Raw genomic sequence first — 90,764 nt, forward strand, 5'->3', positions numbered from 1 at the left:
AGACGGAAAGCAAGGCCGCGCTCGACCAGTTCATCCTGGCGCTGCGCAGCCTTGCCGAACGCGCCAAGGCGGGGGACGAGGCGCTCAAGGGCGCGCCCTATTTCGCCCCGCGCCGCCGCCTCGACGAGACGCTGGCCGCGCGCAAGCCGGTGCTCACCTGGACCGAACCGGCGCTGGCGCAGGCGGCCGAATGACGGGCCGGCCGGAACCGTGGGAAGCCGGTTCCGGTCCCGTCGCGGGGGGCAAGCGCCATGCCCCGGCGACCGGGCGCAACCGCGATGCCATTCTCGCGATTTTGCGCGGCGCGTTGCCATCTTCCGGCCTGGTGCTGGAGGTGGCGAGCGGCAGCGGCGAACATGCGGTCCATTTCGCCGCCGCCTTCCCGGGTCTCGACTGGCAGCCCAGCGATCCCGATCCCGCGGCGCTGGCCTCCATCGCCGCCTGGCGGGAAGAGGCGGGGCTCGCCAATCTCCACCCGCCGATCCGGCTCGATGCCGAAGCGCCCTGGCCGGTGGAACGCGCCGACGCGATCCTCTGCATCAACATGGTCCATATATCGCCCTGGGCCGCGACGCTTGGCCTGCTGCGGGGAGCGGGGGCGTGCCTGCCGCCCGGTGGCCTGCTTTATCTCTACGGCCCCTATCTGCGGGACGGGGTGGCGACGGCGCCCAGCAATCTCGCCTTCGATGCGTCGCTCAGGGCGCGCGATCCGCAATGGGGCCTGCGCCGGATGGAAGATGTGATCGCCGCCGCCGATGCCCAAGGGCTGCGCCTCGACCGCCTGGCCGAAATGCCCGCCAACAACCTGTCGCTGCTTTTTCGCCGGCGGGATTGAAAGACGGCTGTGCTCCTGCGAAGGCGGGAGTCCAGATCAGATGGTCGAACCCACTCCCGCCTTCGCGGAAAATGGGGACCGCCGAAGCAGGACCGATGCCCAACACGCTCCTTTCCCTCGTCACCGCCGAACTCGCCGGTCCGGCCGATCCCCGCGCCGCCGCCATGGCCGGGGCGCTTGCCGCCCAATATCCCGGCGCCTCGCGGGCGGTGCTGTTCTACGGTTCCTGCCTGCGGGAAAAGAATCTCGACGGGCTGATGCTCGATTTCTACCTGATCGTGTCGGATTATCGCGCGGCTTACGGCAAGCGCTGGCTTGCGGCCGCCAATCGCCTCATCCCGCCCAATGTCTTCCCGTTCGAACATGGCGGTCTGATCGCCAAATATGCCGTGCTGTCGGAGGCCGACTTCGCCCGGTTGAACAGCCCGGCGGCGGACAATGTCTCGGTCTGGGCGCGCTTTGCCCAGCCCGCCCGGCTGCTCTGGGCGGCGGACGACCTGGCCCGGCAACGCGCGATCAGCGCCGTCGCCAGCGCCACGCCCACGCTGCTTTCGCTCGCCCGGCCCATGGCGGAGGGGGAGGGCGACGCGCTGACGCTGTGGAAAACCGGCTTTGCGCTCACCTACAATGCCGAACTCAGGGCCGAACGGAAGGGCCGGTCCCTCTCCATCGTCGATGCCGACCCCGACCGCTATCGCCGCTTCGGGCAGGCCGCGCTGGCCCAGGGCCTGCCGCCCCCGCCGCCGGATGCGCCCGCACGCTGGCGCCGGCTCCAGCGGCGCGGCAAATGGCTCTCCGTGATCCGGCTGGCCAAGGCCAGCTTCACCTATGCGGGCGGCATCGATTATCTGGCGTGGAAGATCAACCGCCACGCCGGAACGCAGATCGCGATCAAGCCCTGGCAGCGGCGCTGGCCGCTGGTCGGCGCGCTCACTCTGCTGCCGCGGCTGTTCCGGGGTGGTGCGATCCGCTGAGGGCGTGCGACAGGGCGTGCGACAGGGCCATCAGCGTATAGGGCTTGCGCAGCACCTCATGCCCGCCAAAGTCCGCGCTTTCCGCCGTGTCCCCGGCATAGCCGGTCACGAACAGCACCGGCACATGGGCATAGGCAGCGGGCAGGGTGCGGACCATCTCCGGCCCGGTCATGTCGGGCATCAGCACGTCGCTCACGATCAGGCCGATGTCGCGATGGCTCGTCAGCAATTTGGCCGCCTTGGACGGATGATCGCAGGCGACCGGCAGATGGCCCAGTTCCGCCAGCGCCGCCATCGTCTGGTTCAGCACGCGCGGGTCATCTTCCACCACCAATATGCGGGTGGGGGGATGCAGCACGGGTTCGGCCGATGGAAGATGCGCGTCCATCGCGGCTTCGCCCTCTTCGCCGATATGGCGCGGCAGGTAGATGTGGACGCTCGTACCCTTGCCCACTTCGGACTCGATCCGGATCTCGCCGTCGCTCTGGTGCACGAAGCCGAAAATCTGGCTGAGGCCCAGCCCGGTGCCCTTGCCGACCGGCTTGGTCGTGAAGAAAGGCTCGAACACGCGGGAGAGCACTTCGGGCGTCATGCCGCAGCCATTGTCGCAGACGGTCAGCATGACATATTCGCCCTCGGCGCATTCGCCGATCTCATGGGCGGCCAGATGCACCTGCCCGGTGCGAATGACCAGGCGGCCGGGGCCGTCCATCGCGTCGCGGGCGTTGACGCACAGGTTCAGGATGGCGTTTTCCATCTGATGCTGGTCGACGAAGATGCGCCAGCCCTTCGCTTCCTTTTCGAACGCCACGGTGATCTGGTCGCCGATCGACCGGTCGATCAGCTCGCCGATGCCGGACACCAGCAGATCGGGGTCGATCATGTTCGGCAGCAGCGGCTCGGACCGCGCAAAGGCGAGCAGGCGGCGGGTCAGCGCGGCGGCGCGATTGGCGCCCTCCATCGCATTGTCGAGATGACGGCTGGCCTCCTGCGGCTTCAGGCGCAGCTTGCGCTTGGCGAGTTCCAGCCCGCCGACTACCACTGCCAGCATATTGTTGAAATCGTGCGCGATCCCGCCGGTCAGCTGCCCCACCGCGTCCATCTTCTGCATCTGGCGCAGATTTTCCTCGGCGACGGCGCGCTCGGCGGTTTCCTTCTTCAACTGTTCATAGGCGTCCGACAGTTCGGCCGTGCGGCTTGCCACCGCTTCCTCCAGCCGGTCGGCGCGCTCGGCCTCATTGTCCGCCTGCCGCCGCGCGTTGCGCCGCTCGCTATAGGCGGCGTTGGCGAACCAGAGCGCGAACAGGACGCACACCAGCAGCACCAGCCCGAACAGTTGCGACGTCTTGCCGAACCAGGCGTTGCGGTCCCCGGCCAGCGACACCGCTTCGCTGCGTTCCTGCAAGCGCGCATTTTCCGCCTGGATGACATTGTCCAGCAGGGCCGTGATGCGCATCAGGTCGCGCGACTTGCCAGCCTGATGGAATTGCGCGAGCGCCCCCATCTTCTGGTCGTAGGTCGTGCGCAGCCCGATTTCGCTCAACGTCTTGCCGCGCTGCTCGAACGCCGCCTGCAACGCCAGCACATTGCCGCGCTGCCAGCCGGACTGGCGGGTGGTGTATGCCAGCGTCTTCAACTGGCTGGCGGCGGTCCGCCACTGGTCCTGGAACAGGCGGCCGGTGTCGGGATCGAGGCTGATCACATAGCGCGCTAGCGTCACTTCCGCCCGCGCCGTTTTCGCCTCGAACGCGCGGGCGAGGGCGATGATCTCCAGGCTGCGGCGCTGTTCGCTCAGCGCGCGCTCATGGTCCTGCGCGGCATGGCTGGCGCTGTAGAGCAAGGTGCCCAGCGACCCCACCAGCAATATGACCAGCACCAGGGGCAGGAAACGGCGTATCGCCGCGCGCCACCCCGTCGCCTGTTCGTCCATGAAAAACCCGTCCGACATCGGCAGTTACACTAGACGAACAACATTAAGCGAGAAATGACGCAGGTGGAAAGTTCCAATTTAATGGAGGAATCCGTCGCGTTAATGGCTCGCCCGGTCGCTCGGACGGGGTTAGGGAGCGATTAACCGATCGCTCCCGTCGCCCTGCCCGCTGCTTCGAACATGCCGATGATCTGCTCGACCTGTTCGTCGCTATGCTCGGCGCACAGCGAGCAGCGCAGCAGGAATATGCCCGCGGGCGTTGCCGGCGGACGCGCCATGTTGACGTAGAGGCCCAGCTCCAGCAGCGACTGCCACATCGCCACCGCCTGAGCCTGGTCGGTCAGGATGACGGCGATGATCGCGGACTGCGGCGTTTCCGTGCCCAGCCTGAAACCCAGGTCGGTCAGCCCCCTGTGCAGCCGCTGGCTGTTCTTCCACAGATGGGCGCGCTTCTCGCCCGCGTGCATCAGCTTGCGGATGCTGGTCGCGGCGGTGGCGACGACGCTGGGCGGCAGCGATGCGGTGAAGACATAGGGACGGCAGACGAGGCGCAGTACCTCGAACTTGGGATGGTTGGACACGCAGAAGCCGCCCACCGTGCCGACCGACTTGGAAAAGGTGCCGACCACGAAATCGACATCCTTCTCGACCCCCTGCTCCTCATAGACGCCCCGGCCATTGGGACCGAAAAAGCCCATGCCATGGGCTTCGTCGACCAGGATCATGCAATTGGGATGCTTGCGCACGGCGGCGACCATGTCGGGCAGGGGAGCGATGTCGCCCAGCATCGAATAGACGCCCTCCAGCACCACCAGCTTCAGCGCCTCGGCGGGCAGGCGGCCAAGGCGCTTGTCCAGATCCTCGACGCTGTTGTGGCGGAAGCGCACGATTTCCGCGTCGCCCAGGAAGCAGCCGTCATAGATGGAGGCATGGCTGTCCGCGTCCAGCACGACATAATCGCCCTTGCCCGCAAGGGTCGAGATCATGCCGAGGTTGGCCTGATAGCCGGTCGAAAAGACCATCGCGCCGCTGGTGCCGTAAAAGTCCCTGAGCGCGTCCTCGACTTCCTTGTGCCCCTGATAGGTGCCGTTCAGCACGCGGCTGCCGGTCGTGCCCGCGCCGAAATCGTCCAACGCCTTCTTGCCCGCCGCGACCACGTCCGGGTCGAAGGTCATGCCCATATAATTATAGGTGCCCAGCAGGATGGTGTCCTTGCCCTTGATCACCGCCTGGGTCGGTGACTTCACCTCGTCCATCACGATCGCGAAGGGGTCGCGCACGCCGGTCGCCAGCAGCGCCTCGCGCTCGGCGATCAGCGGATCGAATTTGGAAAACAGGTCGCGGGTTTCGGTCGTCATGTCAGCGTCCCAATAACGGCAAGGGCGATGGTCTGGGGCAAGGCCCGGCAGACGTTACGCGAACGGGCAGGCGCTGTCGCCTGCACCAGGAAAGAAAGTCGGGCGGCGTCAGCCCTTGAGCTTCGCCACCGCATCCACGAGCTGGCCGACGGTTTCGATCTCGGCCTGCATGTTCATGGTGATGATGATGTCGAATTCATCCTCGATCGCCGCCACGAAATCCATCACGGTCAGGCTGTCCCATTCCAGATCGCCCGCGAACGTGGTGGCCTCGCTCAGTTCCACGCCCTTTTTGTTGAAAGGCGTGATCTGGTTCACAACGCTGTCGAAAATCTGCTGGCGATCCGTCATTATCCGTGGTGCTTTCCGTGAAAGGGCGGCTTTTGCCCTCGATCGCCGCTCTTTGGCAAGGGAATAAGGCGGCAATCGGGCATGACTGTCGCCAAAAAGGGGAGGAGGGGGAAAGATGTCCGACGCCAGGATCGTTCCGGTGCCCAATGCCATCCATCTGCTGCGGACGGCGGTGCAGACCAACATGCAACTGAGCCAGATGGCCGATCAGAAGGCGAACATGCTGATCGGCGCGTCGATGGTCGTCTTCACCCTGTCGGTGGCGCAGTTGCGGTCGGGCCGGCTGATGATCCCGGTCGCGTTGCTGGCGGTCGGCGTCTTTCTCGCCGCGACCTGCGCGATCCTGGCCGTCCTGCCCAGCGTCAGCCGGCCGAAGGGGCCCGTGGAGGAGAGCGACAATCTGCTGTTCTTCGGCATCTTCACCAGTCTTGGCGAAGCCGAGTTCAGCGATCGGATGATGCGGCTAGTCGCGGATGAAGAGGCGCTGTGCCGCGCCATGCTGCGCGACATGTATCAGAACGGGCAGGTGCTTCAGCGGCGCAAATATCGCTATCTGGGCTATGCCTACCGCCTGTTCCTGACCGGCGTCACCGCCAGCTTCGTCGCGCTGGCCGCCGATCTGGCCCTGGGCTGGACGTAACGAAACCGGACCTAGCGGAAATTGTCCGCATAGGCCTGGATCTTCAGCGTCTTGGGCGCCGTCGGGATCACGCTGTAGGCAATGCCCTCCCGCTCAGCATAGGCGCGCGCCGCCTCTTCGGAGGAAAAGCTCAACCGGATCTGCTGCTTCATGTCGCCCGAACCGGCCCAGCCCGTCAGCGGATCGGGCTGCTTGGCTTCGGCGGGCGCATATTCCAGCACCCATTTATGGGTCAGCGCCTTGCCGGATTGCAGGGCGTTCTTCTGGATCTGATAGATGCGCGCGCTCATCGCGTGGAGGACTCCTGAAGGGGAATTTGGCGTTGCGTTGCACCAGAGGGCGCGCACAAGTCAAGGCTTGGCGCGGGGATCGGCGCGTTTCGTGCGCAAGGTGGCGTTGGCGCCCGCCGGATCGTCGGGCCAGGGATGCCTGGGATAGCGGCCGCGCATCTCCTTGGCGACGGCGCTCCAGCTCCCGGCCCAGAATCCGGGCAGGTCGCGCGTCGTCTGGATCGGCCGCCCCGCGGGCGAGGTCAGCGAAAGGACCAGCGGAATGCGCTGGCTGCCGACCACCGGATGATCGCCAAGGCCGAACAGCGCCTGCACCCGCAGCTCGACGCGCGGCCCACCTTCGGCGGCATAGTCGATCGCATGGGTGCTGCCCGCGGGCGAACGGAATTCCGGCGGGGCGAGCCGGTCGACCTGCTGCTTGCCGTCCCAGCCGATCAGGCCCTCGAGCACGCCGGAAAGCTGCGACCGGTCGATGTCGGACAGGCGCCGCCTGCCCTGCAGGAGCGAGGGCAGCCATTCGTCGAGCGTTTCCATCAGCGCCGTGTCCGACAGCGCATCCACCCCGGCAAATTCCGCGCGCATCCGCAGCGACCGGGCGGCGTCCGACCAGGGGAGCAGGTCCAGCCCGCCCTGGCGCACTCCGTCGACCAGGGCCGCGACCACCGCGTCCGGGTCGGGCCGGTCGTCGGAGCCGGAGGAGAGCCTGACCGCGCCCAGGCGGCGTTCGCGCAGGGCCTCTATTCCGCCATTGGCCGGCCTGAACCGCACGGTGCGATGCTCGGCGATCCGCGCGCCGAAAAGCTGCACCACCTCCGCCTCGCTGACCGGCGCTGCGGAGAGGATGCGCGCACCGGCGGCGCTGCCCTGCACCTCGCCGACCGCCAGCCATTCCTCGCGGGCCAGCGGACTGAGCGGGTCCAGCCGGAAGCCGCGCCCGCCGACGCTCGCCCAGTCGGCGCCTTCGGCCGACCGGCGCCTGGCCACCCGGTCGGGAAAGGCAAGGGCCAGGCACAGCCCGGTTTCATGCTCCGTCGCCATGCCCGGCCGGCCCGCCGGAACCAGCTTCGCCCACCGCCTTGCCATCGCCCGCGCGGCATCCGCGCGCTTCCCGCCTTCCCGCCGCCAGCGCGTCCGGCGCTGCGACAGGTCCGTGTCCTGTCCGCCCACGCCCCGCTCGCCCAGCAGCACGGCGACCTCCGCCGCGCTCTCCGCCAGGCCCATCTCCCCGGCCCGCACCAGCATATGGCCGATGCGCGGCTCCAGCGGCAGGCGCGCCAGCGCCTTGCCATGCGGGGTGATCCGCCCGTCCGCGTCCAGCGCCTCCAGCACCGTCAGCCGCCTGCGGGCCTCGCTCACGGCCGCCTCCGGGGGCGTGTCCAGCCATCGCAGACCTGCCGGATCGCTCACCCCCCACAGGGCGCAGTCCAGGATCAGGCTGGAAAGGTCGCTCTCCAATATCTCCGGCGGGTCGAAGGGGGGCATCCCGGCCGTCGCCGCCGCTTCCCACAGCCGGTAGGCGACGCCCGGCCGCTGCCGCGCCGCGCGCCCGGCGCGCTGGGTGGCCGCCGCCTGGCTGGCCCGCTCCGTCACCAGCCGAGTCACGCCCGCCGCCCGGTCGTAGCGCGGCCGCCGCGCCAGCCCGCTGTCGACCACGATCCGCACGCCGTCGATGGTGAGGCTGGTTTCCGCGATCGAGGTGGCCAGGATCACCTTTCTTCGCCCCTCGCGCGAAGGCCGGATCGCCGCCCGCTGCGCGCCGGGATCGAGCGATCCATGCAGCCTGTGGACTTCCACCCCCATGCCGTCCAGCCGCTCCGCGGTCCGCTCGATCTCCGCCACGCCGGGCAGGAAGGCGAGCAGGTCGCCCTCCGCTTCCTCGTCCAGCGCGCGGCGGATCGTCGCCGCCATCTCATCCTCGATCCGCCTTTCCGCCGCGCGTCCGACATGACGCAGCTCCAGCGGCTGGATGCGGCCCTCGCTCTCCACCAGCGGCGCGCCGTCGAGCAGCGCGGCAAACCGCGCCCCGTCCAGCGTCGCCGACATGGGCAGGATGCGCAGGTCCGGGCGCAATGCGGCCTGGGCATCGAGCGCCAGCGCCAGCCCGAAATCGCTGTCCAAACTGCGCTCATGCACTTCGTCGAATAGGACGGCGGATACGCCCGACAGCTCCGGATCGTCCTGGATGCGCCGGACGAAAATACCCTCGGTCAGCACCAGCAGCCGGGTCTTGGCCGACTGCCTGGAATCCATGCGCGTCGCATAGCCGACCGTGCCGCCCGGCTGCTCGCCCATCAGTTCGGCGATCCGTTCCGCCGCCGCGCGGGCCGCCAGCCGCCGGGGCGAAAGCAGCAGCACCTGCCCCCTGCACCAGGGTTCCTCCAACAGCGCGGGCGCCACCGCCGTCGTCTTGCCCGCGCCCGGCGGTGCCACCAGCACGGCGTTGCTGCCCTCGCGCAGATGGGCCAGCAGTTCGGGCAGCACGGCATGGATGGGCAGGGCGGTCATTCCCGTCCCTCTCGCGCCAATCGGCGTCCGACGCAATGGCTCAACCGAACAGCAGCGCGTGGATCGGGTTCTTGGGGTCCAGCAGCATCCTGGCGGTCAGCGCCAGCGACATGATGATCAGCAGCGGCCGGATCAACCGGCTGCCGAAGCGCATGGCGAGCCGCGATCCGATCTGCCCGCCGGTGATGCTGCCCACCGCCATGGCGAGGCCGACGATCCAGATGACATGGCCGCCCGCGATCAGGGTCAGCAGCCCGGCCATATTGCTGGCGAAATTGGCGGCCTTGGTCTGCGCCGTCGCGCGCACCAGCCCCAGCCCGCCCAGCGCGATGAAGATGCTGGTGTAGAAGGCGCCGGCTCCGGGTCCGAAAAAACCGTCATAAAAGCCGACGATGCCGATCGGCAGGCTGAGCGCGACGATCCCGATGCGCTGGTGCCGGTCCATTTCGCTGACCTTGGGCGAGAAGGTGAAATAGCCCGCCAGCGCCACCAGCAGCGCGGGCATCAGCCCCGCGAGGATGGAAGGGTCGACCCGCTGCAACAGCCATGCGCCGCCGATCGATCCCATGAACGCCGCGATGACCGGCCATTTATAGGCCCGCAAATCCATATGCCCGGCCCGCGCATAGGCGATGCAGGCGCCGAACGTGCCGAGCGCGCTTTGCAGCTTGTTGGTCGCGACCGCCGGGACCGGGGGAATCCCGGCGGCGAGCAGGGCGGGCAGGGCGATCAGCCCGCCGCCGCCCGCCATCGCGTCGATACAGCCCGCCATCAGCGCGGCCGCCATCAGGAAGGCAATGGTTTCAGGGGAGGGGATCATCATCGACCAGACGGGCTGAGCTTCGCCCGATCAAACGGACAGGACCGGAAAAGCCTCAATAAGCCCGCGCGATGGCGAATTCGACCGCCTCCGTCAGCGCCGCCTTGGCCTTGCCATTGTCGAACATGCCCAGCGCGTCGATCGCGCGCTGGCCATAATGGCGGGCGCGGGCCAGCGTGTCGGTAATCGCGCCGGTCCTGCGCAGCAGGCCGGTCGCATAGGCCAGGTCTTCGTCGCTCACCCGGTTGCCCGCGATCGCCGCCTTCCAGAAGGCGCGATCCTCGTCGCCTCCCCGCGCATAGGCCAGGATGACCGGCAGCGTGACCTTGCCGTCGCGGAAATCGTCGCCCGCATCCTTGCCCATGGTGGCGCCGTCCGACTCATAGTCGATGGCGTCGTCGATCAGCTGGAAGGCGATGCCCAGGTTGCGGCCGTAAACGTCCAGCGCCTGCTCCTCCGCCTCGTTGCGGTCGGCGACCACGGCGGAAATGCGGCAGGCGGCGGCGAACAGGGCAGCGGTCTTGGCACCGATGATGTCCAGATATTGTTCTTCGCTGGTGTCGATCTTGCGCTGGGCGGTGAGCTGGTTGACCTCGCCCTCCGCGATCACGGCGGAGGCGTTGGAGAGGATCTTCAGCACCTTGAGCGACTCCGCCTCGACCATCAGCTCGAAGGAGCGGGAGAAGAGGAAATCGCCCACCAGCACGCTGGCGCTGTTGCCCCAGATGATGTTGGCGGTCTTGCGGCCCCGGCGCAGCCCCGATCCGTCCACCACATCGTCATGCAGCAGGGTCGCGGTGTGGATGAACTCGACGGCGGCGGCCAGCTTGTAGTGGCGCGACCCCGCATAGCCGACCAGATCGGCGCAGGCGAGCGTCAGCATCGGCCGCATCCGCTTGCCGCCGCCCGCGATCAGATGGCCCGCCAGTTCGGGGATCAGCGGAATGCGCGACTGCATCCGGTCCAGGATGACGGCATTCACCTGGTTCATGCCGTCGGCGACCAGCGCCATCATGGGGGTGAGCGAAGGCGCGCTGCTGGCGCGGCCGATGGGATGGACATTGCCGGTGGCGGGTGCGGTCATGACAAGCGCCATGTGGCGGTGCAAAATGCTAAAGGCAAGCGGGAATAGCTTGCGCAAGGCCCCGGAAGCGGCAAAAAGCGCGAGAGTTTTGATCGACGCATCACCGGGAGCCTTGAAAGCGGTTCCCGCTTTTCGGGCGTGATGCTCCGCCGGAGGACATAGTGGACGAGACCCTGAAGCGCTATCGCGAGAGCATCGACAATATTGACGCGGCGCTTGTCTTCATGCTGGCCGAGCGGTTCAAGATCACCCAGGCCGTGGGCGAGCACAAGGCGACGCACGACCTGCCGCCCGCCGATCCGGGCCGGGAGGAGCGCCAGATCGCCCGCCTGCGCCAGCTTGCGACCGACGCCCATCTCGATCCCGACTTCACCGAGAAATTCCTGCGCTTCATCATCGACGAGGTGATCCGCCATCATGAAAGGCTGCGCGAAAGGCAGGCCTGACTTCAGGCCGGTTCGGATAATTCCTCTTCTCGCGAGGGCCGCGCCGACCGGCCCAGCATGACGCCGCCCAGCGCCAGCGCGAAACCGGCGATCTGCACCGGTCCCAGCCTCTCGCCGAACAGCAGCCACGCCTCGATCGCGGCCAGCGGCGGCACCAGCAGCAACAGCATCGACATGCGCGTCGGCCCCTGATGCCGCACCAGCCACACCAGCAGCGACAGTCCGCCCGCCGACAGCCCCAGCACGGACCAGCCGATCCCGATCCACAGGATCGGCGTGCCGTCCCATCGATATTCGCCCGCCAGCAGGGTCGCGGCCACGGCCACCAGCGCGCCGCCCGCATTCTGCACGGCGCCCGAAACGGCTATGCCGTCCCCGGCGATCGCGCCCCGCTGGACCAGCGTGCCGCCCGCCATCGCCAGCACCGCCACCATCCCGGCGATCGCGGGCAGCAGGCCGACCCCGGCCCCGCCCGAACGCTCGATCGCGGGCAGCAGCACGCAGCCCACGCCGACGATCGCGATGGCCAGGCCGCCCCACGCCCGTCCCGGCAGGCGATCCCCCAGCAGCAGGACGCTCGCCACCGCGACCATCAGCGGCTGGAGCGCCCCGATCAGCGCCATGATCCCGGCCGGCATGTCATGGCTCACCGCCCACCAGCTCAGGGTCAGGTAGACGCCGTGCAGCATCGCGCCCGCCGTCAGGTGCAGCCCCAGCCGACGGCCACGGGGCAAGCCCTGCCGGGCGCAGATCGCCGCGCCCGCCAGCAGCAACGTCGTCAGCGTCAGCCGTATCGCCAGCGCCAGCTCCGGCGCGGCATGCGGCACCACCGCCCGCGCGACGATGAAGCCGGTGGACCAGATCAGGACGAACAGCACTGAGGCAAGCAGGGCGATCATGCCGCGCCTTTGGCCGATGGACGCCCCATTGTCGATGCGCGGGGGAAAACTATTCCCGGCCCGCCCGGATCGCGGCTCCTCCGGCGATGGGCGTGATCGCCACCAGCAGCAGCGACGCCGCCCCCAGGAATTTGAGCGCCGCCCCGCTGCCGTCGCCCAGCGTCCCCGCGCCGAAGATCAGCAGGGGCACCGCCAGCGGCAGCGCCAGCAGCCCCGACAGCGCCCCGCTGGACCGCAGGCCAGCGGTCAGCGTCGCCACCAGCAGCCCCAGCGCCGCCAGCGCAGGCGTCCCGATCAGCAACCCCAGCTCCAGCAGCCCGATGGTCCCGCCGTCCAGCTTGAGCAGCGCCGCGGCCGGCAGGGTGGCGATCATCAACGCCGGGCCAAAGCCCGCCCAATGCGCGGCCAGCCGGGCCAGCACCACCATTTCCTCGCCGATCCCGCGCAGCGCGATCTGGTCCAGCACGCCCGCATCGCGGTCGGGCGCGACCAGTCGGTCCACCGGCAGTAGGCTGGCCAGCAACGCCGCGATCCACAGCATCCCGCCGCCCGTCCGCCGCAGCAGCGCCGCATCCGGCCCGACCGCGAAGGGATAGAGGCTGGCGACCAGCAGCAGGAAGGCGACCGGCAGCCACAATCCCGCCGACTGCAAGGCCTGCCGCAGATCGCGCGCCGCGAGGGTCAGCAACAGCCTCAAACGCCGTCCTCCGCCGCCGCCAGATAATCCGCCATCGCCAGCACCACCGGCGTCACCAGCGGCAATGGCTGGTGCGACGCGGCGATGACGATCCCGCCCCGCCCGATATGGCCCGCCACCGCCTCGCCCAGCAGCCCCAGCGCCGCATCGTCGAGGCCATTGCCCGGCTCGTCCAGCAGCCACACCGGCGCGCCCCCCGCGATCACCCGCGCCAGCGCCGCCCGCCTGCGCTGCCCGGTGGAGAGCATCCGCACCGGCACGTCCGCCAGCGGCTCCAGCGCCATCGCGGCCATCGCCCGGTCCAGCGCTTCGGGCGCCGCCCGGTCGAGCCGCGCCCAGAAGGCCAGCGCCGCCCGCAGGGGCTGTTCCATGTCCAGCGCCAGCCGCTCGTCGGCCAGCGCGACCCGGCCATGCCGCTCCACCGTCCCGGCGGCGGCGGGCAGCAGGCCCGCGCAAATCCGCATCAGGCTGGACTTGCCGATCCCGTTCGGCCCCTTCAGCAGGGCGCTGCCGCCCGGCTCCATCGCCAGGTCCACGCCCCGGAACAACAGCCGCCCGCCGCGCACGCAGGCGACGCCGGACAGGCGCAATCCCACCCGGCTCATAGGGTGACCATGTCCTCCAGCACATGCATGTCGAGGTCGGACAGGCCGAAATGATGGCCGATCTCATGCACCACCACATGGGTGATCAGCATGTCCAGCGGCACCCCGGTTTCCACCCATTCGTCCAGCAATGGGCGGCGGAACAGGTGCACGGTCGGCGGCTGGTCCCCGGTCTGCACCGGCTCGCCCACCGGCCGCCCGCTGTACAGGCCGGTCAGGCCGAAGGGATCGTCGATCTCCATCTCCTTCAATATCGCCGGGTCGGCGAATTCCTCGACGAACAGCAGGAGGTTGGAAAGATGGGCGCGGAACGGTTCCGGCAGCCGCGACAGCGCCTTGAGCGCCAGGGCTTCGATCTCCTCGCGCGTCGGCGCGAAGCGGGGCGGTTGACCGGCATCATCCATATTGGAGACATAAAGCATGTTCCGAATCGTCTGGAAACAGCCGAACCATCGGAAAATGGGTTAATCTCGACGGATCAGACAAGGAATTGAGCGATGATCGCGAAGCTGGGCGAGGAAGAACGGGCGCTGGCGCTGAAGGACCTGCCCGAATGGACCCCGGTCCAGGAACCGGAGGGCATACGCCGCCTGTTCACTTTCAAGGATTTCGTGGGCGCCTTCGGCTTCATGACGAAGGTCGCGCTGCTGGCGGAAAAGGCCGACCATCATCCCGAATGGTCGAACGTCTACAACCGGGTGGACATCGTCCTCACCACCCATGATGCGGGCGGGCTGTCCCGCCGCGACATCGATCTCGCCACGCAGATCGATGCCCTGCTGTAGCGGGGTCAGTCCGAAGCATTGCCCTCGATCCGGTCGTCATATCCACTGAGCGCGGCGATGACGGCCGGATCGCGGGCATAGCGTTGCCGCAGCATCGCCAGCCGGCCATCGGTCCCGGTGCACAGTTCGGCGATATTCTCCTGCAGATAGGCGCGCCGCTCCGCATCATAGGCTTCCTCGCCCCGGAAATGGTCGCAACCGTCGCGATCGACCATGAAGCGCGTCACCTCGTCGGGGAAGGGCGTGGGATCGGCCGCGCCGTCCGCGGGCGGCAGGTCGGGCACATAGGCGGGCGGCGGAATGTTGACGACGGAGGGCTTCATCGGCAGCAACCGGACGTCCGCCGGGGGCACCGGACGGGCCTTCGCCGCCTGCGGGCCGTCGGCCGCCGCAATGGCCACCGTCCCCGGAACCCCGGCGGTGGCGGGATCGACCTCCGGCAGGATCGGGTCGCGGTTGGGGGGCAGCATCGCCGATTGCGCGGCGCCGGCCGGCCCGGACCGCTCCTCCGCCCCGGCGCCCGCATGGCCGCCGGAGGCAGGCGAACAGCCCGCGACCAGCACCAGAAGACCGACCGGAAACAGCTTCGCCCCTACGCTCACCCAATCTCCTCTCGCAAACCGGCAATCAAATCAGCGACATGGTCGAGTCGCTGCTCCTCTTCATCGAGGATCGCCAGGAAAGCGGTCCGCCTATACTGGTGGACCAGCTCCTGCGAAAGCCGGTTTGCCGCGGGATATGCCGAAATCACGATATCCAGCAGCCGCTCCACCCCATGCAGCCGCCCCCAGAGATAGTCGTTTTCCCGGTAGGCCCGGCTGAAAAAGGCGCCGAAATTGTTGAATTCGATGCCTTTCAGCGTCGCTTCCGCGCCGCCGGAACGGATCGCGCCGCAATCTTCCGGCGAAATCCGGTCGACCTTGACGGGATCATATTCGTCCATCGCGTCGCCCTGCAGCAGCGGCAGGGTGGCGATGTCGTAGAAGGGGAAGCCGAGATAGGCGAGCAGCATGGTCCGCCGTTCCGCCTTGGGCAGCGCGGCGAGCGCGTCGGCCAGCATCATGTCGGCCGCCTCGTCCCGCTCGCGCAGGCCGCGCAGGTCCGACACGGCTTTCAGCGCGGCGCCCGCATCGTTGGGCACTTCGCGCGCCGCCGCGCGGATGTCGCCATTGTAGAAGTCGATCCCCTCGCACTCGGTATAATGCGACATGGCCGCATAGATGGCGTCATGCATCGTCTGGACGACGGTCTCGTCGGCCGTCGCCTCCACCTCCAGCGTGTCCGCCAGCCGCCGCGCCAGGAAGCGCAGGCGGCGGATGCGAAAGCTCAGGTCATGTTCGCGGAAAAAGCCGACCGGCGCGGAGTTCCGCCCCACATCCTCGATCAGCCGGTCCGCGCCGATCGAGCGCACATGGGTCCAGAGCGCCTGCCGGTAGCTTTCCCGCATCAGCGGGCTTTCCTCGCCGCTCAGGCGGAACAGCAGGGCGGCCAGATCCTCGACGATGCCCGACAGCTTCAGATGGCCATAGGCGGGAAAGGCGAAACCGGCGGAATTCGCCGCCCGCTGCTGCGCCTTGGCGCGCCAGGCCGACAGGCGGGCGGGGGTGGGCCGGTCCAGGAACAGCATCCCGCCGACGGCGCTCTCCACCTCGGCCTCGATCCCCGGCCGCAGCGCGTTCAATATCCGCGCCATCCGCCGGATGCGCGTGCTGTGCCGGTCGATCGCCTCCAGATTGTCGCGGATCGGCTGTTCGCGCGGAATGTCGCTCAGCGCGCCGAAGATGGTGCGGAAAAAGCCCGGCAGGGGCGCATCCTCGCCCGTGGGCTTGTCCTCCGCCTCGCCCTGGCGGTTGAGCTGGATGGAACGATGGCCGGGCTTGGGATCGATATAGACGAAGCGCCGGTCGACCTCGCGGCGCGACGGCCGGTTCCGGAGCGCGCCGATGGCCTGGGCGAAGGGCGCGTTGGCCAGCACCGAACCGTCGATCAGCACCGCGTCCTCGGCCTGTCCGCGCGCCGCATGGCGGGGGAGCACGCGGGCCAGGAAGCGGTCGCGCGCGGGCCAGGCGCGGTGGCGGCGCTTCAGCACCCGGTCCAGCTCGCGCACGGTGAAAGGGGGAAAGGCGCCGGGGAAACTGGCCGTCGCCCGCGCCGCGAAGGCCAGTTCGGCGGGATCGGCGAACATCCGCTCACCCCGGCCCCGCGCGCGAAAGCCGATCGACAGGCGATGCTCGGTCTCGATCACCTGCGGCGGGCTGTTGAGGTTCAGGCTCTGCGGATGCCCCTCGAAATCGGTGACGGTCACGAACAGGTCGAGCGGATGCCCCTCCGGCAGCAGCGCCGGGCCGCGCTCGGTCGCTTCCATCGCGTCGAAGGCGTCCAGGATCATGGCGGTGAAGATCTCCCCGCCAAAGGGCGGCTCGAACCAGCGGGAGCGGATGAAATGGGACAGTTTGTGCCGCACCTCCTCGCGCGTGTCGGGGGCGACGGTGCGCTCCACCGTGTCGCCCGGCTTGCGCGCCGCCATCCAGACCAGCGGCGTCGCCCAGATCTTGGTGATCCGCCGCGCGGGCCGGGCGTCGGGGTCCAGCAGCCGCTCGACATCGGCATTGTCCAGCCACATGTCGGTCAGCGGATCGAGCGACTGGCCCGTCTCGATCGCCTGCGCCAGGAATATGCCGTTGATGCCGCCCGCGCTCGCCCCGGCGATGATGTCGGGCATGACGCGCAGGCGGATGCCGCTGGCCTCTTCCAGCGCCTTGAGCAGGGCGTGATAGACCGCCTCGCTGCTGTTTCCCGGCGGCACCCCGTCGTGGAAGGCGCGGCTGGCCCGCGCCAGATGCCAGATTTCCTTGGTGATGCCGTGCATGTAGACGGCCAGGCTGATCCCGCCATAGCAGACCAGTGCGAGCCTGAGTTCCCGCTCTTTCATGGCCCAGTGAATCGCAGAGCCAGGCCGGCTTGTCGAGTGAAACTCAAGCCGGCATGAACTCCGCCCAGATCGGCAGATGGTCCGACGCCCGCCGCGCCGCCGCGCTGTCATGCACGCCGCTGTCGACCAGCTTCAACTGCCCGCAATGCATGATGCGGTCCAGCCGCGCCACGGGCCTGCGCGCATGGAAGGACCGCCCGCACGGGGCGAAATGATAGTGGCGGGCAAAGTCGGCCAGGCAGCCGCGCTCCGCGCTCCATTCGTTCAGATCGCCCATCAGCACGGTCGGCATCTTCTCGCGCAGCCCCGCCGCATGGATCACGGCGGCGGCCTGCTTGCGGCGCCACAGGCCGGACAGGTCGAGATGCATGCCGAAGATCCGCAGGCTCGTCCTGCCCAGCTTCACTTCCGCCATGGTCGCGCCGCGCGGCTCCAGGCAGGGCAGGTGCAGCACGTCGTGCGCGCCGACCTCCACCTCCTTGCGCACCAATATGGCATTGCCGTGCCAGCCCATGGAATCGACCTGCACGTTCAGCGGCACCGGCCTGTAGGGGCTGATCGCTTCCAGCAGCCAGGGCGGCAATGCGGCGGTCCTGACCCCGAAGCGCCGGTCGGCCTCCTGCAGCGCGATCACGTCGGCGTCGATCTCGTTCAGCACGTCGATCACCCGTTCGGGCACCCGGCGCCGGTCGGTGCCGATGGCCTTGCGGATATTGTAACTGGCCACGCGAATGGATTTCATGCCGAAACAATGCGCCAATCCCGCGACTGTTTCCAAGCGAAGATGCAAAGAAGATTTGTGTTCCGCATATGTTCTGATATGCGTCGCCCATGGCCAAGGCAAAGCGCAAATTCGTCTGTCAGCAATGCGGTTCGGTCGGCAACCGCTGGCAGGGCCAATGCGACGATTGCGGCGAATGGAACAGCATCGTGGAGGAAGCCGCCGAGACGGTCTTCTCCGCCCGGCACGACCTGCACACCGGCGGGCGGGCGCTGACGCTGGTGGGACTGGACGACAAGGTCGAACTGCCCCCGCGCACGACGACCGGCATCGCCGAGTTCGACCGGGCGCTGGGCGGCGGCATCGTTCCCGGCTCCGCCACGCTGATCGGCGGCGATCCCGGCATCGGCAAGTCCACGCTGCTGTTGCAGGCGGCGGCGCGGATCGCCACCGCCGGGCACAGCGTCGCCTATATCAGCGGTGAGGAGGCATCCGACCAGGTCCGCCTGCGCGCCCAGCGCCTGGGTCTGGGCGGCGCGCCCGTCCAGCTCGCCAGCGCCACCTCCGTCCGCGACATATTGACCACGCTGGGGGAGGGGGCGGCGCCTACGCTGCTCATCATCGATTCGATCCAGACCATGCACAGCGACCTGATCGAGGGCGCGCCGGGCACGGTCAGCCAGGTCCGCGCCTCCTCGCAGGAACTGATCCGCTTCGCCAAGCAGCGCGGCACGGCGGTCATTCTGGTCGGCCATGTCACCAAGGACGGCAGCATCGCGGGCCCCCGCGTGCTGGAACATATGGTCGACACGGTGTTGAGCTTCGAGGGCGAGCGCAGCCACCAATATCGCATCCTGCGCGCGATCAAGAACCGCTTCGGCGGCACGGACGAGATCGGCGTCTTCTCCATGGTCGCCGAAGGGCTGGAGGAGGTGGCCAACCCCTCCGCCCTGTTCCTCACCCATCGGGACGAGAATGTGACGGGCGCGACCGTCTTTCCGGCGCTGGAAGGGACGCGCCCGGTGCTGGTCGAGATCCAGGCGCTGGTCGTACGCCTGTCCAGCGGCGCCACGCCGCGCCGCGCCGTGGTGGGGTGGGACAATGGCCGCCTCGCCATGATCCTGGCCGTGCTGGAGGCGCGCTGCGGCCTCAGCTTCTCGACCTGCGAAGTCTATCTGAACGTCGCGGGCGGCTACCGCCTGTCCGATCCTGCCGCGGACCTTGCCGTGGCGGCGGCGCTCATGTCGGCGCTGTCGGAACGCCCGGTGCCCGCCGACATCGTGCTGTTCGGGGAAATCGCCCTGTCGGGGGAGGTTCGCCCGGTCGCCCACTCCCCGCTCCGCCTGCGCGAAGCCGCCAAGCTGGGCTTCAACCGCGCCTTCGTCCCGGCCGCCACCGCCGATGGGGTCAAGGGCATTTCCGTAAGCGGCTTTCGCGCGCTTTCGCAACTGGTTGACCAGATGCTTGGCCGCGGATAGCCAGCAATTCGATGAACGCCATCGATATCCTCGTCCTGCTGCTGATCGGCGGCTGCGCCATTTTCGGCCTGCTGCGCGGTTTCGTGCAGGAAACCCTGTCCCTGATCGCCTGGGTCCTTGGCATTTTCGCCATCCGCCTGTTCCACGCATCGGCAACCGAACTGATCAGCCCCTTCGTCGGAACGACCAGCGGCGCGGCGGTTCTCGGTTTCATTCTCGTATTCGGCATCACCTTCGGCGCCGGCAAGCTGCTTGCCCACGCAATCGGCCGCCGGACCCGCCAATCGATCCTGGGACCGGTGGACCGCGTCCTGGGCGCCGGATTCGGCGCGGTAAAGGGGTTGATCGGCGCGACTCTGATCTTTCTCGCCTTCAGCCTGGTCTACGACACTTTCTACGGCAGCGGCGCGCGGCGTCCGGACTGGCTGTCCGATGCACGAACCTATCCGCTGCTCAACGCCAGTGGCCAGGCGATCAGCGAATTCGTGGCGGAACGGCGCGCCCAAAAACCCGCCGCCAGCGGGTAGATCGGGAAGGGCGTCCAGAAGCCCTCCGTCTTGCCGTCCCCCTTCCATTCCGCCCGCGTATCCATGGCAACCTTTCGGTGGTCAGGCTGTTGATCCTGCAACAGCAACCGAAAGGAGCATCCGATGGGCGAATTGACCGACAAGGCGAAGGCCGCAGGCAACAAGGCGGCTGGCGCCGTCAAGGAAGCCGTTGGCCGCAACCGTCGCGATCCCGACCTGGTCACGGAAGGCAAGGCGCAAAAGGCCAAGGGAACCGTTCAGGACGTCAAGGGATCGGTAAAGGGCGCGCTCGGCGACAAGATCTGATCTGCCAGCCACTCTCATCGAAGGCCTCGCCGTCCGGCGGGGCCTTTGCTGTATCAGCATGCTGATACGCCTCTTGCCGCATCCTCCCTTTCATGCTCCTGTCCGGCGCAGCAAGGGAGACATATATGTTCAATCGGCGGAGCATGCTGGCGGGCACGACGGCATCGTTGCTTCTATCCACGCGCCTCGGGGCGCAGGTGCTGCCGCCGCAAGGCTTCGCGACCCCGGCGGGCACGGCGCCGTTCCCGCCCGATGTCTTCCGCGAACGCCGTCGCCGGGTGATGGAGGCGCTGAAGGACGGTGTCGCGGTTATCTATGGCGCGGATGCCGTGGAGAGCGCGGCGGCCGTCGCGCCGCCCTTCGTGCAGGATGGCGACTTTGCCTGGCTGACCGGGATTATGGATGAGCCCGGTGCTATCCTGGTCATGGCGCCTGCCGAACGAACCGTCAGGGAATGGCTGCTGCTCCCCTCCCGCGATACGGAGGCGGAACGCTGGGACGTCGAACGCCTGCCGCTGGGGACGGAACTGGAGCGGCGCACCGGCTTTGCCCGCGTGACCCGCGCGGGCAGCCTGGGTGGTCTGGTGACCACTCTTGCCGAACGTTCCAAGACATTGCATTTCCTTGGTCCCATCGTCGGCACCTCCGCGCCGGTCCCCAAGGCGCTGGACCTTTATGGCAAGGTGATGCAGCGGGTGCCGGGCGTCTCGCTCAAGGATGACAGCGGCCTTCTTGCCTCGCTGCGCATCGTCAAGGAAGCGCGCGAACTGAAACTGATGCGCAAGGCGGCGGCAGCCACCGCGCGCGGTCACATCGCCGCGATGCGGCAGGTTCGGCCCGGCATGACGGAAAGGCAGTTGAAAGCGATATTGGAGGATGCCTTCCGCGCTGGCGGCGGGGAGGGGCTGGCCTATGACAGCATCGTTGCGACCGGCCGCAACGCCGCGTCGCTCCATTATACCGGCGGCAGCGGGGTGATCGGCGCGAACGACCTGGTCCTGATCGATGCCGCCGCCTCCGTTGGGGGCTATGCCTGCGATGTGACGCGCACTTTCCCGGCGAGCGGGAAATTCACCCCGGAACAGCGTGCCAATCACGAACTGGTTCTCTCGGCCCAGGCCGCTGCCGTCGCGAAGCTCCGGGCGGGCGTCTATTATGAGGATTTGGTCGAAGCGGCGAAGGATGTGTTTCGCAAGGCGGGACGGGTCGATGATTTCACCCATGGCCTTGGCCATCTGGTCGGGCTTGACGTGCATGATGTCGGCGACATGTCGAAGCCGCTGCCGGCTGGCGCCGTCATCACCGTGGAGCCGGGATTATATGTGCAGTCCGCCAATTACGGCATCCGGATCGAGGATCTCTATCTGATCACGCCCACCGGATCGCAGCGGCTGAGCGAAGCTATCCCCCGGACGGCGACGGAGATCGAGGCGGCGATGGCGCGTTAATCCTCCTCGGGCGCCGCCAGATAATGTCGCACGTCGCGCCGCAATTCCCCGGCGCACAGATAGAGCGCGATCACATTGGGGATCGCCATCAGGAAGAAGCTGCTGTCGACGATGCCGACCACCCGGCCGAGGTCGATGGCGGCCGCCGGGGGCAGGGCGACGATGTAGAGGATCTTGTACGCCCATTGCGCCTTGGGGCCATTGCCGAACAGATAGCCCCAGGCCTGCAAGCCGTAGAAGCCCCAGGCCACCAGCGTCGAATAGGCGAACAGCACCACGACGACCGCCAGCAGCCAGGGAAACCAGGACGATACCTGGGCGAAGGCGGCGGAGGTGATGGCGATCCCCTCCAGCCCCGATTTCCATGTGCCCGCGACCACCAGCGCCAGGCCGCCTACGGCGCAGACGATCATCGTGCCGAGCAACGGTTCGAGCAGCGCCACCAGCCCCTCGGACACGGGGTGCCGGACGCGGGCAAGGCTGTGCGCCATCACCGCCGATCCCACGCCCGCCTCGCTGGCGAACACGGCGCGGCGCATGCCCGCGACGAAGGCCCCCACCGCGCCGCCGGTCGCGGCCTGCCCGCTCCACGCGCCATGCCAGATTTCGGCGAGGGCAGCGGGAATGGCGGCCGCATGCAGGATCAGCACCGTCGCGACGCCGATCAGGTACACCGCGACCTTGAGCGGGGTCAGCCGCTTCGCCACCTCGCCCAGCCAGGCCGCGCCGCCCAGGGTCACCAGCGCGACCGCCGCGGCGAGGATCGTGCCATAGACCCAGCCACTGCTGAATCCCGTCACCACCTTGACCTGCGCGAAGCTCTGGTTGACCTGCACCATGGGGATCGCCCCGAACAGTGCGAAAAAGGCATAGGCGCCGCCGAGTATCAGCCCGATTTTCGGCCATCCCCGCGCGGCACCCACGGCCTTCAGCACGTACATCGGCCCGCCATGGACATGGCCCCGGCTGTCGAAGGTGCGATATTTAAGCCCCAGCGTGACCTCCGCCATCTTCATCGTCATGGCGAACCAGCCGATGATGAACATCCACAGGATCGCGCCTGGGCCTCCCATCGTCAGCGCCACCGCGACGCCCGCGATATTGCCAAGCCCGATCGTACCGGACAGCGCTGTCGACAGCGCTCCCCATTGGCTGACATCCCCCTTCGCCTCGCCCTCATGCGGCTGGGTCCTCAGGATGCGCAGCGCGCGGCCGACCGCGGTGAGATTGGGGAAGCCCAGCCAGACGGTGAAGAACAGCATCGGCAGCGCCAGATAGAGTACGATCAGCTCGATCCGCGCGCCCAGCACCGGCACCTTGAAGAATACCGCGCCGGAAAGCGCGTCCACTGCTGCGTTAAATCCGTCCATCGGCCATGACATGGCGGGTCGGCGGTGGAAAGTCGAACAAAGATTGCTATGGGGTGGAGACAGGGTTCACCGCATGGGCGGCAGGGATTATGAGCAGAAAATATTTCGGCACGGACGGCATTCGCGGACGCACCAACCAATGGCCGATGACGGCCGAACTGGCGATGAAGGTCGGCATGGCGGCGGGCAAGCATTTCCAGCGCGGCACTCACCGCCATCGCGTGGTCATCGGCAAGGATACCCGCCTGTCGGGCTATATGGTTGAAAATGCGCTGGTCGCGGGCTTTACCGCGGTCGGCATGGATGTGGTGCAGTTCGGGCCGATCCCGACCCCCGCCGTGGCGTTGCTGGCCCATTCGATGCGCGCCGATCTGGGCGTCATGATCTCCGCCAGTCACAACCCCTATTTCGATAATGGGATCAAGCTGTTCGGTCCGGACGGCTACAAGCTGTCGGATGAGGATGAACTGAAGATCGAGGCGATGCTGGAGCAGGAGATTCCGCCTGCCGCGTCGCAGGACATCGGCCGCGCCCGCCGTGTCGAGGATGCGCGGGGCCGCTATATCCACGCGGTCAAGTCCAGCTTCCCCGCGGACCTGCGCCTGGATGGTCTCAAGATCGTGGTGGATTGCGCCAATGGCGCCGCCTATCAGGTCGCGCCCTCCGCTCTCTGGGAACTGGGTGCGGAGGTGGTGGCGGTCGGCGTCACGCCCAACGGCATCAACATCAACGACCAGTGCGGATCGACCGCGCCGCATTTGCTGCAGGAGACGGTGGTGGCTTCCGGTGCCGATATCGGCATTGCGCTGGATGGCGATGCCGACCGGCTGATCGTGGTCGATGAGCATGGCACCATCGTCGATGGCGATCAGATCATGGCGCTGATCGCGGGCAATTTCGCGCGGGCGGGGACGCTGCGCGGCGGCGGGCTGGTGGCGACGGTGATGTCGAACCTGGGGCTGGAGCGATTCCTGATCGGCCAGGGCATGGCACTGGAACGCACCAAGGTCGGCGACCGCTATGTGCTGGAACGGATGCGGGAGGGTGGCTTCAATGTTGGGGGCGAGCAGTCCGGGCATATGATCCTGTCGGACTATGCCACGACCGGGGACGGAACGGTGGCTGCGTTGCAGGTGCTGGCTGCGCTGGTGCGATCGGGCAGGCCTGCCAGCGAAGTGCTGCATCAGTTCGATCCGGTGCCGCAGCTGTTGAAGAATGTCCGCTTTTCCGGCGGCAAGCCGCTGGAGCATGAGGATGTGAAGCGGGTGATCGCGCAGGCCGAGGCGGAACTCAGCGGCTCTGGGCGACTGGTGATCCGGCCTTCGGGTACGGAGCCGGTGATCCGCGTCATGGCGGAGGGCGACCGCGAGGAACAGGTCAAGGATGTGGTCGAGCGTATCTGCGACGCCGTGGCGAAGGCGGCCGCCTGATGCTGGAGATGCGCCCCGATTGCGAACGCTGCGGCACCGATCTGCCCGCTGATGAGCCGGGCGCTTTCATCTGTTCGTTCGAATGCACATTCTGCGCGCCTTGCGCCGAGATCCTGGACGATCGCTGCCCCAATTGCGGTGGCGAACTGATGGACCGGCCGACCCGCGTCGGGGACGCGCTGAAGCGCAATCCGGCCTCGATGGAGCGGCATTTCAAGGGATGACACCGGCCCGCATTCTGATCATTGCCGGTTCGGACAGCGGCGGCGGCGCGGGGATCCAGGCGGATATCCGCACCGTGACGTTGCTGGGCGGCCATGCCATGACCGCCATCACCGCAATCACGGCGCAGAATACGCTGGGCGTGCAGGCCGCGCATCCCGTGCCGGCCGAGATGGTGATCCGGCAGATGGACAGCGTCATCAGCGACATCGGCGTGGATGCGGTGAAGATCGGCATGATCGGCTCGGCGGGAACGGCAGCGGCGGTGGCGGAGCGCCTGGCGCTGCTGGAGGGCGTGCCGATCGTGTTCGATCCCGTGATGGTCGCCACCAGCGGATCGTCACTGGCGGATGCGGCGACCATCGCGGCGTTCGAAAAGCTGATGGCGATCGCTACCCTCGTCACACCGAATATTCCGGAACTGGAAGCATTGGGCGGCGAGGAAATCGCGATCCGTTTCGCGACCCATGTGCTGGCCAAGGGCGGTCATGGCGAAGGGCCGATGCTGACCGACCGGCTGATCGGGCCGCAGGGCGTGCGCAAGGCCTGGAGCAATGCGCGGATCCACACGCCGCACACCCATGGCACCGGCTGCACCTTGGCCAGCGCGATCGCGACCGGTCTGGGGCAGGGCCGGGATCTCATCGACTCGATCGAGCGCGGCCGCAAATATGTGCGGGAGGCGCTCGCCCTTGCGCCGGGGCTGGGGCAGGGCCATGGGCCTATGGGCGCGCCCTTCGGTTTCCATCAACATGCCTGATTTTTCCCATGAGCTGCTGCATCATCCGGGGTTGGTGGCCGGAGTGGACGAGGCGGGCCGGGGGCCGCTGGCCGGGCCGGTGGTCGCGGCGGCCGTCATCCTGCGCGTGGAGGATTGTCCCGACGGTCTCAATGACAGCAAGCAGTTGAGCGCCGCGAAGCGGGCGGTGCTGGAGAGGGAGATCAAGGCGCGGGCGCTTTGCTGGGGTCTGGGTGTCGCTTCGGTCGAGGAAATCGACAGCATCAACATCCTCTGGGCGACGATGCTGGCGATGACGCGGGCGGTCGAGGCGTTGACCCAGGATTGCGCACATGTGCTGGTCGACGGCAATCGCTGCCCGCAATGGCGCTGGGCCTCGACAGCGGTGGTGGAGGGAGACGCCAAATGCCTCTCGATCGCGGCGGCCTCCATCCTCGCCAAGGAAGCGCGCGACCGGATGATGGTCGAGGCGGCGGCCGTCCACCCGCATTATGGCTGGGAAACCAACAAGGGCTACGGCAGCGCCAAGCATCTGGCGGCGCTGCGCGAGCATGGACCGACGCCGCTCCACCGCAGGAGCTTTGCGCCGGTGGCTCAACTCGGCCTGTTGTAGGCAGGCAACGCGGCGCAATTGTCCCAGGACGGGATCGCTGGGGGCTGGTGTCGCCGCGTCTTGTGGTTAAAAAAGGATATATGTCCTTGCTTCGCTCCCTTCTTGCCGCGGCTGTGCTGGCCTTGTTGCAGGCGCAGCCGGCGGGCGCGCAGGAGGCGCTGGGACCGGGCGGTTATCGCTGGCTGGAGGATGGGCCGCCGGCGGGGCCGCTTTACATGGTCATCAGTCTCGATCAGCAGCGTGTGCATGTCTATGATGGCGACCGGCTGGTGGGCATCGCCAGCGTGTCGACGGGGATGAAAGGGCATCGCACGCCCACCGGCGAATTTCCGATCCTGCAGAAGCGGGAATGGCACCGTTCCAATGTCTATTCCAACGCCCCCATGCCCTTCATGCAGCGGCTGACCTGGGATGGGATCGCGCTTCATGCGGGACAGAATCCGGGATATCCCGCCAGTCATGGCTGTATCCGCCTGCCCTATGCCTTTGCACGCAGGTTGTTCGGAATGACGCGGTTGGGCACGCTCGTCAGCGTGACGACCGACCGTCTCGGCCCCGCACTGATGGTGGATGCGCAGGTGATTGCCGATCCCGATCATCCGGGGAGCGCGCTGGTGACCTTCACGCCCAGCAGCCCTCGACAACTCGCGTCCCAGCCCGGCGTGCCGCCGCCGGCCGCCGCCCCGCAGCCTGTCAGCGCATACGGTCTTCCAGTGCAATGGGCCGTGAACGAGGTGAAGCCGCCGGAGCAGGCCAACCCCATGCTGGCCATCGATCCCGCCATTTTCCGGCCTCACCTGCGGCGGCGTTAATCCTGCAGAGGCAGGATATCTGAATGACTGGACGGCGAAGGAGCAGCCCGTTCCGCAGAACCGGCTGCTCCTTTCCGGCATTCCATCAGGCCGCCTGTTGCGCGCTGTCCTCCGTGGCGGGCAGCCGGATGAGATAGTCGAAGGCCGAAAGCGCCGCCGTCGAGCCCGCGCCCATGGCGATCACGATCTGCTTGTAGGGCACTGTCGTGCAATCGCCTGCCGCGAAGATACCCGGCTGGCTGGTTTCGCCGCGCGCATCGATCTCGATCTCGCCGCGCGGGGAGAGGGCGATCGCGTCCTTCAGCCATTCGGTGTTCGGGACCAGGCCGATCTGGACGAAAATCCCCTCCAGTTCGATGTCATGCTCCGTGCCGTGGTTGCGATCCTTGTAGCTGAGGCCGGTGACGCGTTCGCCATTGCCTTTCACCCTGGTCGTGAGCGCCGAGGTGATGATCTTTACATTGGGCAGGCTGGCGAGCTTGCGCTGCAACACCGCGTCGGCGCGAAGCTGGCTGTCGAATTCGATCAGCGTCACATGGGCGACGATCCCGGCAAGGTCGATAGCCGCCTCGACGCCGCTATTGCCGCCGCCGATGACCGCCACACGCTTGCCCTTGAACAGCGGACCATCGCAGTGCGGGCAGTAGGCGACGCCCTTGTTGCGATAATCCTCTTCGCCCGGTACGCCCATCTGCCGCCAGCGCGCGCCGGTGGAGAGGATGACGGTGCGGCCCTTCAGCGAGGCGCCATTGTCCAGCACGACCTCATGATAGCCGCCTTCGCTCCTCGCGGGGATCAGCTTCGCGGCTTTCTGAAGGTTCATGATCTCGACGTCATAATCCTTCACATGGGCTTCGAGGGCGGAGGCGAGCTTGGGGCCTTCGGTACGGCTGACGGAGATGAAATTCTCGATATCCATCGTGTCCAGCACCTGACCGCCGAAACGCTCCGCCGCGACGCCGGTACGGATGCCCTTGCGCGCCGCATAGATCGCCGCTGCCGCGCCGGCCGGGCCACCGCCGACCACCAGCACCTCGAACGGATCCTGCGCCCTCATCTTCTCGGCCGCGCGAACCGCCGCACCGCTGTCGATTTTCGCGACGATCTGTTCCAGCTCCATGCGGCCACTGGCAAAGGGCTGGCCGTTCAGGAAGACGGTGGGGACAGCCATGACCTTGCGGGCATCGACCTCTTCCTTGAACAGCGCGCCGTCAATGGCGGTATGGCTGATACGGGGGTTCAGCACGGCCATCAGATTGAGCGCCTGCACCACGTCGGGGCAGTTCTGGCAGGACAGCGAGAAATAGGTTTCGAAAGTGAAATCGCCGTCGATATCCTTGATTTGCTGGATCAGGTCCTGCGCCGCCTTGGAGGGATGACCGCCGACCTGGAGCAGCGCCAGCACCAGCGAGGTGAATTCATGCCCCATCGGGATCCCTGCGAAGGTCACGCCGATGTCGGTGCCCGCGCGGCGGATCATGAAGCTGGGCTTGCGCGCGTCATGACCGGCGAGGACCAGCGACACCTTGTCCGACAGCTCGGCAATCTCCGTCAGCAGGCCTTCGAGTTCGCGGGATTTCGCGCCATCGTCCAGCGAAGCCACCAGCTCGATCGGCTGGGTGATGTTCGCCATATAGGCCTTGAGCTGGCCCTTGAGATTTGCGTCCAACATATTGTTCTCCATGGGTTGGGCGCGCCGATCCGGGGCACGCGGCTATCCGATCGCCGGAGCAGCAGCCAGCGTTCGAAGATAGCGATGATTTCGTGATATAAAAGCCCGCCGGGCCGGGGAGTTTTCTCGACCCGGCCCGGCGGAGCGCCGTTTCAGGTCTTTAGATCTTGCCGACCAGGTCGAGCGACGGCGCCAGGGTGGCTTCGCCTTCTTCCCACTTGGCCGGGCAGACTTCGCCGGGGTTGGCGGCGACATATTGCGCAGCCTTGACCTTGCGGAGAAGTTCGGTCGCGTTGCGGCCGACGCCTTCCGACGTGATTTCCATGAACTGGATCACGCCTTCGGGATCGACCAGGAAGGTGGCGCGGTCAGCCAGCCCGACGCCCGGGCGCATCACGTCGAAATTGTTGGTCAGAGTGCCCGACTGGTCGCCCAGCATGAAATAGTTGATCTTGCTGATGGCGGGCGAGGTGTCGTGCCAGGCCTTGTGGCTGAAATGCGTGTCGGTCGAAACCGAATATACCTCGACGTTCATTTTCTGCAGCGTGGGGTAGATGTCGGCCAGATCCTCCAGCTCCGTCGGGCAGACGAAGGTGAAATCGGCGGGATAGAAGAAGAAGACGGCCCACTTGCCCTTCACATCGGCATCGGTGACGTCGACGAACTTGCCTTCCTTGTACGCGGTGGCCTTGAACGGCTTGATGGTCGTGTTGATAAGAGCCATGGGCTTTCCAGTTCCTTTTTGGAGGTTTGCTGTGTGCCCGGTCTAGGTAGGGGACTTGGCCGCCCAGGTGAAATTGGTTTTCTTGGAAGTGTTGATTGAGAAAACCGATCACGACCTACCTTATTGATCGACCGAACCATCTCTCGGCTTTTGCAGCACATAGTTCATGGCTTCCTCGATCATGCCCAGCGCTTCGTCGATCGTGAAGGTGGAGGAATCGAGGCAAAGCTCCAGCCAGAGGCCGTCGATCATGGCGGTCAGGCCGATCGCGGCGATACGGGCGGCGGGGCGCGGTATCTGGGGCGCGGCTTCGCGCAGCAGCACTTCCATGCGTTCGCGCCCGCCACCATAGGTCTGGGCGTGGGTGGCAGCGATGGCGGGGTTGGTCTTGTTGAGGCTCCAGAAGGAAATCCAGGTCGCCAGCAGGTTCGGGTCCAGGACCGGCGGCTGGAAATTGGATCGCAGATAGGCCCAGAGACGGGCGCGGGGATCAGGGCCGGCATCCGCAACAGCCTGTTCCATGGCCGCAGCGACCTTCTCGCCGACATCGCGGTAGGTGGCGAGGATGAGAGCATCGACACCGTCGAAATAATGGGTGAGGAGACCTGCCGATACCCCGGCATAGGCGCAGATCGCGCGCACGGACGTACCGCCTGCCCCCTTTTCGGCGAGGCAGCGCGCGGTGGCCTCGATCAACGCCTGTTTCCTGACATCGGGCGATTCCCGGACAAATCGCGCCCGCTGCTGCGTCTTGGCCGCCTGAATGGCTGAATTCTGCTCCATCTTTCTTCCCCACCGCTATCCTGCTCTCTGCCGGACCGGCTGACAAGCGGTCCGTCCCCTGCGCAAAGAAGGATCGAAGCGTCGCGTTCAACCGTTTGACGTCATCAATGCAAGAAGGAACTTCTATGGGTAGCAGCAAGATTGCCTATGCCGTCCTGCCTGCTCTGCTGGCGGGCGCTTCGCTGGGCGGATGCGGGAAAAGTGTCGATAACGGATCGACCGGCAACAACGCCGCGCAATCATCCGCCGTCGAGGCGATCGAGGAGCCGGATGCGGTGAATGCCCCAACTCATGAAGCCGCCCGCTTGCCAACCGACGACTGGGCCGGGCGCTGGACCGGCCCGGAGGGATTGTTTCTGGACATTCAGCCGTCGCCTGACGGGCAGCCAGGCCATTATGCGATCACGAACAAGGATAATCTCGACCGGCAGGGCGATTATGACGGCGTGGCGGACGGGAGCACCATCCGGTTCGTGCGCGATGGAAAGGACCTCGCCATTCGGCCGGGCAAGGGCGTGGAAACGGGTTTCAAATATCTGGCTGGAAAGTCGGACTGCCTGATCCTGGTGCCTGGCAAGGAGGGGTATTGCCGCTGACCGGCCTTTCCCTGCGCGACGATTGCTGTTCAAGGCAGCCGGAAAACGAGAGTTTACAAGAGCTTCCATTCGAGTGGCGTATCGGGACGGTGCAAGGCCGCTGCGGTGCCGGAACCGGTCCGCGTCACTGCGCATTGTTGCTGCGGGTGGCGTAGAGACGAGGAGGATTTACATGGCGGATTATCAGGAGCGTCCGGCGACGACCACGGTCATCGAAAAGCGTGGCGGCGGCGGCACGACGATAGCCATTCTCTTGCTGGTCGTGGTGGTGGCAATCGCCGCATTCTTCCTGATCAGCAGTCAGACGCGCAAGGACAGCGCCGTTGAAGGCGCGGCCAGCCAGGTGGGCCAGGCGGCGAGCGACGTGGGTGACGCGGCGAAGGACGCGGCCGGGTCGGTCAAGGAACAATAACCGGCTCTGTTGTCCCAACAGCATGATGTCACAAAAAAGGGCGCCCCGCGAAGGAGCGCCCTTTCTGAATCGGCCTGCCGCTGACGGCTCGACCGAAATTTTCAGCCTTCAACCTTGGCGTGCTTGGGTGCCGCCTCGTTGAGGATGCGCAGGATCTTCTTGAGCGCGCTCGGCTCGTCCGTCTCTTCCATAGCGGCGAGTTCGCGCGCCAGGCGGCTGGAAGCCGCTTCGAAGATCTGGCGCTCGGAATAGCTCTGCTCCGGCTGGTCGTCAGCGCGGAACAGGTCGCGGGTCACCTCGGCGATCGACACCAGGTCGCCCGAATTGATCTTCGCTTCATATTCCTGGGCACGGCGCGACCACATGGTGCGCTTCACCTTGGGCTTGCCCTTGAGCGTTTCGACCGCTTCCTCCAGCGTCTTGTTGGAGGACAGCTTGCGCATGCCGACGCCTTCGGCCTTGTTCGTGGGCACGCGGAGCGTCATGCGCTCCTTTTCGAAACGAAGGACATAGAGCTCCAGCTCCATGCCCGCTATCTGCTCCTTTTGCAGCTCTATGACGCGGCCAACGCCATGCTTGGGGTAAACAACATAATCACCAACGTCAAAGGACAGCGCCTTGGCAGCCATTTGAAACCTTTCCATGTCTTCGGGGGGAGCGGTGGCATTCGCGTTGCAAGTGCGAAGGTGCACAAGCCGGGGGAAGCGGCGCCACCATCATTACATCAGGCATTTATCTCCGTAGCGGACGCGACCAAGTCCACCTGTTGGCGCATATTTAGCAGATTCGTAACAAAATAGCCACCCCCGGACACAAAATCCGGGAGTGGGCCAGCAAATTAAACGCTACAGATGGTTCAAGCAGGGGGCGCTGCGGCGCGGGAGATCAGCTGCCGGCGCCGGGTTCAGGCGAGAAGAACTGTTCCAGCTTGTTTTCGACGCCCTTCATTTCATCCGCGTCGGCCGGCGCTTCGCCCTTGACCGTGATGTTCGGCCATTCGGCAGAGAATTTCGTGTTGAGTTCCAGCCACTTTTCGAGTCCGTTTTCGGTATCGGGCAGGATCGCCTCGGCAGGGCATTCAGGCTCGCACACGCCGCAGTCGATGCACTCGTTGGGATTGATGACCAGCATGTTCTCGCCCTCGTAGAAGCAATCCACGGGGCAAACCTCGACGCAATCCATATATTTGCAGCGGATGCAGTTATCGGTCACGACGTAGGTCATGGGTCAACACTCTTGGAATTGGACAATGGGCGCCCTGCTATGCGCGGTCGTCCCGAAGGTCAATGAGGATATTATTGTCAGGCTGATTAGGAAGCTTCAGGCGCCTACGGTCAGCTCTTCATAGCATGCCTGCGCCTCGGGGGCGGGGCCGCGGCGATGGGGAAGCTGTGTCACCCGCACCACCCGCACGCCGCTGGGGTGGGGGAAGGTGATGAGGTCGCCCGCCCGCACCGGCGAGTGCGAGCGTTCGATGCGGCGGCCGTTCAGGCGCATATGCCCGTCCTCCGCCATTTTCTGGGCGACCGAGCGGCTTTTCGCGAGCCGCGCGAACCACAGATATTTGTCGATGCGCAGGCTTGGCCCATGAGCCGAAACCACGCCTGCGTCAGCCATTGCGGCCCAGCAGTTCGGCTAGACCGGCAAAGGCATGGTTGCCGGTGGCAGGACCGGCCGTGGCGGTGGCCGGGCGTTGCGGTCTGTCCCGCTCATCCCGGTCGCGCGGTTTGCCATGCGGCTTGCCCTGGGGCGAGGCTCCACGCCGCTGGCCCTGTTGCCGACCCTGCTGCTGGTGCGGGCGCGCTTTCTGGCGGCCGCGGAAGGCCCAGTTGGGGCCGCCCTCTTCGGGCGCTTCGACGGGACGGAAACCGGCGAGGCGCATCAATTGCAGAAAGGCTTCTTCGGAAAGGCCGAGCGACACGATCTGCGGGCTTTGCGCGGTGAAGGCTTCGTTCTTGGCGATGGTTTCATGCGCGGTGCGGGCCATGCGTTCGGCCATGTCGATGCGTAGCATCTGTTCGCCAAAGCCGCGGAAGCCGGCAATGCGCGCACCCATCTGCTCGGGCTTCTCGCCTGCAGGGATCAGGGTGAGGCCGGGGCTGGGCAGGGGAAGGCAGGGCTTGCCCAGGCGCGCGGCGAGCAAGGCGGCGCGCCAGCGGGCGGAGCCGGGTTTCAGCAGACCGGGATGATAGATGTCGAGCACGCCGATATCAATGCCGGCCCGGCGGAGAAGGTGCCGCTGGTCCTTGTCGAGATGGCCGAGCGCCGAATCGAGGTCGATGCGGGCGATCACGCCGCCTGCATCGGCGAGTTGGGCGAAGACGGCGCGGACGACGGCAGGGACTTCTGGATCGGATGAGGAAGCGACCATCTTGGTGAGCGGCAGAAGATGCTTCTCCTTCTGCGCCTCGAACCAGCTCGCAAGGCGGGCCGTCACCTGCTTCTGCACATCCTGACCCAGGGCCAGAAGCGCGCGATCCAGCCGGATTTCGGGGTTCAACAGTGCGGAGCCGCCATGCAGCGTGGCCACTGCGTCACCCTTCCAGCTTATGCCGGGGGCCTGTCCTGCTTCGTCCATGAGCGCAAAATCAGTATCGGGCGCGCCCAGTAATTCGTCAGCCTTCACTCGCAATATCCTTCCAAGGCGCCGTTCAGCGGCCGCCAGCAGCATCTTCCTGTCCTGATGCCGGGTAGCGGGATCGACCGAGAAACGAAATCCGTCAAGTCGCCCGATTGTCTCGCCATCGACGCAGACTGTCCCATCCTGGTCTATATCGACCGGCAGATTGGCCGCGCTCTGCCCGATATCCCTCAGCAGAACCGTGGTGCGGCGGTCCACGAAGCGCTGCGTGAGCGCGGCATGGAGCGCATCGGAAAGCTTTTCCTCCAGAGCGCGGGTGCGTTCCGCCATTTCCGCGGGATGGGCCAGCCAGTCGGCCCGGTGGGCAATGTAGGACCAGGTGCGCGCGGCGGCGATCCGGCCCGAAAGCGTGTCGATATCGCCTTGCACCGAGTCGAGTCGCGCGATCTGTTGGGCGAACCAGTCGCGGGGAATATGGCCGTTCCCTTCCGACAGGAAGCGCCAGATGCGACCGACCGTGCGGGCGTGATGTTCGGCGCCCAGCTTCTGGAAATCCGGCAGGCCACAGGCGGCCCAGAGGCGGTCGACCTGGCGCTTGCCCCTGGCGCGTTCGATGACGAACGGATCGTCGGCCAGGCGTTTCAGCACCGCAAGGTCGACCGCCTCCGGCGCGGCGCGCAGCTCCGGGCGTTCCGGCTTCCGCTCAAGGTCGAAGAGGAGATGGTCGAGCCGGTCGGTGCGGGGGGTGCCGTCGCGCCAGAAAAGCTGCTCGACCGGGGGGAAGCGGTGAGCCTCGATCGCTTCGATTTCCTCAGGCGTGAAGGCGGCTTCGCCATCTTCATGCCCCAGACTGCCGAAGGTGCCGTCCTTGTGGTGGCGGCCCGCACGGCCAGCGATCTGCGCCATTTCGCTGACGCTGAGGCGCCGGGTGCGGCGGCCGTCAAATTTGCGCAACGAGGCGAAGGCGACATGCGCGACATCCAGGTTCAGCCCCATGCCGATCGCGTCGGTGGCGACCAGATAATCGACCTCTCCGTTCAGGAACATCTGTACCTGTGCGTTTCGGGTGCGGGGGGAGAGGGCGCCCATCACCACCGCCGCGCCGCCCCGGAAACGGCGGAGCATTTCGGCGACGGCATAGACCTCCTCGGCCGAGAAGGCGACGATGGCGGAGCGCTTCGGCAGGCGGGAGAGCTTTTTCGCGCCCGCATAGGACAGGGTTGAGAAGCGGGGGCGGCCGATGATCTGGGCGTCGGGGACCAGCGTTTTGACCAACCGGCTGATGCTGGCCGAACCGAGGATCATCGTTTCCTCCCGACCCCGCGCGCGCAACAGGCGGTCGGTGAAGATATTGCCGCGTTCCGGATCGGCACCGAGTTGCGCTTCATCGAGCGCAACGAAGGCATGGTCCTTGAGAGCCTCCTGGGCAGGCTCCCGGCTACCCCCGATGGGCATCGATTCCGCCGTGCAAAGAAAATAACGGGCGCCCGGCGGGACGATCTTCTCTTCGCCGGTGATGAGCGCGACCTGGTTGGCGCCCTTCATGCCGACCACCCGGTCATAGACTTCGCGCGCCAGCAGGCGCAGCGGAAAGCCCATCATCCCCGATGAATGGCCGCACATGCGTTCGACGGCGAGGTGGGTCTTGCCGGTATTGGTAGGGCCTAGCACGGCAGTGACAGGCGAGCGGGCGAACTGGGCCATGCCCCTCATGTCGGGCATGGCCGGACCAAGCACAAGAGGAAAGGACGGGAAATCGGGACGATGTCCCCATGTCGGGCGCTGGTCCGCCGCGTGGCACAACTGGCCGCAGAAAAAGGGTTAAAAAAGGCGTCTTTATTTGACTTTAACCTTATGCCTTCACAAAATTGCGGATGAACGCGCGGCGGGGGTCGTGGCGGTTTGCCCCGGGGGGCCTGTTTACCGTGTTTCATGGCAGTCAGATCAATGCCCAGCAGGGCGGCGCCTCTGCGTCGCTGTGGCTGACTGACTCCCTTCGCCATGGCGGTGCTGCGGTCGACCAACGCGGTTGGCGGGACAGGGTCCGCGACTGGGCCGAGGATGTCGACCTGGTCCCCGATCTGGGACAGCGCGTCGGCAGTTTCACATGGTTTCGGGGACTTGCGACCTGTTTCGGGCTGTGCGCTGCGGCGCTCTACCTGTCGCCGGGATTCCATGCCTTGCCGGGCGAGCCACAGCCACTGATGGCGTCGAAGCAGTTCGACGAAGTGCGCAGCCAGATGATCACGCCGCTCGCTCTGGGAGCGGACAGCGGGCGGCGCATGGGCCCGACCGATGCGGTGCAGCCGCTGCGCGAGACGCCGGAGCGGCCGCAGATCGAACTGCGTGCACAGATTGGCGGGAGCGATTCGCTGGGGAGCGCACTGACCCGGGCGGGCGTGAGCAGCGGCGACGTGGCGACGGTCACAAGTCTGGTTGCCGGGGATGCCGGCGCGGGAATGAAGCCGGGCACGCCGCTCGATATCCTGCTGGGACGCCGGGCGAGCCGGGATATGCCGCGCCCGCTCGACAGGCTGGCCTTCCGGGCGCGGCTGGACCTGGGCATCGAAATATCGCGGGTCGGCGGAGCGTTGCAGGTGCAGCGGACCGCCATTCATGTCGACGATACGCCGCTGCGCATCCAGGGCGTCGTGGGCGAGAGCCTGTACCGTTCGGCGCGGGCTGCGGGGGCGCCGCCCAAGGCGATCCAGAGCTTCCTGCGCGTGGTGGCGCAGCAGGTCGATCTGGGATCGATCTCGGCGGGCGACCGCTATGACATCATCACCGAATATCATCGCGCGGATACCGGCGACGTCGAGGTGGGCGATCTGCTGTTCGCGGGGCTGCACCGGGCGAGCGGACGCGGAATCGACATGCTGAAATGGAACAGCGACGGCCGGACGCAGTGGTTCGAGGCGTCGGGTGTCGGCCAGCGGCGCGGCGTGCTGTCTTCGCCGGTGGCCGGTCGCGTGTCCTCCAGCTTCGGGATGCGCTATCACCCCATTCTGGGCTATACGCGCATGCACGCGGGCATCGACTTCGCCGCGCCTTATGGATCGCCCATCTATGCGGCGACCGACGGCGTCGTATCCTATGCCGGGCGGCATGGCGGCCATGGCAATTATGTGCGGTTGGAGCATGGCAACGGCCTTGCCACCGGCTATGCGCATATGAGCCGGATCGCGGCGGCGCCCGGCCAGCGGGTGCGGCAGGGGCAGGTGATCGGCTATGTCGGGTCGACCGGCCTGTCGACCGGGCCGCATCTGCACTATGAACTGTATCGCAATGGGCAGGTGATCAATCCGCTGTCGGTGAAGTTCACCACCACGGCGCAGCTTGAAGGGCGCGAGCTGGCTGCGTTCCGCGCCCGGCTGGTGCAGTTGAAGAACCTGCGCGTCGGCCTGCCCGTGCAGGTGGCGCAGAAGCAACAGGCGCCTATCGCGGCCCCCGCTGCGACCGGGAAATAGCTTTTCGTGCCTCCCGGCCTTCGCTAACGCGCGCGGATGACCGAACCGGCTTCCAATATTACCGCCATATTGCTCGCAGGCTCGCGTTCGGGTGTCGATCCGCTTGCGGTGGCCGCTGGCGTAGCGGTGAAGCCGCTGGTCCCGGTTGCCGGCGAGCCGATGATCAATCATCCGGCACGTGCCCTTCTGGCGCATCCGGCGATCGGACAGGTGGTCGTGCTGACGCAGGCGCCTGAACTGTTCGCCGCCGATCCCGCGACGGCATGGCTGGCCGGGCACCCCAAGGTGCGGTTTCAGAAGAGCGGGGGCGGCATCGCCTCTTCGCTGATGGAATTTCTGGATCGCGGGGAGTTCCCCTTTCCGTTGCTGATGACCACGGCCGATCATGTGTTGCTGGACGGCGCTATGCTGGACCAGATGGTGCGCGAGGCCTTGGGCGCTGACATTGCGGTGGCAATGGTGGAGCGCGAGACCTTGCTGCCGCATTATCCGGGATCGCGGCGGACCTGGCTCAAATTTCGGGACGGCTGGTGGTCGGGGGCCAATATCTTCTGGTTCGGCAGCGTGAAGGCGCGACCCGTCATCGCGCTCTGGCAGGAGGTCGAGCAGGACCGGAAGAAGGGGTGGAAGATCCTCTCCGCGTTCGGGCCTTTGGCGTTGCTGGGGGCGGTGTTGCGGATTTCCACGCTGCGGGGCGGAATGGCGCGGATGGGGCGGCGCTTTGGCCTGTCCGCCCGGCTGGTGGCGATGGACAAGGCGGAAGCCTGCATCGATGCCGACAAGCCGGACGATGTGGCGTTGATCGAAAAAATCCTGGCTCAGTAGCCGTCCAGCTCTTCCAATGCGGTGAAACGCTGCGACCAGAGCGCGCCGTAGACGGCCATCCACTGGACCACCGGGGCAAGGCCCTTGGCCCGTGCGCTATAATAGGTTTCGCGGCCCGACCGGCGCGCCGTCACGAGATTGGCGCGCTTCAGCTTGCCGAGGTGGCGGGAGACCATCGGCTGCGATACCTCCGAAATGGCGGTGAGGGCATGCACGCTCTGTTCGCCCTCGCGGACCAGATATTCGAGCAAGGCGCGCCTCGTGGCATCAGCCAGCGCCTTGAAGAGTTCATCGCAGGCGGCCGACCGATCGCCTCTTAAAATCTGTTCCGTCATCCGTGTTTTCATAATCATTGGGTTATGAATTGGTCAAGCGATGGCGCATTTTTGCCTCTGCCAGCGGCGTTAACCAAAAAAACTTTCAGGGGCTTTTCGGCTGAGTCTTTTGAGACACACTACCTGATGTTGAGTCCGGCGAGTCGCCAAGGACTCAATATGTCGTGGCTACCCGGTTCGTTCCGGTCCGCGTTAACCATTTTCTGAGGCTTATATGCTAAGTTGCTGATCTTGACGGGGGACTCCCGAGGACTCATCGCTGGGCCTCAGAACCGAACGGGGGTCACATAATGGGTGTCATGGAACGCGTCGCGCCGCGGCGGAAGAAGGCGGTTGCGCCGGCCGAGGTCGAGGCCGACCGCCTGCTGCGCGGCGACTGCATTTCGGAAATGGCGAAGCTACCCGACGCCTGTATCGACATGATCTTCGCCGATCCGCCCTATAATCTCCAACTGGGTGGCGACCTGTTCCGGCCCGAGGGCAGCCGTGTCGATGCGGTCGACAATGACTGGGACAAGTTCGATACGCTGGGCAGCTATGACCGTTTCACCAAGGCGTGGCTGCGCGAGGCGCGCCGCATCCTGAAACCCAATGGCTCGATCTGGGTGATCGGCAGCTATCACAATATCTTCCGCGTCGGCACTGCCCTGCAGGATGAGGGTTTCTGGATCCTCAACGACATCATCTGGCGCAAGTCCAACCCCATGCCCAATTTCAAGGGCACCCGCTTCACCAACGCGCATGAGACGCTGATCTGGGCGAGCCAGGGGGAGGACGCCAAATATACGTTCAACTACAAGGCGATGAAGACGCTGAATGATGAGTTGCAGATGCGCTCCGACTGGGTGCTGCCGATCTGCGGCGGGCAGGAGCGGCTGAAGCGCAACGGCACCAAGGCGCATCCGACGCAGAAGCCGGAGGCGCTGCTCTACCGCGTGCTGCTGGCCTGCACCAAGCCAGGCGATGTCGTGCTCGATCCCTTTTTCGGCACCGGCACCACGGGCGCGGTGGCGAAGCGGCTGGGCCGCAAATGGATCGGCATCGAACGTGAGGATGATTATATCGAGGTCGCGCTGGAGCGGATCGAGGCCGCGCTGCCGCTGGATGAATCGTCGCTCACCATCATGCAGACCGCGCGCCAGCAGCCCAAGGTCGCCTTCGGCACGCTGGTGGAAACCGGCTATCTGCAGCCGGGCGCGGTGCTGACCGATGCCAGGCGCCGCTGGCAGGCGGTGGTGCGGGCGGATGGCTCGCTCGCCGTCGGGACGGACAGCGGGTCGATCCACAAGATGGGTGCCACGCTTCAAGGCGCGCCGAGTTGCAATGGCTGGACCTTCTGGCACCATGAGACCGAGAATGGGTTGAAGCCGATCGATACGCTGCGTCAGACCTATCTGCTCGCCAACGAACCCTGATCGTCCTGGAGGGGCATCATGATCCTCCCCAACCTGCCTGCCGATGCGCGTCTCTACCTGCGCCCCACATGGTTCGTGCCTTCGCCCATCGGACTGCCGGATGGATCGGTGGCGCGGATGGGCAACGGGTTGCTCTGGTTTCAGGGCTATGAACTGACCGCGCGCAAAGACGGGCAGCGGTTGGCGCGGGCGACGATTCCGGTGGCCGAATTTCCCGATAGCGTGGCCCGACTGCCCGATGCACTGGCCGAGCGGGCGCAGCGGCTGGCAGCGCATATCTCGGCACAGCGCCAGCCTCTGCTATTAGGCGATCGGACCATCCGCTTCGACGCGCCGCAGGTGATGGCCATCCTCAACATCACGCCCGACAGTTTCTCCGACGGCGGCAGGCATATGGACGATCCGCAGGCGGCGGCGGATGCCGGTTTTGCCATGGCCGCGGCCGGTGCCGCGCTGATCGACGTAGGGGGAGAATCGACCCGGCCCAAAGCGCCGCGCCTGTGGGAAGGGGACGAGATCGCCCGCGTCGTGCCGGTGATCGAGCAGCTCGCGGCGGCGGGCGTTCCCATGTCCATCGACACGCGCAAGGCGGCGGTGATGGAGGCGGCACTGGCCGCGGGTGCGCGCGTAGTCAATGATGTGAGCGCATTATTGCACGATCCGCGCGCCATGGAAGTGGTGGTCGCGGCCGGATGTCCGGTGATCCTGATGCATGCCCCCTCGGCTGGCGACGATCCGCATGAGAATCCGGGGGGCTATGGCGATGTCGTGGCCGATGTGTTCGACATGTTGGAGGCGCGGGTGGAGGCCTGCCTCGCTGCGGGGATGGCTCGTGACAGGATCATGGTCGATCCGGGGCTGGGATTCGGCAAGTCGCTGGCGGACAATCTGGCGCTGGTGAACGGATTGGCCACCTTTCAGGGGTTGGGCGTGCCCTTGCTGTTCGCGGGCAGCCGCAAGCGGTTGATCGGCGCGCTGTCCAACGAAGCGCCCGCGCCGGAGCGGTTGGGCGGATCGGTGGCGCTGGCGTTCCGAGCCGCCGAACTGGGCGCGCAAATGGTGCGCGTGCACGATGTCAGGGAAAGCGTGCAGGCGCTTCATCTGTGGCGTGGTCTGGCCGATGCCGGGTTGAGCGCCGTTTGAGGCCGGGGGCCGGGAGCGGGATCAGCGCGCGGTGTTGTCAGCGGCGGCTGGAACCGCACTGCCTTCGGCCGTTTGAGCCTTGGGCGCGAAGATCTTCAGGCTGTCCAGCGTCTTCTCCGCCATGGCCTGATATTGTTCGCTCAACATTTCAGGATAGACGAAGGTCGCGGAGACGAGCGATCCGTCCGGCTGCTTCATCAGCCGCAGCGCGACATTATTGCCTTCGCCGTCATTGGCCGTGCCACGATATTCATGATCGCCGACAAAGTCGCCGCTGACGCCTTCGGAGCCTTCATTCACCGTTTGGACCAGTTGTTGCAGCGTCTGGTCGCCGTCATTCTTCTGCCAGAAGACGCGCACGTCCGCCCCTGCGCCGGGATCCTGATAGACGGCGCCGTCGGCATTGCTGGACGCATTGTCCTTCTGCCAGCCTTCGGGGAAGGTGAAGGAATAGCCCCGCTCGACATTCACATAATTGCGCGAAGCCGGGGTGTCGGCCTTGGCTGCTGCCATGGCCTTTGCCGCGGCGGCATTGGCGGCGGCGGCCAGTTCGTCCTGGCTCGGCAGATCCTCCACCGGCTCGGCTCGCCCGCAGGCGACCAGCAGCAGGAGGGGCATGGTGACGGCAAGGGAAACGCTTTTCATACGCGTTCCAAAGCATAGCCGCCCCGATATTTCAACGGCGCAGCCGCAAACCGAAGGATTAAGCGGCCCCGATCATGCCGCGCTGTCGATGCCCAGTTCGGCGAGCTTGCGGTAAAGCGTGGATCTACCGATGCCCAGGCGCCGGGCTACTTCCGTCATGCGGCCGCGATAATGGCCGATGGCGAGGCGGATGACGTCGGCTTCGATTTCGGCCAGTTGGCGGACATGGCCGTCGCCTTCGAACAGGGTAATGCCCGCTGCTTCCCGATGCGCTTGCGGCACCGCGCGCAGCCGCGCATGGGGCGTGTCGCCAAGGGCGCGATTGCGGATGACGGCGGCGATCTGCGGGAAATCCTGCGCGGTCAGTGCGTCGCCCTCGCACAATACGGCGGCGCGGAACAGGGCGTTCTGAAGCTGGCGGACATTGCCCGGCCAGTCATGCTGCATCAGCAGTGCCAGCGCGTCGTCGGTGAGTCCCAGCCCCCGCAGCCCCGGCTGGGTTGCGATCCGCGCGAGCAGATGGCGGCAGAGCGCGGGAACGTCGCCCAGCCGGTCGCGCAAGGGCGGAATGGTGAGCTGGACGACGTTGAGGCGATAATAGAGATCCTCGCGGAAACGGCCTGCCTCGATCTCGTCGATCAGCTTCTTGTTGGTGGCGGCGATGACGCGGACGTCGACATGCACGGGGCGGCGGGCGCCGATCGGCTGAACCTCGCCATCCTGGAGCACGCGCAGCAGCTTGACCTGCGCGTCCAACGGCATTTCGCTGACTTCGTCGAGGAAGATGGTGCCCATGTCGGCGGCGACGAACTTGCCGACCTGCCGATCGAAGGCGCCGGTAAAGGCGCCGCGTTCATGGCCGAACAGGTCAGATTCGACCAGATTTGCGGGAATGGCGCCGCAATTGACCGTGATCATCGGCTGTTTATGCCGGGGGGAAGCGGCGTGGATGGCGCGGGCCAGCACATCCTTGCCGACGCCGCTTTCGCCCTCGATCAGCACAGGAACGCGGGCGCGCGCCGCCTTTGCGGCGATCGCCAGCGCGGCGCGGAATTGCGGCGCGGCGCCCACCACATCCTCGAAGGAGAGAGATGCGGGAATCTTCTCGGTCAGCGGGCGCAGTTCGCCCTTGCCATGTTCGCCGTTCAGCGTGGCGTTGAGGGCCGAGAGCAGCCGTTCGGGCGCGATCGGCTTGGACAGATAGTCGGTGGCGCCCGCGCGCATGGCCTCGACGGCGACGGCGACATTGTTATGGGCGGTGAGGATCAGGATCGGCAGCGCGGGGCGGCGCGCCCGCAATTCGCGGATCAGCCCGGTCGGCTCGTAGCTCGGGCTCCACTGGTCGAGAATCACGGCGTCCAGCCGCATGCCGTCCTGGGTGCCCAGCATCGCAATGGCGGTGTCGCCGTCATTGGCGAAGATCGTGCGCCAGCCCGCACGGGCGGCAAGCGCCGACACCAGCCTGCGTTGGGCAGGCTCGTCGTCGATCAACATCAGCATGGGAACGCCGTCGCGCGCCATCTTAACCCTCTTTCTGAACCACGATGCGAAGGTAGCGGGAGGGGGTAAAGACGGGCTTAACCGGAAAGATTTTCTTGTTCCGTGAAGCCTTGAGGGGGGACGGCCTTGACGATAAGAGGGGCGGTCAAAACAGGTGAGAGGGACCGAGCATGGCGTCGGAAGGGAATATCAAGAGCGCGACTGAGACTTATGAGGGGTTCGTTTCCCTCATGAAATGGGGCACGGTTGCCTGCGCGCTCGTCGGCGCTCTGGTGGTGGTGCTGATCGCCCATTAAGGTGGCGGCAGCAGGGGGATGTCCATGAAAATCGCAATAGTGAAGGAGCTCGCCGAAGGTGAGCGCCGCGTTTCCGGCACGCCGGAAACCGTCAAGAAGTTCAAGGCGCTGGGCGCCGATGTCGCGGTGGAAGCGGGCGCTGGCCTGGCCGCCGCCATAGCCGATGCCGATTATGCCGCCATGGGCGCGACCGTCGCCGACCGTGCCGCGACGGTGGCGGGCGCGGACATCGTCCTGGGCGTGCAGGGGCCGGACGTAGCCAGCATTTCGGGTGCCAGGCCGGGGGCATGGATCGTCGCCGGCCTCAATCCCTTTGTCGAGCGGGCTCGGGTGGATGCCTATGCTGCGGCCGGCTATGAAGCGCTGGCGATGGAGTTCATGCCGCGCATCACCCGTGCGCAGTCGATGGATATCCTCTCCTCCCAGTCGAATCTCGCCGGTTACAAGGCGGTACTGGATGCCGCGGCGGAATATGGCCGTTCGCTGCCGATGATGATGACAGCGGCGGGTACGGTGTCCCCGGCCAAGGCCTTCATCATGGGGGTGGGCGTCGCTGGGCTTCAGGCCATCGCCACGGCCAAGCGCCTCGGCGCGCAGGTCTCCGCGACCGATGTGCGCTCCGCCACCAAGGAGCAGATTGAGAGCCTGGGCGCCAAGGCGATCTTCGTCGAAAGCGTCGCGGGGATCGAGGGTGAAGGCAAAGGTGGTTACGCCACCGAAATGTCGGAGGAATATCAGAAGGCACAGGCCGAACTGGTGTCCGGCCATATCGCCAAGCAGGATATCGTCATCACCACCGCGCTGATACCCGGCAGGGCTGCCCCGCGCCTGATTTCGGACGCGCAGATCGCCTCGATGCGGCCGGGCAGCGTGATCGTCGACCTCGCCGTCGAGCAGGGCGGCAATGTCGAGGGTGCGGTGCTGGGCGAGGTGGTCGAGCGTCATGGCGTGAAGATCGTCGGGCACAAGAATGTGCCGTCCCGTCTGGCCGCCGATGCTTCGGCGCTGTTCGCGCGCAATCTCTACAATTTTCTCTCGGCTTTCTGGAACAAGGACCAGAATGCGCCCGTGCTGGATGAGGAAATCGGCAACGCGATCCGCATCACCCAGGGCGGCAAGGTCGTGAACGAGCGCCTGCTCTGATCGTCGGGGCTTGACCGGCCGGGACAGAATGCAATGAGGGGGAACAGATGACCCTGTTCCTCCTCATTTCCTTTCTGGCTGCCTGCGCCTTCGGCTTGGTCATCGGCTGGCGGGCGCGGCCGAATGAGGGATGGGCGCTCGTCGCGGTGGCCCAGATTCTGTGTTCGGCCGTCATGATCGGCGGTTTGATCGTCGCGGCGGAGGCGGGGAGTATGTCCGCCCGGATGCTGGGGCTGGCGGCGGTGCTGCTGGGCAGTGCATCGCTCTGCGGCGGGCTGGCCGCGGCGCGGCGGCTGGATCGGCCGTGATCGAAGGACTCGATCCGACGATAGCGATCACATGGGCGTTGGCGGCGCTCCTGTTCGGTCTTTCGCTATGGGTCGGGTTGAGCGGCCGGGTACGGCAGAGTGCGCATATCGCCTTTGCAGGCATGGCGGTGTTGGGGGCGGTGACGCTCTACAGCCATGATGTCATGGCCATGCCGCAGATTTGCGCTGCGCTGCTGGCCGGGAGCGCGGCCGGCTTGCTGCTCGGACGGAGTATAGCCAAGACAACCTTGCCAGCCTTGCTGGCGGGCTTTCTGGCGCAGACGGGATTGGCCGCCATGCTGCTTGACCTCGGCCTATGGCGTAATCCCCATGCTTTCGGACTGCTGGATGATCGGACGGACGGGATGTTGCCGGATGCGGCAATCGCGATGGGGCTGGGCGCGGGCTTTGGCGCGATGGCTTTTGCCGGAGCGATGACGATCCTCTGGCGCAGGATGCGGCGGATCGAACAGCCATTATTCGCCAGCGTGTCTCTGGCGCTGGCCGGTGCGTTCTGTTGGGCCTTTCGGGCTGATGGGCAATGGGCATGGTTGGGTGGCTGCATCGGAGTCGGTCTGGCGGCGGGCCATGGCTCGGCGAAATGGGTCTTGGCAGCGGGGATGGGACCAGCGCTGGCATGGGTCGGCGGCATGGCCGGATGGGCCGTCGCGGCAAACGCTTTCCTGCTCGAAAACATGGGCCTGGCTGTCGCTGGAGGCCTTGCCGGCGCGGCGGGCAGCCTGTTCGCCCTTCGCCTTTGCGTTGGCGTGGGCAGGAAGGGGCTTGCCGATGCGGGACGCCATCCCTAACGATTTGCAGAAGGCATATTGGGGTAAGCGGGTAGATGAAGAAACTTGGTCTGATTGGCGGCCTTAGCTGGACGTCGACGGCGCGCTATTATCAGATCATCAACCAGGCGGTGTATCGCGCGCGCGGCGGCCAGCACAGCGCGCCGTTGCTGATCGAGAGCCTGGACTTTGCCGATATCGGCCGCTCGGCGACCGAGGAGGAATGGACCCACGCAGCCGAAGTGCTGACCGCGTCGGCGCGGCGGCTGGAGCAGGGCGGCGCAGCGGCGTTGTTGATCTGCGCCAATTCCATGCACAGGGTCTATGACGAGGTGCAGGCCGGGATCGACATTCCGATCATCAACATTGCCGAGGCGGTCGGGCGCAAGATGCAGGCCGACGGGATCGAAAAGGCCGCGCTGATCGGCACGCGCAATGTGATGACGGAGAAATTCTATCGCCAGCGGCTGGTGGCGCACGGCATTTCGCTGTTGCCGCCCGACATGGAACTGGCCGAGCGGATCGATCGCATCGTTTATGATGAACTGACCATCGGCAAGGTCAGCCGCGAGTCCGAGCGCTATATGAAGTCGGAACTTACCGACATCGCCAAGGAAAATGTCCAGGCGGCGATCCTTGCCTGCACGGAGCTTGAAATGATCGTCGATGTGAAGGCCAATGTGTTGCCGATCTACGACGGCACCAGCATCCACGCCCGCGCGGGGGTGGATGTGATCCTGGGGGAATAGGGCGGCCGGTTTCGGCGGGTTGGGGCCTTTGCTCGCCGCTCCCGTCTCCGTCCTCCCGTCTTCAATCCCGTTTCAGGATATGGAGCGCCAGCACGGTCATGGCTTCGCTGGCCGTGGCGATGACCTTGTCCGCCTGCGGCGCCCAGAAGGGGCTGTGCAGCGAAGGCAGGGTGATTTCGCCTGCTGCCGCCTTTGCCATCTGATCCGCGGGCACGCCGCCGACCCAGAAGATGAAGCTGTTGATGCTCTTGTCGGCCCGGTAATAGCGGCCGAAATCCTCGCCCGCCATGGAGGGCTTGGTCTCCATGACGGTGCCGGCCGGGAAATGCCCCTTCAGCACATCGCCCATCTGGTTCGCGAACAGCGGCGGATTGTAGGTGGACGGCGTGAATTCGTCCTTCACCGATATGACCGGCATCTTGTCGTCGGGCACCCCCGCCGCAATGGCCTCCCCCCGCGCGATACGCTCTATGCCCCGGATCAGCTTTTCGCGGGTTTCGTCCGAATAGCTGCGCACGGTCAGAAGCATCTTCGCTTCATCGGGAATGACATTATGCTTGGTGCCGCCGGTGAAGCTGCCGACCGTGACCACGGCGGGATCGAACGGATCCTGTTCCCGGCTGACCAGCGTCTGCAATGAGGTCACGATCCGGGCACCGAGCACGATCGGGTCGCGAGTGGTCTGGGGATAGGCGCCATGCCCGCCCGATCCGCGCACCAGCAGATCGACACTGTCGACGTTGGCGAGCGCGAAGCCCGGGGTGTAGCCGATCTTCCCTGCCTCCAGGCTTGCCGCGTCGTGAAAGGCGATGGCGTGGGTCGGGCGCGGGAAGCGGGTGTAGAGCCCGTCCTCCAGCATCAGCCGGGCACCACGGCCGACCTCTTCGGCTGGCTGGAGGATCATGACCAGCGTGCCCTTCCACTGCTCCTTCATGGATGACAGCAGGCGCGCCGTTTCGATGAAGGCGGTCATGTGCGTGTCATGGCCGCAGGCGTGCATCACGCCGGTTTCAACGCCGTCGGCGGTCTTGGCCTTGACCTTGGAGGCATAATCGAGACCGGTCTGTTCCGTGACGGGAAGGGCGTCCATGTCGGCGCGGATCAGCAGCACCGGGCCGGACCCATTCTTCATCACCGCGACAACGCCGGTTCCACCCACCTTTTCGGTAACGGTGAACTTCATCGCCCTGAGGCGCCGGGCGAGCTTCGCTGCGGTGGCGGTTTCCTGTTCGGACAGTTCGGGATTGGCATGAAGATCGCGATAAAGCGACATGAGGTCATCCATGTCCTTCGCGATCGTCGTTGCGATGATATTGGGCGGCGGCGCGGTGGGGGCCGTTGGAACCGCCGTCGTACCCGGCAACTGCGCATGGGCAATGGACGAAAGGCTGGCGGCGGCCATGATGGCCGTCAACGCATGACGCATAGATTAAGTCTCCCTGAACTGGCGGCGACCATAGGAAGATTTTCTCTGAGTTTTAAGAGGCCTTCTTGCGAAGTCGGCGGGGTGAGCTGCGAATAACAGCCGCACTCACCCTTCCGCTCTTATTGCGCGGTCCAGCCGCCGTCGATGCTCATATTCGCGCCGGTGATGTTCGCGGCGGCATCGCCGCACAGATAGAGCGCCATGGCTGCGACCTGTTCCACCGTCACGAACTGCTTGGTCGGCTGCCCGGCAAGCAGCACATCGTTCATCACCTGCTCCCGGGTCATGCCGCGGGCCTTCATCGTGTCGGGAATCTGGTTTTCCACCAGCGGCGTCCAGACATAGCCGGGCGAAATGCAATTGGCCGTCACGCCGAAGGTGGCCAGTTCCAGCGCCAGCGTCTTGGTGAAGCCTGCAAGGCCGTGCTTTGCCGTCACATAGGCGCTCTTGAAGGGGGAGGCGGTGAGAGAGTGGGCGCTCGCCGTCTGGATGATCCTGCCCCATTTCTTAGACTTCATATAGGGGATGGCGAGGCGGGAGGTGTGAAAGGCGCTGGTCAGATTGAGCGCAATGATGAGGTTCCATTTATCGACCGGGAAATCCTCCACCGGTGCGACATGCTGCATGCCCGCATTGTTGATGAGGATATCGACGCCGCCAAAGGCACTGGCCGCCTCCTGCATCATCGCCTCGATCTGGTCGGGCTTGGTGAGGTCATGGCCGCTATAGAGTGCCTTGGCTCCGCCCAAGGCCTCCAGTCCCAGCCTTTCCTTCTCGATCGCATCCGCATCGCCGAAGCCGTTGATCACGACATTGACGCCTCCCCCGGCCAATGCCTTGGCATAGGCAAGTCCGATGCCGGAGGTCGATCCGGTGATGAGGGCGGTCTTGCCTTTGAGTGACTGGCTCATGCCTGCTTCTCCTTGAGATGGTCGGGGGCGTCGAGGTCGAAGGTGGAGCTTTTGCCGTTGACGATGTTGCGGGCGATGAGGTCACCCTTGTGCATCACTTCCTCCACTGCATCGCGGCCCTGCGACCAGTGATCGAGCATGGTGGAACGGGAAAATTCGAAGTCGCGCGCGCCGCTTTCCCAGGCGCGGCTGCGATAGATCAGATGGACGATATTGACCGAGCCGGTATCGAGGAACTGGCGCAGCCGCAGCGCATCGGAATCGTCCTGCAGCTCGGGCGGTAGCTTGTCGAGCAGGGCACGGATCGCCTTATGCTCCTTGCGCAGCCTCAGATACTGGTCGGTCACCTGCCTCGTACGGCTGGAATATTGGATGTCCTTCGTTCGGGAATAGACATCTGTCATCTGCCGGGGCTTTGGCCCCTCGGCGGGGAAAAGGTCGACCTGGAACACCAGCATGTCCTCGGTCTGATGGTCGAGCACATGGGCGAGCGGCGTGTTGGACACGATGCCGCCGTCCCAATACCAGCGCCCGTCAATCTCGATCGGCGGCAGGCCGGGAGGCAGGGCGCCGGATGCCATGATGTGGCGCGCATCGATGCGGGTGTTGCCGCCCGGACCGCGCGTGTCCCAATAGGCGAAATTGCCGGTTTCGACATCGACCGCCCCCACCGAGAGGCGGACCGGCCCGTCGTTCAGCAGATCCCAGTCGACGCAGGCGTCGAGCGTGTCCTTGAGCGGCGCGCTGTCGTAGAAGCTGATCGCGCCCGGCGTGCCCTCCGGCATCAGTGTCGCGGGCCAGAGGCGCGGGCGGAACATGCCCGGCACGCCGAAGGTGGCGACCGTGCCCGCCGCCATCAGATGGGCGGCTTCGCGGATATGGTCGATTTCCGGCAGCACGATATTGGGCATGCCCCCCGACACGGTCAGCCAGAATTTCTTGAGGCGGGCGAGGCGCTTGTGCGGCGGGTTGCCGGCGATGATCGCCGCGTTGACCGCGCCGATGGAAATGCCCGCGACCCAGCTGATATCAATCCCCAGCTCGTCCAGCCGCTGATAGACTCCCGCCTGGAAGGACCCCAGCGCGCCCCCACCCTGCAGGAGCAGCGCCACTTCGCGGGGCAGGGGGAGGGGGGTGTTGGCGCGGCGGCGCGGTTGGGGTTCGGTATCGGCCATGTCGCAGTGCAATATAGGCATCTGACGGACCATGCCAACTGAATGTCTTGTTACATTAAGTTCATTCGGCGCCGACCGGCTGAAACCCGCCCCGTCCCGCAGCCGTTTTCACCGCCGGACGAATAGACTAGGCAGCACATGGAAAGAGAGGGACGTCATGCGGCTGGACGACGAGCAGGAAAGCACGAATTTCGAGGTCCAGGACGGCCGAGGCGGCGGATTTGGCGGTGGGCTGGGTGGGGGCCTCGGCCTGTTGCTCCCCTTTATCGGCAGCCGTTTCGGCTGTGGCGGTATCGTCGTGGTGCTGATCATCCTGGCCTTCATGGGCGTCAATCCCCTCAGCCTGGTGGGCGGCGGTGGCGGCCCGGTGCAGCAGGATGTGTCGGTGAGTCGCGATGCTTCGAAACTCAGCGACATCCAGCACTGGTCGCTCAAGGTGCTGGGATCGACCGAGCGGGTCTGGGGTCAGGCCTTCGCCCAGGCGGGCCGCCAATATCAGCCCACGGTCCTGTCCTTCTATTCGCAGAACGGATCATCGGGTTGCGGTGCGGCCCAGAGCGCCATGGGGCCTTTCTACTGTCCCAATGATCAGAAGGTCTATCTGGACACGGATTTTTTCAATGAGTTGCGCCAGCGCTTCGGTGCGCCGGGCGATTTCGCGCAGGCCTATGTGATCGCGCATGAGGTCGGCCATCATGTCCAGGATCTGGAGGGCACTCTGGGCCAGGTGAACAGGCAGCAGCGCGCAGTGGGCGAGGCGGAGGGCAATGCGCTACAGGTCCGGGTGGAATTGCAGGCGGATTGCTATGCAGGCGTCTGGGCCAAGCGCACCGGCCTGATGGAGCCGGGCGACCTGGAGGAGGGCATGAAGGCGGCGCAGGCGATCGGCGATGACACGTTGCAAAAGGCGGCGGGGCGGCGGCCAGTGCCCGAAAGCTTCACCCATGGCACCAGCGAACAGCGGATGGATTGGCTGCGGCGGGGCCTGGACAGTGGCGATCCGGCGCAGTGCGATACATTCAAGAGCTGAGAGAGAGGCTGCCCCGAAAAGCGCTCTTCCGCGCATTCCAGACCGGCTCTGAAAGCTATTTGGCGACGGCGTTCAGGGCCGGCGGCACGTCCGCTGGTACAGGGGGATGAGGAGCGGCCACCTCCGGCAGGCCCGCGCCGGGCGACAGGAAGGGCTTGCCCGCGTCCGGCATCGGCTGGCCGAAGGACGTGGCATCAGCCGGTGCCGTGCTGACCGGGACCGGCGGCGCGGGCAACACTGTTGCCACAACCGGCGCGGCCATGGGGGGCGCGCTGGCGGCTATGGGCGGGTGACTCGCCTGAGGCACGAAACTTTGCACCGTCAGCACGATGATCGGTGCAGCGATCAAGGTTACGACAGCAAAGGCCTTGTAGATCATGGTGACGCGTCCCGGAAAATATCCGCCACCATAGCTCAGGCAGGTAAATAAAATGCTGCGCCTTAATGACGGTCCAGCTTCGCCAGCAGATCGAGCATGTCGTCGGGCACCGATTCCCGGCCGGCGCGGAAGGTTGAACGCAGCGCATTGCCCACGCCCTCATGGGGCTGCGGCATGCCGATCGTCAGCACGCGACGGATGGCTCCATCCTGTACCTTGGCCGATCGGCTGAGGGGTTTACGCTGCATTTCCATGTCCCAATAACCCTCAAAATGCGTAAAAGTTTCTGGTGTTCGTCGCAAACGCACGCGATATCGGCGCCATTATGGGAGAGATTGGGTGACGGATGGTTTGGCGGCTGCGGCACGGATGCGGGCGCATTCGCCTTTTCTCGCAAGGCAGATGGATCGCTTTCCGGATGTGGCAGGGCTGCTGGAAAAGGGCGATTTCGACGCAGCGCTGATCGCCGCGCAGGATGTGGCGTCTCCCGATGACGGCATAGCACGGTCGCTGCGGCGGCGGCGGGGAGCCTTGGCACTGGTGACGGCCTCGGCGGATCTGGCCGGGGCGTGGGGATTGGACCGGGTTACGCGCACCCTGTCCGATTTTGCCGATCAGGCGCTGGAGGAGGCTTTGGCCGCCGCCATGGCGGAGCGCTATCCCGATGCCGCGAACCGGGGCTTTGTCGTGCTGGGGCTTGGCAAACATGGTAGCCGCGAGCTGAATTATTCCTCCGATATCGATCCGATCCTGCTCTACGATCCCCGGACCATGCCGCATGGCGAGCGCGAGGATCCGGCCGACGCCGCCGTGCGGATCGGGCGGCGGGTCAGCGAATTGCTCAATGCCCGCGATGGTGACGGTTATGTGTTCCGCGTCGACCTGCGCCTGCGGCCCTCTCCGGAGGCCACACCCATCGCCCTGCCCGTCGAGGCGGCGATCGGCTATTATGAATCGACGGCGCTGGGTTGGGAGCAGGCTGCCTTCATCCGGGCGCGGCCAGCGGCGGGCGATATCGCGTTGGGGGACTATTTCATGCAGGCGATCCGGCCATTCGTCTGGCGGCGGAGCCTGGATTTCGGGGCTATCGACGCGATCACCGACATCAGCCGCCGGATTCGCGACCATTATGCGCAGGGGCAGGCTTTCGGGCCGGGCTATGACCTGAAGCGTGGGCGTGGCGGCATTCGCGAGGTCGAATTTTTCGCGCAGGTCCACCAGCTGATCCATGGCGGGCGCGATCCGTCATTGCGGCCGGGCAACACGCGGGAGGCGCTGCGGGCGCTGGAGGCTGCGGCCGTCTTCGAGCCGGAGGTCGCGGCGAAACTGGACGAAGCCTATGTCCTCTTCCGCACCATCGAGCATCGCCTGCAGATGATCGAGGACCGCCAGACCCACGAACTGCCCAGGACGGCTGAGTCGATGGACAATGTGGCGCGGCTGCATGGGCTGGAGGATGGCGCGGCGCTGCTCGACCTGCTGCGTCCGCACGTCCGGTGGGTAGGCTGCAATTATGACCGGCTCAGTCCGCCCACGGCCGAAGAGTCGCTCTCGCATGACGAGGACGGGCTGAAGGCGCAACTCGCCGATCTCGGCTTTGCCGAGCCGGAGGCGCCCGTCGCGCGGATCACGCGCTGGCGGTCGGGCACCATCCGGGCCTTGCGCAGCGGGCCGTCCCGCGAGGCGCTGGAGCAATTGCTCCCCGGCCTGATGCGCACGCTGGCCGCGGCGCCCGATCCCTTGCGGGCGCTCAACCGGCTCGACGATCTGATCGGGCGGCTGCCGAGCGCCATCAACTTCTTCAAGCTGCTGGCGGCACGGCCGGGCCTGGTCGAACTGCTGGCCGAACTGCTCAGTCATGCGCCGACGCTGGCCGATGCGCTGGGGCGCCGGGCGGAATTGCTCGACGGACTGATCGATACCTCCGCCTTCGATCCGCCGCCTGCGGTGGAGGTTCTGGCCGCACAATTCGCGCGTCTGGAGGAAGGGGAGGATTATCAGGCCTTGCTCGACCGGGTGCGGCAGCGTGTCAATGACCGCCGTTTCGCGCTGGGCGCGCAGATCATTCGCGGCGGCGATCCGCTGGAGGCCGGGCGAGGCTATGCGCGCGTGGCGGAGGCGGCCATCGAGGCGTTGAGCGCGGCCACTGTCGCTGAGTTCGAACGCGCCCATGGCAAGGTGCCGGGTGGCGAGATGGTGATATTGGCGCTCGGCAGGCTGGGCGGCGGCGTGCTGACCCATGCCTCCGATCTTGACCTGGTCTATCTCTTCACCGGCAGTTTCGAGACCGAGTCCGATGGGCTGAAGCCGCTGGGCGCGACGCAATATTTCAACCGCCTGGGCCAGCGGATCACCAATGCGCTGTCGGTCCAGACGGCGGCGGGTCCGCTCTATGAAGTCGATACCCGGCTGCGGCCATCCGGCGCGCAGGGCTTGCTGGCAGTCAGTCTCGACAGCTTCGCGCGCTATCAGCGGGAGGAGGCCTGGACCTGGGAACATCTGGCGCTCACCCGTGCGCGGCCGGTTTTCGGGTCGGATGCGGCGCGGGCGGCGCTCGGCGCGATCCTCACCGAAACGCTGGAGCGGCCGCGCGATTTCGATGTTCTGGCGCGCCATGCCGTGAAGATGCGCGGCGATATTGCAAAGCATAAGGCGCCCGCAGGCGATCTGGACGTGAAGCTGGTGCCGGGCGGTCTGGTCGATCTGGAATTCCTGATCCACGTCACGCAGTTCCGCCACAAGGTGGCGTTCGACCCCGATTTGCGTGAAGCATTGGGGCAACTGGTCGCGGCAGGACATCTGCCGGGCGGGTTGATCGCGGCGCATGATCTCATCACCCGTTTCCTGATCGTCTCCCGGCTGGTCTCGCCCAAGTCGACCGAACCGCCGGAGGCCACCCGGCCTCTGGTCGCGCGGGCCTGCGGCGTCGAAAGCTGGGACGCACTGCTTGAAAGCTACGCGCAGGCTCGGCAAAGGGTAGGCGATGCATGGGCGGCGCTCGCCGCGCCCTATCAGGAGGAATGACGAATGCTGGATATCGGCGATACCGTCCCGGATGTGGGGCTGAAGGATGCGGATGGCGCGGATTTCACGCTTGCGCGCTATCGGGGCAAGCCGCTGGTCGTCTATTTCTACCCCAAGGCGGACACGCCCGGCTGCACCAATGAGGCGAAGGATTTTACCGCGCTGGAGGGCGAATTTGCCGCGCTGGGCGTGCCCGTCGTCGGCATTTCCAGGGACAAGCCCGCCAAGCTCAAAAGATTCGCCGACAAATATGGCCTGACCGTCACGCTCGCCTCCGACGAACCGGGCGATATATGCGAGGCTTTCGGTACCTGGGTCGAAAAATCGCTCTACGGCCGCAAATATATGGGGATCGAGCGGGCGACTTTTCTGGTCGGTGCTGACGGCAGCATCGCTCGCGTCTGGCCGAAGGTGAAGGTCAAGGGCCATGCGGCGGAGGTGCTGGAGGCAGCGAAGGCGCTTTGATCCTGCCACCATCCGTGGATTGCGCGGGCGCGGGGTGCGCTCAGGTGCTGCTGACGCCCGATCCGGTGGCCAAGCTGATGACGGCGCGAGCGGTCGCGCGCGGCTGGCGGCTGGGAAAGCTGGCGCATCGTTTCGACGCGGCGATGCCGGATCGTCCTGCGAGGCCGGACAAGCCGGAATTGCTGCCGCCCAACCGGATGCCCAAGCGAGGCAAGATCGGTTCCGACCGGGCGCGGATCGCCATGCTGCACGCGCTCGCGCATATCGAATTTGTCGCGATCGACCTGGCGTTCGACCTGATCGGCCGCTTCGGCGCGCAGTTCCCGCCGGAATTTACCGGCGAATGGATGCAAGTCGGCGCTGAGGAGGCCATGCATTTCGCGCTGCTGGACCGGCGGCTTCGGCAGCTGGGCAGCTTCTACGGTGCCTTGCCCGCCCATGACGGCTTGTGGCAGGCGGCGAGCGAAACGGCGCATGATGCGTTGGCGCGGCTCGCCATTGTGCCAATGGTGCTCGAAGCGCGTGCGCTGGACATCACGCCAGCCACGGCTGCGCGTTTCGAAGGGGCGGGGGACGCCCCCTCCGCGAGGATGTTGAACCGTATCATGGAGGATGAGATTCACCATGTTTCGGCGGGGACGAGCTGGTTCCGCCATGCGGCGAACCGACTGGGCGTCGACCCGGCCAATCATTACCAAATCCTTGTGAAACGGCACTTTCGCGGGTCGCTGAAACCGCCGTTCAACGACTCGGCGCGCCGGCAAGCCGGTTTAACGCGGGAATTTTACAGTCCGCTTGCACAATGAGCCGGGACATGGCCTGTTGTGGACAGCGGGTGGCAGCCTCGGCTGCAAAATGGTTAACGCGGGGAATGCCGAGAGGCTAAAGCCTCCGGTAAAGTAGTCGGGGTCGGCAATGTTGGTTCTTACTTCTGAAAATGCGCGCGCTGCGCGATGGTTCCGTTCTGCGCTTAAATTGGGTGCTACTGTCGGTATTTTCGGGGCGCTGTGCGCTGCGGTGCCTGCGCAGGCCAAGTCCGACGATGACGATCCCTATGGCGATGCGTCGGAAATCAACACCAGTGCGCTCGGCCCGGCGGATGTTGGCTTTTCCAACCTTTTCTCCAGCCTTCAGCGCCTCGACGGCCAGGCCAAGTCGGCCAACTACATCCCCTCCGGACGTCCCGTCGAGAAACTCTCCCTGACCTCCAATTTCGGCGTCCGCTCCGACCCCTTCAACGGCGGCGCCCGGATGCACAAGGGCATCGATATCCCCGGCCCCGTCGGCACCAAGATTTACGCGACTGCCAACGGTATCGTCAGTCGCGCTGGCTGGGCCAGCGGTTATGGCAATCTGGTCCAGATCTCGCATGGCGGCGGCATGGAAACCCGCTACGGCCATATGTCGAAGCTGCTGGTTGCCGCCAACAGCTATGTCCATCGCGGGCAGCTGATCGGCCTGATGGGCTCGACCGGCCGTTCGACCGGCAGCCATCTCCATTATGAAGTGCGCGTCGATGGTCAGGCCATCAACCCCATTCCCTTCGTTGCCGGGCCCGATTATCTGGTGGCGATGAACACCAAGCCGCCGATTGCGATGGGCGGCCCGACCAAGGCTCAGGAACGGGCGGCCGACGAATAAGCGGAACCTTCCCGTCCCTTTCCAAAGGTCCGGCGCTCTCCATGGGTTGCCGGGCCTTTTGCTTGATCCTATCTAGATGCCATGACCGAAATCGATTTGACGCCCTCTGCCGCTGCCCGTGTCGCCGCGATCGCGGCCAAACAGGGCAAGCCCGCGATTCTGCGCCTGGCGGTGGAGGGCGGTGGCTGTTCGGGTTTCCAATATCGGTTCGGCTTGGCCGATGCGGTGGAAGCGGACGATGTAGCCGTCGAACGCGACGGCGTGACGCTGGTCGTGGATGATGTCAGCATCGATCTGGTGCGTGGTTCGGCCGTGGACTTCGTGTCTGATCTGGGCGGAAAGGCGTTCAAGGTGACCAACCCCAATGCGACCGCCGGTTGCGGTTGTGGTACCAGCTTCTCGGTTTGATGCCGCGCTGGCTCTGGTCCAAAGGCCGTTCAGTTCTTTTCCGTTGCCGCACCGTTTTCACGAAAAACCGGTTCCCACTTTTTCGCACGATGCTCTAGGGATGCGCCCAAGGAGATTTCGTCCATGCGCATCGCCACTTTCAACATCAACGGGATCAAGGCGCGCCTGCCGCGCCTGCTGGAGTGGCTGGATGAGACGCGGCCGGACATCGCCTGCCTGCAGGAAATCAAGACCTCCGACGATACTTTCCCGCTGAAGGATATCGAAAGCGTCGGCTATGGCGCGATCTGGCACGGGCAAAAGGGCTTCAACGGCGTCGCCATTCTCGCGCGCGGCGAGACGCCGACGGAGATTCGTCGCGGTTTGGAAGGCGAGCCGGAGGATGAGCATAGCCGCTATCTGGAGGCTGATGTGAAGGGCCTGCGCGTCGCGAGCATCTACCTGCCCAACGGCAATCCGCAGCCGGGACCGAAATTCGACTATAAGCTGCGCTGGATGAAACGTCTGCGCACCCGCGCTTCGGAAATCTGGGCGGAGGAAGTGCCCGCCATCCTGGCGGGGGACTATAACGTTATCCCGCGGGACAAGGATGTCTATTCGGTGAAGGCCATGGCCAACGATGCGCTGATGCAGCCGGAAAGCCGTGCCGCCTATCGCCGCCTGCTGGGCGATGGCTGGACCGACGCCATTGCCAGCCGCCATCCGGCGGGCGGGATATGGACCTATTGGGATTATCAGATGAACGCCTGGCCGCGTGATGCGGGGTTCCGGATCGACCATCTGCTGCTCAGTCCGGCCGCAGCCGACCGGCTGATCGATGCGCAGGTGGACCGGGATTTTCGGGGACGGGAGAAGGCGAGCGACCACGCGCCGACTTGGGTGGAACTGGCGGAATAATTTTATCCGGGCAATATTGACTGAATAACATCCGGATAATAATAGCCGTGCCGAAGGAGATTTCGGCATGACGCGCACATTCACGGCCTTTGCGGGCGACCTCTGGATCGCGACCGGCGATGAGGACGAGATACGCGCTGCCTTGCACGCCATCGGGGCCGAGGCGCAGAATCTCCTCCTTTTCGACGACAATACGGGCAGGCAGGTCGATATCGACCTGCGCGGCTCTTCAACCGAACCTCGGCGCGGGCGGGGGCGGCCAAAACTGGGCGTCCAGGCACGGGAAGTGACGCTTTTGCCCCGCCACTGGGATTGGCTGGCGATGCAGCCGGGCGGAGCTTCGGTGACATTGCGGCGGCTGGTCGAGGACGCGCGCAAGGCGGCTAAGGACAGGCCTTCACCGCGAGTTGCGATGGATGCGGCCTATCACTTCCTGACCGTGATGGCCGGCGACCGGCCTGGCTATGAGGATGCGATCAGGGCGCTCTATGCCCGGGACAGGGAGGCCTTTGAGGGGGCGTCGCGAGACTGGCCAAGTTCGATTCGAGATCACGGCTCGGCGCTGGCGCAGCCGGCATGGGGTCAGGCCGTCTGAGGCGGCCTGACCCGGCCATCATCTCATCGCATCGGCGTCCAGGTCTGGGTCTTGCAGAAGAACATAATGCAGCCCTGCACCTTCAATGTGCCGTCTACATTGCGGCTGACCTTGCTGTTGTAGCTCTTGCCGCTTTCCGGATCGTAGATGGTCCCCTTCCAGAGATCGCCCGCATCCTCGAATCCGGATAGCAGGGCAAGGCCGGCCAGAGGCTTGCTGCGAAGCGCTGGATCGGGATTCTTGATATCAGTTTGCGGGCGGCCCGGGGTGGGCTTGACGATCCTTTCGATGCGGCCGCACAGCGCCTTGCCGCAGGTGGTGATCTGGACGATGGCCTTGCCGCCGACCGTGGCCCAGCGGCCGGTAATGGGTTGCGCCGCCTCGGCCGGCAGGGCGGTCGCCAGCAGCAGCCCCGTCAGCGTGGCGCGGGTGGCGAAAGGGGTAAAGCGGTGCATGAACCTCTCCAACATATGTCTTTGAGGTGGGATAGAGCAGGTTCGAACGCGCCGCCAAGGGCCAAAATCGCAGGCTCTGCGGTGTCTATGAAGGAACGCTACGGCAGCCTCCCTTCATCGTCTCACCTTTTTTGAGCAGACCGTGCCCTTTCCCTGCGCAAGCCTCTAAAAAGCCTTGCTGATCGAGCAGGCGGCCGGCCCCAGAATGACGACGAACAGAGTCGGCAGGATGAAGAGAATCAGCGGCACGGTCATGATCGCGGGCAGGCGCGCGGCCTTTTCCTCGGCGCGCATCATGCGTTCGTGGCGGAACTCGGCGGACAGCACGCGCAGTGCGGAGGCGAGCGGCGTGCCGTATTTTTCGGTCTGGATCATAGTCGTCACCACGCCCTTGACCGCATCCAGCTTGACGCGGCTGGCGAGATTTTCGAATGCCATGCGCCGTTCGGTCAGGAAGCTGAGCTCAATCGAGGTCAGGTGAAATTCGTCGCCCAGTTCCGGATAGGCCTTGCCCAGTTCGCGGGCGACGCGGCTGAAGGCGGCATCGACAGTCAAGCCCGCCTCGGCGCAGATCACCAGCAGGTCGAGCGCGTCCGGCAGCCCCTTGCGGATCGCGGCGGAGCGCTTCTGGATCTTGTTGTCGATGAAGAGATCGGGGGCCTTGTAGGACAGCAGCAGCGCACCGGCAAAAGCCATGAAGCGCTTGGCCCCGCCCCATTCCGGGAAAATTCCCACGGCATAGAGCAGCAGCGCCGCCATGCCGCCGATCACGATCGGCAGGATCATGCGGCCGAAAATAATCGCGACGGCCCAGTCCTTTGAGCGGATGCCGGCCTGCGCCAGGCGGATCTGGGCGTCCTTGAGCTGATCGTCCTGCAACACCTTCAGGCTCGACAGGAAGGAGCGCATCCGGTCGGTCGTCTGGTTCTTCTGCACCAGCTTGGCCCGGCGGCGGCTGGTGGACGCGGTGATGCCCGCCTTCAACTGTTCGCGCCGCTCGTTCAGCGCCTTGACGCGCTTCGCCATCGGATCCCGCACCGTCGTCACCGCATAGAGCGCGAACAGCGTCGCCAACGTCGCCAGCGCGGCCAGCAGCGTGCCGAAATCGGTGGCGGTCAGACCGAACAGGGTGCCGGCTGCGACGGGAGTGGGTTCCATCTCGATCGGTTCCTTGTCAGATCTCGAAATTGATCATCTGGGCCATGATGAAGGCGCCGATCGCCATCCAGCACATGCCGCCGATACCGATGATCTGCATCAACGAAAGCCCGAAAACGCCGGCCGGATCGGGCGTGAAGAAGGGCGACATATAGTCATAGTTGATGTAGCAGATCAGGCCGAAGACCAGGAAGGGCAGCACGCCGATGATATAAGCCGACGCTTTCGATTCTGACGACATGGCGCGGATCTTGAGCTTCATCTGCGATCGCTGCCGCAGCACTGTCGCCAAGTTGGACAGGGTTTCGGCGAGGTTGCCGCCCGTTTCGCGCTGGATCGCCAGGCTGATGACGAAGAACTGGAATTCCGGAGTGCCCAGGCGGTCGGCGGTTTCCTGAAGCGCCTGGTCCATGGTCTTGCCGATCTTGATCCGCTCGGTGATCATCTTGAATTCCTCGCCCACCGGGCCGGGAACCTCACTCGAGACGACGTTCAGCGTTTCCGCGATCGGCAGGCCCGAACGCAGGCCGCGCGTCAGCAGTTCCAGCGCGTCGGGGAATTTGGCGTTGAATTTCAGGATGCGTCCCTTGATCAGACGGCTGACCCACATGTGCGGCAGGCCCAGGCCCGCGGCAAGAGCCAGCATCAGCGCGAACAGCGGCGGAAAGCCTCGCAGCATCAGCAGCGCGCAGAGGATCAGGAAGATGACCGCGCAGGACGTCATATATTGGCTGACGGTCCATTTCTTGCCCGTCATGCGGATCCGCTTGGCCAGATTTTCCGGGTTGGGAACCAGCGAGACCAGCATGGAGGGTTCGGCATTGGCCGGCCGGTTGGAAATCGCCTTGCGCATGCGGGCTTGCATTATCGCATCGGTGGAATCGCTATGCCGCCCCCGGATCAGTTCCATACGGCGTTTCTGTGCCCTGTCGGGCGAAGGACCGGCAAAGGCCATGACGACCAGACCCAGCATGGCTGCCAGCAGCACCGCCATCAGGATGATATTGCCGTTCATCTGTCCGTCCGTTCCAATCCGGTTCCGTCAGGGGAGCGGTGCCTGTTCGCGGCACCGCTGTGAGGTTCAAGCTGTCTTCCTGTCCTTGCGCGACGGGATCATGCCCTTGAGATCGGCGATCTTGCCGAACAGGGAGTCGCCCTTTTTCGCGGAAGTCGCGCCGGCCTCGTCCTCGCCATCCTCCGCCGCGCCGAGCACGGCCTCCATCAGGGCGGTGCAGGAGGCGCCTACCTTGCTGCCCTTGGCGGTCTCAGCCAGCGTCTTGCCGAGCTTTGCCGCCTGGGATGCAAGCTTGAGGTCGAAGGGGACGAGAATGTCGACCTTGCGTTCGATCGACTGTTCGAAATCCTTGCGGTTGATTTCCGGCGCGCCGGGATGGACGCGGTTGGCCACCACCAGCACGCGCGACTGCGGGGCGTTGGTCTTCAGCCAGGAGAGGATGCGGATCGAATCGCGCGCTGCCGCCAGCGTGAGTTCAGTGACCACCACCGTGACATTGACGTCGCTCATCAGATGCGGATGCTGGATGAGCATGCCGCGCGGCAAGTCGACGACGCTGCACTCGAAGGCGGCGCGGAATTCCTCCAGCAACTGGTAGAAGGCGCCGCCATCGGTCAGCATCGGCTGGCTGATCGGCGCTTCGGCCGACAGGATGGCAAGCGTATCGCTGGCCCGGACCATGGCGCGTTCGATGAACAGACCATCGATGCGGCTGGGATTTTCGATCGCGTCGGTCAGGCCACGGCCCGGCTCGAGATCCATCGCCAGCGCATTGGTCCCGAAATGGACGTCGAGGTCGAGGAGCGCCGTGGGGCGTTTCTTTTTCTCGCTCAGCAGCCAGGCAAGCGAGGTCGCGAGGCTGGAAGCACCCACGCCGCCGCGCGTGCCGATGACGGCTGCCGTCATGTGCGGGCGCTCCGGCCCCGTATCGCGCGGGGCAAAGAACACGGCTTGTGCCTGCGCCAGCGCGTCGCGCAACTGGTCGGCGCCAAAGGGCTTCAACAGATAGTCCTGAATACCGCTCGCCAGCAGATCGCGATAGAGGCGCACGTCATTGACCTGGCCCGCGGCGATCACGACCGTGCCGGGTTCGCAGACCTCGGCAAGGCTGTTGATGTCCCCCAGCGGATCGCCGCTTTCCGACATGTCGATAAACAGGATTTGCGGTGAAGCGGTGATCGACAGGCTCTGCACTGCGTTGCGCATGCCGCCCTTGTTCACCTTTTCCGGCGCCCAGCCCATCTCGGCCGCGACCACACGCAGCAGGTCGAAACTGTGATCGTCGCAGACGAAGGCGTGGAAGGGATCACGCTGGCCGGAAGCGCCGGGTTTCCAGGGAGCATTCATATCATTTCCCTCCCGACAGGGTCTTGAGATCGCCGGAGCCGGTAGGCACCTTCTCGCGATAGGTGGAGATGGCGCGGTTCGACGTCGCCGTGCGCAGGTCGCTGTCCGTGGTCTGGCCGCGGACCAGATCCTCCGGATTGGCGATCATCGCGGCAAGGTTGCTGTTCACGCCGCAACCGAAATTCGCCGACGCGCCGAGTTGCTGGTCGGTTTCCGTCTTGTCGGACCAGTCGGGACAGCCGGGCACGCTGGCGCTGGCGCGGCGCACGATCAGTCTGACGCTGCCCTGTGGCGCGGTGCCGGCGGCCGCCGAGCTGTCCTCACCCACCAGCATGCCGTGGCGGGCGACGATATTGGCGATGCCTTCGCGCAGGGACGGGCTTACAGCGGCGGCGTCGGTCGCCATCGCGACCTGATCGCCATAGCCAAGACCGATTGAGACGAACCAGTCGTCCAGGCGGCGCGCTTCGGTTGCGGTCAGGCCACCGTCGGGACCGCCCTGCACATCATAGGTGAAGGCGGTATGGCTGACGACGGGCTGGTGGACCGACTGGACGCCGCGATTGGCGCCCTGGTCGGTCTGGCAGGCGGCCAGCGGCAGCGCCAAGAGGGCCAGCGTAGCAAGGCTGATGCCGAAGCGAACCGGAATTTTTCGAGACTGGAAGGTCATGGTCATCGTCCTTCGGATCAGAAGCTGAAGCCGGGCGCGGCGTCCTTGGACCGCTTGCTTTCCCGTGCTCCGGGCGGTGGCGCGGCGGCCGTTGCCTGGGGGCCGGGAGCGGGGACGGGTTCGCCGGGCGCGCGGCTCGGCATAGGCGCGCGAGCGCCGCTCACGCCGTCATGCATCTGTTCGAGGAACAGGCCCTGGCCCTCATTCGCGTTGCGGAAACCGTCGGTCGGCAGACGCACGTCCGACGCGTTCATTGGCTTCACCAGATAGGGGGTGACGACGATCACCAGTTCGCTCTCATTCCGCTGGAAGCTGCGCGACTTGAACAGGCTGCCCAGGATCGGCAGGCTGCCGAGGCCGGGCACCTTGTTGACATTGTTCCCCGTCTCATTGTTCAACAGGCCCGCAATCATGAAGGCCTGGCCCGAACCCAGCTCCACCGTGGTTTCGGCGGTTCGGCTCTTGAGCGCGGGTACGCTGGTGTTGACCGAGAAATCGAGGCTTGAGACGGTCGGACGCACTCGAAGCGAAATGCGGCCATCGGCCAGCACAGTGGGCGTGAACGCCAACTGCACCCCATATTGCTTGAACTCGATGCTGTTGCCCTGCGTGCCGTTGCTGACGGTGTAGGGATATTCGCCGCCCGCCAGGAAGCTTGCGGTTTCGCCTGAGAGAGAGGTCAGGTTCGGCTGGGCAAGGGTGGTGGCGAGGCCGCTTGATTCGGCTAGGTCCAGCACGCTCGCGACGTCCACACCCATGATACTGGCGAGGGCTCCAAGACTGAACCCGCCATTATATGCCTGGTTGAACGTCCAGAATCCCGGTGTTCCCGTTACCGATGAAGTGCCGTCTGAATTGACAGTTACGGTCTGAGATCCACGCGTATAATCGGCTGGATTGCGAGTGCCGCCACCGATATAGCCGTTGCGAAAGTTGCCTGCCGATGCGAAGTTGGTGCCGATCTTGTGACCGACGTCCTTGTTAACTTCGGAAATCTTCACCTGCAGCATCACCTGAAGCGGCGTCGCGGTGCGCAGGCGGCTGACCACCGTCACCTCCTTGCCGACAAAGGCCTGCGTCAGTCTTTCGGCCTCGGCGGCATCCTCGGGCGCGGCGACGGTGCCTGTCAGGAGGACCATGCCGTTCATCTTGTTGACCGCGATGTCGGCATTAGGCATCGCCAGCTTCAGCATGTCATCGATGCTGGTCAGGTTGTTGCCGACGCGCACCGTACCCGAAAACAGCACCTTCCCGTTGGTCGCGGTGACGAAGACAGTGGTTTCGCCGGCCTTCTTCGCGATCAGGTAAAGCTGGTTCTGGGAGCGGACATGAACATCGACCACATCAGGATCGCCGATCACCACGTCCGACATCTTGGCAGGCAGGTTGATGACTTTGCTGCCGCCCGCCGACATCAGGATAGCATTGTCCTGCATCGATGCGGGCGCGGCGTTGAGCGCCGTGGTGGGCGCGGCAGCGGCGGCAACCGCCAGGCCGAGTGCGATGGCCGGACCGAGCAGCGGCTTGGCTGTGCCGGTCGTGAGAACAGGAAACCCCTTCATCTTACTTCCCCCCGACCGGAACGACGGTCACACTGGTGCCGCGGGCGACGCGGATCACAGGCCCCTGACCGGCAGCGGCCATGGCGGGTGCACCGCCCATGGGAGCGCCGCCCGCGGGCAGGGCCTGGAAGGACTTGGCGGGGACGCTGCTGCGCTGGTAGCGCGAAACGTCGGCGCCGGTGGAATAGGTGCTGCCGCGATCGACCGGACGGGCCGACAGGCTGGCGAGCATCTTCTTTTCAGCGTTCGGATTGCTGCCGTCGGGCAGGTTCATGTCGGTGCCTGCAATGGCGGCGTCCAGTTCCGAACTGTTGTCGGCCAGCGAACGCAGCGAGAGCGAGAGCGAGCCGATGGTCTGCGCCACCGCGATCTTCTCCGCGATCTTGGGAGTCACTTCGATGGTGACGTTGGAATAGGTCTGGACCACAGGCTTGCCATCGGCACCCAGCGCATCCATGCGCTGGTCGGTGGCCAGCACGCGCAGGTTGCGCAGGATGGTCTCGGAAACCTTGAGCGGCTCGCCGTCGCCGCCGCCGCTGACGCTTTGCGTGAGGACCAGGTCGACGCGGTCGCCGGGGAAGACGAAGCCCGCAACCGAATTCTGCGCCGAAACCGGCACGGTGACGGCGCGCATGCCCGGTCCGAGCGCCGCAGCCAGGAAACCGCGCTCGCCCGGCTTGATCACTGACCCGACGGTCATGGGCTGGCCTGCCGAAATGGCGGTGCGCACGACGCTGCCGACCAGCTTCTGCGGATCGGCCTGTCCCTTGATATAATAGGCCTGTTCGATGAGATCCTTGGGCCAGGGCTGGAAGCGGAAGCTTTCCGCATCCAGGATAGTGCCCACAGGCAGGGCCTTGGTGGCGACCAGCACATTGGGCTGGTCAGCCGCTACCGGCATGGACGAAGCGCTGGCCTGCGGCGAACCTGACGAACTCAGCATGTTGCGTGCGAGCAGAGCTGTAGTGACCGCTATGATCAGCGCCCCCACCAGCAGCACGATCTTCTTGGCATCCATGATGAAATTCGCCTCCCTCAATCAGACGAGTTGCGTCCGAGCCCCCGCGTTATTCACGCAAATTGGTTAATATATCGTTCGCCAATCAGCCAAAGCGCGGCGAAGGATATGGCAATGCCATAGGGAATTTGCGGCTGCCCCAGCCGCCGGGTCATGCGATGGTGCACGACGGTTATGATGGTGACGACGCCCCCCAGCACCGCCATCAACATCAGCATCGACAGGGTCGCCTGCCACGGGAACCACAGCGCCAGCGCGCCGAGCAGCTTGACGTCGCCGCCGCCCATGCAGCCGAGCGCGAACAGAGTGGCAAAGACGATGAAGACGATCAGCGCGACCAGCAATTGCACCGCCATGCCCGGCCAGAGCGGCAGCCCGCAGGCCAGCCACCAGAGCGGCGCCAGCGCGGCGACGCACAGGTTCAGCCGGTTGGAGATGATGCGCGACCGCAGATCGGTGACCGAAGCCACGATCAGCAGCATTGCCAAGGCGCCGATCAGCGCCAATCTGAAATATTCCCCCGTCATAGGACCAAAAGTCTAGACCCGATGGCTTACCAAACCGTAACCATGCCGCCGATGGATTCGCCTCGCTTCATTTCCCCCGCCTTCGATCGCCGCGCCTGGCCGATGGATGGGCGGCTCGATTGCTGGAAGACGCCCGATGGCTGGCCGCTGCGCCGCTACCGGCTGGGGCCGGGCGACCGGGGCCGGATGCTGGTGCTGGGCGGCCGGGGCGACATGATCGAGAAATATCTGGAGGTCATCCAGCACTGGGCCGGACTGGGCTGGGCCGTCACCAGTTTCGACTGGCGCGGACAGGGTGGGTCGGGACGGCTGACGAATGACCCGCTCTGCGGCCATATCGAGCATTTCGGCCAGTGGATCGCGGACCTCAATGCCTTTGTCGCCGACTGGCGCGCCGCAGGCAGTGGTCCGACCGTGATCGTCGCGCACAGCATGGGCGGACATCTCCTGCTGCGCGCACTGGCGGAAGGGATGGTTCCGCCCGATGCCGCGGTCACGGTGGCACCGATGATGGGCGTCCACAGCGCGCCGCTGCCGCGCTGGCTGGCGGCGGGGATCGCGGAGGCCATGTGTGCACTGGGTTTTGCGAACAGGCAGGCGTGGACGCAGAAGGAGGAGTCGGAACGGCAGCGCCGGATGAGGCAGAAGCGGCTGACGCATGATCCGGACCGCTATGCCGATGAAATCTGGTGGCGCGACCATGGCCGCGACATCGCGCTCGGGCCGCCGAGCTGGCGATGGGTGGAGCAGGCACTCGCCTCCACGCGCCGGATGGAGCGGAAGCCGGGACTGGAACGGATATCCGTTCCGCTGCTGATCCTGGCCGCGCAGGAGGACCAGCTGGTATCGACGGCGGCGATCCGGCGAACTGCCGCGCGCATTCCCGGCGCAAGGTTGCATGTTTATGGCCGCGAGGCGGCGCACGAGATATTGCGCGAGCTGGACCCGGTGCGGCTGGATGCGCTGGCGCGGATCGATAGCTTTCTGGACGAAGCGGCACCCCGATGACGCGCGCCGATATCGTCATCGTCGGCGGCGGCATTGCAGGCGTCAGCCTGGGCGCGGCGCTGGCGGAAAAGGCGAATGTCCTGATTCTGGAGATGGAGTCCCGCGCAGGCTATCATGCGACGGGGCGTGCGGTTTCCTTTTGGGAGGAGAGCTATGGCGGCCTCTCCATTCAACCGCTGACGACCGCTTCGGGGCCGATGCTGGCCTCGCCCGATGCTGATTTTTCCGAAAGCACCTTTCTGTCGCCCCGGCAGACGCTGCATATCGGACGGGCAGGGGACGAGGCGGCGCGTGACCAGTTTCTGGGTGAATTTGCCGGCAAGGTGGAACTGCACGCCGTCGACCCTGCGTCGCTGGTGCCGGGATTGCGGCCGCAATGGACGCTCGGCGTGCTGGAGCCGCGTGTGTGCGACATCGATGTGGCGGCGCTGCATCAGGCATGGCTGCGACAGTTCGCACGGCGGGGCGGCGCGTTGAGGCTCGCGAACGGACTCAGGGGAGCCAAGGCCGAAGGCGGCGGCTGGCGACTGGAAACGGATGACGGCACGATGGATTGCGGCATACTCGTCAACGCCGCCGGGGCCTGGGCGGATGAGGTGGCGCGGCTGTGCGGCATCGATCCCATAGGCATCACGCCGCTCCGGCGGACGGTGGCGCAACTGCGCGTCCCGTCCCTGCCTTCGGCCGACCTTCCGCTGATCATGGATCTCGCCTCGCAATTCTACTTCAAGCCTCAGGGAGAAGGCCGCATCTGGCTGACCCCGCATGATGAGGAGCCATCGCCTCCCTGTGATGCCGCGCCGGAGGAGCTGGCGGTTGCGCAGGCGATTGCACGTTTCGAAGAGGTGGTCGACTGGCGGGTCGAGGCGGTGGAACGCAAATGGGCCGGGCTGCGCAGCTTTTCCCGCGACCGGGCGCCGGTCTATGGCTATGATCCGCAGACGCCGGGCTTTTTCTGGTTCGCCGGGCAGGGGGGATTCGGCATTCAGACTTCACCGGCGGCTGCCTTGATGGCGGCCGCCCTGTTGACGGGGGATGCGCCCGGCCGGGCCATAGCCGGCATCGATGCGGCTGCTTATTCTCCAGCGCGCTTCCGGTAACGCGACAGGTTCGGCAGTCATGTCAGCAGGCAGGCGCAAGACTATGATGAGCCCGTCCGCTTGCTAACCGGCGCCTACAACCATCCCTTGGCCTGATAGGCCTCGGCCGTTGCCCTCAACCCGTCCTCGGTCGGGATTTTCGGCACCCAGAGTTTCTTGGGGGGCTGCTTGCGCTTTTTCACCACCCAGTCCGGATGGCAGAAATAGCTGACCCGGTCCGGCGTCAGCCTGGCATTCCTGCCGCGCACCAGCCGGTCCAGCCGCGCGCCCATGCCTAGCACCCATTCCGGCGTGGCAAATGTGCGTACGGGCCGCCCGACGGCGCGGCCTATGGCCTGCGCGAAATCCAGATGATCCCAACCGCCCGGCGTGCCGTCATCCACCTCATAGACGTGGGTGAGGCTCTTCATGTCCTTCTCGACCGCCAGCGTCAGGAACAGCCGCGCCAGGTCGCTGACCTCGATCACCGACAACCGCCCGCCCGGCGGCATCAGCATGATCCCGCGCCGGGCCATGCGGAACAGTTCCAGCATTTCCCGGTCGCCCGGTCCAAAGATTGCGGGCGGCCGCACGATGGTCCAGTCGAGCCCGCTGGCCTTCACATGCCGTTCGGCCAGCTCCTTCGACCAGCCATAGTCCGACAGCTCCGGTTCCCGCGCCGACAGCGACGACACATGGATCAGCCGCCTGACGCCGCGCTGCCGCATGGCGTCCACCACCGCCATGGTGCCGCGCGCATTGCCCTGCTCGAACCCTTCGCGGTCGGACGCGTTCACCACGCCCGCGATATGGATCACCACATCGGCATCGCGCACCAGCGTGTTGAGCGCCGCCCGGTCTTCCAGCGCGCCGGGCACCCATTTGAGATGAGCGCGGGGCGGTTGCGCGCGGCGGGTGATGGCGGAGACATGATGTCCCGCCGCCAAGGCCTGATTCAATGTCTCGGCGCCGACGAATCCCGTCGCGCCCGTCATGGCGATGCGCAGGCTCATGGGGCGTCAGACCATCGCCATGTGATCGCGGTGGACCAGCACCGAACGGGGGAGGTGCCCCAGCAGCGCGGCGATATCCTCGCTCCGCTTGCCTGCAATGCGCGATGCTTCCTCGCTGTCATATTCGACCAGGCCGCGCGCGATCACGCGGCCGTTCTCGCCCAATATGTCCACCACGTCGCCCCGCGCGAAAATCCCTTCGATCCGGGCCACACCTGCGGGCAGCAGGCTGTTGCCGCGCTCCAGCGCCGCCTCGGCGCCCGTATCGACCACGATCCGCCCCCGTACCGTCAGCCGCCCGGCGAGCCATCCCTTGCGCGCACCCTTCGCCTGCGCCGCCAGGAAGATCGATCCCTTGCCGCCGTTCGTCCAGTGCGACAGGGGTGAATCCACCTTGCCGGAGATGATTGCCAGATGCGCGCCAGCGCCAGTGGCGATGCGCGCCGCCTCGATCTTGGAGGTCATGCCTCCCGATCCCATGCCCGATGCCGAACCGCTGTCCGCCATCCCGGCAATGCGCGCATCGATACGCTCGATTGTCTCTATCAGCATGGCGTTCGCATCGACATGCGGGTTGGCTGTGTAAAGCCCATCGACGTCCGACAGCAGCACAACTGCGTCAGCCCGTGCCGCCTGTCCGATACGCGCCGCCAGCCGGTCATTGTCGCCGAAGCGGATTTCCGCCGTGGCGACGCTGTCATTCTCATTGACCACCGGTACGACATCGAGCGCCATCAGCCGCTCCAGCGTCGCGGAAGCGTTCAGATAGCGCCGCCTGTTCTCCAGATCGTCCAGCGTCACCAGCATCTGTGCTGCGGTGATACCCTGGTCGTGAAGCAGGCTCGCCCAGCATTGCGACAGGGCGATCTGCCCGGTCGCCGCCGCCGCCTGCGCGTCCTCCAGGCTGCCGCGCCCGCCCTTGGGCAGCCTCAGCCGCCGCGCACCCAGAGCGATGGCGCCTGAGGACACGATGATGATCTGCTGCCCCGCAGCCTTGCGCGTGGCGACGTCGGCGACCAGCGTGCGCAGCCAGGCCTCACGCACCTGCCCCGGCGGATCGACGAGCAGAGCCGAACCGATCTTGATGACCAGACGGCGGATTTGCGACGGTGGAAAGCCGGAGAGGGAAGCGGTCATGTAAGAGTCCGATCCAGCGCGGTCAGAGGGGCGACCATGTGGCTTCGCCTTCCTCCCCGTCATCATCCTCATCCGCGGCCTTGGCCTCGCCCAACAGCGGCAGCACCGCGTCGAGCAGGGCCGGCACGCCTTCGCCCGTGGCGCCGGAGATGATGAACAGCTGCCTGACCCCAGCCTCCTCGCGAAGCTGTCCGGCAATGTCCTCCATCAGTTCCTGCCCCAGCAGGTCGCCCTTGTTGAGCGCCACGATCTGCGGCTTCTCGTCGAGTCCGCCGCCATAGGCGACCAACTCGTCCTGCACGATGCGGAACTGTTCGACCGGATCGTCGCCGGTCGCATCGATCAGATGGATCAGCACGCCGCAGCGCTCGATATGCCCCAGGAAGCGGTCGCCGATCCCGGCCCCGTCGGCGGCGCCCTCGATCAGTCCCGGAATATCCGCCAGCACGAACTCCCGGTCGCGATGCAGCACCACGCCTAGCTGCGGCTTGGTGGTGGTGAAGGCATAGGCGCCGACCTTCGCCTTGGTGTTGGTGACCTGGTTGATGAAGGTCGACTTGCCCGCATTGGGCATCCCCACAAGGCCCACATCGGCCAGCAGCTTCAGCCGCAGCCAGACCCACATTTCCTGCCCCGGCCAGCCTGTGCCGTGCTGGCGTGGCGCGCGGTTGGTGCTGGTCTTGTAGGACAGGTTGCCGCGTCCGCCATCGCCGCCGCGCAGCAGCACGATCCGTTGCCCGACCTCGGTGAAGTCGGCCAGCAGTTCCTGCTCATACTCCATGCTCCCGTCCTCATCCTCACTGCCCTCGACGGGCGTGGGATCGGACAGGATCTGCGTACCCACCGGCACCTTGATGACGAGATCCTCGCCACCCGCGCCATAGCGGTTCTTGCCCGCGCCGGGCAGGCCGCGCTGCGCCTTGAAATGCTGAGTATAGCGGAAGTCGATGAGCGTGTTCAGCCCGGCCACCGCCTCGAAGATGATGTCGCCGCCCTTGCCGCCATTGCCGCCGTCCGGGCCGCCATATTCGATATATTTTTCCCGCCGGAAACTGACCGCGCCGGGACCGCCCCAGCCGGACTTGATGTAAATCTTTGCTTGATCCAGAAAATGCATCGCGCGCCCATAGCCGTTTATGCGCCGGAATTAAACCATGCGTGCCGCAAAAGCCGACGCTTTCCCTGCCCGCGCCGAAACCAGCCGTCGTTTCGCCTTTCGCCCGCTTTTTTGGCCGGGCAAGCGCTGGGGTTCCGACCCTGAGGCCGCCATCTGGCCATCGGCCCGCGAATCATTCGACGGCTTGACCTCGCGAAACGCGGCATCATAGCTCAGTCATGGCCGATGCTCCGATTTTCGAAACCGACCGCCTGACCCTGCGCCCGCATCGGGCGGAGGATTTCCCTGCCCTTCGCGCGCTCTGGGGCGATCCGGCCGTCGTCCGCCATATCGGGGGGCAGGTCCAGGATGCACAGGCCACATGGTTCCGCCTGCTGCGCTATGCGGGCATGTGGTCGCTCCTGGGGCATGGCATGTGGGCGCTGGAGGACCGGGCGACCGGCAGCTATCTGGGCGAAGCCGGTCTGCTCAGTGCAGCGCGCGGCATCCCGGAACTGGAGAACTATCCCGAAGCGGGCTGGATTCTCGATCCTCAGGGTTGGGGCAGGGGCCTGATCACCGAAGCGATGGGGGCGGTGCTGTTCTGGGCCGACCATCATCTGGATGCGCCCGCAACCCGTTGCATCATCGACCCCGCGAATGCGCCCTCGGTTCGCGTTGCCGAAAAGCTCGGCTATGCGCATTGCGGGGATACTGTGCTGGACGGGCGGGCGACCGGCATTTTCCACCGGCCCGCCCAGCGTTGACATGTCCTTGTCTCAGGCTGCGAGGGATGGCCAGGAATCGCGGTACAGATCCATGGCCGGATCGTAGCCGATACCCGGCGCTTCGCCTTCTTCGAAGACCAGGCAATCCGCGGCTTCGCCCCGGCCCAGGCTGAAACGGCGCTCGACGCGGCCGGTGTTGCGGAAGCCGATCTTGCGCAGGACGTTTCCGGAAGCGGGATTGTCGACGAAGTGCGCGGCGCGAATGTCGCGCACGCCTGCCGCCTTGGCCATGCTCAGAACGGCCCGCGCCGCTTCCGTCGCAAAGCCCAGCCCCCAATAGGGGCGCGCAATCCAGTAGCCAAGCTCCGCCCTGCCATCGTCGGCCGGATGAATGCCGCAGCCGCCCACCAGGCGCGGAGCGCCGTTGGTGCGGCTGAAGGCCAGCAGGCGGGGCATGTGCGGCTGATGGGGCAGGGCCAGGAACTCTTCCGCATCGGCCTGCGTGTAAGCCGCAGGCGCGCGGGTCAGGTTGCGCAGGATCGCTGGCTCGCCGATCGCCTGGGCCAGCGCGGGCGCATCTTCCATCCAGCCGGGCCGCAGCAGCAAGCGGGGGGTACGGGCGAACATCAAAAAGTCTCCTAATCTCCGGCGCGCCAATGGCCGCAAAAAGTTACGGCTTGACGACGCTTTGCTCTGGCTGGGCCCGCCCGCACGACGCGCGAAAAGGACAGGGGTTCCAGCGGCTTGAGGGAAATGTCGGGGGAGACGCCTTCATCAACGAACAAGGGGCGCTCCCGGCTGGGGCGCCCCTTGTTTCCCTCGAACGCTGGTGGTGACTAAAAGCCGTTCCACCAGGAGGATCGCCCCATCTGCGAAGGACGATCCGTCATCGATCGTCCGTTATTCGGCTGCTTCGGCCATGGCATCGACCGATACATATTTGCGGCCGAGCTTGCCGGTGTGGAATACCACGCGGCCTTCGCCCAGCGCGAACAGCGTGTGGTCCTTGCCCATGCCGACATTGCGGCCCGGATAGACGCGGGTGCCACGCTGGCGAATGATGATGTTGCCGCCGATCACTTCCTGACCGCCGAACTTCTTCACGCCAAGGCGCTTCGATTCCGAATCGCGACCGTTGCGCGACGAACCGCCAGCTTTCTTATGTGCCATGACTCAAACTCCTCGTAACTGTGCTGCGGCTCAGGCGATCGACACGATCTTGAGGATCGTGTGATTCTGGCGGTGGCCGTTGCGGCGACGGTAGTTGTGCCGGCGGCGCTTCTTGAAAACGATGACCTTTTCGCCCTTCGCCTGCGCGACGATTTCAGCGGCAACGGTCAGCTTGGCGGCGTCCTTCACGTCGCTGCCTTCGCCGGCGAACAGGACGTCGTCCAGGGTCACCTTGTCACCGGCCTCACCGGCCAGCTTCTCGACGACGATCTTGTCTCCGGCGGCTACGCGATACTGCTTGCCGCCCGTGCGCACGATTGCGAACATGGCTCTTCTCTTCTCGTTCAAATCTGCTTTACGCAGATCGTCGAGGGGGGAAACCCTGTGGACCCGCGCGGGAATGTGGCCCGCTACTGGAATGACTCGCTTCTGTCAACCGGCAAGGGGGCTTTCCGGGGCTGGTTTTTGCCTTGGCTCTTCCCTATCTCCGTCGGTGAAGGGATCATATCACGCATGACGTCGGCGCCATACAGGAAGGAAGGCATGAAGAGCCGCTTGCTCTTCATCCTGTTCCTGTGGACGGCGATCGGCGTGGCCTTGCTCAGTGCCCTGGCGCCGCTGGGTCCGCCTTCGAGCCGGCTGACCGGTTCCGCCTTCAATCCCGCGACGACCAGTGTCGTGCTGAAAGCCCGCGCGCAATCCGCGCCCCTCGCGGCGCAGGCCTCCCGGCCCGACCGCGACGGCCGAATGCCCGTCATGGCGTTCGCCGCGGTCTGGCTGCTTCCCGTGGCGCTCATGATGCTGGGCGTCCGGCGGTTGCAACCCGCGGAGCGGCTCCGCCGCCCGCAATCGGCGCCGCGGCCTTCCCACCTTCTTTCCCACCATCACGCCCGCGCTCCTCCTGCATTGTCCTGACGCATCGCCCATCCTGCCGTCAGGAAAAGGAGGTCTTTCATGACCCGCAAACGATCGCGCCGCCGCCCGCCCTGGTGGTTCATGCCCGCCGTGCTCGCAGGCCTTGGTGCCGCCGGAGCCTTGCTGTCGGCCGCCATGCTGGCTGTCGCTGAATAGAATATGTCAAGCTGCCGGTGGAGGCTCCGTCGCCCCCCATCGGCAGCCAGGGAAAGAATCCATGCCCCATCACACGCCCCTGATCGGCACGATCGTCGCGGGCCTTGTCGTTGCCTTCATCATGGGCGCCATCGCCCATCGCCTGAAATTGTCGCCGCTCGTCGGCTATCTGATCGCGGGGATCATGGTCGGTCCCTTCACGCCGGGCTTCGTCGCCGATGCCGGCCTGGCCAATGAACTGGCCGAAATCGGCGTCATCCTGCTGATGTTCGGCGTCGGCCTCCATTTCTCTCTGCGCGACCTTCTGTCGGTCAAGAATATCGCGGTGCCCGGCGCCGTCGGCCAGATCGCGGTGGCGACGCTGATGGGCATGGGGCTGGCGCATTTTATGGGCTGGCCGCTGATGGGGGGGCTTGTCTTCGGTCTCGCCCTCTCGGTCGCCAGCACCGTCGTTCTGCTCCGCGCCTTGCAAAGCGCCGATCTTGTCGAAACCCGCCGGGGCCGGATCGCGGTGGGATGGCTGATCGTCGAGGATCTGGTGATGGTGCTGGCGCTGGTCCTGCTCCCCGCGCTGGCTGGAGTGCTGAACAATGCCGACGCCTCGGCCGGGGCGGGGGACCTGCTCGCCCCGCTGCTCAGTACCCTGCTCAAGGTCGCCGGTTTCGTCGCGCTGATGCTGGTGGTCGGGCGGCGGGTGATCCCCTGGGCGCTGCACTGGGTCGTCCATAGCGGTTCGCGTGAGCTTTTCCGCCTCGCCGTCCTTGCCATAGCGCTGGGCGTTGCCTTCGGCGCCGCCGTGGCCTTCGACGTTTCCTTCGCGCTGGGCGCTTTCTTCGCGGGCATGATCCTGGGCGAAACCCCTCTCAGCCGCCGCGCCACCGAAGAAACGCTGCCGCTGAGAGACGCTTTCGCGGTCCTTTTCTTCGTCTCGGTGGGCATGTTGTTCAACCCGTCCGTCCTGATCGAACAGCCGCTGCCCTTGCTGGCCACCGTAGCGATCATCATCGTCGGCAAGTCGATCGCCGCCTTCGCCATCGTCCGCGCCTTCGGCTATCCCGGCGACACGGCCCTGACGATCGCGGCGAGCCTCGCCCAGATCGGCGAATTTTCCTTCATCCTGGCCTCGCTGGGCACCGCGCTGGGCGTCCTGCCCGCCGAGGCGCGCGACCTGATCCTGGCGGGAGCGATCGTCTCGATCTTCCTCAACCCGCTGATCTTTTCGTTGATCGTCCGGAGCAAGAAGGGTGAAGCAGAAGAGGCGGAAAAGACGCCGGAGCAGCCACGCATCGGCCATGTCATTCTGGTGGGATATGGCCGGGTCGGCAAGCTGATCGCTGCCCGGCTGGCCGAACGGAAGGTGCATTTCGTGGTGATGGAATCCGACCCCGATCGCGCCGAAGAAGCTGCGGATGCGGCCATGACCGTCATTCGCGGCAGCGCGCTGGAGGACCGCCATCTTCTCGCCGCCGGCATTTGCGAGGCCAAGCGCCTGCTGATCGCAGTGCCCGAGGGGTTCGAGGGGGGCGCCATCCACGAACATGCCCGCCACCTGAACCCCGATCTGCAAGTCATCGCCCGCGCCCACTCCGACGCCGAAGTGGCGCATTTGGAGGGGCTGGGCGTTCCTCATGTCGTCATGGGCGAACGCGAGCTGGCCGCGCGGATGCTGACGCTCTGCGGGGTTGGTTAGGGCCGGTTCCAGCAGAACCGGCCCCGAATGCCCTATCCTCTGGGCTTGCGAGGACCGCCCCGCTGGGGACCGCCCTTGAAGGGGCGCGGGCTGTGTGCGGGCGGACGGGGACCGCGATCGCCATTGGGGCGGCCCTTGCCGCGCGGCGGGCCTTCGCGGCGATTGTCGCGCGCCGCTTCGCGCGGCGTGCCCTCGATCTGCTCGATGGCGACTTCCGCGCCTTCATCGCTGGCCTCCCCGGTCCGCTTCACCGCGCCGATGAATCGAGAGGCGATGGTGCGGGGAATCTCGAACAGCGTTTCGTTGGCCGCGATGCGGATCGCGCCGATGTCCTGCCGCGACACATGCCCGCGACGGCAGATCAGCGGCATGATCCAGCGCGGATCGGCATTCTGCCGCCGGCCGATATCCATGCGGAACCAGACCGTATCCTCGAAACCGGGGCGCGGCCCGTCGCGGCGCTGCGGCGCTTCGCTGGCGTCCAGCAACTCCTCAGGCGCGGGCAGGGCGGAGCGGGCGCTCTTCACCAGCATCGCGGCGATTTCCTTGGGCGATTTCTCGGCCAGCAACTCGGCGCCCAGCGCCCAGTCCTGTTCGTCCAGTTCGGCGCGCTCCATCAGCTTTTCGCGCAGGCGGACATTGTCTTGCTCCTGAATCGCCTCCTTGCTGGGTGGCGTGCCCCATTCGACCGGAATCTTCGCCCCGCGCAGCATGGATTCGACCCGGCGGCGGCGCGGATAGGGGACGATCAGTACGGCGGTGCCCTTCTTGCCCGCGCGGCCGGTACGGCCCGAACGATGCTGCATCGTTTCTGCATCGCGCGGCAGTTCGACATGGATGACGAGGCTGAGGTTCGGCAGGTCGATGCCGCGCGCCGCTACGTCGGTTGCCACGCAGACCCGCGCCCGGCGGTCGCGCAGGGCCTGCAGCGCATGGTTGCGCTCATTCTGGCTATGCTCGCCCGACAGCGCCACGGCGGCAAAGCCCCGCTCGGTCAGGCTGGCATGCAAGTGCCGCACATTGTCACGCGTCGCGCAGAAGAGGATCGCCGTCTCCGCCTCATGATAACGCAGCAGGTTGACCACGGCATTTTCGATGTCTGCCGGGGCCACCGTCACCGCCTGATAGCTGATGTCGCCATGGCCGCGCTCGTCGCTGACCGTCGAGATGCGCAGCGCGTCCTTCTGATAGCGCCTCGCGAGCGAAACGATCGGTTTGGGCATGGTGGCGGAGAAGAGCAAAGTGCGGCGTTCTTCCGGCGCGCCGTCGAGAATCTCCTCCAGATCCTCGCGAAAGCCCATGTCGAGCATTTCGTCGGCTTCATCCAGCACCACGGTCTTGAGGCCCGACAGGTCCAGCGCGCCGCGTTCCAGATGGTCGCGCAGGCGACCCGGCGTGCCGACGACGATATGCGCGCCATGGCTGAGTGCCCGGCGTTCCTTGGCGGCGTCCATGCCGCCGACGCAGGTCGCGATGCGGGCGCGGGCCTCGCCGTAAAGCCATTCCAGTTCCCGGCTGACCTGCAAGGCCAGTTCGCGCGTCGGCGCGATGGCAAGGGCGAGCGGCTTGCCAGCGACGGGCAGACGATTCTGCTCGCCCAGCAATTCCTTCGCCATGGCAAGGCCGAAGGCGACCGTCTTGCCTGACCCGGTCTGCGCGGACACGATCAGGTCGCGGCCTTCGGCTTCCGGCAGGGTGACTTCGGCCTGCACCGGGGTCAATTGTTCATAGCCCTTCCGCGTCAACGCATCGGACAGCAGGGCGGGGAGATGTTCAAAACTCATTATCATATCCGTGGAGTGCGACCCGTCTCTGCCGACGGCATCTTTATTCATTCGCCGGGCTGATCCGATATCGGTCGGCCCAACGTTCCTATCGGGGTGCGCTCCACGCTCTCATCCGTTCGGGCCGGGCCTTGCAAAGCCCCGCTCTATCTTTTGAAATGCAGACGGTGGAATAACCCGTTCTCTTGCCTTCAGAAAGGCAATGCGATCCGGCCCCAACCGGCCGGACAAGGAGCCCCTTATCACAAGGCTTCCCAAAAAAGAAGAAAGCCTCCTTCCCCGCGCGGAGGAAGGAGGCTCCCCTTAACTGTTTGCGTCTGGGATCAGACCGAAGCGACTTCTGCCACGTCCACCTTCACGCCCGGACCCATCGAGGAGGACAGGGCGATCTTGCGGACATATTTGCCCTTCGAACCCGAGGGCTTGGCCTTGACGATCGCATCGACGAACGCGTCGAAATTCTTGCGCAGGTCGGCAGCCGAGAAGCTGGCCTTGCCGAGGCCCGCATGGATGATGCCGGCCTTTTCGACGCGGAATTCGATCTGACCGCCCTTGGCGGCCTTGACCGCTTCGGCGACGTTCGGGGTGACGGTGCCGAGCTTCGGGTTCGGCATCAGGCCCTTGGGGCCCAGAACCTTGCCGAGGCGACCGACCAGACCCATCATGTCGGGGGTGGCGATCACGCGCTGGAAGTCGATGTTACCCGCCTGGATCGATTCGAGCAGGTCTTCGGCGCCCACCACGTCGGCGCCAGCGGCGGTCGCGGCTTCAGCCTTGTCGCCACGGGCGAACACGGCGACGCGGACGTCCTTGCCGGTGCCGGCGGGCAGGGTCACGACGCCACGGACCATCTGGTCGGCGTGACGCGGGTCGACGCCCAGGTTGATCGCAATTTCGACGCTTTCGTCGAACTTGGCGGTCGCGTGGGTCTTGATGAGGCCCAGCGCTTCGTCAACGCCGTGCAGCTTTTCCTTGCCGATGGCAGCGGCCAGGGCCTTCGCCTTCTTCGTCAGCTTTGCCATGGTCTTAGCCCTCCACCACTTCGAGGCCCATCGCGCGGGCGGAGCCTTCGATGATCTTCGTCGCCGCGTCGATGTCGTTCGCGTTCAGGTCGGCCATCTTGGCCTGCGCGATCTCGGCAAGCTGCGAACGCTTGATCTTTCCGGCGGAAACCTTGCCCGGCTCCTTCGAGCCCGACTTCAGGTTGACGGCCTTCTTGATCAGGTAGGTGGCGGGCGGCTGCTTCGTGACGAAACTGAACGAACGGTCCGCATAGACGGTGATGATGGTCGGCAGCGGGGTGCCCTTTTCCATCTTTTCCGTCGAGGCGTTGAACGCCTTGCAGAATTCCATGATGTTCACACCGCGCTGACCCAGCGCCGGACCGATCGGCGGCGAGGGGTTGGCGGCTCCAGCGGGCACCTGGAGCTTGATATAGCCCGTAATCTTCTTGGCCATTTTCACTCACTCTGTTGCTGGGAGAAGGGCAAGCCCGTCTCCCGGTTCAAGTTTAGCGGTCAAGCAGGGTCCCGAAGAACCCCTTCCGCACGACATTCCCCGAAGGGAATATTGCGTTCCTGCGAAAGCAGGAACCCAGGAGCGGCTTGCGCAGCGCCTGGAACCCTGGGCTCCTGCCTTGGCAGGAGCACAAGGGAATTCTTACTTCGAAAGCTCGACCTGCTCGAAGTCCAGCTCGACCGGCGTGGCGCGGCCGAAGATCGACACGGACACCTTGACGCGGTTCTTTTCGAAATCCAGCTCTTCGACCGTGCCGTTGAAGCTGGCGAAGGGGCCGTCCAGCACCTTGACGCTGTCGCCGATCTCGTAATCGACATTGACCTTGTGCTTGGGTGCGGCCTCGGCTTCCTTCTGGGCGCCGAAATAGCGCGCGGCCTCGCTCTCGCTGATCGCCTGCGGCTTGCCGGACGAACCCAGAAATCCTGTCACTTTTGGCGTGTTCTTGACGAGGTGATAGATATCGTCGTTCATCGCCAGCTTGGCGAGGACATAGCCGGGCATGAACTTGCGCTCGACCTGCACCTTCTTGCCGCGCTTCACCTCGGTCACGGTCTCGGTGGGGACTTCCACCTGCTCGACCAGCTGGGAGAGGCCCATGCGCTCGGCTTCGGACAGGATCGATTCCTTGACCTTGTTCTCGAAGCCCGAATAGGCGTGGATGATGTACCAGCGCGCCATGTTACCGTCTCAAACTCCCGACCTTGGCGATTTGCTTGGAAATCGCGGCAATCAAAAAACTCATGCTTGCCCGGCGGCGAATGCCAGCAGCCACTGAACGATCGCGCCGAAGAAGGTGTCGATGCCGAAGAAGAACAGGCCCAGCAGCGAGGTCATGATGACCACCATCACGCCCGTCATGATCGTCTCGCGGCCGGTGGGCCACACGATCTTGTTGGCTTCGGTCCGCACCTGATTGACGAATTCGCCCGGAGAAACCTTCGCCATCGCCTGTCTCAAACCCTTCGAACAAACACCAAAGCGCGAAGCAACAGTCCGCCCTCCCGATCCCGCCCTGTCTGGCGTCCGGGGGTGCGGCCGCTGGCTCCGCGACCCATCTTCGCTTGGCGCCTTAGCCGCGAACCCTTGGTTCTGCAAGGTTTCATGGGCTAATGCTTGGCAGGAGTGGAGGGACTCGAACCCCCGGCATTCGGTTTTGGAGACCGACGCTCTACCAGCTGAGCTACACTCCTGTGCCGGCGAAGGAGGGCGCTTTAACGTGGCCTGCCGGGTAGGGCAAGGGGGAAATCAGAGGAAAACGCCGCCCTTCATGATCTTGCGCGCGCGGCCCTGCACCGGCACCCGATTGAAGGGCGTGTTTCCCGCCTGCGCCGCCATTTTCGTCGAATCGACGATCCATGGCGTATCGGGATCGATGAAGATCAGGTCCGCCGCGCTGCCCGGCGCGAAGCTTCCCGCATCGATGCCGAGTATCCTTGCGGGATTGGCGCTCAGCAGGGTCATCAGGCGATTGAGCGACACATGGCCTTCGCGCACCAGATTGAGCGAAAGCGCGAGCAGCGTTTCCGCCCCCGCCATGCCGGGAGCCGCATCCGCGAAGGGAAGGCGTTTGTCCTCCGGCCCGCGCGGATCATGGCTGGATGTGATGACGTCGACCGTCCCGTCCGCCACTGCCCCGATCGACGCCTTGCGATCATCCTCCGACCGCAATGGCGGGGAAAGGCGGGCAAAGGTTCGGAAATCCGTCACCGCATTGTCCGACAGGAACAGATAGGCCGGGCTGATGCCGCAGGTGACATTCAGACCTTCCGTCTTGGCGGCGCGGATCAGGTCGAAGCCCGCCTTGGTCGTCACCAGCCGGAAATGGATCGCCGCGCCCGTCACGCGCGCCAGCATGATGTCGCGGGCGATCGCCATCGCCTCGGCACAGGCGGGCGCGTGCGGCAGGCCAAGCCGCGTTGCCGTCTCGCCGCTGGTGGCGACGGCCTTGCCAGCCAACCCGCTGTCCTCGGCATGGGTGATCACGGTCAGCCCCAGCCCGGAGGCGTAGGACAAGACTCGCATCATCACACCCGAATCGGCGATCCACTGGCGTCCCGTGCCGACGGCCTTGGCGCCTGCGGCCTGCATCATGCCGATCTCGGCCAGTTCGGTGCCCTTGAGGCCCCGCGTCGCCGCCGCGATCGGATGCACCCAGAAATCGGGTTTGCCCGCCCGCGTCGCCTGCCGGATGAGGCCTGCATCGTCCAAGGGCGAGGACTGGTCCGGCATCAGCGCCGCCCGCGTGATCCCGCCGAAATGGAAGGCAGGCTTGTCGGTCGCGAACACGCCCAGATCGATCAGGCCGGGCGCGACCACCATACCGCCCGCATCGATCGCCTCGACGTCGTCTGGCACTGCGACATCGCCCGCCCCGACGATCCGGTCGCCTTCGATCAGGATGACGCCGCTGCCGACGCCTTTGCCCGCCGGATCGGCCAGTTTCCCGTTGATGACGGCGAGCCTGCTCATGCCCATCGAGTCCTTGCTATTGGCCGGGATATTCAAGACCATCCCTGCACCCCACGCGCGCTGCGAGTGAGCACGTCCAGGCAGGCCATGCGAATGGCGACCCCCATTTCCACCTGTTCGGTAATCGCCGACCGGTCAGGATTGTCCGCCACCGAACTCGAAATCTCGACGCCCCGGTTCATCGGGCCGGGATGCATCACCAGGGCATTGGGCTTGGCGATGGCCAGCCGTTCCGGCGTCAGCCCGTAAAGCATATGATATTCCCGCGCCGAAGGGATGAAGGCCCCGTCCATCCGCTCATTCTGGAGCCGCAGCATCATCACCACATCGGCCCCGTCCAGCCCCTCATCCATGGGATGATAGGGCGTTGCCCCCAGCATCTCGACCTCCGGCGGCATCAGCGTCGGCGGCGCGACTGCCCGCACCTGCGCGCCCAGAGCGGCGAGGCAGAGCATGTTCGACCGCGCCACCCGGCTGTGCAGCACATCGCCGCAGATCGCCACGATCAGCCCCTCGAACCCGCCCTTGCGCCGCCGGATGGTGAGCGCGTCGAGCAAGGCCTGCGTCGGGTGCTGGTGCCAGCCGTCGCCCGCATTCAGCACCGGGCAGTCCACCTTGCCCGCGATCAGCGCGACGGCGCCCGAACTGGCGTGGCGGATGACGATCACGTCGGCGGCCATGGCGTTCAGCGTCATGGCGGTGTCGATCAGCGTTTCGCCCTTCTTTACGCTGGACTGTCCGGCATGCATGTTGACCACGTCGGCGCCCAGCCGCTTGCCGGCAATCTCGAACGACAGCAGCGTGCGCGTGCTGTTCTCGAAAAAGGCGTTGATCTGCGTCATGCCCGTCAGCCGATCGTCATGCTTGCGCGCGCCGTTCCGGTTGCTCTTCGCCCAATGTTCCGCCTCATCGAGCAGGAAGCGGATTTCCCAAGGTTTCAGGTCCGCGATGGACAGCAGATGCCGATGCGGAAACAGCGCCCGGCCGGTCAGGTCGGGCGATGGGGACGGAACGGTGATGTCGGGCATGAACCGACCCTTTAGGCGAGCGCAAGGGCGAGGGCAAGCCAGCAAGGGCAGCTCAGCTGCGTCCGAGCCACCGTCCTGGAAGCGCCCGGTCCTTCAACACCACCCGCGCGGCATTATGGCCCGGCGCGCCGGTGACACCGCCACCGGGATGGGTACCGGCCCCACACATGTAAAGCCCCTTGAGCGGTCCGCGATAGGCGCCATGACCCAGCACCGGCCGTGCTGCCCAGAGCTGGTCCAGCGTCATATTGCCATGCATGATGTCGCCGCCGACCAGACCGAATTTCCGCTCCAGGTCCAGCGGCGAGAGGATATCGCGTGCGATCACCGATCGCGCGAAGCCCGGCGCAAGGGCTTCCACCGTCGCGATGACATGGTCCGCTGCCGCCTCCCGCTCATCGTCCCAGCTTCGTCCTTCGGGAAGCTCTGGCGCGAATTGCTGGCAGAAGAGGCTCGCCACATGGCAACCCTGCGGCGCAAGGCTTTCATCGACTGTCGAGGGGATCAGCATTTCGACGATCGGCTCGCGCGACCAGCCGTCGCGCTTCGCGTCCATGAAGGCGCGGTCCATATAGCCGAGCGTCGGCGCTATGGTGATGCCCGACTGATGATGCTCCCCCACGCCCGGCAGGCAGGGGAAGTCCGGCAGCGCCGACAGCGCCACATTCATGCGAAAGGTGCCCGAAGCGGCCTTGAACCCCCGGATGCGTTTCAGGAAGTCCGCGGGCAGATCGCTGGAACCCATCAGCCGCTCATAGAGCAGCTTCGGCCCGACATTGCCGATCACAGCGCCGCCGATCACCTCTTCGCCGCTTTCCAGCCTGACGCCCACGGCGCGCTGGCCATCCACCAATATTTTCGCCACTGGCGCTTCCAGGCTGATCTCCACCCTCATGGTACGCACGACCCGCGCCATGATCTGGGTGATCGCGCCCATGCCGCCGACGCTGTGACCCCATGCGCCTTTCTTCCCGTTCACCTCACCGAAGACATGGTGCAGCAGCACATAGGCGCTCCCCGGCGCATCGGGCGACGCATAATTCCCCACCACCGCGTCAAAGCCGAAAGCCGCCTTGACGGCTTCGCTCTCGAACCAGCCGTCCAGGAAACCGCGTGCCGATCTGGTGAACAGCTCCAGCACGTCGCGCTGCTGCTCCAGCGAAAGCGCGCCGAGCCGCCTCCCTTGCTTGAGGGCGCTCACGATCATCGACAGGCCGTCCCCGGCATTGGGGGGCGCTTGCAGAGCCATGTCGCGCAACACATCCGCGACCACTTCCAGCGCGGCATAATAAGCGGGCAGGGCAGCGGCGTCCTTCGCGCTGAACTTCGCGAATTCGGCTTGCGTCCGCTCGACCCCGCCGCCCAGCTTCAGATAGCGGCCGTCGGGCTGGGGGAAGAAATTGCTGATCGGCCGCTCGATCACGCGATAGCCATGCTCGACGAGCCGCATGTCGCGTATCACCTTGGGATGAAGCAGGCTGACGGTATAGCTCGCCACGGAGTTGCGGAAGCCGGGATGAAATTCCTCGGTCACGGCCGCGCCGCCGACGATATTCCGCCGTTCGAGGATGCGAACCTTATAGCCGGCCCGCGCCAGGTAGAAGGCGCAAACCAGCCCATTATGTCCCGCTCCGATGATGATCGCGTCGTAGCGCTTCGTCACGCGGCCCTTCTCCATCCTACCGCGGCACCGGGATGCGGTCGCCCGCCATCATGTCCCGGCGCCCGTCCGGCACTGGTGCGAGAAAGGCGGTTCGGAATGCATTTCGGGGATCATCAAGGCACACGGGCCGATATTAGACCCAAGCCACCCGGCATTCATCCCCCAACTGGGGTATGCGGGGCGGTCGATACCGATAGGTGCATTCTGCCCCGCGCTCCCGGACATCCTCCCCGCCAATGTTATACAATCGTATAACAAAGGCCGGCGAGCGGCAAGCCGAAGGCTTCATATCACTGCGGACCGGGACTTTTCGTTATCAGGCCCGGTTGGCCGTCCTTCAGCCGGTCGCCAGTTGAGGCTTGACCTCCGCCGCCGCGCCATAACGCCGCGCCAGCACCGCGCAGGCCATGAGCTGAACCTGATGGAACAGCATGATCGGCAGCAAGAGCTGACCCACCGCGCTCGGCGGGAACAGCACGCCGGCGATGGGCACGCCCGATGCCAGACTCTTCTTCGATCCGCAGAATTGCAGCACGATCGCATCTTCGCGCGCGAAGCCCAGCAGGCGCCCCAGGAAGAGGGTGAAGGCCAGCACGATGATGAGAATCGCGATGCAGGCGATCGCCAGCAGCAGCAATTCCTCCCTCGACACCTTGTGCCATAACCCTTCGATCACGGCCGCACTGAATGCGGAATAGACCACGAGCAGGATCGACCCGCGATCCACCCGCCCCACCAGCGTCTTGTGCCGCGCCACGAAATTTCCGATCAGCGGTCGCATCAGATGGCCCAGGACAAAGGGCAGCAGCAGTTGCAACAATATATTCTCGACTGACGACAGGGATATCAGGCTTCCGCTGCCGCTTTTTTCCATCAGCACCGCCACCAGCAGCGGGGTCAGCACGATACCCAGCAGGTTGGAAAAGGAGGCGCTCACGATCGCGGCGGCGATATTGCCGCGCGCGATTGCGGTAAAGGCGATGGATGATTGGACGGTGGACGGCAGCAATGTGAGAAACAGCACGCCCGCGCGCATCGGCAAGGGAAGCACCGTCACATGCTGCGCCGCCAGTCCGACCAGCGGGAAGAATATGAAGGTCGTTCCCAGCGTCGCCAGATGGAGCTTCCACGCCTTGGCCCCGCTCCAGATCGCCTCGCGCGACAGCTTGGCGCCGTGCAGGAAGAACAGCAGCACGATGCCAGCGTCCGCCGCTTCCCCGGCAAGGATGGCTCCCTTGCCCTGCGCGGGCAGGAAAGATGCCAGCGTCACCGTGCAGATCAGCAGCAGCAGGAATGGATCAAGGATTTCGCGAAGCCGGTTCATTGGCCCGGCTTTAGGCAGGAAGATCAGAAAAGGATAGACGCATTTCCTTCGATCCGCCAACAGTCGCGGCTGGTACACAGATCAGGAGAGCAGGATCGTGAGCGAAGGGATCGCCATCGTCGAGGATAAGGGCATTGTCGAAATCCATATCGACCGGCCGGACAAGAAGAATGCGCTGACCGCCGCCATGTATCGCGCCATGACGGCGGCCCTGGCCGATGCGGCCGCGCGCCCGGAAGTCGGCGCCATCCTGTTCGCGGGCAAGGGCGACGCCTTCTGCGCGGGCAATGACCTTAAGGATTTCATGGCCGGGCCGGAGGGTGGCGAGGCCGCCTTCGAATTCATCCGCGCCATTGCCGCCTTCGAAAAGCCCGTGATCGCCGCGGTTCAGGGGCTGGCCGTGGGCGTGGGCACGACCATGCTGTTCCACTGCGACCTCATCTACGCCACGCCCGACGCGCGCTTCGTCATGCCCTTCGTCAATCTGGGCATCGTTCCGGAGGCAGGCTCCAGCCTGTTGGCGCCAGCGACGCTCGGCTATGCCAAGGCCGCGTCTATGCTGCTGCTGGGCGAACCCATGGATGCGGAGACGGCCGATCGGGCCGGGCTGGTCACCGCGATCGTATCGGGTGATGCCCTGCTGGATCACGCCCGGCAAAAGGCCGCGGCGCTGATGACCAAGCCGCCCCAGGCCCTGGCCGTAACCCGCCGGCTGATGAAGGGTGATCCCGCCGTTCTGAAGCAGCGCATAGAGGAGGAAGCGCGGCTGTTTGCAGAAGCGCTCAAATCCGCCGAGGCGCAGGAGGCTTTCGCGGCCTTCTTTGAGAAGCGCCCGCCGGTCTTCCGGCGTTAAGCCTTCTTATCGAACCGCAACTCGCTAACGATCATGGCGGCGACCACCAGCCCGCCGCCCAGCAGGGCCAGCGGGGGAAGGCGGTCGCCCGCGATCCAGCCGATCAGCCCGGCCCATACCGGTTCCCCGGCATAGATCAGCGTTGCACGGGTCGCCGACACGCTTTGTTGCGCCCAGTTCATGACGAGCTGGATCACCGCCGTCATCAGCCCAAGTCCGCAGGCCGAGACGACCACGAACCAGGAAAAGGGCGGGGCAGCTTCTCCGGCCGGAATCATGCAGGCAAAGGCCAGCAGGGAGGCCGTCGATAGTTGGATCAGGGTCACTCGCGCGACATTCACGCGTCCGGCCCACAGGCTGATGAAAATGATCTCCAGCGCGATGGCAAAGGTGCTGATCAACGTCAGCGCCTCTCCCCTGCCCAGCGACAGCCCATCCTTCGGGGCTGCGATCAACAATAATCCCGCAAAGGCGAGTATCACCCCGGCCCAGCTGGATAGCCGGGGTTTGCGGTGCAGGATCGCCCATTGGAACAGCGGAACCAGCGGCACATAGGCCGCGGTGATGAAGGCCGAAGTGCTGCTGGGGATGGTCCGCAATCCCCAGCTCTGCAAGGAATAGCCGCCGAAAATGCCCAACCCGATCATTCCCCCCGCCAGCCATTCCCGCGCTGTGGTCCCACGCAGGATCGGCAGGGCGAAGGGCAGGGCAATGAGAGCGGCGGTCCCGAACCTCAGGCCCACGAAGAAAAATGGCCCGCTTTGGCGCATCGCATGATGGACGATCAGGAACGTCCCGCCCCAAAGGAATGTGGCACCGATCAGCGCGAACTCAGGACGTCCGACAATCAACCGGAATGGGGAATAAGAGGGGGGAGCGGCACCGTGCATGACAAGCTGGTGCTGCCATTGGCCGTTCAGGTCAAGCGCCGCCCCGGCATAGGGGCGGCGCCCGGCGGTCAGTCCTTCTTGATGTCGTTGCCTGCCCGCTCCATGGCCGACCCGATATCCCGTTTGGCGTCGTCCGCCTCGCGCTTTGCGTCGTGGGACGCATTTTCCAGCGCCGCACCTATTTTCGAACTGCTTTCATCGATCGCGTTGCCCGCTTGGTCCAGTCCATTGTCGATCTTTTCGCCGGCGCGACTGACGCCGTTGCTGACATCATTGCCGATCGTCGATCCTGCATTTTCCAGATTGTTCTGGGCTTTTTCGGAACAGGCCGACACGCCCATCAGGGTCAGCACGGACAGGGTGGCCAGAAATGATTTGCGCATGGTTCATCCTCATTGCGATCAACGACAGCGTGATAAGCGCTGCTGGAGCGATAAGGTTGCGAAACGACTTTCAGCGACCGCGCAAGCCGAACACCATCGATCGGTCCTGATCGGGGATCAGCCCTTCCAGCACCCGCCAGAATCCAGTGACCGATCCTTGCCCTGCTTGCGCATAGGCGGCCGCCATTTTCTCGCGCAGCGCCCGGAAAAGCTCAGCCTCCAGCGCGATTCCGGCGGGGCTGAGGCGCAGCAGTTTCTGCCGCCGGTCGCTGGCGCCCTGACGGGTTTCAATATAGCCCTGCTCGATCAGGTCGTTGAGCACCCGTCCCAGCGACTGTTTGGTGATCGCCAGCAGGCGCAGCAGTTCCTTGACGGTCAGGTCGGGCTGCCGGGAGATGAAATAGAGTGCCCGGTGGTGCGCCCGGCCCAGCCCCTGTGCCGCCAACCCCTCGTCAATGGACCGGGTGAGGGCCGAATAGCCGAAATAAAGCATCTCTATTCCACGCCGGATTTCATCCTCGCGCAGGAAGAGGGGCGAAGCGGGCGCGATCTGGGACGTGGCTGCGGCCGGGGGAGAGCTTTGAACGGGCATGCCAGCGGATTCCAGACTTTGAAGGGACGTTCAGGGCCTGCATATTGGCGTCTCCGGAAAATAATGACCAGGCTTTCCTTTCACGCAAGAGCCGCTATATGGCGTCCGCACCGGCACACGGCCGGTCCATGCTGGGGCGTAGCCAAGCGGTAAGGCAGCGGTTTTTGGTACCGCCATGCGCAGGTTCGAATCCTGCCGCCCCAGCCACTATTTTGGCCCATTATGACCAACAAGGTCTCAAGGGGTTCAAAAAAATGGCCTGTTTTCAATGGCTTGTTTCGTATATTCTGTCCCACACAGGAGCCATTCCGATCGGGCAGTCTCATGCGATTTGTTGGTCAGCCTGTTGGTAAAAACAGGAATCGAAGACGGAAAAAGCGGTTGCGCAGGACCGGACCCGGAACAGCAGAGCCGGAGTTCCGTTCATGCTGACCGATCAATTGCTCAACACCCTCGTCGCCCTCGACAAGCCGATCAAGAAGTCCGACGGCGGAGGTCTCCACATCTTTGCCGTGCCGCTGGGGCGCAAGCGCTGGCGTCTCGCCTATCGTTTCGAGGGCAAACAGAAGACCATCGACGGCGGCGAATATCCTGCCGTCAGCCTGCATCGTGCGCGGGTCTGGCGCGAAGAGATGAAAAACCTGCTGGCCGCTGGCGTTGATCCGATCGCGCATAAGAAGGAAGCGAAATTTCAGGCCGTCGCCGACAAGGTCACCTTCGGGATGCTGGCGCGGGAATGGATTGAGGCTCGCCGTGCGGCCTGGTCGCCTCGCTATGCCCGCCTCATCGAGGGGAGGCTGGAGAACGACATCCTCCCCATCATTGGTGATCAGCCCGTCCGTTCCATCCTGCCGCGCACGATGCTCGAAGCTTTGCGCGTGATCGAGGCGCGGGGTTCCTACGAGATGGCGCATCGCATCAAGAATCATTGCAGTGAGATCTTCCGCTTCGGCATTCCCGACGGTCGTTGCGAAACCGATCCGTGCCGCGACCTGTCGGCGGCCATGATCAAGCCGCCGCCGGTTCGCCACCGCGCCAAGATCGAAATCAAGGATCTTCCCGAATTCTATGCCCGCCTCAGCGCAGACGAGGGCTCAGAACTCAGTCATCTCGCGCTTCGATGGACAATCCTCACCATGGTGCGCACCCAGGAGACGCGCTTTGCCCAATGGAGCGAATTTGAAGGGCTGGGAAGCGACGAACCGCTCTGGCGCATACCGCCAGAGCGCATGAAGATGCGTTCCGAGCATCTGGTGCCGCTGCCGCCCCAGGCGGTCGATCTTTTGCGCAAGATCCGCGACATCAATCCCTATGGCAAGGCGGGCAATGAGCGGCTGGGCAAATATCTGTTCCCGGTCGCGGGCTCCCGTTCGGATACGATCAGTGAAAACCGGATGCTCGATGTGATGTACCGCATGGGGCTGCGCGGGAAGGCGACCGTCCATGGTTTCCGGTCGTTGGCGAGCACGGTGCTCAATGAATCGGGGCATTTCATGCCCGACTGGATCGAGATGCAATTGGCGCACATGCCGCGCGGCGTCAGAGGCGTTTACAATTCGGCGCGCTATCTGTCGCATCGGCGAAAAATGATGGAATGGTGGGCGAAATATCTCGACGCCGCCGAGGAGGCAGCGCCGATCGCGCTGGAGGGCTTCAAGGTCGCCCAGCGCAAGCAGGAGAAGGCGCTTGCCTGGTTCCAGTCATCCTGGTGATGGGCCGCGCGGCGTTGCCGCGCGGCCTGTCCTCATTTGACATTCAGAAACGGGAGAGGACCGCCGCCCGTATAGGTAGGAAGCCGCCCGTCCCAGCGCTCGACCGCGCGCATCTGGACGATCTCGGGGTTGGTACGGATCGCCTCCGCTTCTACCTGGATCGCCTGGGCATCGCCCTGCGCCTTGGCGACGCGCGCGTCCGCATTGGCCTTGGCAGTCGCCACATTCGCCTGCGCGGCAAGCGCCGCCTGCTCATTGGCGATCTTGGCGTTGATCTGTGTCAGCACCTGATCGGGCACGCCGATATTGCCCGCCCAATAGAGCTGCTCGACCTGCAAACCAACCGGCGCGAAGAAAGCCTGCACCCGCTTCTGCGCCGTCGCGATCAACTCCGACTTGTGCGACCCGTAAATTTCCTCGACGCCTAGCTGTGCCGCGCGCTCGACGATCGCATTGCGGATTTCGTTGCGCAGCGGTCCCGCGATGATCTGGTCCATGTCCGTGCGGTAGCGCTGGAACAGGATCGAGGCGCGCTGCGGATCGACATGGTAGCTGACCGCCACGTCGGCTTTCAGGGACAGGCCGTTCTTGTCCTGGAAGTTGAAGCTCTCGTCGATCGGACTCTGCTCGTTCTGTGACGCCGTCCAGGTATAG

At 65.4% G+C, this 90,764-nt stretch carries 98 protein-coding genes and 2 tRNA genes (1 of these 100 running past the window's edge); 42 read left to right on the forward strand and 58 right to left on the reverse strand.

Translation table 11 applies throughout. The features are described from left to right. The 3 genes from gcvPB to MJ601_RS07625 form a co-directional block, all read left to right on the forward strand. Positions 1 to 194, forward strand: the end of a protein-coding gene (gene gcvPB, locus MJ601_RS07615; protein ID WP_242124979.1) for an aminomethyl-transferring glycine dehydrogenase subunit GcvPB. It extends 1,378 nt beyond the left edge of the window; only the last 194 of its 1,572 coding nucleotides appear in the window; its start codon lies beyond the left edge, outside the window; its stop codon occupies positions 192 to 194. After that, positions 191 to 835, forward strand: coding sequence for a DUF938 domain-containing protein (locus MJ601_RS07620; protein WP_242124981.1), 645 nt, complete (start codon positions 191 to 193; stop codon positions 833 to 835). The genes gcvPB and MJ601_RS07620 overlap by 4 nt, the downstream gene beginning before the upstream one ends. A gap of 95 nt (positions 836 to 930) precedes the next feature. Beyond that, positions 931 to 1,809 carry a hypothetical protein gene (locus MJ601_RS07625; protein WP_242124983.1) on the forward strand — a complete coding sequence of 293 codons (879 nt, stop codon included), beginning with the start codon at positions 931 to 933 and terminating at the stop codon, positions 1,807 to 1,809. Here MJ601_RS07625 and MJ601_RS07630 read toward each other — a convergent pair. From MJ601_RS07630 to MJ601_RS07640, 3 genes are all read right to left on the reverse strand, one after another. Next, on the reverse strand, positions 1,766 to 3,757 hold the full coding sequence (locus MJ601_RS07630) for an ATP-binding protein (protein WP_242124985.1): 1,992 nt from the start codon (positions 3,755 to 3,757) through the stop codon (positions 1,766 to 1,768). The two genes, MJ601_RS07625 and MJ601_RS07630, sit on opposite strands and share 44 nt — an antisense overlap. 122 nt (positions 3,758 to 3,879) lie before the next feature. After that, positions 3,880 to 5,097, reverse strand: coding sequence for a serine palmitoyltransferase (gene spt / locus MJ601_RS07635; RefSeq protein ID WP_242124987.1), 1,218 nt, complete (start codon positions 5,095 to 5,097; stop codon positions 3,880 to 3,882). Between the two features lie 108 nt (positions 5,098 to 5,205). Then, entirely contained in the window at positions 5,206 to 5,448 is a 243-nt protein-coding gene (locus MJ601_RS07640) for an acyl carrier protein (protein WP_242124989.1), read from the reverse strand. Between the two features lie 115 nt (positions 5,449 to 5,563). Here MJ601_RS07640 and MJ601_RS07645 point away from each other — a divergent pair, with 115 nt between their 5' ends. Further along, complete coding sequence (locus tag MJ601_RS07645) at positions 5,564 to 6,088, forward strand: Pycsar system effector family protein (RefSeq protein WP_242124990.1); 525 nt, start codon at positions 5,564 to 5,566, stop codon at positions 6,086 to 6,088. 11 nt (positions 6,089 to 6,099) lie between these two features. Here MJ601_RS07645 and MJ601_RS07650 read toward each other — a convergent pair whose 3' ends face one another. Genes MJ601_RS07650 through MJ601_RS07665 form a run of 4 tightly spaced genes read right to left on the reverse strand, consistent with a single transcriptional unit; the run spans position 6,100 to position 10,787 of the window. Next, entirely contained in the window at positions 6,100 to 6,378 is a 279-nt protein-coding gene (locus MJ601_RS07650; protein WP_242124992.1) for an ETC complex I subunit, read from the reverse strand. Between the two features lie 60 nt (positions 6,379 to 6,438). After that, positions 6,439 to 8,883, reverse strand: a complete 2,445-nt coding sequence (hrpB, locus tag MJ601_RS07655) for an ATP-dependent helicase HrpB (protein WP_242124994.1) — start codon at positions 8,881 to 8,883, stop codon at positions 6,439 to 6,441. Positions 8,884 to 8,923: 40 nt separating this feature from the next. After that, a complete protein-coding gene (locus MJ601_RS07660; RefSeq protein ID WP_348635565.1) occupies positions 8,924 to 9,703 on the reverse strand; it encodes a TSUP family transporter in 780 nt (259 codons plus the stop codon). Between the two features lie 55 nt (positions 9,704 to 9,758). Continuing rightward, positions 9,759 to 10,787 (reverse strand): polyprenyl synthetase family protein, encoded by a 1,029-nt coding sequence (locus MJ601_RS07665; RefSeq protein WP_242124998.1) that lies wholly within the window; start codon positions 10,785 to 10,787, stop codon positions 9,759 to 9,761. Between the two features lie 161 nt (positions 10,788 to 10,948). Here MJ601_RS07665 and MJ601_RS07670 point away from each other — a divergent pair, with 161 nt between their 5' ends. Continuing rightward, positions 10,949 to 11,233 (forward strand): chorismate mutase, encoded by a 285-nt coding sequence (locus MJ601_RS07670; protein ID WP_242125000.1) that lies wholly within the window; start codon positions 10,949 to 10,951, stop codon positions 11,231 to 11,233. Between the two features lie 2 nt (positions 11,234 to 11,235). Here MJ601_RS07670 and MJ601_RS07675 read toward each other — a convergent pair whose 3' ends face one another. The 4 genes from MJ601_RS07675 to MJ601_RS07690 are packed head-to-tail and all read right to left on the reverse strand — an operon-like array spanning position 11,236 to position 13,856. Continuing rightward, entirely contained in the window at positions 11,236 to 12,132 is an 897-nt protein-coding gene (locus MJ601_RS07675) for a DMT family transporter (RefSeq protein ID WP_242125002.1), read from the reverse strand. Between the two features lie 49 nt (positions 12,133 to 12,181). Further along, positions 12,182 to 12,829: a heme exporter protein CcmB gene (locus MJ601_RS07680; RefSeq protein ID WP_242125004.1), complete on the reverse strand. Its 648-nt coding sequence runs from the start codon at positions 12,827 to 12,829 to the stop codon at positions 12,182 to 12,184. Continuing rightward, on the reverse strand, positions 12,826 to 13,434 hold the full coding sequence (ccmA, locus tag MJ601_RS07685) for a heme ABC exporter ATP-binding protein CcmA (protein WP_242125007.1): 609 nt from the start codon (positions 13,432 to 13,434) through the stop codon (positions 12,826 to 12,828). Before ccmA ends, MJ601_RS07680 begins: the two co-directional genes overlap by 4 nt. Then, positions 13,431 to 13,856, reverse strand: coding sequence for a metallopeptidase family protein (locus tag MJ601_RS07690; protein WP_242125009.1), 426 nt, complete (start codon positions 13,854 to 13,856; stop codon positions 13,431 to 13,433). The genes ccmA and MJ601_RS07690 overlap by 4 nt, the downstream gene beginning before the upstream one ends. A gap of 75 nt (positions 13,857 to 13,931) precedes the next feature. Between MJ601_RS07690 and MJ601_RS07695 the strand changes: the two genes are divergently transcribed. Further along, on the forward strand, positions 13,932 to 14,219 hold the full coding sequence (locus MJ601_RS07695; RefSeq protein ID WP_242125011.1) for a 4a-hydroxytetrahydrobiopterin dehydratase: 288 nt from the start codon (positions 13,932 to 13,934) through the stop codon (positions 14,217 to 14,219). 5 nt (positions 14,220 to 14,224) lie between these two features. Here MJ601_RS07695 and MJ601_RS07700 read toward each other — a convergent pair whose 3' ends face one another. From MJ601_RS07700 to MJ601_RS07710, 3 genes are read right to left on the reverse strand one after another with little or no spacing between them, the layout of a single operon-like run. Continuing rightward, on the reverse strand, positions 14,225 to 14,821 hold the full coding sequence (locus MJ601_RS07700; protein ID WP_242125013.1) for a hypothetical protein: 597 nt from the start codon (positions 14,819 to 14,821) through the stop codon (positions 14,225 to 14,227). After that, complete coding sequence (locus tag MJ601_RS07705) at positions 14,818 to 17,151, reverse strand: patatin-like protein (RefSeq protein ID WP_242125015.1); 2,334 nt, start codon at positions 17,149 to 17,151, stop codon at positions 14,818 to 14,820. Before MJ601_RS07705 ends, MJ601_RS07700 begins: the two co-directional genes overlap by 4 nt. A gap of 43 nt (positions 17,152 to 17,194) precedes the next feature. Then, positions 17,195 to 17,893, reverse strand: coding sequence for an endonuclease/exonuclease/phosphatase family protein (locus MJ601_RS07710; protein ID WP_242125017.1), 699 nt, complete (start codon positions 17,891 to 17,893; stop codon positions 17,195 to 17,197). A gap of 89 nt (positions 17,894 to 17,982) precedes the next feature. Here MJ601_RS07710 and radA point away from each other — a divergent pair, with 89 nt between their 5' ends. The 4 genes from radA (at position 17,983) to MJ601_RS07730 (ending at position 21,631) form a co-directional block, all read left to right on the forward strand. Beyond that, the gene (gene radA, locus MJ601_RS07715; protein WP_242125019.1) at positions 17,983 to 19,350 is read left to right on the forward strand and encodes a DNA repair protein RadA; all 1,368 of its coding nucleotides are present in this window, start codon (positions 17,983 to 17,985) and stop codon (positions 19,348 to 19,350) included. An 11-nt stretch (positions 19,351 to 19,361) separates the two neighbouring features. Then, positions 19,362 to 19,877, forward strand: a complete 516-nt coding sequence (locus tag MJ601_RS07720) for a CvpA family protein (protein WP_242125021.1) — start codon at positions 19,362 to 19,364, stop codon at positions 19,875 to 19,877. A 123-nt stretch (positions 19,878 to 20,000) separates the two neighbouring features. Next, positions 20,001 to 20,183 (forward strand): CsbD family protein, encoded by a 183-nt coding sequence (locus tag MJ601_RS07725; RefSeq protein ID WP_242125023.1) that lies wholly within the window; start codon positions 20,001 to 20,003, stop codon positions 20,181 to 20,183. A gap of 125 nt (positions 20,184 to 20,308) precedes the next feature. Beyond that, positions 20,309 to 21,631 (forward strand): aminopeptidase P family protein, encoded by a 1,323-nt coding sequence (locus tag MJ601_RS07730; protein WP_242125025.1) that lies wholly within the window; start codon positions 20,309 to 20,311, stop codon positions 21,629 to 21,631. Here MJ601_RS07730 and MJ601_RS07735 read toward each other — a convergent pair. Beyond that, positions 21,628 to 23,001 (reverse strand): alanine/glycine:cation symporter family protein, encoded by a 1,374-nt coding sequence (locus MJ601_RS07735; RefSeq protein ID WP_242125026.1) that lies wholly within the window; start codon positions 22,999 to 23,001, stop codon positions 21,628 to 21,630. The genes MJ601_RS07730 and MJ601_RS07735 overlap by 4 nt on opposite strands. Positions 23,002 to 23,090: 89 nt before the next feature. Here MJ601_RS07735 and glmM point away from each other — a divergent pair, with 89 nt between their 5' ends. The 5 genes from glmM to MJ601_RS07760 all read left to right on the forward strand — a co-directional run bounded on the left by glmM (position 23,091) and on the right by MJ601_RS07760 (position 26,817). Further along, entirely contained in the window at positions 23,091 to 24,431 is a 1,341-nt protein-coding gene (glmM, locus tag MJ601_RS07740; RefSeq protein ID WP_242125028.1) for a phosphoglucosamine mutase, read from the forward strand. Next, positions 24,431 to 24,655: a DUF1272 domain-containing protein gene (locus MJ601_RS07745; RefSeq protein ID WP_242125030.1), complete on the forward strand. Its 225-nt coding sequence runs from the start codon at positions 24,431 to 24,433 to the stop codon at positions 24,653 to 24,655. Before glmM ends, MJ601_RS07745 begins: the two co-directional genes overlap by 1 nt. Then, entirely contained in the window at positions 24,652 to 25,413 is a 762-nt protein-coding gene (gene thiD / locus MJ601_RS07750; protein ID WP_242125032.1) for a bifunctional hydroxymethylpyrimidine kinase/phosphomethylpyrimidine kinase, read from the forward strand. The genes MJ601_RS07745 and thiD overlap by 4 nt, the downstream gene beginning before the upstream one ends. Further along, positions 25,406 to 26,005 (forward strand): ribonuclease HII, encoded by a 600-nt coding sequence (gene rnhB / locus MJ601_RS07755; RefSeq protein WP_242125034.1) that lies wholly within the window; start codon positions 25,406 to 25,408, stop codon positions 26,003 to 26,005. The genes thiD and rnhB overlap by 8 nt, the downstream gene beginning before the upstream one ends. Before the next feature lie 80 nt (positions 26,006 to 26,085). Further along, positions 26,086 to 26,817, forward strand: a complete 732-nt coding sequence (locus tag MJ601_RS07760) for a L,D-transpeptidase family protein (RefSeq protein WP_491572891.1) — start codon at positions 26,086 to 26,088, stop codon at positions 26,815 to 26,817. 85 nt (positions 26,818 to 26,902) lie between these two features. Here MJ601_RS07760 and ahpF read toward each other — a convergent pair whose 3' ends face one another. The 3 genes from ahpF to betI all read right to left on the reverse strand — a co-directional run bounded on the left by ahpF (position 26,903) and on the right by betI (position 29,996). After that, positions 26,903 to 28,489, reverse strand: coding sequence for an alkyl hydroperoxide reductase subunit F (gene ahpF / locus MJ601_RS07765; RefSeq protein ID WP_242125036.1), 1,587 nt, complete (start codon positions 28,487 to 28,489; stop codon positions 26,903 to 26,905). A gap of 160 nt (positions 28,490 to 28,649) precedes the next feature. Further along, on the reverse strand, positions 28,650 to 29,213 hold the full coding sequence (gene ahpC, locus MJ601_RS07770; protein ID WP_242125038.1) for an alkyl hydroperoxide reductase subunit C: 564 nt from the start codon (positions 29,211 to 29,213) through the stop codon (positions 28,650 to 28,652). Between the two features lie 120 nt (positions 29,214 to 29,333). Beyond that, positions 29,334 to 29,996 carry a transcriptional regulator BetI gene (gene betI, locus MJ601_RS07775; protein WP_242125040.1) on the reverse strand — a complete coding sequence of 221 codons (663 nt, stop codon included), beginning with the start codon at positions 29,994 to 29,996 and terminating at the stop codon, positions 29,334 to 29,336. Positions 29,997 to 30,121: 125 nt separating this feature from the next. Here betI and MJ601_RS07780 point away from each other — a divergent pair, with 125 nt between their 5' ends. Both MJ601_RS07780 and MJ601_RS07785 read left to right on the forward strand, forming a co-directional pair. Continuing rightward, a complete protein-coding gene (locus MJ601_RS07780; RefSeq protein ID WP_242125041.1) occupies positions 30,122 to 30,592 on the forward strand; it encodes a hypothetical protein in 471 nt (156 codons plus the stop codon). Positions 30,593 to 30,764: 172 nt separating this feature from the next. Then, positions 30,765 to 31,004 (forward strand): hypothetical protein, encoded by a 240-nt coding sequence (locus MJ601_RS07785; RefSeq protein WP_242125043.1) that lies wholly within the window; start codon positions 30,765 to 30,767, stop codon positions 31,002 to 31,004. Positions 31,005 to 31,105: 101 nt separating this feature from the next. On the opposite strand, the gene MJ601_RS07790 is transcribed toward MJ601_RS07785, so the two are convergent. From MJ601_RS07790 to MJ601_RS07805, 4 genes are all read right to left on the reverse strand, one after another. Continuing rightward, on the reverse strand, positions 31,106 to 31,633 hold the full coding sequence (locus tag MJ601_RS07790; RefSeq protein WP_007683582.1) for a CarD family transcriptional regulator: 528 nt from the start codon (positions 31,631 to 31,633) through the stop codon (positions 31,106 to 31,108). A 256-nt stretch (positions 31,634 to 31,889) separates the two neighbouring features. Next, complete coding sequence (fdxA, locus tag MJ601_RS07795) at positions 31,890 to 32,228, reverse strand: ferredoxin FdxA (RefSeq protein ID WP_242125045.1); 339 nt, start codon at positions 32,226 to 32,228, stop codon at positions 31,890 to 31,892. Positions 32,229 to 32,324: 96 nt separating this feature from the next. Beyond that, the gene (locus MJ601_RS07800) at positions 32,325 to 32,621 is read right to left on the reverse strand and encodes an RNA-binding S4 domain-containing protein (RefSeq protein ID WP_242125047.1); all 297 of its coding nucleotides are present in this window, start codon (positions 32,619 to 32,621) and stop codon (positions 32,325 to 32,327) included. Then, positions 32,614 to 35,289, reverse strand: a complete 2,676-nt coding sequence (locus tag MJ601_RS07805) for a helicase-related protein (RefSeq protein WP_491572893.1) — start codon at positions 35,287 to 35,289, stop codon at positions 32,614 to 32,616. Before MJ601_RS07805 ends, MJ601_RS07800 begins: the two co-directional genes overlap by 8 nt. A 221-nt stretch (positions 35,290 to 35,510) precedes the next feature. On the opposite strand from MJ601_RS07805, the gene MJ601_RS07810 reads away from it, so the two are divergent. After that, positions 35,511 to 37,052: a peptidoglycan DD-metalloendopeptidase family protein gene (locus MJ601_RS07810; protein WP_242125052.1), complete on the forward strand. Its 1,542-nt coding sequence runs from the start codon at positions 35,511 to 35,513 to the stop codon at positions 37,050 to 37,052. Between the two features lie 36 nt (positions 37,053 to 37,088). After that, a complete protein-coding gene (locus MJ601_RS07815) occupies positions 37,089 to 37,877 on the forward strand; it encodes a nucleotidyltransferase family protein (RefSeq protein ID WP_242125054.1) in 789 nt (262 codons plus the stop codon). Here the strand turns inward: MJ601_RS07815 and MJ601_RS07820 are convergent. Beyond that, positions 37,871 to 38,212, reverse strand: a complete 342-nt coding sequence (locus MJ601_RS07820) for an ArsR/SmtB family transcription factor (RefSeq protein ID WP_242125056.1) — start codon at positions 38,210 to 38,212, stop codon at positions 37,871 to 37,873. The two genes, MJ601_RS07815 and MJ601_RS07820, sit on opposite strands and share 7 nt — an antisense overlap. Before the next feature lie 290 nt (positions 38,213 to 38,502). On the opposite strand from MJ601_RS07820, the gene MJ601_RS07825 reads away from it, so the two are divergent. Both MJ601_RS07825 and folP read left to right on the forward strand, forming a co-directional pair. Further along, complete coding sequence (locus MJ601_RS07825; protein ID WP_281061221.1) at positions 38,503 to 39,627, forward strand: site-specific DNA-methyltransferase; 1,125 nt, start codon at positions 38,503 to 38,505, stop codon at positions 39,625 to 39,627. Between the two features lie 18 nt (positions 39,628 to 39,645). Continuing rightward, the gene (folP, locus tag MJ601_RS07830; protein WP_242125058.1) at positions 39,646 to 40,770 is read left to right on the forward strand and encodes a dihydropteroate synthase; all 1,125 of its coding nucleotides are present in this window, start codon (positions 39,646 to 39,648) and stop codon (positions 40,768 to 40,770) included. 21 nt (positions 40,771 to 40,791) lie between these two features. Here the strand turns inward: folP and MJ601_RS07835 are convergent, their stop codons facing one another. Then, the gene (locus MJ601_RS07835) at positions 40,792 to 41,415 is read right to left on the reverse strand and encodes a hypothetical protein (protein ID WP_242125061.1); all 624 of its coding nucleotides are present in this window, start codon (positions 41,413 to 41,415) and stop codon (positions 40,792 to 40,794) included. 72 nt (positions 41,416 to 41,487) lie between these two features. Continuing rightward, on the reverse strand, positions 41,488 to 42,936 hold the full coding sequence (locus MJ601_RS07840) for a sigma-54-dependent transcriptional regulator (RefSeq protein WP_242125063.1): 1,449 nt from the start codon (positions 42,934 to 42,936) through the stop codon (positions 41,488 to 41,490). 149 nt (positions 42,937 to 43,085) lie between these two features. Here MJ601_RS07840 and MJ601_RS07845 point away from each other — a divergent pair, with 149 nt between their 5' ends. From MJ601_RS07845 to MJ601_RS07865, 5 genes are read left to right on the forward strand one after another with little or no spacing between them, the layout of a single operon-like run. Then, positions 43,086 to 43,211, forward strand: a complete 126-nt coding sequence (locus tag MJ601_RS07845; protein ID WP_242125065.1) for an aa3-type cytochrome c oxidase subunit IV — start codon at positions 43,086 to 43,088, stop codon at positions 43,209 to 43,211. 24 nt (positions 43,212 to 43,235) lie between these two features. After that, on the forward strand, positions 43,236 to 44,354 hold the full coding sequence (locus MJ601_RS07850; protein WP_242125067.1) for an NAD(P) transhydrogenase subunit alpha: 1,119 nt from the start codon (positions 43,236 to 43,238) through the stop codon (positions 44,352 to 44,354). Between the two features lie 47 nt (positions 44,355 to 44,401). Next, positions 44,402 to 44,662, forward strand: coding sequence for a proton-translocating transhydrogenase family protein (locus MJ601_RS07855; RefSeq protein WP_242125069.1), 261 nt, complete (start codon positions 44,402 to 44,404; stop codon positions 44,660 to 44,662). After that, positions 44,659 to 45,471, forward strand: a complete 813-nt coding sequence (locus MJ601_RS07860) for an NAD(P)(+) transhydrogenase (Re/Si-specific) subunit beta (RefSeq protein ID WP_242125071.1) — start codon at positions 44,659 to 44,661, stop codon at positions 45,469 to 45,471. Before MJ601_RS07855 ends, MJ601_RS07860 begins: the two co-directional genes overlap by 4 nt. Before the next feature lie 35 nt (positions 45,472 to 45,506). Next, positions 45,507 to 46,199, forward strand: a complete 693-nt coding sequence (locus MJ601_RS07865) for an aspartate/glutamate racemase family protein (RefSeq protein WP_242125073.1) — start codon at positions 45,507 to 45,509, stop codon at positions 46,197 to 46,199. 61 nt (positions 46,200 to 46,260) lie between these two features. Here MJ601_RS07865 and MJ601_RS07870 read toward each other — a convergent pair whose 3' ends face one another. The 3 genes from MJ601_RS07870 to MJ601_RS07880 all read right to left on the reverse strand — a co-directional run bounded on the left by MJ601_RS07870 (position 46,261) and on the right by MJ601_RS07880 (position 49,711). Further along, on the reverse strand, positions 46,261 to 47,625 hold the full coding sequence (locus MJ601_RS07870) for an amidohydrolase (RefSeq protein ID WP_242125075.1): 1,365 nt from the start codon (positions 47,623 to 47,625) through the stop codon (positions 46,261 to 46,263). Positions 47,626 to 47,744: 119 nt separating this feature from the next. Next, positions 47,745 to 48,536, reverse strand: coding sequence for a 3-hydroxybutyrate dehydrogenase (locus MJ601_RS07875; protein WP_242125077.1), 792 nt, complete (start codon positions 48,534 to 48,536; stop codon positions 47,745 to 47,747). Then, positions 48,533 to 49,711, reverse strand: a complete 1,179-nt coding sequence (locus MJ601_RS07880; RefSeq protein ID WP_242125180.1) for a DUF3734 domain-containing protein — start codon at positions 49,709 to 49,711, stop codon at positions 48,533 to 48,535. Before MJ601_RS07880 ends, MJ601_RS07875 begins: the two co-directional genes overlap by 4 nt. A gap of 157 nt (positions 49,712 to 49,868) precedes the next feature. On the opposite strand from MJ601_RS07880, the gene ypfJ reads away from it, so the two are divergent. Next, complete coding sequence (ypfJ, locus tag MJ601_RS07885; protein WP_242125079.1) at positions 49,869 to 50,741, forward strand: KPN_02809 family neutral zinc metallopeptidase; 873 nt, start codon at positions 49,869 to 49,871, stop codon at positions 50,739 to 50,741. A 55-nt stretch (positions 50,742 to 50,796) separates the two neighbouring features. On the opposite strand, the gene MJ601_RS07890 is transcribed toward ypfJ, so the two are convergent. Beyond that, positions 50,797 to 51,120, reverse strand: coding sequence for a hypothetical protein (locus MJ601_RS07890; RefSeq protein ID WP_242125081.1), 324 nt, complete (start codon positions 51,118 to 51,120; stop codon positions 50,797 to 50,799). A gap of 62 nt (positions 51,121 to 51,182) precedes the next feature. Beyond that, positions 51,183 to 51,374, reverse strand: a complete 192-nt coding sequence (locus MJ601_RS07895) for a hypothetical protein (protein ID WP_242125083.1) — start codon at positions 51,372 to 51,374, stop codon at positions 51,183 to 51,185. A 115-nt stretch (positions 51,375 to 51,489) separates the two neighbouring features. On the opposite strand from MJ601_RS07895, the gene MJ601_RS07900 reads away from it, so the two are divergent. The 7 genes from MJ601_RS07900 (at position 51,490) to MJ601_RS07930 (ending at position 58,150) form a co-directional block, all read left to right on the forward strand. Beyond that, entirely contained in the window at positions 51,490 to 54,144 is a 2,655-nt protein-coding gene (locus MJ601_RS07900) for a bifunctional [glutamine synthetase] adenylyltransferase/[glutamine synthetase]-adenylyl-L-tyrosine phosphorylase (protein ID WP_245405715.1), read from the forward strand. Between the two features lie 3 nt (positions 54,145 to 54,147). Beyond that, positions 54,148 to 54,609 carry a thioredoxin-dependent thiol peroxidase gene (bcp, locus tag MJ601_RS07905; protein ID WP_242125087.1) on the forward strand — a complete coding sequence of 154 codons (462 nt, stop codon included), beginning with the start codon at positions 54,148 to 54,150 and terminating at the stop codon, positions 54,607 to 54,609. Next, positions 54,606 to 55,415, forward strand: a complete 810-nt coding sequence (locus tag MJ601_RS07910; protein WP_242125089.1) for a ferritin-like domain-containing protein — start codon at positions 54,606 to 54,608, stop codon at positions 55,413 to 55,415. Before bcp ends, MJ601_RS07910 begins: the two co-directional genes overlap by 4 nt. Positions 55,416 to 55,524: 109 nt before the next feature. Further along, positions 55,525 to 56,250, forward strand: coding sequence for a M23 family metallopeptidase (locus tag MJ601_RS07915; RefSeq protein WP_242125091.1), 726 nt, complete (start codon positions 55,525 to 55,527; stop codon positions 56,248 to 56,250). An 81-nt stretch (positions 56,251 to 56,331) separates the two neighbouring features. Continuing rightward, positions 56,332 to 56,658 (forward strand): iron-sulfur cluster insertion protein ErpA, encoded by a 327-nt coding sequence (gene erpA / locus MJ601_RS07920; RefSeq protein ID WP_242125093.1) that lies wholly within the window; start codon positions 56,332 to 56,334, stop codon positions 56,656 to 56,658. A 123-nt stretch (positions 56,659 to 56,781) separates the two neighbouring features. Then, a complete protein-coding gene (gene xth, locus MJ601_RS07925) occupies positions 56,782 to 57,555 on the forward strand; it encodes an exodeoxyribonuclease III (protein WP_242125095.1) in 774 nt (257 codons plus the stop codon). A gap of 67 nt (positions 57,556 to 57,622) precedes the next feature. Next, positions 57,623 to 58,150: a DUF2239 family protein gene (locus tag MJ601_RS07930; protein WP_242125098.1), complete on the forward strand. Its 528-nt coding sequence runs from the start codon at positions 57,623 to 57,625 to the stop codon at positions 58,148 to 58,150. Positions 58,151 to 58,173: 23 nt separating this feature from the next. Here the strand turns inward: MJ601_RS07930 and MJ601_RS07935 are convergent, their stop codons facing one another. From MJ601_RS07935 to MJ601_RS07970, 8 genes are all read right to left on the reverse strand, one after another. After that, complete coding sequence (locus MJ601_RS07935; RefSeq protein WP_242125100.1) at positions 58,174 to 58,605, reverse strand: DUF2147 domain-containing protein; 432 nt, start codon at positions 58,603 to 58,605, stop codon at positions 58,174 to 58,176. Positions 58,606 to 58,770: 165 nt separating this feature from the next. Then, complete coding sequence (locus tag MJ601_RS07940) at positions 58,771 to 59,763, reverse strand: type II secretion system F family protein (protein WP_242125102.1); 993 nt, start codon at positions 59,761 to 59,763, stop codon at positions 58,771 to 58,773. Between the two features lie 16 nt (positions 59,764 to 59,779). Further along, on the reverse strand, positions 59,780 to 60,778 hold the full coding sequence (locus MJ601_RS07945; protein ID WP_242125104.1) for a type II secretion system F family protein: 999 nt from the start codon (positions 60,776 to 60,778) through the stop codon (positions 59,780 to 59,782). A gap of 66 nt (positions 60,779 to 60,844) precedes the next feature. Further along, positions 60,845 to 62,125, reverse strand: a complete 1,281-nt coding sequence (locus MJ601_RS07950) for a pilus assembly protein CpaE (protein WP_242125106.1) — start codon at positions 62,123 to 62,125, stop codon at positions 60,845 to 60,847. Between the two features lies 1 nt (position 62,126). Next, positions 62,127 to 62,795, reverse strand: coding sequence for a CpaD family pilus assembly protein (locus tag MJ601_RS07955; protein ID WP_242125108.1), 669 nt, complete (start codon positions 62,793 to 62,795; stop codon positions 62,127 to 62,129). A gap of 17 nt (positions 62,796 to 62,812) precedes the next feature. Beyond that, on the reverse strand, positions 62,813 to 64,357 hold the full coding sequence (locus tag MJ601_RS07960; RefSeq protein ID WP_242125110.1) for a type II and III secretion system protein family protein: 1,545 nt from the start codon (positions 64,355 to 64,357) through the stop codon (positions 62,813 to 62,815). 1 nt (position 64,358) lies between these two features. After that, positions 64,359 to 65,375, reverse strand: coding sequence for a Flp pilus assembly protein CpaB (gene cpaB / locus MJ601_RS07965; protein ID WP_242125112.1), 1,017 nt, complete (start codon positions 65,373 to 65,375; stop codon positions 64,359 to 64,361). A gap of 53 nt (positions 65,376 to 65,428) precedes the next feature. Beyond that, complete coding sequence (locus tag MJ601_RS07970; protein WP_242125114.1) at positions 65,429 to 65,902, reverse strand: A24 family peptidase; 474 nt, start codon at positions 65,900 to 65,902, stop codon at positions 65,429 to 65,431. Positions 65,903 to 65,944: 42 nt separating this feature from the next. Between MJ601_RS07970 and MJ601_RS07975 the strand changes: the two genes are divergently transcribed. Together MJ601_RS07975 and MJ601_RS07980 are read left to right on the forward strand one after the other, a co-directional pair. After that, positions 65,945 to 66,910, forward strand: coding sequence for an alpha/beta hydrolase (locus tag MJ601_RS07975; RefSeq protein ID WP_242125182.1), 966 nt, complete (start codon positions 65,945 to 65,947; stop codon positions 66,908 to 66,910). After that, positions 66,907 to 68,010 carry an NAD(P)/FAD-dependent oxidoreductase gene (locus MJ601_RS07980; RefSeq protein ID WP_242125116.1) on the forward strand — a complete coding sequence of 368 codons (1,104 nt, stop codon included), beginning with the start codon at positions 66,907 to 66,909 and terminating at the stop codon, positions 68,008 to 68,010. Before MJ601_RS07975 ends, MJ601_RS07980 begins: the two co-directional genes overlap by 4 nt. A 74-nt stretch (positions 68,011 to 68,084) precedes the next feature. On the opposite strand, the gene MJ601_RS07985 is transcribed toward MJ601_RS07980, so the two are convergent. From MJ601_RS07985 to obgE, 3 genes are read right to left on the reverse strand one after another with little or no spacing between them, the layout of a single operon-like run. Further along, positions 68,085 to 69,002, reverse strand: a complete 918-nt coding sequence (locus tag MJ601_RS07985; RefSeq protein ID WP_242125117.1) for an NAD-dependent epimerase/dehydratase family protein — start codon at positions 69,000 to 69,002, stop codon at positions 68,085 to 68,087. A gap of 6 nt (positions 69,003 to 69,008) precedes the next feature. Beyond that, positions 69,009 to 70,139 carry a glutamate 5-kinase gene (gene proB / locus MJ601_RS07990; protein ID WP_242125120.1) on the reverse strand — a complete coding sequence of 377 codons (1,131 nt, stop codon included), beginning with the start codon at positions 70,137 to 70,139 and terminating at the stop codon, positions 69,009 to 69,011. Between the two features lie 22 nt (positions 70,140 to 70,161). After that, positions 70,162 to 71,256 carry a GTPase ObgE gene (obgE, locus tag MJ601_RS07995; RefSeq protein WP_242125122.1) on the reverse strand — a complete coding sequence of 365 codons (1,095 nt, stop codon included), beginning with the start codon at positions 71,254 to 71,256 and terminating at the stop codon, positions 70,162 to 70,164. A gap of 218 nt (positions 71,257 to 71,474) precedes the next feature. Between obgE and MJ601_RS08000 the strand changes: the two genes are divergently transcribed. Continuing rightward, positions 71,475 to 72,002: a GNAT family N-acetyltransferase gene (locus MJ601_RS08000; protein ID WP_242125124.1), complete on the forward strand. Its 528-nt coding sequence runs from the start codon at positions 71,475 to 71,477 to the stop codon at positions 72,000 to 72,002. Between the two features lie 12 nt (positions 72,003 to 72,014). Here the strand turns inward: MJ601_RS08000 and MJ601_RS08005 are convergent, their stop codons facing one another. From MJ601_RS08005 to rplU, 3 genes are all read right to left on the reverse strand, one after another. Further along, positions 72,015 to 72,590: a GNAT family N-acetyltransferase gene (locus MJ601_RS08005; RefSeq protein WP_242125126.1), complete on the reverse strand. Its 576-nt coding sequence runs from the start codon at positions 72,588 to 72,590 to the stop codon at positions 72,015 to 72,017. A gap of 273 nt (positions 72,591 to 72,863) precedes the next feature. Beyond that, positions 72,864 to 73,133, reverse strand: coding sequence for a 50S ribosomal protein L27 (gene rpmA, locus MJ601_RS08010; RefSeq protein ID WP_007683600.1), 270 nt, complete (start codon positions 73,131 to 73,133; stop codon positions 72,864 to 72,866). A 30-nt stretch (positions 73,134 to 73,163) separates the two neighbouring features. Continuing rightward, positions 73,164 to 73,460: a 50S ribosomal protein L21 gene (gene rplU / locus MJ601_RS08015; protein WP_176596244.1), complete on the reverse strand. Its 297-nt coding sequence runs from the start codon at positions 73,458 to 73,460 to the stop codon at positions 73,164 to 73,166. A 216-nt stretch (positions 73,461 to 73,676) separates the two neighbouring features. Here rplU and MJ601_RS08020 point away from each other — a divergent pair, with 216 nt between their 5' ends. Both MJ601_RS08020 and ybaL read left to right on the forward strand, forming a co-directional pair. Further along, on the forward strand, positions 73,677 to 74,048 hold the full coding sequence (locus tag MJ601_RS08020) for a hypothetical protein (RefSeq protein WP_242125127.1): 372 nt from the start codon (positions 73,677 to 73,679) through the stop codon (positions 74,046 to 74,048). Positions 74,049 to 74,265: 217 nt separating this feature from the next. Next, on the forward strand, positions 74,266 to 75,894 hold the full coding sequence (gene ybaL, locus MJ601_RS08025; protein WP_242125130.1) for a YbaL family putative K(+) efflux transporter: 1,629 nt from the start codon (positions 74,266 to 74,268) through the stop codon (positions 75,892 to 75,894). A gap of 32 nt (positions 75,895 to 75,926) precedes the next feature. Here the strand turns inward: ybaL and MJ601_RS08030 are convergent, their stop codons facing one another. The 10 genes from MJ601_RS08030 to MJ601_RS08075 all read right to left on the reverse strand — a co-directional run bounded on the left by MJ601_RS08030 (position 75,927) and on the right by MJ601_RS08075 (position 85,680). Next, entirely contained in the window at positions 75,927 to 77,678 is a 1,752-nt protein-coding gene (locus MJ601_RS08030; RefSeq protein WP_242125132.1) for a DEAD/DEAH box helicase, read from the reverse strand. 323 nt (positions 77,679 to 78,001) lie between these two features. Next, a complete protein-coding gene (gene rplA, locus MJ601_RS08035; protein ID WP_242125134.1) occupies positions 78,002 to 78,700 on the reverse strand; it encodes a 50S ribosomal protein L1 in 699 nt (232 codons plus the stop codon). A 4-nt stretch (positions 78,701 to 78,704) separates the two neighbouring features. Continuing rightward, positions 78,705 to 79,136, reverse strand: coding sequence for a 50S ribosomal protein L11 (gene rplK / locus MJ601_RS08040; RefSeq protein WP_013040886.1), 432 nt, complete (start codon positions 79,134 to 79,136; stop codon positions 78,705 to 78,707). A 201-nt stretch (positions 79,137 to 79,337) separates the two neighbouring features. Beyond that, entirely contained in the window at positions 79,338 to 79,874 is a 537-nt protein-coding gene (nusG, locus tag MJ601_RS08045; RefSeq protein ID WP_242125136.1) for a transcription termination/antitermination protein NusG, read from the reverse strand. Between the two features lie 60 nt (positions 79,875 to 79,934). Further along, a complete protein-coding gene (gene secE, locus MJ601_RS08050; protein WP_242125138.1) occupies positions 79,935 to 80,141 on the reverse strand; it encodes a preprotein translocase subunit SecE in 207 nt (68 codons plus the stop codon). 169 nt (positions 80,142 to 80,310) lie between these two features. After that, positions 80,311 to 80,386: transfer RNA gene (locus tag MJ601_RS08055), tRNA-Trp, on the reverse strand. Between the two features lie 55 nt (positions 80,387 to 80,441). Further along, positions 80,442 to 81,665 carry a dihydroorotase gene (locus MJ601_RS08060; RefSeq protein ID WP_242125141.1) on the reverse strand — a complete coding sequence of 408 codons (1,224 nt, stop codon included), beginning with the start codon at positions 81,663 to 81,665 and terminating at the stop codon, positions 80,442 to 80,444. 32 nt (positions 81,666 to 81,697) lie between these two features. Next, complete coding sequence (locus MJ601_RS08065) at positions 81,698 to 82,693, reverse strand: aspartate carbamoyltransferase catalytic subunit (RefSeq protein WP_242125143.1); 996 nt, start codon at positions 82,691 to 82,693, stop codon at positions 81,698 to 81,700. A 52-nt stretch (positions 82,694 to 82,745) separates the two neighbouring features. Further along, the gene (locus MJ601_RS08070) at positions 82,746 to 84,356 is read right to left on the reverse strand and encodes a phytoene desaturase family protein (RefSeq protein WP_491572892.1); all 1,611 of its coding nucleotides are present in this window, start codon (positions 84,354 to 84,356) and stop codon (positions 82,746 to 82,748) included. Between the two features lie 337 nt (positions 84,357 to 84,693). Then, positions 84,694 to 85,680, reverse strand: a complete 987-nt coding sequence (locus MJ601_RS08075) for a bile acid:sodium symporter family protein (RefSeq protein WP_242125146.1) — start codon at positions 85,678 to 85,680, stop codon at positions 84,694 to 84,696. A gap of 97 nt (positions 85,681 to 85,777) precedes the next feature. Here MJ601_RS08075 and MJ601_RS08080 point away from each other — a divergent pair, with 97 nt between their 5' ends. Next, a complete protein-coding gene (locus tag MJ601_RS08080; RefSeq protein WP_242125149.1) occupies positions 85,778 to 86,533 on the forward strand; it encodes an enoyl-CoA hydratase-related protein in 756 nt (251 codons plus the stop codon). On the opposite strand, the gene MJ601_RS08085 is transcribed toward MJ601_RS08080, so the two are convergent. The 3 genes from MJ601_RS08085 to MJ601_RS08095 all read right to left on the reverse strand — a co-directional run bounded on the left by MJ601_RS08085 (position 86,530) and on the right by MJ601_RS08095 (position 88,398). Continuing rightward, positions 86,530 to 87,423 carry a DMT family transporter gene (locus tag MJ601_RS08085; RefSeq protein WP_242125151.1) on the reverse strand — a complete coding sequence of 298 codons (894 nt, stop codon included), beginning with the start codon at positions 87,421 to 87,423 and terminating at the stop codon, positions 86,530 to 86,532. The genes MJ601_RS08080 and MJ601_RS08085 overlap by 4 nt on opposite strands. 68 nt (positions 87,424 to 87,491) lie before the next feature. Then, entirely contained in the window at positions 87,492 to 87,806 is a 315-nt protein-coding gene (locus MJ601_RS08090; RefSeq protein ID WP_242125153.1) for a hypothetical protein, read from the reverse strand. Positions 87,807 to 87,876: 70 nt separating this feature from the next. Then, positions 87,877 to 88,398 (reverse strand): MarR family winged helix-turn-helix transcriptional regulator, encoded by a 522-nt coding sequence (locus MJ601_RS08095; RefSeq protein ID WP_242125156.1) that lies wholly within the window; start codon positions 88,396 to 88,398, stop codon positions 87,877 to 87,879. 132 nt (positions 88,399 to 88,530) lie between these two features. On the opposite strand from MJ601_RS08095, the gene MJ601_RS08100 reads away from it, so the two are divergent. Continuing rightward, positions 88,531 to 88,605, forward strand: a tRNA-Gln gene (locus MJ601_RS08100). A gap of 218 nt (positions 88,606 to 88,823) precedes the next feature. Beyond that, on the forward strand, positions 88,824 to 90,110 hold the full coding sequence (locus MJ601_RS08105; RefSeq protein WP_242125158.1) for a tyrosine-type recombinase/integrase: 1,287 nt from the start codon (positions 88,824 to 88,826) through the stop codon (positions 90,108 to 90,110). Positions 90,111 to 90,142: 32 nt separating this feature from the next. Here MJ601_RS08105 and MJ601_RS08110 read toward each other — a convergent pair. Beyond that, a partial coding sequence (locus MJ601_RS08110) for an SPFH domain-containing protein (RefSeq protein WP_242125160.1) occupies positions 90,143 to 90,764 on the reverse strand: 622 nt, incomplete at its 5' end.

This window comes from Sphingobium trunci (assembly GCF_022664535.1).
Taxonomy (GTDB): Bacteria; Pseudomonadota; Alphaproteobacteria; order Sphingomonadales; family Sphingomonadaceae; genus Sphingobium.

Bases quoted from the DNA above. Each gene is read 5' to 3' on its own strand.
- betI (WP_242125040.1), bottom strand. From the start codon at position 29,996: ATGGAGCAGAATTCAGCCATTCAGGCGGCCAAGACGCAGCAGCGGGCG.
- MJ601_RS07960 (WP_242125110.1), bottom strand. From the start codon at position 64,357: ATGAAGGGGTTTCCTGTTCTCACGACCGGCACAGCCAAGCCGCTGCTC.
- thiD (WP_242125032.1), top strand. From the start codon at position 24,652: ATGACACCGGCCCGCATTCTGATCATTGCCGGTTCGGACAGCGGCGGC.
- MJ601_RS07815 (WP_242125054.1), top strand. From the start codon at position 37,089: ATGACCGAACCGGCTTCCAATATTACCGCCATATTGCTCGCAGGCTCG.
- MJ601_RS07720 (WP_242125021.1), top strand. From the start codon at position 19,362: ATGAACGCCATCGATATCCTCGTCCTGCTGCTGATCGGCGGCTGCGCC.
- bcp (WP_242125087.1), top strand. From the start codon at position 54,148: ATGCTGGATATCGGCGATACCGTCCCGGATGTGGGGCTGAAGGATGCG.
- MJ601_RS07875 (WP_242125077.1), bottom strand. From the start codon at position 48,536: ATGAGCCAGTCACTCAAAGGCAAGACCGCCCTCATCACCGGATCGACC.
- MJ601_RS07900 (WP_245405715.1), top strand. From the start codon at position 51,490: ATGCGGGCGCATTCGCCTTTTCTCGCAAGGCAGATGGATCGCTTTCCG.
- MJ601_RS07645 (WP_242124990.1), top strand. From the start codon at position 5,564: ATGTCCGACGCCAGGATCGTTCCGGTGCCCAATGCCATCCATCTGCTG.
- MJ601_RS08005 (WP_242125126.1), bottom strand. From the start codon at position 72,590: ATGTTCGCCCGTACCCCCCGCTTGCTGCTGCGGCCCGGCTGGATGGAA.
- MJ601_RS08000 (WP_242125124.1), top strand. From the start codon at position 71,475: ATGGCCGATGCTCCGATTTTCGAAACCGACCGCCTGACCCTGCGCCCG.
- radA (WP_242125019.1), top strand. From the start codon at position 17,983: ATGGCCAAGGCAAAGCGCAAATTCGTCTGTCAGCAATGCGGTTCGGTC.
- MJ601_RS07840 (WP_242125063.1), bottom strand. From the start codon at position 42,936: ATGGCGCGCGACGGCGTTCCCATGCTGATGTTGATCGACGACGAGCCT.
- rplA (WP_242125134.1), bottom strand. From the start codon at position 78,700: ATGGCAAAGCTGACGAAGAAGGCGAAGGCCCTGGCCGCTGCCATCGGC.
- MJ601_RS07630 (WP_242124985.1), bottom strand. From the start codon at position 3,757: ATGTCGGACGGGTTTTTCATGGACGAACAGGCGACGGGGTGGCGCGCG.
- MJ601_RS07805 (WP_491572893.1), bottom strand. From the start codon at position 35,289: ATGGCCCAGTTCGCCCGCTCGCCTGTCACTGCCGTGCTAGGCCCTACC.
- MJ601_RS07620 (WP_242124981.1), top strand. From the start codon at position 191: ATGACGGGCCGGCCGGAACCGTGGGAAGCCGGTTCCGGTCCCGTCGCG.
- MJ601_RS07800 (WP_242125047.1), bottom strand. From the start codon at position 32,621: ATGGCTGACGCAGGCGTGGTTTCGGCTCATGGGCCAAGCCTGCGCATC.
- MJ601_RS07730 (WP_242125025.1), top strand. From the start codon at position 20,309: ATGTTCAATCGGCGGAGCATGCTGGCGGGCACGACGGCATCGTTGCTT.
- rnhB (WP_242125034.1), top strand. From the start codon at position 25,406: ATGCCTGATTTTTCCCATGAGCTGCTGCATCATCCGGGGTTGGTGGCC.
- MJ601_RS07710 (WP_242125017.1), bottom strand. From the start codon at position 17,893: ATGAAATCCATTCGCGTGGCCAGTTACAATATCCGCAAGGCCATCGGC.
- MJ601_RS07820 (WP_242125056.1), bottom strand. From the start codon at position 38,212: ATGACGGAACAGATTTTAAGAGGCGATCGGTCGGCCGCCTGCGATGAA.
- MJ601_RS07690 (WP_242125009.1), bottom strand. From the start codon at position 13,856: ATGCTTTATGTCTCCAATATGGATGATGCCGGTCAACCGCCCCGCTTC.
- secE (WP_242125138.1), bottom strand. From the start codon at position 80,141: ATGGCGAAGGTTTCTCCGGGCGAATTCGTCAATCAGGTGCGGACCGAA.
- hrpB (WP_242124994.1), bottom strand. From the start codon at position 8,883: ATGACCGCCCTGCCCATCCATGCCGTGCTGCCCGAACTGCTGGCCCAT.
- ybaL (WP_242125130.1), top strand. From the start codon at position 74,266: ATGCCCCATCACACGCCCCTGATCGGCACGATCGTCGCGGGCCTTGTC.
- MJ601_RS07665 (WP_242124998.1), bottom strand. From the start codon at position 10,787: ATGACCGCACCCGCCACCGGCAATGTCCATCCCATCGGCCGCGCCAGC.
- MJ601_RS07955 (WP_242125108.1), bottom strand. From the start codon at position 62,795: ATGACCTTCCAGTCTCGAAAAATTCCGGTTCGCTTCGGCATCAGCCTT.
- ahpC (WP_242125038.1), bottom strand. From the start codon at position 29,213: ATGGCTCTTATCAACACGACCATCAAGCCGTTCAAGGCCACCGCGTAC.
- MJ601_RS07930 (WP_242125098.1), top strand. From the start codon at position 57,623: ATGACGCGCACATTCACGGCCTTTGCGGGCGACCTCTGGATCGCGACC.
- MJ601_RS07735 (WP_242125026.1), bottom strand. From the start codon at position 23,001: ATGGACGGATTTAACGCAGCAGTGGACGCGCTTTCCGGCGCGGTATTC.
- MJ601_RS07825 (WP_281061221.1), top strand. From the start codon at position 38,503: ATGGGTGTCATGGAACGCGTCGCGCCGCGGCGGAAGAAGGCGGTTGCG.
- MJ601_RS07785 (WP_242125043.1), top strand. From the start codon at position 30,765: ATGGCGGATTATCAGGAGCGTCCGGCGACGACCACGGTCATCGAAAAG.
- proB (WP_242125120.1), bottom strand. From the start codon at position 70,139: ATGACCGCTTCCCTCTCCGGCTTTCCACCGTCGCAAATCCGCCGTCTG.
- MJ601_RS07745 (WP_242125030.1), top strand. From the start codon at position 24,431: ATGCTGGAGATGCGCCCCGATTGCGAACGCTGCGGCACCGATCTGCCC.
- MJ601_RS07975 (WP_242125182.1), top strand. From the start codon at position 65,945: ATGCCGCCGATGGATTCGCCTCGCTTCATTTCCCCCGCCTTCGATCGC.
- MJ601_RS07625 (WP_242124983.1), top strand. From the start codon at position 931: ATGCCCAACACGCTCCTTTCCCTCGTCACCGCCGAACTCGCCGGTCCG.
- MJ601_RS07835 (WP_242125061.1), bottom strand. From the start codon at position 41,415: ATGAAAAGCGTTTCCCTTGCCGTCACCATGCCCCTCCTGCTGCTGGTC.
- ypfJ (WP_242125079.1), top strand. From the start codon at position 49,869: ATGCGGCTGGACGACGAGCAGGAAAGCACGAATTTCGAGGTCCAGGAC.
- MJ601_RS07660 (WP_348635565.1), bottom strand. From the start codon at position 9,703: ATGATCCCCTCCCCTGAAACCATTGCCTTCCTGATGGCGGCCGCGCTG.
- fdxA (WP_242125045.1), bottom strand. From the start codon at position 32,228: ATGACCTACGTCGTGACCGATAACTGCATCCGCTGCAAATATATGGAT.
- ccmA (WP_242125007.1), bottom strand. From the start codon at position 13,434: ATGAGCCGGGTGGGATTGCGCCTGTCCGGCGTCGCCTGCGTGCGCGGC.
- MJ601_RS08095 (WP_242125156.1), bottom strand. From the start codon at position 88,398: ATGCCCGTTCAAAGCTCTCCCCCGGCCGCAGCCACGTCCCAGATCGCG.
- MJ601_RS07695 (WP_242125011.1), top strand. From the start codon at position 13,932: ATGATCGCGAAGCTGGGCGAGGAAGAACGGGCGCTGGCGCTGAAGGAC.
- MJ601_RS07675 (WP_242125002.1), bottom strand. From the start codon at position 12,132: ATGATCGCCCTGCTTGCCTCAGTGCTGTTCGTCCTGATCTGGTCCACC.
- MJ601_RS08090 (WP_242125153.1), bottom strand. From the start codon at position 87,806: ATGCGCAAATCATTTCTGGCCACCCTGTCCGTGCTGACCCTGATGGGC.
- MJ601_RS08085 (WP_242125151.1), bottom strand. From the start codon at position 87,423: ATGCACGGTGCCGCTCCCCCCTCTTATTCCCCATTCCGGTTGATTGTC.
- MJ601_RS08075 (WP_242125146.1), bottom strand. From the start codon at position 85,680: ATGAACCGGCTTCGCGAAATCCTTGATCCATTCCTGCTGCTGCTGATC.
- MJ601_RS07790 (WP_007683582.1), bottom strand. From the start codon at position 31,633: ATGGCTGCCAAGGCGCTGTCCTTTGACGTTGGTGATTATGTTGTTTAC.
- MJ601_RS08030 (WP_242125132.1), bottom strand. From the start codon at position 77,678: ATGAGTTTTGAACATCTCCCCGCCCTGCTGTCCGATGCGTTGACGCGG.
- spt (WP_242124987.1), bottom strand. From the start codon at position 5,097: ATGACGACCGAAACCCGCGACCTGTTTTCCAAATTCGATCCGCTGATC.
- MJ601_RS07950 (WP_242125106.1), bottom strand. From the start codon at position 62,125: ATGAATGCTCCCTGGAAACCCGGCGCTTCCGGCCAGCGTGATCCCTTC.
- MJ601_RS07870 (WP_242125075.1), bottom strand. From the start codon at position 47,625: ATGCGTCATGCGTTGACGGCCATCATGGCCGCCGCCAGCCTTTCGTCC.
- MJ601_RS07760 (WP_491572891.1), top strand. From the start codon at position 26,086: ATGTCCTTGCTTCGCTCCCTTCTTGCCGCGGCTGTGCTGGCCTTGTTG.
- MJ601_RS07650 (WP_242124992.1), bottom strand. From the start codon at position 6,378: ATGAGCGCGCGCATCTATCAGATCCAGAAGAACGCCCTGCAATCCGGC.
- ahpF (WP_242125036.1), bottom strand. From the start codon at position 28,489: ATGTTGGACGCAAATCTCAAGGGCCAGCTCAAGGCCTATATGGCGAAC.
- nusG (WP_242125136.1), bottom strand. From the start codon at position 79,874: ATGGCGCGCTGGTACATCATCCACGCCTATTCGGGCTTCGAGAACAAG.
- MJ601_RS07940 (WP_242125102.1), bottom strand. From the start codon at position 59,763: ATGGAACCCACTCCCGTCGCAGCCGGCACCCTGTTCGGTCTGACCGCC.
- MJ601_RS07880 (WP_242125180.1), bottom strand. From the start codon at position 49,711: ATGGCCGATACCGAACCCCAACCGCGCCGCCGCGCCAACACCCCCCTC.
- MJ601_RS07970 (WP_242125114.1), bottom strand. From the start codon at position 65,902: ATGACGGGGGAATATTTCAGATTGGCGCTGATCGGCGCCTTGGCAATG.
- MJ601_RS08020 (WP_242125127.1), top strand. From the start codon at position 73,677: ATGAAGAGCCGCTTGCTCTTCATCCTGTTCCTGTGGACGGCGATCGGC.
- xth (WP_242125095.1), top strand. From the start codon at position 56,782: ATGCGCATCGCCACTTTCAACATCAACGGGATCAAGGCGCGCCTGCCG.
- MJ601_RS07705 (WP_242125015.1), bottom strand. From the start codon at position 17,151: ATGAAAGAGCGGGAACTCAGGCTCGCACTGGTCTGCTATGGCGGGATC.
- MJ601_RS08060 (WP_242125141.1), bottom strand. From the start codon at position 81,665: ATGAGCAGGCTCGCCGTCATCAACGGGAAACTGGCCGATCCGGCGGGC.
- MJ601_RS07985 (WP_242125117.1), bottom strand. From the start codon at position 69,002: ATGAGCCTGCGCATCGCCATGACGGGCGCGACGGGATTCGTCGGCGCC.
- obgE (WP_242125122.1), bottom strand. From the start codon at position 71,256: ATGCATTTTCTGGATCAAGCAAAGATTTACATCAAGTCCGGCTGGGGC.
- rplK (WP_013040886.1), bottom strand. From the start codon at position 79,136: ATGGCCAAGAAGATTACGGGCTATATCAAGCTCCAGGTGCCCGCTGGA.
- glmM (WP_242125028.1), top strand. From the start codon at position 23,091: ATGAGCAGAAAATATTTCGGCACGGACGGCATTCGCGGACGCACCAAC.
- MJ601_RS07850 (WP_242125067.1), top strand. From the start codon at position 43,236: ATGAAAATCGCAATAGTGAAGGAGCTCGCCGAAGGTGAGCGCCGCGTT.
- MJ601_RS08065 (WP_242125143.1), bottom strand. From the start codon at position 82,693: ATGCCCGACATCACCGTTCCGTCCCCATCGCCCGACCTGACCGGCCGG.
- MJ601_RS07780 (WP_242125041.1), top strand. From the start codon at position 30,122: ATGGGTAGCAGCAAGATTGCCTATGCCGTCCTGCCTGCTCTGCTGGCG.
- cpaB (WP_242125112.1), bottom strand. From the start codon at position 65,375: ATGGATGCCAAGAAGATCGTGCTGCTGGTGGGGGCGCTGATCATAGCG.
- MJ601_RS07945 (WP_242125104.1), bottom strand. From the start codon at position 60,778: ATGAACGGCAATATCATCCTGATGGCGGTGCTGCTGGCAGCCATGCTG.
- MJ601_RS07895 (WP_242125083.1), bottom strand. From the start codon at position 51,374: ATGGAAATGCAGCGTAAACCCCTCAGCCGATCGGCCAAGGTACAGGAT.
- MJ601_RS07855 (WP_242125069.1), top strand. From the start codon at position 44,402: ATGACCCTGTTCCTCCTCATTTCCTTTCTGGCTGCCTGCGCCTTCGGC.
- MJ601_RS07725 (WP_242125023.1), top strand. From the start codon at position 20,001: ATGGGCGAATTGACCGACAAGGCGAAGGCCGCAGGCAACAAGGCGGCT.
- rpmA (WP_007683600.1), bottom strand. From the start codon at position 73,133: ATGGCACATAAGAAAGCTGGCGGTTCGTCGCGCAACGGTCGCGATTCG.
- MJ601_RS07845 (WP_242125065.1), top strand. From the start codon at position 43,086: ATGGCGTCGGAAGGGAATATCAAGAGCGCGACTGAGACTTATGAGGGG.
- MJ601_RS07640 (WP_242124989.1), bottom strand. From the start codon at position 5,448: ATGACGGATCGCCAGCAGATTTTCGACAGCGTTGTGAACCAGATCACG.
- folP (WP_242125058.1), top strand. From the start codon at position 39,646: ATGATCCTCCCCAACCTGCCTGCCGATGCGCGTCTCTACCTGCGCCCC.
- MJ601_RS07980 (WP_242125116.1), top strand. From the start codon at position 66,907: ATGACGCGCGCCGATATCGTCATCGTCGGCGGCGGCATTGCAGGCGTC.
- erpA (WP_242125093.1), top strand. From the start codon at position 56,332: ATGACCGAAATCGATTTGACGCCCTCTGCCGCTGCCCGTGTCGCCGCG.
- MJ601_RS07865 (WP_242125073.1), top strand. From the start codon at position 45,507: ATGAAGAAACTTGGTCTGATTGGCGGCCTTAGCTGGACGTCGACGGCG.
- MJ601_RS07915 (WP_242125091.1), top strand. From the start codon at position 55,525: ATGTTGGTTCTTACTTCTGAAAATGCGCGCGCTGCGCGATGGTTCCGT.
- rplU (WP_176596244.1), bottom strand. From the start codon at position 73,460: ATGTTCGCAATCGTGCGCACGGGCGGCAAGCAGTATCGCGTAGCCGCC.
- MJ601_RS07890 (WP_242125081.1), bottom strand. From the start codon at position 51,120: ATGATCTACAAGGCCTTTGCTGTCGTAACCTTGATCGCTGCACCGATC.
- MJ601_RS08105 (WP_242125158.1), top strand. From the start codon at position 88,824: ATGCTGACCGATCAATTGCTCAACACCCTCGTCGCCCTCGACAAGCCG.
- MJ601_RS07935 (WP_242125100.1), bottom strand. From the start codon at position 58,605: ATGCACCGCTTTACCCCTTTCGCCACCCGCGCCACGCTGACGGGGCTG.